The 115,343-nt window shown below is 38.1% G+C and carries 93 protein-coding genes (2 of these 93 only partly in view); 68 read left to right on the top strand and 25 right to left on the bottom strand.

Annotated elements, in window-relative coordinates:
* From PQ456_RS03990 to PQ456_RS04005, 4 genes are all read left to right on the top strand, one after another.
* Positions 1-514, top strand: partial view of a hypothetical protein gene (locus PQ456_RS03990; protein WP_273614964.1) — the 3' portion only. Its footprint begins 194 nt before the window's first position; only the last 514 of its 708 coding nucleotides appear in the window; the start codon falls outside the window, past its left edge; its stop codon occupies positions 512-514.
* An 81-nt stretch (positions 515-595) separates the two neighbouring features.
* Positions 596-1,114, top strand: a complete 519-nt coding sequence (locus PQ456_RS03995; RefSeq protein ID WP_273614965.1) for a hypothetical protein — start codon at positions 596-598, stop codon at positions 1,112-1,114.
* Positions 1,115-1,229: 115 nt separating this feature from the next.
* Positions 1,230-1,517, top strand: a complete 288-nt coding sequence (locus PQ456_RS04000) for a hypothetical protein (RefSeq protein WP_273614966.1) — start codon at positions 1,230-1,232, stop codon at positions 1,515-1,517.
* 117 nt (positions 1,518-1,634) lie between these two features.
* On the top strand, positions 1,635-1,913 hold the full coding sequence (locus tag PQ456_RS04005) for a hypothetical protein (protein ID WP_273614967.1): 279 nt from the start codon (positions 1,635-1,637) through the stop codon (positions 1,911-1,913).
* Positions 1,914-2,012: 99 nt separating this feature from the next.
* Here PQ456_RS04005 and PQ456_RS04010 read toward each other — a convergent pair whose 3' ends face one another.
* A complete protein-coding gene (locus tag PQ456_RS04010; RefSeq protein WP_273614968.1) occupies positions 2,013-4,259 on the bottom strand; it encodes a hypothetical protein in 2,247 nt (748 codons plus the stop codon).
* Between the two features lie 186 nt (positions 4,260-4,445).
* On the opposite strand from PQ456_RS04010, the gene PQ456_RS04015 reads away from it, so the two are divergent.
* The 4 genes from PQ456_RS04015 to PQ456_RS04030 all read left to right on the top strand — a co-directional run bounded on the left by PQ456_RS04015 (position 4,446) and on the right by PQ456_RS04030 (position 6,521).
* Positions 4,446-4,622 (top strand): DUF3934 family protein, encoded by a 177-nt coding sequence (locus tag PQ456_RS04015; RefSeq protein WP_069326814.1) that lies wholly within the window; start codon positions 4,446-4,448, stop codon positions 4,620-4,622.
* Between the two features lie 93 nt (positions 4,623-4,715).
* Positions 4,716-5,171, top strand: a complete 456-nt coding sequence (locus tag PQ456_RS04020; RefSeq protein ID WP_273614969.1) for a HEAT repeat domain-containing protein — start codon at positions 4,716-4,718, stop codon at positions 5,169-5,171.
* Positions 5,172-5,230: 59 nt separating this feature from the next.
* A complete protein-coding gene (locus PQ456_RS04025) occupies positions 5,231-5,497 on the top strand; it encodes a NifU N-terminal domain-containing protein (RefSeq protein WP_069326812.1) in 267 nt (88 codons plus the stop codon).
* 196 nt (positions 5,498-5,693) lie between these two features.
* Positions 5,694-6,521, top strand: coding sequence for a DUF4261 domain-containing protein (locus tag PQ456_RS04030; protein ID WP_273614970.1), 828 nt, complete (start codon positions 5,694-5,696; stop codon positions 6,519-6,521).
* A gap of 220 nt (positions 6,522-6,741) precedes the next feature.
* Here the strand turns inward: PQ456_RS04030 and PQ456_RS04035 are convergent, their stop codons facing one another.
* A complete protein-coding gene (locus PQ456_RS04035) occupies positions 6,742-7,659 on the bottom strand; it encodes an AraC family transcriptional regulator (protein WP_273614971.1) in 918 nt (305 codons plus the stop codon).
* A gap of 128 nt (positions 7,660-7,787) precedes the next feature.
* Here PQ456_RS04035 and PQ456_RS04040 point away from each other — a divergent pair, with 128 nt between their 5' ends.
* The 3 genes from PQ456_RS04040 to PQ456_RS04050 all read left to right on the top strand — a co-directional run bounded on the left by PQ456_RS04040 (position 7,788) and on the right by PQ456_RS04050 (position 11,038).
* On the top strand, positions 7,788-8,624 hold the full coding sequence (locus tag PQ456_RS04040) for a sugar phosphate isomerase/epimerase family protein (protein ID WP_273614972.1): 837 nt from the start codon (positions 7,788-7,790) through the stop codon (positions 8,622-8,624).
* A 14-nt stretch (positions 8,625-8,638) separates the two neighbouring features.
* The gene (locus tag PQ456_RS04045; RefSeq protein WP_273614973.1) at positions 8,639-9,670 is read left to right on the top strand and encodes a Gfo/Idh/MocA family protein; all 1,032 of its coding nucleotides are present in this window, start codon (positions 8,639-8,641) and stop codon (positions 9,668-9,670) included.
* 183 nt (positions 9,671-9,853) lie between these two features.
* Entirely contained in the window at positions 9,854-11,038 is a 1,185-nt protein-coding gene (locus PQ456_RS04050; protein WP_273614974.1) for an MFS transporter, read from the top strand.
* A 75-nt stretch (positions 11,039-11,113) separates the two neighbouring features.
* On the opposite strand, the gene PQ456_RS04055 is transcribed toward PQ456_RS04050, so the two are convergent.
* Positions 11,114-11,695 carry an LOG family protein gene (locus tag PQ456_RS04055; protein WP_273614975.1) on the bottom strand — a complete coding sequence of 194 codons (582 nt, stop codon included), beginning with the start codon at positions 11,693-11,695 and terminating at the stop codon, positions 11,114-11,116.
* A 171-nt stretch (positions 11,696-11,866) separates the two neighbouring features.
* Positions 11,867-13,135, bottom strand: coding sequence for a stalk domain-containing protein (locus PQ456_RS04060; RefSeq protein WP_420540639.1), 1,269 nt, complete (start codon positions 13,133-13,135; stop codon positions 11,867-11,869).
* Positions 13,136-13,409: 274 nt separating this feature from the next.
* Between PQ456_RS04060 and PQ456_RS04065 the strand changes: the two genes are divergently transcribed.
* From PQ456_RS04065 to PQ456_RS04090, 6 genes are all read left to right on the top strand, one after another.
* Positions 13,410-14,180, top strand: a complete 771-nt coding sequence (locus PQ456_RS04065) for an SDR family NAD(P)-dependent oxidoreductase (RefSeq protein WP_273614976.1) — start codon at positions 13,410-13,412, stop codon at positions 14,178-14,180.
* A gap of 515 nt (positions 14,181-14,695) precedes the next feature.
* Entirely contained in the window at positions 14,696-15,376 is a 681-nt protein-coding gene (locus PQ456_RS04070) for a Na-translocating system protein MpsC family protein (protein ID WP_273614977.1), read from the top strand.
* Between the two features lie 221 nt (positions 15,377-15,597).
* Entirely contained in the window at positions 15,598-16,275 is a 678-nt protein-coding gene (locus tag PQ456_RS04075) for a Na-translocating system protein MpsC family protein (RefSeq protein ID WP_273614978.1), read from the top strand.
* Positions 16,276-16,399: 124 nt separating this feature from the next.
* Positions 16,400-16,792 (top strand): response regulator, encoded by a 393-nt coding sequence (locus PQ456_RS04080; RefSeq protein WP_273614979.1) that lies wholly within the window; start codon positions 16,400-16,402, stop codon positions 16,790-16,792.
* Positions 16,793-16,877: 85 nt separating this feature from the next.
* Positions 16,878-17,519 carry a deoxynucleoside kinase gene (locus PQ456_RS04085; protein WP_273614980.1) on the top strand — a complete coding sequence of 214 codons (642 nt, stop codon included), beginning with the start codon at positions 16,878-16,880 and terminating at the stop codon, positions 17,517-17,519.
* Positions 17,497-18,171 (top strand): deoxynucleoside kinase, encoded by a 675-nt coding sequence (locus tag PQ456_RS04090; RefSeq protein WP_273614981.1) that lies wholly within the window; start codon positions 17,497-17,499, stop codon positions 18,169-18,171. Before PQ456_RS04085 ends, PQ456_RS04090 begins: the two co-directional genes overlap by 23 nt.
* Before the next feature lie 275 nt (positions 18,172-18,446).
* Here the strand turns inward: PQ456_RS04090 and PQ456_RS04095 are convergent, their stop codons facing one another.
* Positions 18,447-19,130 carry a hypothetical protein gene (locus PQ456_RS04095; protein ID WP_273614982.1) on the bottom strand — a complete coding sequence of 228 codons (684 nt, stop codon included), beginning with the start codon at positions 19,128-19,130 and terminating at the stop codon, positions 18,447-18,449.
* Between the two features lie 255 nt (positions 19,131-19,385).
* On the opposite strand from PQ456_RS04095, the gene PQ456_RS04100 reads away from it, so the two are divergent.
* From PQ456_RS04100 to PQ456_RS04115, 4 genes are all read left to right on the top strand, one after another.
* Positions 19,386-20,510, top strand: a complete 1,125-nt coding sequence (locus PQ456_RS04100) for an FAD-dependent monooxygenase (protein WP_273614983.1) — start codon at positions 19,386-19,388, stop codon at positions 20,508-20,510.
* 312 nt (positions 20,511-20,822) lie between these two features.
* Positions 20,823-21,353, top strand: coding sequence for a type IV pilus modification PilV family protein (locus PQ456_RS04105; protein ID WP_273614984.1), 531 nt, complete (start codon positions 20,823-20,825; stop codon positions 21,351-21,353).
* Positions 21,337-21,918, top strand: coding sequence for a PulJ/GspJ family protein (locus PQ456_RS04110; protein WP_273614985.1), 582 nt, complete (start codon positions 21,337-21,339; stop codon positions 21,916-21,918). Before PQ456_RS04105 ends, PQ456_RS04110 begins: the two co-directional genes overlap by 17 nt.
* 49 nt (positions 21,919-21,967) lie before the next feature.
* Positions 21,968-23,788 carry a hypothetical protein gene (locus PQ456_RS04115; RefSeq protein ID WP_273614986.1) on the top strand — a complete coding sequence of 607 codons (1,821 nt, stop codon included), beginning with the start codon at positions 21,968-21,970 and terminating at the stop codon, positions 23,786-23,788.
* A gap of 139 nt (positions 23,789-23,927) precedes the next feature.
* On the opposite strand, the gene PQ456_RS04120 is transcribed toward PQ456_RS04115, so the two are convergent.
* A complete protein-coding gene (locus PQ456_RS04120) occupies positions 23,928-28,544 on the bottom strand; it encodes a DUF5057 domain-containing protein (protein ID WP_273614987.1) in 4,617 nt (1,538 codons plus the stop codon).
* A gap of 212 nt (positions 28,545-28,756) precedes the next feature.
* On the opposite strand from PQ456_RS04120, the gene PQ456_RS04125 reads away from it, so the two are divergent.
* From PQ456_RS04125 to PQ456_RS04160, 8 genes are all read left to right on the top strand, one after another.
* The gene (locus PQ456_RS04125) at positions 28,757-30,421 is read left to right on the top strand and encodes a GspE/PulE family protein (protein ID WP_273614988.1); all 1,665 of its coding nucleotides are present in this window, start codon (positions 28,757-28,759) and stop codon (positions 30,419-30,421) included.
* A 57-nt stretch (positions 30,422-30,478) separates the two neighbouring features.
* Positions 30,479-31,528 (top strand): type IV pilus twitching motility protein PilT, encoded by a 1,050-nt coding sequence (locus tag PQ456_RS04130; RefSeq protein WP_273614989.1) that lies wholly within the window; start codon positions 30,479-30,481, stop codon positions 31,526-31,528.
* Positions 31,528-32,733, top strand: a complete 1,206-nt coding sequence (locus tag PQ456_RS04135; RefSeq protein ID WP_273614990.1) for a type II secretion system F family protein — start codon at positions 31,528-31,530, stop codon at positions 32,731-32,733. The genes PQ456_RS04130 and PQ456_RS04135 overlap by 1 nt, the downstream gene beginning before the upstream one ends.
* Positions 32,734-32,784: 51 nt before the next feature.
* Complete coding sequence (locus PQ456_RS04140) at positions 32,785-33,243, top strand: prepilin-type N-terminal cleavage/methylation domain-containing protein (protein ID WP_273614991.1); 459 nt, start codon at positions 32,785-32,787, stop codon at positions 33,241-33,243.
* Positions 33,244-33,366: 123 nt separating this feature from the next.
* Positions 33,367-34,131 carry a prepilin peptidase gene (locus PQ456_RS04145; RefSeq protein ID WP_273614992.1) on the top strand — a complete coding sequence of 255 codons (765 nt, stop codon included), beginning with the start codon at positions 33,367-33,369 and terminating at the stop codon, positions 34,129-34,131.
* A 16-nt stretch (positions 34,132-34,147) separates the two neighbouring features.
* Positions 34,148-35,740 (top strand): pilus assembly protein PilM, encoded by a 1,593-nt coding sequence (gene pilM / locus PQ456_RS04150; protein ID WP_273614993.1) that lies wholly within the window; start codon positions 34,148-34,150, stop codon positions 35,738-35,740.
* Positions 35,724-36,293, top strand: coding sequence for a type II secretion system protein GspM (gspM, locus tag PQ456_RS04155; RefSeq protein WP_273614994.1), 570 nt, complete (start codon positions 35,724-35,726; stop codon positions 36,291-36,293). The genes pilM and gspM overlap by 17 nt, the downstream gene beginning before the upstream one ends.
* A gap of 535 nt (positions 36,294-36,828) precedes the next feature.
* A complete protein-coding gene (locus PQ456_RS04160) occupies positions 36,829-38,442 on the top strand; it encodes a gamma-glutamyltransferase family protein (protein WP_273614995.1) in 1,614 nt (537 codons plus the stop codon).
* A 128-nt stretch (positions 38,443-38,570) separates the two neighbouring features.
* On the opposite strand, the gene PQ456_RS04165 is transcribed toward PQ456_RS04160, so the two are convergent.
* Entirely contained in the window at positions 38,571-39,212 is a 642-nt protein-coding gene (locus PQ456_RS04165; protein ID WP_273614996.1) for a TVP38/TMEM64 family protein, read from the bottom strand.
* A gap of 106 nt (positions 39,213-39,318) precedes the next feature.
* Positions 39,319-39,933: a TVP38/TMEM64 family protein gene (locus PQ456_RS04170; protein WP_273614997.1), complete on the bottom strand. Its 615-nt coding sequence runs from the start codon at positions 39,931-39,933 to the stop codon at positions 39,319-39,321.
* 218 nt (positions 39,934-40,151) lie between these two features.
* On the opposite strand from PQ456_RS04170, the gene PQ456_RS04175 reads away from it, so the two are divergent.
* From PQ456_RS04175 to PQ456_RS04230, 12 genes are all read left to right on the top strand, one after another.
* On the top strand, positions 40,152-41,168 hold the full coding sequence (locus tag PQ456_RS04175) for a potassium channel family protein (RefSeq protein WP_273614998.1): 1,017 nt from the start codon (positions 40,152-40,154) through the stop codon (positions 41,166-41,168).
* Between the two features lie 131 nt (positions 41,169-41,299).
* Positions 41,300-42,079 carry a type I 3-dehydroquinate dehydratase gene (gene aroD, locus PQ456_RS04180; RefSeq protein ID WP_273614999.1) on the top strand — a complete coding sequence of 260 codons (780 nt, stop codon included), beginning with the start codon at positions 41,300-41,302 and terminating at the stop codon, positions 42,077-42,079.
* Positions 42,080-42,262: 183 nt separating this feature from the next.
* Complete coding sequence (locus tag PQ456_RS04185; protein ID WP_273615000.1) at positions 42,263-43,018, top strand: SMI1/KNR4 family protein; 756 nt, start codon at positions 42,263-42,265, stop codon at positions 43,016-43,018.
* A gap of 142 nt (positions 43,019-43,160) precedes the next feature.
* Positions 43,161-44,615, top strand: a complete 1,455-nt coding sequence (locus PQ456_RS04190) for an SWIM zinc finger family protein (protein ID WP_273615001.1) — start codon at positions 43,161-43,163, stop codon at positions 44,613-44,615.
* A gap of 192 nt (positions 44,616-44,807) precedes the next feature.
* Positions 44,808-46,712: a HEAT repeat domain-containing protein gene (locus PQ456_RS04195; protein WP_273615002.1), complete on the top strand. Its 1,905-nt coding sequence runs from the start codon at positions 44,808-44,810 to the stop codon at positions 46,710-46,712.
* Positions 46,712-47,812 (top strand): AAA family ATPase, encoded by a 1,101-nt coding sequence (locus PQ456_RS04200; RefSeq protein ID WP_273615003.1) that lies wholly within the window; start codon positions 46,712-46,714, stop codon positions 47,810-47,812. Before PQ456_RS04195 ends, PQ456_RS04200 begins: the two co-directional genes overlap by 1 nt.
* The gene (locus PQ456_RS04205) at positions 47,809-50,169 is read left to right on the top strand and encodes a DUF5682 family protein (protein ID WP_273615004.1); all 2,361 of its coding nucleotides are present in this window, start codon (positions 47,809-47,811) and stop codon (positions 50,167-50,169) included. Before PQ456_RS04200 ends, PQ456_RS04205 begins: the two co-directional genes overlap by 4 nt.
* 2 nt (positions 50,170-50,171) lie before the next feature.
* Positions 50,172-51,395 carry a VWA domain-containing protein gene (locus tag PQ456_RS04210; RefSeq protein ID WP_273615005.1) on the top strand — a complete coding sequence of 408 codons (1,224 nt, stop codon included), beginning with the start codon at positions 50,172-50,174 and terminating at the stop codon, positions 51,393-51,395.
* Positions 51,396-51,474: 79 nt separating this feature from the next.
* Positions 51,475-52,020: a histidine phosphatase family protein gene (locus PQ456_RS04215; RefSeq protein ID WP_273615006.1), complete on the top strand. Its 546-nt coding sequence runs from the start codon at positions 51,475-51,477 to the stop codon at positions 52,018-52,020.
* An 84-nt stretch (positions 52,021-52,104) separates the two neighbouring features.
* Positions 52,105-52,320 carry a hypothetical protein gene (locus PQ456_RS04220; RefSeq protein ID WP_273615007.1) on the top strand — a complete coding sequence of 72 codons (216 nt, stop codon included), beginning with the start codon at positions 52,105-52,107 and terminating at the stop codon, positions 52,318-52,320.
* Positions 52,321-52,646: 326 nt separating this feature from the next.
* A complete protein-coding gene (locus PQ456_RS04225) occupies positions 52,647-53,279 on the top strand; it encodes an SLOG family protein (protein WP_273616235.1) in 633 nt (210 codons plus the stop codon).
* 39 nt (positions 53,280-53,318) lie between these two features.
* Positions 53,319-53,792, top strand: a complete 474-nt coding sequence (locus tag PQ456_RS04230) for a 2-thiouracil desulfurase family protein (protein WP_273615008.1) — start codon at positions 53,319-53,321, stop codon at positions 53,790-53,792.
* 353 nt (positions 53,793-54,145) lie between these two features.
* On the opposite strand, the gene PQ456_RS04235 is transcribed toward PQ456_RS04230, so the two are convergent.
* On the bottom strand, positions 54,146-55,180 hold the full coding sequence (locus PQ456_RS04235) for a cupin domain-containing protein (RefSeq protein ID WP_273615009.1): 1,035 nt from the start codon (positions 55,178-55,180) through the stop codon (positions 54,146-54,148).
* 365 nt (positions 55,181-55,545) lie between these two features.
* On the opposite strand from PQ456_RS04235, the gene PQ456_RS04240 reads away from it, so the two are divergent.
* The 9 genes from PQ456_RS04240 to PQ456_RS04280 all read left to right on the top strand — a co-directional run bounded on the left by PQ456_RS04240 (position 55,546) and on the right by PQ456_RS04280 (position 66,640).
* Entirely contained in the window at positions 55,546-56,493 is a 948-nt protein-coding gene (locus PQ456_RS04240) for an ABC transporter permease (RefSeq protein WP_273615010.1), read from the top strand.
* 60 nt (positions 56,494-56,553) lie between these two features.
* A complete protein-coding gene (opp4C, locus tag PQ456_RS04245) occupies positions 56,554-57,468 on the top strand; it encodes an oligopeptide ABC transporter permease (RefSeq protein ID WP_273615011.1) in 915 nt (304 codons plus the stop codon).
* A 27-nt stretch (positions 57,469-57,495) separates the two neighbouring features.
* The gene (locus PQ456_RS04250; RefSeq protein ID WP_273615012.1) at positions 57,496-59,127 is read left to right on the top strand and encodes an ABC transporter substrate-binding protein; all 1,632 of its coding nucleotides are present in this window, start codon (positions 57,496-57,498) and stop codon (positions 59,125-59,127) included.
* Positions 59,128-59,351: 224 nt separating this feature from the next.
* Positions 59,352-61,772, top strand: coding sequence for a nitrite reductase large subunit NirB (gene nirB, locus PQ456_RS04255; RefSeq protein ID WP_273615013.1), 2,421 nt, complete (start codon positions 59,352-59,354; stop codon positions 61,770-61,772).
* 15 nt (positions 61,773-61,787) lie between these two features.
* Positions 61,788-62,114 carry a nitrite reductase small subunit NirD gene (gene nirD, locus PQ456_RS04260; RefSeq protein ID WP_273615014.1) on the top strand — a complete coding sequence of 109 codons (327 nt, stop codon included), beginning with the start codon at positions 61,788-61,790 and terminating at the stop codon, positions 62,112-62,114.
* 222 nt (positions 62,115-62,336) lie between these two features.
* Positions 62,337-64,019, top strand: coding sequence for an alpha-keto acid decarboxylase family protein (locus PQ456_RS04265; protein WP_273615015.1), 1,683 nt, complete (start codon positions 62,337-62,339; stop codon positions 64,017-64,019).
* A gap of 280 nt (positions 64,020-64,299) precedes the next feature.
* A complete protein-coding gene (locus tag PQ456_RS04270; RefSeq protein WP_273615016.1) occupies positions 64,300-65,055 on the top strand; it encodes a methionine ABC transporter ATP-binding protein in 756 nt (251 codons plus the stop codon).
* On the top strand, positions 65,055-65,735 hold the full coding sequence (locus PQ456_RS04275; RefSeq protein WP_273615017.1) for a methionine ABC transporter permease: 681 nt from the start codon (positions 65,055-65,057) through the stop codon (positions 65,733-65,735). Before PQ456_RS04270 ends, PQ456_RS04275 begins: the two co-directional genes overlap by 1 nt.
* 44 nt (positions 65,736-65,779) lie before the next feature.
* Positions 65,780-66,640: a MetQ/NlpA family ABC transporter substrate-binding protein gene (locus PQ456_RS04280; RefSeq protein WP_273615018.1), complete on the top strand. Its 861-nt coding sequence runs from the start codon at positions 65,780-65,782 to the stop codon at positions 66,638-66,640.
* Positions 66,641-66,689: 49 nt separating this feature from the next.
* On the opposite strand, the gene PQ456_RS04285 is transcribed toward PQ456_RS04280, so the two are convergent.
* Positions 66,690-67,652 carry a DMT family transporter gene (locus tag PQ456_RS04285; RefSeq protein WP_273615019.1) on the bottom strand — a complete coding sequence of 321 codons (963 nt, stop codon included), beginning with the start codon at positions 67,650-67,652 and terminating at the stop codon, positions 66,690-66,692.
* A 163-nt stretch (positions 67,653-67,815) separates the two neighbouring features.
* Between PQ456_RS04285 and PQ456_RS04290 the strand changes: the two genes are divergently transcribed.
* From PQ456_RS04290 to PQ456_RS04310, 5 genes are all read left to right on the top strand, one after another.
* Positions 67,816-68,694 carry a LysR family transcriptional regulator gene (locus PQ456_RS04290; RefSeq protein ID WP_273615020.1) on the top strand — a complete coding sequence of 293 codons (879 nt, stop codon included), beginning with the start codon at positions 67,816-67,818 and terminating at the stop codon, positions 68,692-68,694.
* Between the two features lie 182 nt (positions 68,695-68,876).
* Positions 68,877-70,283: an NAD-dependent malic enzyme gene (locus PQ456_RS04295; protein ID WP_273615021.1), complete on the top strand. Its 1,407-nt coding sequence runs from the start codon at positions 68,877-68,879 to the stop codon at positions 70,281-70,283.
* A 153-nt stretch (positions 70,284-70,436) separates the two neighbouring features.
* Complete coding sequence (locus PQ456_RS04300) at positions 70,437-71,333, top strand: AraC family transcriptional regulator (protein WP_273616236.1); 897 nt, start codon at positions 70,437-70,439, stop codon at positions 71,331-71,333.
* Between the two features lie 243 nt (positions 71,334-71,576).
* The gene (melA, locus tag PQ456_RS04305; RefSeq protein WP_273615022.1) at positions 71,577-73,085 is read left to right on the top strand and encodes an alpha-glucosidase/alpha-galactosidase; all 1,509 of its coding nucleotides are present in this window, start codon (positions 71,577-71,579) and stop codon (positions 73,083-73,085) included.
* A 326-nt stretch (positions 73,086-73,411) separates the two neighbouring features.
* Positions 73,412-74,410 (top strand): Gfo/Idh/MocA family protein, encoded by a 999-nt coding sequence (locus PQ456_RS04310; protein ID WP_273615023.1) that lies wholly within the window; start codon positions 73,412-73,414, stop codon positions 74,408-74,410.
* 82 nt (positions 74,411-74,492) lie between these two features.
* Here PQ456_RS04310 and PQ456_RS04315 read toward each other — a convergent pair whose 3' ends face one another.
* Positions 74,493-75,419, bottom strand: a complete 927-nt coding sequence (locus PQ456_RS04315; protein ID WP_273615024.1) for a dipeptidase — start codon at positions 75,417-75,419, stop codon at positions 74,493-74,495.
* 161 nt (positions 75,420-75,580) lie between these two features.
* Here PQ456_RS04315 and PQ456_RS04320 point away from each other — a divergent pair, with 161 nt between their 5' ends.
* Positions 75,581-76,228: a C40 family peptidase gene (locus tag PQ456_RS04320; protein ID WP_273615025.1), complete on the top strand. Its 648-nt coding sequence runs from the start codon at positions 75,581-75,583 to the stop codon at positions 76,226-76,228.
* Positions 76,229-76,341: 113 nt separating this feature from the next.
* Here the strand turns inward: PQ456_RS04320 and PQ456_RS04325 are convergent, their stop codons facing one another.
* Both PQ456_RS04325 and PQ456_RS04330 read right to left on the bottom strand, forming a co-directional pair.
* Positions 76,342-76,515, bottom strand: a complete 174-nt coding sequence (locus PQ456_RS04325; RefSeq protein WP_273615026.1) for a hypothetical protein — start codon at positions 76,513-76,515, stop codon at positions 76,342-76,344.
* Positions 76,516-76,720: 205 nt separating this feature from the next.
* Entirely contained in the window at positions 76,721-77,905 is a 1,185-nt protein-coding gene (locus PQ456_RS04330) for an MFS transporter (protein ID WP_273615027.1), read from the bottom strand.
* 138 nt (positions 77,906-78,043) lie between these two features.
* Between PQ456_RS04330 and PQ456_RS04335 the strand changes: the two genes are divergently transcribed.
* The gene (locus PQ456_RS04335; RefSeq protein ID WP_273615028.1) at positions 78,044-78,937 is read left to right on the top strand and encodes a LysR family transcriptional regulator; all 894 of its coding nucleotides are present in this window, start codon (positions 78,044-78,046) and stop codon (positions 78,935-78,937) included.
* 45 nt (positions 78,938-78,982) lie between these two features.
* Here the strand turns inward: PQ456_RS04335 and PQ456_RS04340 are convergent, their stop codons facing one another.
* Positions 78,983-79,984 carry a cation diffusion facilitator family transporter gene (locus tag PQ456_RS04340; RefSeq protein ID WP_273615029.1) on the bottom strand — a complete coding sequence of 334 codons (1,002 nt, stop codon included), beginning with the start codon at positions 79,982-79,984 and terminating at the stop codon, positions 78,983-78,985.
* A gap of 274 nt (positions 79,985-80,258) precedes the next feature.
* Between PQ456_RS04340 and PQ456_RS04345 the strand changes: the two genes are divergently transcribed.
* Positions 80,259-80,738, top strand: a complete 480-nt coding sequence (locus PQ456_RS04345; RefSeq protein WP_273615030.1) for a hypothetical protein — start codon at positions 80,259-80,261, stop codon at positions 80,736-80,738.
* Positions 80,739-80,831: 93 nt separating this feature from the next.
* Here the strand turns inward: PQ456_RS04345 and PQ456_RS04350 are convergent, their stop codons facing one another.
* Positions 80,832-83,384 (bottom strand): sensor domain-containing diguanylate cyclase, encoded by a 2,553-nt coding sequence (locus PQ456_RS04350; RefSeq protein ID WP_273615031.1) that lies wholly within the window; start codon positions 83,382-83,384, stop codon positions 80,832-80,834.
* A 41-nt stretch (positions 83,385-83,425) separates the two neighbouring features.
* Positions 83,426-84,028, bottom strand: a complete 603-nt coding sequence (locus tag PQ456_RS04355; RefSeq protein WP_273615032.1) for a biliverdin-producing heme oxygenase — start codon at positions 84,026-84,028, stop codon at positions 83,426-83,428.
* Positions 84,029-84,842: 814 nt separating this feature from the next.
* Here PQ456_RS04355 and PQ456_RS04360 point away from each other — a divergent pair.
* The 6 genes from PQ456_RS04360 to PQ456_RS04385 all read left to right on the top strand — a co-directional run bounded on the left by PQ456_RS04360 (position 84,843) and on the right by PQ456_RS04385 (position 92,106).
* Positions 84,843-85,127 (top strand): hypothetical protein, encoded by a 285-nt coding sequence (locus tag PQ456_RS04360; RefSeq protein ID WP_273615033.1) that lies wholly within the window; start codon positions 84,843-84,845, stop codon positions 85,125-85,127.
* 820 nt (positions 85,128-85,947) lie between these two features.
* Positions 85,948-87,027, top strand: coding sequence for a DNA sulfur modification protein DndB (gene dndB, locus PQ456_RS04365; RefSeq protein ID WP_273615034.1), 1,080 nt, complete (start codon positions 85,948-85,950; stop codon positions 87,025-87,027).
* Positions 87,028-87,042: 15 nt separating this feature from the next.
* A complete protein-coding gene (gene dndC, locus PQ456_RS04370; RefSeq protein ID WP_273615035.1) occupies positions 87,043-88,545 on the top strand; it encodes a DNA phosphorothioation system sulfurtransferase DndC in 1,503 nt (500 codons plus the stop codon).
* Positions 88,546-88,564: 19 nt separating this feature from the next.
* Complete coding sequence (gene dndD, locus PQ456_RS04375; RefSeq protein ID WP_273615036.1) at positions 88,565-90,580, top strand: DNA sulfur modification protein DndD; 2,016 nt, start codon at positions 88,565-88,567, stop codon at positions 90,578-90,580.
* On the top strand, positions 90,577-90,954 hold the full coding sequence (locus tag PQ456_RS04380) for a DndE family protein (protein ID WP_273615037.1): 378 nt from the start codon (positions 90,577-90,579) through the stop codon (positions 90,952-90,954). Before dndD ends, PQ456_RS04380 begins: the two co-directional genes overlap by 4 nt.
* Positions 90,955-90,972: 18 nt before the next feature.
* Positions 90,973-92,106: a cysteine desulfurase family protein gene (locus tag PQ456_RS04385; protein ID WP_273615038.1), complete on the top strand. Its 1,134-nt coding sequence runs from the start codon at positions 90,973-90,975 to the stop codon at positions 92,104-92,106.
* A 129-nt stretch (positions 92,107-92,235) separates the two neighbouring features.
* Here the strand turns inward: PQ456_RS04385 and PQ456_RS04390 are convergent, their stop codons facing one another.
* Genes PQ456_RS04390 through dptF form a run of 6 tightly spaced genes read right to left on the bottom strand, consistent with a single transcriptional unit; the run spans position 92,236 to position 104,249 of the window.
* A complete protein-coding gene (locus tag PQ456_RS04390) occupies positions 92,236-93,189 on the bottom strand; it encodes an O-methyltransferase (protein WP_273615039.1) in 954 nt (317 codons plus the stop codon).
* Positions 93,189-94,475, bottom strand: coding sequence for an ATP-binding protein (locus tag PQ456_RS04395; protein WP_273615040.1), 1,287 nt, complete (start codon positions 94,473-94,475; stop codon positions 93,189-93,191). The genes PQ456_RS04390 and PQ456_RS04395 overlap by 1 nt, the downstream gene beginning before the upstream one ends.
* A 40-nt stretch (positions 94,476-94,515) precedes the next feature.
* A complete protein-coding gene (locus tag PQ456_RS04400) occupies positions 94,516-95,793 on the bottom strand; it encodes an SIR2 family protein (RefSeq protein ID WP_273615041.1) in 1,278 nt (425 codons plus the stop codon).
* 45 nt (positions 95,794-95,838) lie between these two features.
* Positions 95,839-101,049 (bottom strand): DNA phosphorothioation-dependent restriction protein DptH, encoded by a 5,211-nt coding sequence (gene dptH / locus PQ456_RS04405; protein ID WP_273615042.1) that lies wholly within the window; start codon positions 101,047-101,049, stop codon positions 95,839-95,841.
* A complete protein-coding gene (dptG, locus tag PQ456_RS04410; protein ID WP_273615043.1) occupies positions 101,030-102,439 on the bottom strand; it encodes a DNA phosphorothioation-dependent restriction protein DptG in 1,410 nt (469 codons plus the stop codon). The genes dptH and dptG overlap by 20 nt, the downstream gene beginning before the upstream one ends.
* A 4-nt stretch (positions 102,440-102,443) precedes the next feature.
* Positions 102,444-104,249 (bottom strand): DNA phosphorothioation-dependent restriction protein DptF, encoded by a 1,806-nt coding sequence (gene dptF, locus PQ456_RS04415; protein WP_273615044.1) that lies wholly within the window; start codon positions 104,247-104,249, stop codon positions 102,444-102,446.
* 317 nt (positions 104,250-104,566) lie between these two features.
* Here dptF and PQ456_RS04420 point away from each other — a divergent pair, with 317 nt between their 5' ends.
* The 4 genes from PQ456_RS04420 (at position 104,567) to PQ456_RS04435 (ending at position 112,630) form a co-directional block, all read left to right on the top strand.
* Positions 104,567-106,804 carry an McrB family protein gene (locus PQ456_RS04420; protein WP_273615045.1) on the top strand — a complete coding sequence of 746 codons (2,238 nt, stop codon included), beginning with the start codon at positions 104,567-104,569 and terminating at the stop codon, positions 106,802-106,804.
* Complete coding sequence (locus PQ456_RS04425; protein ID WP_273615046.1) at positions 106,776-109,220, top strand: restriction endonuclease-like protein; 2,445 nt, start codon at positions 106,776-106,778, stop codon at positions 109,218-109,220. The genes PQ456_RS04420 and PQ456_RS04425 overlap by 29 nt, the downstream gene beginning before the upstream one ends.
* 249 nt (positions 109,221-109,469) lie before the next feature.
* The gene (locus tag PQ456_RS04430; protein ID WP_273615047.1) at positions 109,470-110,756 is read left to right on the top strand and encodes an MFS transporter; all 1,287 of its coding nucleotides are present in this window, start codon (positions 109,470-109,472) and stop codon (positions 110,754-110,756) included.
* 293 nt (positions 110,757-111,049) lie between these two features.
* Complete coding sequence (locus PQ456_RS04435) at positions 111,050-112,630, top strand: cellulase family glycosylhydrolase (protein WP_273615048.1); 1,581 nt, start codon at positions 111,050-111,052, stop codon at positions 112,628-112,630.
* 87 nt (positions 112,631-112,717) lie between these two features.
* Here PQ456_RS04435 and PQ456_RS04440 read toward each other — a convergent pair whose 3' ends face one another.
* The 3 genes from PQ456_RS04440 to PQ456_RS04450 all read right to left on the bottom strand — a co-directional run.
* Complete coding sequence (locus PQ456_RS04440; protein ID WP_273615049.1) at positions 112,718-113,803, bottom strand: hypothetical protein; 1,086 nt, start codon at positions 113,801-113,803, stop codon at positions 112,718-112,720.
* Positions 113,804-113,919: 116 nt separating this feature from the next.
* Positions 113,920-114,705 (bottom strand): Cof-type HAD-IIB family hydrolase, encoded by a 786-nt coding sequence (locus PQ456_RS04445; RefSeq protein WP_273615050.1) that lies wholly within the window; start codon positions 114,703-114,705, stop codon positions 113,920-113,922.
* A 268-nt stretch (positions 114,706-114,973) separates the two neighbouring features.
* Positions 114,974-115,343, bottom strand: the end of a protein-coding gene (locus PQ456_RS04450; protein WP_273615051.1) for a nucleobase:cation symporter-2 family protein. It continues 956 nt past the right edge of the window; the window shows 370 of its 1,326 coding nt (coding positions 957-1,326); the start codon falls outside the window, past its right edge — the gene reads right to left on this strand; it ends in the stop codon at positions 114,974-114,976.

Consider the following 115,343-nt stretch of genomic DNA (forward strand, 5'->3'; position numbering starts at 1 on the left):
GTATGGCACTATTTCGATAATGACATTATTGTTTACGATCATTTTTTTGGTGAGTAATACTCTTTCCAAAGGTCTGGTTAGTAATACGGTATTTATTTCGTGCACAGTGGTTTTATTAGCTTTGAGTGTAAGTCAATTTAAAGCTATTGAACCTGCCGGTTGGCTAACGGAACGAATCGAAACGCATGAACTGGTCACAACATCGGATCAGCAATATCAGTACCGATTAGAATTGGTCAATACATTCCAGAGTAATGAAAAAGTGAGATTGTATCTCAAACATATACATACAGGTAAAGAATCTAAAATTAATCTTGCTATTGATTTGGGCGATGCTTATATCATTCAATCAAGTGATAAGAGATGGGTCAATATGGAATCAACCGATCAACCACATCGATATATTATGACGATAAATGATGTGTTTAGCATTCCGAAAGATACTTTTTTAATAGATACAGCTCAAGCCACTTCGACCTTAATAGCACAAGAGAAAGAAATCAATTATGAGTGAAGCAGTTGTTAGAGTCATAATTGATTGACCTAAAATAGGTACAATTATATTCAATTATTATTATGTTGGATGAATAGGGTGATGAGATTGGAGATAAATCTTAAACGGGATTATGGTGTGATTAAACATAATATGTCAGTACAGAATATTGCAGATATATTAAGCTTGCTGAATAAAAATAATTCAATCATTCTATTTTCTTTTTATGAAAGAAATATGAATCTAGTTGATGCAAGTACACAAAAATTTATTTTAGATAGAATTACTTTTGTTAATTCTGAATGGGTATTGCCTTGGACCGAATCTTTAGCATATTGGGATGAACCAAATCAAGCACTACCTCAAATTATATGGTTTTCTGTAGAAAAGAAAGAAGATATTGTAAAAGCAATTGAAATAGATCATTTGTTTAGATGTATTTTTCTGCAGAAGGATATGAGTTTTAAGCAGTATTCTAATGTAGTATTTCATCAAGAATACTACTCTTCTGTTGAGGAAGAAGAGTATGAGTATTATTTAGGTTTTACAAATAAAGAATCATTTTTAACTCATTCTTTAGATAAAATAAAGAGCCAATTCGAGATGACGTTAGTAGAATAAGAAGCTTGAGCAATCTATAGTTAAATTCTTTGAGATAAGGTTGTTTGATTGTTATTAAAGAATACTATTTAAGTTTTAGGGAATTAAAAATCTTGTTATACATGAGGTATACACTATGATGCTGTGGTTTAAGTGGTTGTGGGGAGCAGTAGGGCTATTTCATGTAGCATCTGTTGTATTTATGTTTATTCAAGTTAGTCATTATTTCGCACATGGTTTTCCTATTAGTGGAATTCTATTAGCATTGATCATCGCAAGTCCTGCCATACTTTTGTTAGGAACGACAGTAGGTGGATTGTTTCTGAAAAAAGAAGGAGCTAAAGGAGTAGCAGGGTATGTGATAGGCAGTCTAGTGATGGTAGCTATGTTATTTTTATCTAAAGCTTATTTTGGATGGACTTGATAAAATAGTTTATCATTCGATGGATATCAAACATGAGACAACTGCTAAAATAAGCAATATGTTTAAAGTAGAATCGTAAATCAATGATATCTATTTCAACGAATAGAGGTATACATAATGATGAAATGGTTTAAAGGAATATGGGCAGTCGTTGCTATTATAAATATAGTATGTTTTGTGGCTATGATTTTAATACATACAGATCATTTTCAACATATACTTTTTCTTGATGGAGTGTTTTCAGCTTTTTTTGTAGGGATTCCTTCACTTGGGTTGTTGATAATGAGTATAGGTGGAATATTTCTCAACAAAGAAGGTGCTTCTGGACTATCGGGGTATATTATAGGGAGTATTATTATGATCTTATTATTGCTTTTATCTAAAGCTTATTTTTAAATTATATACACAACAAAAAACCTTCCCACTCTGCCGATGCAGATAAGAAGGTTTTTTGTTGTATATGCTCTATTTACCTCAACTCTAGCTACATTTGATCTACATCGAAGCATACTTTACAATCATCGCTTCGCGTGTCTGTTCATCATAAGCAATCCATAATTCATCGCCTACTTCGACACCGTATACAGGTTCGATCGATTGTTCCAATACATACTCTGCATCACCACGCTGAACAGTAATACGTGCAAGTGGACGCTCTCCGGTAGTACCGTTAAATTCAACAGCGATGACTTTGGCGCTCCCTTGCTTGCCTTGCATCAGGCGGAGATCACGCTGGAATTCATGTTGTTTTACAGTCACAGGAAGTTGGTTACCGACAGACAACGCTAATTGTGACGGTACAAATTGACTGCTCACTTTCTGAATGCGTTGATTGTTTTGGGATACCAGTACTTCCATGAGCATCAATTGACGCTGATGAATTTGCACAGCAAAAGGTTGAATCGATATAATTTCACCTTGTAAAGTGAGTTCATCTTTTTTGTTCAGGTCAGTCAATACGCCATAACTGAGTAGACGTGTCATACCTGCAATTTGGATCAGATTGGCTTTGTCCCATAGACGGTATTGAAATCCACGTGGTTGTACTACCGGAACAGAGTAAGTCTGACCATCCAACTCAAAATGTAACAATAAAGCTTGTCCACGATTGACTTGCTCATACGTATCTATTTTTTGCAAGACGGCATTATACAATATGTGAGATTGAGGTTGCGCCGGAACATCTTCAGTTGTTAAAAAAATAGCAGTCTGCTTACGGCGATCATAGCTGATCATCGCTGAGTCACCGATCGAAGGCATCTGTAAATAAGAAACGACTTTTTTGATATTTACTTTGCGTAATACACCTTCATCTTCAAATTGCACTGTAAATCGCACTTGAGGCTGTTCATTAATAAATGTTCCCGTTTCAGCACGAGCTATAATAGTCGCTTGAGTCACTACTCCTTTTTGGAGCTGTTTGGTTTTGCGTCTACGCAAAATGAAGTGAATTACGAACGGAATGACTAACAAAAGAAAAGGGATAATCAACCAGATAATTAAATTGAATACAATCGGCCCGCCTTCCAAAAGATACGCCAGAAATCCTTGCCATGACTTTTGCTTAGCAGGATCACTTGCTTGCCATTGCTCCACTTCAGCGTTGGTGATCTGAGAGATAGAACCATCTTGTGGATTGAACCAACCTGCGGAATTATCGGTCTCTGAATAGTACAGTGGTGTAGTTGTATTTTCTTTATAAAAGGTAAAATTATCATTCGTTACCTGATCGTATGTTTTGTTCGTAAGCAGTGGAGAGATATCTGTAAATTGTTTGGTTTTTTCATTATAGATATAACCGATTAATTTGCCATCTGCTTCATCTTTGGTTGTCGAACCGGTTACCAGTGCTTCCTCATCATTAAGCAACAATATCTGGGCTTGATAGACAGGTTGGGGAGTAGGAAGTAATACGCCTACTTGATCTGTTGTTTGATTGTAAAACCGTACTTGCTTTGGATAATCGCTTTCTACTTGTAACAAACGGGTAGGGTCTGCTTGGAAATGTTGTACAAATTGTTGCTCAGCTTGTTCTTCTGCTTCATAGCCAACTAAATCAGCCTGAGGAACATATACAGCAGGGCGATGTTGCTTATCCAAAATGCCACTGATATAAGCAGAACGCCCATCTTTCAGCGTAGCCACCAGCATGGGAATCGCTACATCACTTTCAAAGCTATTATGAGTGTTATCTATATTCGTCGGTCTAGCAGGTAAGACAGAACTGTCACTTAGGTCTATCGAGTGCAGTTGTCCATTCTGTATTTCTGAGAGCCCTGCTTTACTCTGCTTTGTCCAACCATCATTGACCAATACAAGACGGTTGCGCCACATATATGTACTGTTTCTCAAATAATCATCGATAATAATCGAATGATTGCTGAGTTCTTTACTATTGCCTGTTGCATCGATCGCATGGACAGATAACCTATCATTATTATCTTTTGTTGCAACAATCAATTGCTTATTCTGATAAGCGGCAGCGATGTCTTTGAATATATTGGAGGCAAGAGGAATATCATTTTCCAGTTGATGATTGCTGGTATTGTAGATCATCCCTTGCAGGCCTTGTTCGCCATCCGCAATACTGATTAATTTTTGACCTTTATCCAAATAAAAGACGTTATGTACAGCAGCCGGATGGTTTCGTGCTTCTTCTATTCCACCCGCATAATCATTCCACGCAATAATGCTGATCACGACTAAAGGAATTAAATAAATCAACAAACCTATTTTTCGCATTACTTTATATCTCCTATCCGTAGCCTGTAATATCGACCTCAACATATCAATATCCAATTTAACATAAGTAACTATTGTTTTTCCAGTTGGTGATATGTGGCAGGGTTTGTTACAATAGACTAAAGAAGCATAGGGATGTCTGTATGCACAGGCAGATTTATGTATTACATCTAACGGAGTGATATTTTGGCTAATGCAAAAAGCAAAGGTGGAACAGGTCGCGGGACGGGGAAAAAAGGTTGGAATCGCTGGCAAGCTAGCGCTAAAAAAACCAAAAGTGCACCTAAACCTTATGCAACCAGAGCAGACAAAGACAAAAAAGGCAATTCCAAGTCTACACCTACCACTAAAAGTACAGATTAACTGTTATTTTCAGCGAAATGTCTTTCAATCGCTATAGAAGCTGAATTATAATAAAGAGTAACGGGATTTGAAAATAGAAGGGGATTGAATGTTTTGACAGAAGAATCACAGTTCGAAAGTACGTCATTTGAATTACCAGAAAATTATGAAGAATTAAAAAAAGCGGCTCACCGCAAATCCAATTGGCAGGAGCGTCTAAACGCTGTCAATGAATTAGGACAATACAACCATCAGCCGATTATTGATCTGCTTACGCATATGATGAATAATGATCCAGTATACGCTGTTCAAGATGCAGCATACAAGCAATTGCGAGGTCTGGGACAAGATGTGCAACAACCATCCAAAACCAAGCCTGAATTGTTCAAAGGATTAACTAAAACATTAATTCGTATCAAAAAGAGCTTGCCAAAAGACCATAGCTTTGAAGATTTCAAAGTGAAATTGCACAAAATGCGTGCGGATATCTATAACACGTATGAAGGCGAAAAAGGCGAAGAGTTCGACAACTGGTTAAAAGCAAAATGGGAATCTTACGACACCAAGTAAGATCATCCGATCAGCACTAACATCTACTCCCTAATCCAACTATCAGGAGGAATTACCCTATGGCTATCGAAATGAGTATCCAGAACACACCTAACCCGAACGCGGTCAAAATCAATGCCAATCAACATATTTTTGAAGGTCCAGCTAGTACTTCACTCAAAGCAGGAGATAGCACAGACCATCCATTAGCAAGCGCATTGATCAGTATCGACGGTGTTGATAATATTTTTGGGATGCGTGATTTTGTAACGATAAGTAAATTACCTGATGCAAGCTGGGATGATATTATTCCACAAGTAGAAGCAGCTTTTGAGAACGCTGAATAATTGTAGCTTATAAAGTGGATTGAAGTGTTACCCGAAAAGAAGAGCAAAGTGCTCTTCTTTTTTTTATATTACAGTCCGTCAGCGAATATCAAATTAAGGAATACAAGTGAATGTTGCTCATATTCCTGCTACAATATGCACAGGTTTATTTTTACAAATCATTATAATTATACGATCAATGAAGGAGAATGATATCATGGGGATTTTTGATAAATTTCGTAAACCTAAAGAAGAATCCACTTCAACGTCAGCATACGATCATATTGTTCCTATGCCAACAGCCGTACCTAATCAACAAGAAGTACCAATGGTACTCGGGTTTGCATTACTAAGCAGTGAGACCTGTGATTGGTCATCATTTATTGATAATCTACATAAAGATGCTGAAATTACGATTGAAAATCAACCCAATGAAGAAAATATCGTATTTGAAGTAGAAGGAATGCAGGTAGTGGTCGCTCATATGCCTGCACCGATACCTAACCGTGAAGTGGAAGAATGCTGTAAATATAATTTGTTGTGGCCAGAAGCAGAGCAAGTGGTAGCTACTCATCGTTCCCATGTTATTGTCAGTGTATCCGGTGCACCTAATCCAATTGCAGCGCATTTGTTATTTACACAAGTAGTCAGTAGCATGATGCAGCTCAACGAAGCATTAGCTTTTTATATGGCTCCGATGGTCGTATCTGCTGAAAGTTATGTAGAAAGTGCACAAATGCTCAAAGAAGGAGAACTACCTGTACAATTATGGGTATTTATCGGATTGTATCAAAATGAACAAGGTCGTTGTTCTTATACAAGAGGGCTTGAACGTTTTGGCAAATACGAGATCGAAGTGATTCATTCCGAACATTCGTTAAGTGAGGTATTTGAATTTACGATGATGGTGGTCGACTATGTTATTAGTTATAACGTCTCATTAGAACAGGGCGAGACAATAGGTTTCTCAGAAGAGCAACGCCTATCGCTGACTGTATCTCAAGGAATAGCTGTAGAGAATGATAGCATTAAGGTTGGCTATTGATATAGATCATTACAGACATAACCTCATAGATACACTATTGTATAGAAGCAGTATAACGATGCCGCTCTTATAATAGGTATAAGTATGATGTAAGACAACGACTATCTTAGTAGATAGTCGTTTTTTTATTTGATTCTATTTAGAAGAAGGCAATTAGAGTGTATTAATCGATCCAACTGTATATAGCATAAAATACGAATAAGCATTATAGAATTGCGCATTACAAGATACGCGATAGCTTACGATAAGCACGCGGAGGAATGCCTTCACTTTTACGAAAAATACGGCTGAAATAATGGATATCGGCATAACCTACTTGTCGTCCAATTTCTTCAATCGATGCGTCTGTCTCTTGTAATAATCGCCTTGCTTCACGATGACGGAGCATTTGAATATATTCGCCTGGAGGCATACCTGCCATCTTTTTAAATACTTTGATCATATGATCTTCATTCATATTGAGTTCTTCAGCTAATAGACGATTATTCCATTGATTCTCGGGATGCTGTTCGATCGTATTCATCATTTCCAAAATACGATCTCCATGCACAGGTTGGTTGGTGTGATGGTACGATTTTTGAGAGCGTAGCAGTAGACCTAGAATCTGTAACAAGATTGCTTTGCAGATAAGTAAATAACCTGGAGAACGCATCGTAAATTCATGCACCAGTTGTTCGATTAATTGTACACATGATGGTGTAGGGATATACAACCAACGAGTAGATAAAGGAGCAAATCCTTCTGCTACCGCTTCAGTAGCAAATTTACTTTCGGTAATTTTGTGTGGATGTACGATTAAATCTTCTTCACGCACAATATGAAGCTCATGGAAAAAGTCAAAGTGAATCCCTATAAATTGTGCACTAGGGGTAGAAGTGACTTCATTGCGGTGATATACCCCTGCTGGAATAAACAATAAATGCCCTGTCGGAATCACAAGACGTTGCTCTGCTACATGAGTCACAGCTTCTCCTTTGCGTACATATAACAGTTCAAAGTCATAAATCATTCGTTTGTTCAATGTACCTGTAGGTAACTTCTGATACTGTGCGTAATGAATATTAGGAGACCATTGTTCTATAGGAGCAAGACGTTGCTTGCGATACTTTTCTAGAGAAAATAAACCGGAATTGTCCAAAAAAATCTCTCCTTTTCCTAAATCTATTTCATTTTATTGCTGATAGAATAACGTTAATTAAGCGATAGATCAATCTATTTATCACTTTGAAATGTTATACGGAATCTATATCTATAGGAGGCGGTTTTGTGAAAAAAGGAATTAATATCTGGTCATTTGCAGACAACTATAGTATCGCAGAATGTGCCAGTATCGCAAGTGATGCCGGATTTACTGGAATCGAATTATCGTTACAAGCAGAAGGTGAGCTGGCATTAGATAGTTCTGAATCAGAGCTGATTGCAATTCGCAACACTGTTATCGATCAAGGGTTAGAGATTAGTGGATTAGCTACAGGGCTATACTGGGAATATTCGATGACCAGTGACGATCAGAAGATCCGTCAGCATGCGATCGATATCTGTCGTAAACAGTTAGAAGTAGCCGCCGCACTGGAAGTGGATGCGATTCTAGTGATTCCCGGAGGTGTCGGTGTCGATTTTATCCCTGATTACCCTGTTGTTGCTTATGATCTTGCATATGAACGCGCATTAGAAGCGATAAGCCAATTATCTACAGAAGCGCAATCAGTTGGTGTGCATATCGGAATCGAAAATGTATGGAATAAGTTTTTACTTTCACCGCTTGAAATGAAATCTTTTTTGGATGATATCCATTCAGCGTATGTCGGTGCTTATTTTGACGTGGGTAATGTAGTCTACTCCGGTTATCCCGAGCATTGGATTCGTATTCTAGGAGAGCGGATCAAAAAAGTACATTTTAAAGATTATCGCCGTGAGGTAGGTGGGCTAGCAGGCTTTGTAGATTTGTTAGCAGGTGATGTGAATTATCCGGCTGTTGTTAATGCTCTGCGCGAGATTGACTATACCAACTATGTCACTGCGGAGATGATTCCAGCGTACAAATACTATTCGAACCAGTTAATTTATAACACGTCGCATGCTATGGATAGTATTTTGGGATAAAGGAGGCATCTACAATGGTAAAAGTAGGATTAGTGGGATTTGGATTTATGGGGCATATGCATTTAGAAAATTATATTCGTCTGGCAAAAGAAGGATTAGATGTGCAATTAGTAGCGATCTGTGATGTGCGAATTGAAGAGTTAAAGCATACAAGAGTAACCGGAAATATAGCGACAGATACAGATACTACCGAGATTGATCTATCTGCGTATCATTTGTACGACAATCTGGAAACGATGCTGTTGCACGAGCAGTTAGACGTTATCGATCTTACATTACCAACATACTTACATGCTCCTATCGCTTGTGATCTGCTATCTCGTGGATATAATGTGTTTTGTGAAAAGCCGATGGCTATAAGCGCATCTGCCGGGCAACAGATGGTGGAAGCGGCACAAGCTCACCAGAAGCAGTTGATGATCGGGCAATGTCTACGCTTCTGGCCAGCATATGAATATTTGCGAGAAATAGTGATGAATCAGACATTGGGTCAGGTGATCAGCGGTTCTTTTTTTCGCGGTGGAGAGACGCCTAAAGGTTGGTTTGTCCAAAAAGAGCGCAGTGGTGGAGCGATGCTTGATATGCATATTCATGATGTCGATATTATTCAATGGATATTCGGTGTACCCGAAGCGGTGTCTTCGTTAGCACGTAATGTTGTACCGGGTAGTGGGTATGATATTGTATCGACCAATTATATATATCCAGATGGCAAAGTGATTAATGCTCAAGCAGATTGGACACTACAAGGGGATTATGGATTTGCGATGACGTATCGTGTGAATTTGGAACACGGTAATCTTGTATTTGAGCAAGGGAGCGTAAAAGTGAATCCTAATGATAGCGAAGGATATACCGCTCAATTGTCATCAGATATGGGATATTATCGTCAGTTACGTTATTTTGTAGAACGATTGTTAGATGGTCAACCGATGTCGCAAGCTACACCTGAAAGTACACTGATATCGGTACAACTGGTGGAAGCGGAAATATTATCTGCTAATCGCGCAGGTGAAAAAGTAAATGTTCCTGTAACCACAATCTAATTCAGCAATAACTTGAATAGCTTCATCATATATAGATAGGTCAGAACTATATTTAGATCACTTTGTCGATAAAGTGATCTGAATATAGTTTTTTTATTTGCAGGTATATACCAAATTTTGAATATCATAATTTGAATTGTAGTGTATAATCATAAAGCCCAAATGAATATAAAGGAGTCGTGTATGAATACAGAACAGTCACAGCCATTTGTTCTACGCCAGAGTCTACTGTGGATCATGGCGATTGCTTCAGGGTTAGCTGTTGCTAACTTATATTATAATCAGCCATTGCTTGCAGATATGGCGACTTCCTTCGGAATTAGTCGTGATAAAGCAGGGTATATCTCTACTTTTACACAGATTGGATATGCACTTGGCATGTTGTTATTTGTCCCATTGGGAGATATTAGAGAGCGACGTAAGCTGATCTCAACACTGCTTATTTTGGTTACGATTTCGCTATTAGGTGCGGCGGCTTCCACTCATATTGTTTGGATGTATATTGCCAGTTTTGCAATAGGACTGACAACGGTAGTTCCACAGATTTTAGTTCCTTTTTCAGCGCAATTGGCTACACCGGAACAGCGGGGCAAAGTGATCGGGACAGTCATGAGTGGATTGTTATTCGGTATTTTGCTCGCTCGAACGATCTCAGGATTGATCGGCGGGACATGGGGCTGGCGCTGGATGTATGGGATAGCGGCGATAATGATGTTTGTCCTATTTCTAGTGTTACGACGCAAATTGCCACATGTAGAACCGTTGATGAAATCAACATACTCTGAATTGTTAATATCTATTGGTGGATTGATCCGGCAGTATGCGGTGTTGCGTGAAGGGGCATTGATCGGAGCGCTCAATTTTGCTTCCTTTAGTGTATTCTGGACATCGCTTAGCTTCTATCTAGAAGGAGAACCTTATCATTATAGTAGCCAGATTGCAGGGCTGTTCGGATTGGTTGGTGTCGTCGGTGCATTAGGTGCTCCTATTGTTGGACGCATTGCGGATCGGATACAACCCAAATGGATTATCGGCGCGATGATTGTTGTGACATTGATTTCATTTGCCTTTTTCGGCTGGTTAGGGGGTACATTGATCGGTCTGATGATCGGAATCGTATTACTGGATCTAGGCGTACAAGGAGCCCAAGTCTCCAATCAGGCTCGAATCTATGCGCTCAATGATAGTGCTCGCAGTCGCCTGAATACGGTACTGATGGTCAGTACATTTGTAGGTGGAGCGATCGGTTCTTCGGTGAGTAGCTATATGTGGAAAATCGGCGGGTGGAGTGCTGTTAGTCTATCCGGTGGAGTCTTTATGCTGTTATCGCTGATCGTCTGGAGTATCGCTAGATGGAGAAAACAATAACAAGATAAAAACAAAGAAGCAGTATCGTTTCCTTATGGATCGATCTGCTTCTTTGATTTGTAGATGAACAATAATTTATGTACGATCTTCGGTTAGATATGTTTTAACCGAAGGATGCTTATAATGAGCAAATTGTTCCAGTATTCCTTCAGGAGTGGTATCGACAATCACCATTTCACGATATTTTTGTTGCATAAATTTTTGACTTGTCATTTGGTCAAATAAAGTGATCAAAGGATCATAATAGTGCTCTATATTCATTAGACCACAAGGCTTTTTATGTAATCCCAGTTGTGCCCATGTAAAGATTTCAAAATATTCTTCCATTGTACCAGCACCACCAGGTAAAACGATAAATCCATCAGACATTTCTGCCATTTTGGCTTTGCGTTCATGCATAGAGTCTACAATAATCAATTCAGTCAAATGGTTATGAGCAATTTCACGATTTTGAAGAAAATGAGGTAATATACCAATGACTGTACCGCCTTTTTCTAAAACAGCATCAGCTACTGCACCCATCAATCCGACAGTAGCGCCGCCATAGACAAGTGTAATCTTACGCTTAGCTAGTTCATGACCTAAAGCTATTGCATGTTCTCGATAGCTAGGCAAAGCTCCATCACTTGAACCGCAAAATATAGCTATACTTTTCATTTTATAATCGCTCCTTTTTTCATCTGAACATAATTTAGTTGTCAATATACCATAAAGTAAACAGAAAATGAATAGAATATTATATCTATTCGCATTCCTGATACAACTATAAAAAAGCTCTCTCCTACATTAATAAGAAAGAGCTTTTTTACATTATATTCACTTGTCAGCTTATTTAAATTCAACAGATTCGTGCATACTATTCCATGCGGCTTGACCTACAATACCGAGTCTCCAGATTGAGATGCCTTTTAGATCGTAGCGCTTCGCTAGACCGATTTTGGAATTGACTGAATCTGCATTTTCACTACCTAATGAGATACCTAGAATAAGTTTGTTTTTATTGATCTGTTTTAACGCTAATGAGATCGCTTCATCGACTTTGGCAAGTGGTTCAGGGCTTTTCTCTTTATCATACGCATACGCCATAATAATAATATCGTCTGCTAACGTGCCTAATGTGCGATAATCGTAGCCTTGATACGAGCTGTTAAGCGGGTGGAGCACTACAGTTAATTTAAGATTTTTTTGATGAGCTTGAGTGGCTATATTTTGGATAAATGCATTATAGTCTTTTTGCGCCTGAAGCTTGTCTCCGGTTAATCCTAATCCTTCAAAATCAAGTACTATTCCTTTAAATCCTTTTTGAGTAGCTGTATCGACAATGCCTTTGATCGTTTGTTGTTGTAATGTTGGATTTTCCAAATTCTTATTTAATTCTCCATGTCCATCAACAGCATAGACCATGAGATAAGGAGAAGTGCCTTGTGTAGCGGTATTCTGAATAATCGATTCCGGTGTATCGGCTCCTGCAGATTGAGGCCAGCGATATTCTTTGCCTGTATCCGCAATCGTGAATTTACCATTCAGATCAATTCGACTCCAACCAAATGCCATCGTATCAAAATCAGGAATCATTGCACGCTCATCATATGAAGATAAAGCGTAAAATCCCATCGTATACAAATCTTCTTGTGGTGAAGTGATCGAGACCGTTTTGGAAGCTTGATCCCATTTCACACCTGCTCCAAATTGCTGACTGAAAAAGCTAAGTGGAATCATCGTATTGTTGCTAATCGTCTGTGGTGCCAGAGCCAATGTAACGTTTTTGCTATCGACTGTTGCTTGGGTACTTCCCATAGTTAAAATCACTTTTTTGGTAGTTGAAGCTTCTTTTTTAGTAGCTGTAATTGTTTTGGAAGTTTGGTTCCATTGAACATCAATACCAAGTGCTTCAGAGATAGCACGGAACGGAACCATCGTTGTTCCTTTAATAGCTACAGGTTGAACTGGAAAAGGCAAAGCATATCCATCTAACATAATACTCACCCCACCACTGGTAGCAGCTTGAGCAACTGAAGATGTCCAAGATAAAGCAGGTGTAACCAGACTACCCATCAACAAAGTACTACATAAAGTTAGTTTGACGATCGTTTTCAACTATATTCCTCCTAGTATATATCGCTATGTATACAAATGATTCCAATCTACGTGTAACCTGTATTCACCTCATTACCTCATATTCAGTATCTTTATAACTTTAGTTATTTTACCAAATAAAGTAATTATATACTATATTTTTTGCTACATTACAGATTGCATTTGGACTTGTTACTATTTTTATACTATAATTTTGTCAAATCTATATCATATTTGAATATTCTTACTCTCTATTATCTATATCGATCCACACAACAATAGATGGAGGCTTCTTATGATTACTATTGATTTGAATGGTAAAACAGCATTAGTCACAGGAGCTACAGGTCAGCTAGGAAGAGTAATGGCGCGTACACTGGCTCAGAGTGGTGCTGATGTGATACTTCACTATTTTCGTAATCAGGAACAAGCTCTTGTATTGCAACAAGAACTAGAGCAATTAGGACGTTCTGTGTTTATTATTCAGGCGGATATAGGGCAATTAGCAGATGTGATAGAAATGCGTGATACATTATCGACAAATTTCAAGATGCCTGATATTGTTGTAGGTAATGCTGTTTCTCAATATGAGTGGACATCCATATTGGAACAGAATATGCAGGATTATATAGATCAATTTCAGACTACTGTTCTTCAGGCTGTTCATCTATCCAAAGTATTTGTTCCTCATATGATCCAGCAACAATATGGAAGAATGATAGGAATTAATACCGAATGTGCGATGCAAAATGAACCTACACAATCCGCTTATGTCGCTGGTAAACGTGGAATGGATGGAATTTATCGTATTCTGGCAAAAGAAATAGGGGAACACCAGATTACAGTAAATCAAGTTGCACCTGGTTGGACATTAAGTGAGCGTGATCTAGGAGTAGACAGTTCTGATCGACAAGATAGTGCCTATATTCAGCATGTCCCTTTGCAACGCAGAGGAACAGATCAGGAAATTGCTAATGTAGTCGCTTTTTTGGCTTCTGATCTTGCTAGTTATATTACAGGAGCGTATATTCCAGTAACCGGGGGAAATGTGATGCCTGCTATTTAAATAGTATGCTGAGCATCTGTTGATAATATATACATCCAGAGTAACTCTATTTTTCGAAAGGGTATAACCGTATTGCTTGAGAAAAATAGTGAGATATGATAAAAATAATACACAAACAAGCACATTAAATGATGAACAACTGACTCCGAAAATACGCATCTAAGATCAATGGTTTAATAAGCTGGTTATAGATATTAGTGTCGATTAGAATGTGGGTCTTGATCATCGTTTACTTATATTTACTGAGTATGACTAGATATAAATAAGAATGATCGGTAATGATTCAGACATGATAATGCGCTGTAATTAGGCCGAAGAACGGGTAGAGATACCTTTTCTTCGGTCTATTTTTATTTAGGTTAATCGCATGTATAAACAAAGATTGTATGGTTAAAATGATGTCTTTTATATTGAACGTCCATGATGTGTTATAGATTTAAAAAACGATATAAACGAAGCATCAATGTACCCGAATCTAGTGAATAGATTGGGATATTATACTGGGAGTGTAGTCATTGAATCGTAAAAAAATAATTAACCAAGCAACGAGTTATACTACAAAATTATTAAGAAATCGCTTTGGTAAGGGACCTGAAGCGGTATCGATTTATTTATGTGAACAATGTATTGTTCTACATCTCAAAAATTTTTTGAGTCCAGTCGAGAAATTTTTACTCAGTCAAGAAAAAGAACAAGCTTTTCGATATACACGTGAACTAATTATGAAATCGATGTTGCCTGAACTTAGAAATTTTCTCACGCAACAATTAGATTTGAAAGTGGTTGACCTTTATTATGATTGGGGGATGTATAATGCTTCAGGTGTGATCGTAGGATTACTCGATTATGACCTTTATAGCCAATCCGAAGATTATAAAGGGAAAGAGCAGTTACATGAGTATATTATGAAAGCCACTACCGAATTGCAAAAACCACCTACATGGATCGACTCCTGGTGGATCAATTCCAAAACGTTATTTATTCTTCGTAAAGGGACAACCATTCTGCTTGAAAAAGAATTGATCAGTATGGGGTATGAACATATGCTGCGAATGACCAAAGGAAAGATCGAAAAAGCGCTTTTGGAACAAGAAACGAATCTGGAACCCCTTTTCAACAAAAAGATCGCTGATCTGTATGTAGATTGGAGTTTTGAGAACGATCATAGTATGATTATGTACACTTTCGAAGAATAACGAAATAAGGTAGTTGTTAAGAACGTAAAATGATATAATACCCTAGCGAGGTCATTGTTAATCTTTTTTTTACGATTTTATTTGGTATCGTTATAACTATATAAATGAAATAAAAATATAATCATTACAGAATATGCACATTTGAGTTTATTGTATTGTAATCTTTACGCTCCATGTGAATAATAAAGCAAAATGGAGTATATTCGTATGGAGGCAGAGTTATGCAGTACAATGAATCAGTGAGTCAAGCAACCAGTTTTGTTAATAAAATGCTAAGAAAGCGTTTTGGTAAAGGCCCGGAATCGGTACATATTGTTCTATCCGATCGGTGCATTTTGATTCATCTGCGGAATTTTTTGAGTCCTGTAGAAGAATTTCTATTAAGCCAGGAAGAAGAACAAGCTTTTCGTTATACTCGCGAATTGATTATGAAATCGATGTTACCTGAACTGAGAGTGTTTTTAAATGAACACCTGAATTTAGAGGTAACCGATATGTACTATGATTGGGGTAGACACAATTCTTCCGGCGTAATCGCTGGCTTATTCGGTTCTAGCTGGATGGAGACAGAAGATTATGAAGGAAAAAATGAGATTCATCGTCAAGTGATGAAGGTCACCGCTGAAGTTCAAAAAACGCCTGCTTTTATCGACTCCTGGTGGGTTCATCCAAGATTGTTAATCATCTTTCGAAAGGGTATAACCATACTCCTTGAAAAAGAATTAATAGATTTGGGTTATGAGAATATATTGAAATCGACAAAACGTAAATTAGAAAAACGGCTGTTGGAACAGCATGTGGATCTAGAAGAAATTCTTCAAAAAAAATTAGTCGATTTGTATGCTGATTGGAATTTTGAACGTGATCAGAGTATGGTTGTGTACGTGTTTGAAGAATAACCATTCTCCACTATATAAGTATACGGTCATAATACAGACATTATATATGCGCTGAGATTAAGCCGAAAAAAAGGTAGTTCTACCTTTTTTTCGGCTTTTTCTTTTTTCGGAAAGGAAGGATCCTATGGAACACAAGAACATCAAAATTCTGTATATTGAAGATGATGGAGTGAATATGTTACTGATGCGTCACTTATTTAAAAAGAAGTTACCCTCGGTAGAATTATTAGAAGCTTCCACGATTCAAGAAGGAATTGGTCTGGCGATCAAGGTACAACCTTTTTTGATATTGTCTGATATTCATTTTTTGGGAATGAACGGCTTTGAAGGAATTACTCAATTAAAAGCAGATCCTCGTACATCTATGATTCCGGTCTGGGCAATCAGTGCTTTTGTACTGGAAGAAGATATTCGAAAAGGCAAAGACGCTGGATTTGAACAATATATTACGAAGCCTATCCATATCGGAAGGTTCTCCAAATTATTAGAAGCTTATATTGAACAAAAAACTTCTTAACATAGGCATCTATAATCGTTCTTCTTGTGATACAATACATAAGTCTATTTTAAGATTATTGTGAACAGGAAGGACATCCACATCTATGAAACAAACCCCGTTTATTGCTGTAGAGGGTGCTATCGGTGCTGGTAAAACAACACTTGCGACGATGCTAGCACAAGAAATGAATATCCCACTCATCAAAGAAATTGTAGAAGAAAATCCTTTTCTCGGTAAGTTTTATGAGAATATCGATGAATGGAGTTTTCAGTTGGAGATGTTTTTTCTCTGCAATCGTTACAAGCAATTGGAAGACACCGGACTTCAGTACATTGCCAATCACAAACCTGTGATTTCGGATTATCATATTTATAAAAATCTGATTTTTTCGGAACGTACACTGAAAGGTGTACAGCGGGATAAATACCGTCAAATCTACCATTTGTTAACGGATGATCTGCCAAAGCCTGATATTATTCTGTATATTCGTGCTGATCTAGAAACATTGTTATATCGCATCAAAAAGCGAGAGCGTGTATTCGAACAATCGATGGATACTGCTTATTTGGGGCAATTAATTCTAGATTATGAAGAAGCGATGGCGTCGATTGCAATCAACGAACCATCAACACAGATTATTACGATTGATGGCAACTTGATTGATTTTGTGGAAAATAAGGAGCATTTCGCACAGATTGCTTCTGATCTAAAGGAGCTTATACATGAACGAATACAACATACCTGATAATGCTTTAATTACGATTGCTGGAACAGTAGGTGTCGGTAAATCGACTTTAACATCGGTGTTAGCCGAACGTTTGAATTTCAAAACGTCTTTAGAAAAAGTAGATCATAACCCGTACCTTGAAAAGTTTTACCATGATTTTGAACGGTGGAGCTTTCATTTGCAAATTTATTTTCTAGCAGAACGGTTTAAAGAGCAGAAAGCGATTTTTGAAGCAGGTGGCGGTTATGTTCAAGATCGCTCGATCTATGAAGATACCGGTATTTTTGCGAAAATGCACGCAGATAAAGGCACCATGTCTGTTACTGATTATGAGACGTATACCAGTCTTTTTGATGCGATGGTGATGACTCCTTATTTCCCGCATCCAGATGTATTGGTTTACTTGGAAGGCAGTCTACCTTCGATTCTTAACCGGATTGAACTGCGTGGTCGTCAGATGGAAATCGAGACAGAACGTTCCTACTGGGAACAAATGCATGGACGGTATTCGACATGGATTAATGAATTTACAGGATGCCCGGTATTGCGTCTGAATATCGATCAATACGATGTTCATGATCCAGCTTCAGTCGATTTTATTTTGCATGAAGTGGGTAAAGCGATTCAGTTGTCTCGTAGTAAAAACTTGAGTCAAGTGGAGCAAGCTTAATCTATCGTTATCGCTATTATAATGATCATGTATACAGCAAAGACTCTCCGCGGAGAGTCTTTTTTTGATGCAATATAAACGATAAATGGAACCATAATCTATATTTCTCCTCGATATCTACAGTGACGAAGACCAGAATACAGATGTATTTTCTGATTTTCCAGATTAAGATACAGTGTCGACAATGTCGTTCAGCTGAATTCTTCTGCGACATAACGAATGCACACAGTAGTAGACATTTTCGCGAGTGAGTAAACAAAGACTTTTTAACCTTTTTAAGAATCTGGATTAGACATAATACTGGATAACGATGTAAGTGCGGGTGTTAAGAAAGTGTCCGATTCTTTTCCTTCTGGAGCATGTGCACGGAAAATGTAAGTATCTTTGCTCTGCTGATCTTCCCAGATGATATAATCATGCACTCCTTTTTCATCAGACACTTGTAAAAGTAAACTTGCGCTTACCATAGGGCCTTCTGCTAACTGGTCGCCTTTATACTCTTTGACTTCGCCATATTCTGTTAGTTCTTTGATTCCTTGATTACGCAACTCATCTAAGTTGGAACCAGAAGATACTTTTTCGATTTCGGCATAGTATTTCGGATTGTTCGTCGATTGAAGACGATTGGTTGCTGTGTCTAATGTATATCCATCAAACACGTATAATGAATAATCTTTACTCTTTTTAAGCGTAGCTTTTCGTGTATCACCCATTCCCATATCGAAAGACTTCGTAGGTTCACGTTCTACTACAGAAGCTGTTGCTTCGTCATCTGAAGATGCTGCACTGTCTGTTACTGTATTATCATCCACCTGTTGATTTTCTGTAGTGCTAGATATTGCTGGCGTTGCTTGTGAATCTGTAGCTGCTGGAGCGTTTGTTTGCTTTTGACAGGCCGTCATTGTAAGGGTAAGCAATAAGATAGAAGCTATAGCTAGACTTTGATTTGGTTTATTCATAAGAACACCTCCTCTAGTTAGACGAACTCAATGCAATAAATATTACCTTTATGATCTATTTTGTATATTCCTTTATTCTGAAAATAGTGATTAATATGTTTCTTTGTCCATACTTTTGCAAAAATAACAATCTTACATATTATAAATTTTACATGTAAAATATGGGATATAGCTTATTTTTAACTATTCTTCTAGATGCAGTTGAAAATGCTGTTCAATCATCAAGTTGTTTTATTACACAGAAGGAGCTGCATTATGTCGAACACAATAGAACATGTAATTATTATCGGAGCAGGCATCGGAGGGTTATCGGCTGCGATTTCGTTACAGAAAATAGGGCTTCAGGTTACTTTATGCGAAGGCAATGCTCATGATGCACCTGCGGGTACAGGCATTACACAACCTCAGAATACGTTTAAAGTATTGAAGGATCTAGGTGTATATGAAGAATGTCTGGAGCAAGGCATACAATTAGAAAGTATGCAGATTTTGAACAAAGAAGGACATGTCCTGTTAGAAGTAAACCAAAAGTTTCTAAATGAAGATTTACCTGGACGTAACTCGATCTGGCGTTCTACATTAAATCAGATTTTGTTATCCAAAGCGCTAGCACTTGGAGTTACGATGAAATGGGATAAAAAGCTGAAAACATATGAAGAACACGAACATGGAGTCACTGTTTATTTTGAAGATGATACAATTTTAGAAGCAGATCTACTTGTAGGCTTTGATGGGATTCGTTCGAAAGTACGTAATATTATGCTTCAACGTGAGGTTCAGTCGTCTTATCTAGGGATGGGTTCATGGCGTGTGCCGATTGAATTTCCTGCCGGTACATTGACGACAACGAGTTATATGTTATTGAATGATGACAATAAAGTAGGTATTTTTCCGCTGACAGCTACCAGTGGTTATATGTTTATCCTGAAGCCTGTTCACGAAGACTATCGTGACCCGAAAGAACAGCGTTATCATACTGTGCGCCATATGTTAGAACCTTTTCAATGGAAAAAAGATTTCCTGAACAGTTGTTTCCAACCTGACAGTCCTATTCTATTTAATATGATTCGTCAGATTGTGCTGAAAGAAAAATGGTATAGCCAACGTGTCGTTATCGGTGGCGATGCTGCTCATGCCAGTGCTCCGAATCTGGCACAAGGTGCAGCGATGGCGATAGAAGACGCGATTGTATTAGCAGAAGAGATTGCTCAACATGACTCTTTATCAGAAGCTCTATCTGCTTATTATGATCGAAGATATCCAAGAGCACGAGAAGTGCAACGGTTATCCGAAGAATTGCTAATCAACGAAATGTCGGGCAAATCTTCTCAACAAGCGATTATCCAGCAGTGTGATGCTTTATTGGAAAAAGCGTATTAAGTACCAAGACAACTGGATTACTATCTATCATTACTATCGACCACTGATAATAAATCAATCAAAAAGTGCCTTTGCGGGCACTTTTTTTATTTGTCTTTTTTGTTGCAAATTTATTCGTATCATCTGCCCTATAGATCAGATCCCTCTATGAATATAATCCCATTTTTTGTCACGTTTACAAAGTAGATGTATGAAATTGGAAAAGGATGTATAAAGTTCAGAGCGTAATTAGTCGAAGAAGTAGATAAGGGACTATCTACAATGATCGGATGCTACATATATAAATATAGCTAAAGAAAAAGGAGCCTACCGATGAGAAAGTATAACAAACATGAAGAAGGCTTTACCTTGATTGAAGTGATGGCAGCTATCGTAATTTTGGCGATTGTTTCGTTGGTGTTAATGTCTTATTTTAGTGATTCCTTATCGTACGCCAAAAGCAATGCCAATAAAACAGTAATGGTGAATCTTGCTCGTAATGCACTGGTATACGCAGAAAAGCAAGATTTTGATATATGGAAAACGTATTTTCAATCCAATGCTAGTATTGATAGCCAAAAGTGTGAATCAATCAGCAATTGTAGTATCTATGCTTCACTGGTAGAACAACCTGCTGTCCTGGCGGCTGTATTGAATCCTGTGGTGAATGGAGTGCAGTATCGGGTAGCGATTAAATATCAGAAAGATTTACTGCAATCCTCTACGGGCACGACTGCAACGATCAAAGGGCAAGAGTCTCCCTATCTGCTTCCGATTCAGATTAGTATACATGGAATAGAAGAAAAGTCAGGGCAGGTGGGAACGATTGTGGAGGGGTATATCACTGATGAGAAAATTCGTTGATCGCTTACGTCGTCAAGATGGATTTACGTTAGTCGAAATGCTGCCTACATTGCTTTTGTTAGCTATGGTCATGAGTATGATCTATGGAGTGGCTCATTTTGGAATGCGTAGTTATAACCAGATCAAAGTCGAAAATTCGTTGCGAGATGAAGGCGATATATTGATGTCTTCGATTATTACCGAACTGTATACTTTTTCACCGGATCGTGTTCGTCAATTAACAGTCAATGGCAAAAATATAGGGATTCGCTTAGAACGTGATCCAGCGATAGCCAGTGGCACAACAGGAACGATCGAAGTATTAAATATTTATATGCAGGCAGGTTCACTATATATCGGTGACTTGCAGAGCGTGAGTAGTTCATCAACCGTTACTTCGATTGTGCAACCCAAAGATCAGGTAAGAGCGATACAGTCTCGATTGGGAGATAGCTCATCGATTCAGATTCAATCGGATGGACGAACAGTCTATACGAGCGGCATTATTCAGATCAAGTTAGCACTATCTCAGACGGTACAAGGTCAAAATAAAAGTCTCGTGCTTGAAAGCAATTTTGGATTTTGATGATAGATATTCAGATGTTTAATTTGGATATTGGAAAAGGAGGTTATCCATGTCTATATTGCAAAAATGGAAACGCAACATTCAGTTACTGCTAACCCATCCCGATCGCAACAGGGTATGCCATCCCGTTCAACAGGAACAAGGATCAGCACTGGTAATGGTGATGTTTGTTGTACTGATATTGACGGTGCTAGGACTGGCTGTACTGAGCGCAACAGTAGGGGGAGCCAAACGTACAGAAACACGTGAAAATGATGTACAAAGTCTGCATCTGGCGCAGAAATCACTGGATGAGACGGTTGCTTATATTACAGCTCAATTGGATCAAAAGCGAAATATTGATCCGGTTAGTCTGGATGCCGATATTTTGAATATTACACAACAGGTTCAGAATCAGATCAATACCGATATTAAGACAAGTACTGATCTACAAGCATCAGGAGCAGGCCCGTCACAAGCCAGACTGATGTCTATTGTATACAAAGGCCCGGAGAAAGGAACCACTTCACAGCTTACACGCTATGCGCTGACTTTAACAGCTCAAGCTAATGTGAATGGAGTTATTCGTACACTGGTACAAGAAGTGAATATTGATACGTTCCCAGAATTTCTAAGTTATGCGCTAGGGTCAGAACATAATCTGATTCTGAATGGAGCGCCTAATGTTATTGGTAACATCTATGCAGGAAATAGCTTGCTTACGAGTCGTACGGCTCGCTACACGTACAAAGCAGCTAATCATACGCAATCTACTCAATATCCTCATCTGAACGGTGATGCTTATGTACAATCATTAGATGCGATTCAAGAAGAAAAAGTCATGAATCAGTACACACCTATCAATATGGATGCTACACTTGCCAACGATAGTCTAGGACGAGTACTGGGTATTTCACTGGAACAAGTGAATATCAAAAACAAAAAGAAATTTGTACAGGTCAATATGGATCAGACATTTATAGATAAAATAGCTGAAGCAGTCTCGGTGAATCGTAATGATATTCAGACGATGTACAACAGTTCCAATCAGAATCCGGCTCAATTGATGACAGATGTCGCCAAACGCTACGGGATCAAGCAATTGACATTGCCTACGAAGCCAGCCACTCCTGTTCGTCCGGCAGTGGGTGCTCCATCTACCGAGTGGGATCAATATAATGCGGCTGTTGCCGCTATGCAGTCTTATGAAGAACAGATGGCAAAGCTCAAAGTTACACTGGCTACTCTTGATCAATCTGTGGTGTTCAACGGGGATTTGGAACTGGATGGTGTTACATTTAACCAATTGAATTATGCGCAAAAAGCAGGTAAATGGTTTTTGCTTAATGGAAGTTTGACGATTGATAATTACCAGCAAAGTTCGATCAATATACGTGCTAATATGCTTACCGCAGGCAATGTGACGATACATGGAGAAGCTGATTTGGATGCAACGATCTATGTGATGAAAACACCAAGCAATGCGACAGACTATACAACAGTATTACAAGATGCGACGATCAAAGGTCTGAATGGGAAAGAGGTCGTTTTATTATCCAAAGGTGGTATTTTGCTCAATCGTATTGAAGCATTCAGCAGTACACCGACAACGATAAAAGGATTCTTTTATACCGAAGCGGCAGCCGATTTGTACGGTGTAGGCTCGGTATTCTGGTTAGACGGTGGCTTTTTTGCTAAAGGCGATCTGACAGTCAATGCAGTCGTTGGTGATGCTGTAGGAGGCGCTAGTGATATTGAAGTAAATCCTTCTTCGAATGTAGGTAGTCGCTTCCGGGTCACGTATAACGAAAGTGTCTATGCAGATCAACAAGCAGGCTTACCACGGATTCAGCAGGTGAATGTACGTGTAGGCAAGTTAGAACTGAAATAACTATCGTTATGTTAAAGCAGTTTCTAGCTCTCCAAAGAAAATGTATGATTAATACAATAACAAAAGGCACTTACGATCTGATATCAGATTGTAAGTGCCTTTTTCGTATCGTTATATGATTATCATATATAGAAATGAATTAGTAGCGGTCACCATTGGTATTTTTGGCGAGTACTTTAATCGTCACCGTTGCTCGAATAGATGCTTGATCGGTATAGATCACAGTCGCTTCAGCGGTTCCTTTACGAATTCCTTTCACAATACCATCTTTGGTTACAGTGATATTGTCTGTATTGGTTGTACTCCATTGCAGTGCATTTTGCAGAGCGTTCGTTAAGTCGACATTCGCAGGGGTGAAGAACAAGACCGAATTCAGATTCATCGAATCGCCTTCCCAAATCTGAATTTCACTTGGCAATCTTAATCCGGTTAGCACAGGTATCACGTCTACATTTAATTGCGCTTGTTTCCCGCCTCCGCTAACTACGACCGTCACTGTTCCTTTTTGTATCCCTGTAACAACTGCTGTACTGCCTGTTCCTACAATCGTAGCATAACTGCTTTGAGTAGGATCAGCGAATGACCATTTGAAATCAGGTATATCTGCATCTGCTGGCGTTAATATCGCTTGTAATTTAATACTTTCACTAATATTAACTTTGTTCGCTCCGATAATAGATAGCCCTTGTACTGGTTGTACGACCTGTATTTGTTTTTTTACTTCGATCCCACCAGCATTGACGACAACAGTCACTGTTCCTTTTTGCTTACCTGTAATCACAGCAGTATCTCCTGTACCTGATGTGATACCAGCCAGAGTAGAACTGGTTGGACTTTCAAATGACCAGCTATACTTCGGTGTATCTGCATTCGCTGGAGAAATAATCGCTTGTAAATTGATTGTAGAACCTACAGCTACCGTATCAGGCCCTTGAATCGTTACTTTCTCGACCGGTCTGGTGATTAGAATAGGATGTTCGCTAGTATAGGTACGACTTGGTGCACCGTTAGTCGTCACTGTAGCAACAAGAGTGACGGTACCCGAATCATATCCGCGAACGACTACTTTCCAAGGATCAAGTAGTGTAGGTGTCAGTGTAGCTTTGTCTTTATCAGTTGCATTTTTAAATGACCATGTCACAGTTGCTTTAGGATTAGCAGGAACGAGGATCGCTTGCAATGTAGTGTTATCGCCTACTTTGAGCTGATCTGCTCCGACAATCGACACGCCGGGATTGGTAACGACTACCGTCGCTGTTGTCGATACATTGCTACCATCTGTTGCTGTAATCGTAATATGAGCGGTTCCCGGTGAAACGGCTGTAATGGTTCCATTTTCACCTGTAGGTGTTACGGTTAGAACAGCAGGATTGTCCGATTTCCATTGCAATATTTTATTGTTAGCATCAGCAGGTAAAACGATAGGAATTAATGTCTTCTGATCGCCTACCCATAATGTGTCATTAGGCAATTGCAAGCTGGTGATACGGGCAACAGACGAGAAAATAATATCTGGAAATACAATAGTGACTCGTTCTGTTGGTGGAGGAGTAGGCACTTGAATATCGCCTGCAAATGGATACAGGGAAGCACTACGCGCTGAACCTGTTAATGATCCTCCGATCAGTGTTCCTTTAATATCTCCACTGAATGTAACTGCTGCTCGTGGAGCAAGTACGGTACCCTGGACACTACTATTTCCTAGATTAAGAGCAGTCGCGCCACTAAAGTTCAATAATACTTGCTTCGGATTAACGCCACTGCTCAATGTTAATCCTCCATTCATACTTACAACCGTTCCATCAATATTGACCAGTACAGTTGAACCTGCGGGCACATTGATATTAAATGAACTGGCTTTACTTACTGCTGCACCAGAGACATTGAATACATTGGTGGTAGGATCAGTACCTGTTAAAGTAATTGCTCCTGACGTTTCTACTTTGGTTGTGCCATTAGCAGTCACAGTAGCTAACCGATCTGTTTTTTTGAGTAATTGTGCACTAGCGGCATCGAAGTCAATCGGAGTACCTTTTACTGTTTTGATATAGAAAGGACTAATTACAGTTCCTCCATAGACAGCATTACCATAATTGATCGTTCCACCTACTAGACCCAAGTTTAAATTTTTACCTGCTACCAATACGCCTGTTCCAGCAGCCGTCGAAGTAAGCTTGGTTCCGATATTGAAGCCACTAGAGAGTGTAACTGTACCAGCGCCAGCAACACGACCTTCTGTTGAAAATCCAGAAGCATTCATATTGATATCGCCAAGCATAAAGATATTGTAATCTCCAGCTGTTCCAAGATCGCCGATATTTTCAAAAGCATTATGAATATCTGCATACTCAAGCTTTGCATTAACCAGATTATACGTTCCCTGACTAACCGGAGTCAGTGCTATAGAGAATGTAAGCGGATCTGGATTATCCGGTGTATACGATTGAACATTATTTTTGGTTGTCAGACTGTATGGAATGTCTGTTAGCGTCTTTTTCAAAGTATAACCTGTTGCTACTGTGCCTTCTTTGGTCATTCCATCTGGCAAATTACCGACAATCTCAAGGTTGGGTGGAAGCTTCTCTGTATATTGAATATTAGAAATAAGAAGCTTACTGAATCCTTGTTCTTGTGTATTCACTGTTTTGAAATCGATCGGTTGTGGAGTAACCGAATACTGTAACGTCAGCGGAGTGTTGCGCTGAATGGTTCCATTTTGTACACCGGACACAATTTTGCGATCGGTTAATAGATTGGCACGAGCTTGTTCAATATTCAAAGTAGTGGTCTGCGTAGACACAGCACCTTGTTTATCCCGAACGGTTACTTCAATCTGTAGTGTACCGCCTTGTGGTAAAGGATTGTTAAACGTTTCGGTAACATTTTGACCGGATAAGACTGTTTTTTCGGGAATTTCAAGGTCGGGCAAGTACACACCGCCTGATTTGAATTTGACACTGGCATATAGATTACGATCTTTCAGATCCAGATCGTTGGGAATATAACTCAGTACAAGGTCTTTTAGATAAGAAGGCTTGGTGCTCTGATCAGTTGGTGCATTGATTGTAATATAAGGAGCATGGTTAGAACCGATAAATGCCCGGTATAACGTATTTACAAATAATTTCTGCTCCCATTGAGGGAATTTATTGTTGGTATGTCCTGTACCTGAATAAGTTACATTTCCTTTGGAATACGTATAGTAATGATTCCAGCTATCCGCGGCATCACGACTACTACCAATAATGTTGTACCATGACACCACATCTGGATCTTCCAAATTCAGCGTATAGTACTGATCATGGGTAAGATTGATTTGCCCTACATATCCACCGGTATTCGTCGGAGCTTGACTCAGATCGAAAGGAAATTGAGTCAATAGCCCATCATTAACAACCGCTGTACTGGAAGAAGCAGAGACTGCATTCAAGCCAATATTCGTTTTTGGAGCAATCTGACCGGAGCTAGGCTGGAAGTAGCTTAACCATCGATTAGAATTGGTATTACTTTTATCATAAATCGTATCATGCGTGAACATCACGCCCTGACCGGAAGCGATAAATTTCTGTACCGCTGTAGCAGATGCATCGGTTAACGGAGCGAATTGATTGTATTCATCGCGAAAACCAAACACAAGCATATCGTACGTTCCGTTGAGCGTGCTATATACAGCCGGAGTATTAAAATCACTAAAAGATTTGACGGTAATATTCAGGTTATAATCATTTCCCATCAGATAACTTTGCGTCATATTCGCTGTATTTAACAAACTACTAGCAGTGCCATCAGACGGCAGGATTTGTAATACACGTACGACTGTTTTTTCATCCTGATAGCGAATAATGCCTGTTGTATAGTTTTTCAGTTGTCCGCTACTTTGACGATCTACAATTTCAAGCTTCCAATATAGTAAACCTGAATATGCTTTGGGTAACTTGTATTGTAATGTTCCATTGGATTGAGTAAGCGAAGTAGTAGCTACCAGTTGATCTCTGCCCATCGTAATCACTTTATCGATTCCTAGATACAGATTCGCTTCAACTCCACCACTACTAAAATCAGATATACGATCAACGTTAAATGCAAAATTAATCGTATCCCCTTGTTTGTATACATTAGTCTTATTCACAGAATAATCTATCGGAGCAGCTGTAACCGTAAACTGAGGACGCTGCATCAGTAAGCTACTAATAGTAGAACTTGAATTTTTCATCTGTGTTACCAGTGCTGTTAAGCCATTATCATCGACAAAAAAGACATTGCTTACTTTGGAAGCCGCCTGATTGTATTTGGCAAATGTATCATACAAAATCCGTTGATCAGCTGTTGCTTTGGAAGTATTGGCTGTCTGACTCAAAATAGACGTGTGCAAAATAACCGGCAATCCTTTGTTGATATAACTATTGACAATATCATCTGCTTTGAGATGTGTAATATCGTTCATCACAGGAGTGGTATTGTGATTATTTCCTTGAACACCTGTTGTGCTATATATTCCTTTACCAATATAGATTGCATCATATCTACCATCTAACTCTTCGCGTTGAGCCACGAACTCTTTCATACGAATCGAGCGCACTGTGAAATTAGAAACGTTAGCCAACTGGCTTTTTAAAGTCGACGTGCCATCATCACTGATTTCTAAAATTCGCACAGGATATGCAGCCGCTGCGCCTACAATCATATGGGTGATCGGTATAATCATCAGGCATAAAAGTACGATAACTAAAGGAATCCAGCGCTTTCTCATCTTCATATATAATTTCTCCTTAATATTTTTGTTTCGCTATATAACAAATTTTGTAAAAGTGTCCGATAAAAGTGAAGTAACTGATATCTATATCGGTTGATGATGTTAATTCACAAAGGCATTTCACTCAATTTGTTGTTCCTAATCGCATCTATTTTACAAACAGGTATATAGAGACTCATCAGTACGTCATCATCATGGCTATGGAGTTGAAATGAATGAAAATGCTGAAAAAAAAATTAGGCGATCTTTTATTTGAAAGTGGTCTAATTTCGCAAGAACAATTGCAACAAGCCCTAACAGAACAAAATAAATCCAAACGCAAGCTTGGGGATGTATTAATAGCGCAAGGATTTATCACAGAGCAACAATTGATTGAAGTGTTAGAACTTCAATTAGGTATTCCTCATGTGAGTCTTTTTAAATATCAGATTGATCCGGCAATCACACAGATTATTCCGGAAAGTATGGCCAAGCGTTATCAGGTGCTTCCATTTATGAAAGATGGCAGTAAATTAACGGTAGCAATGGTTGATCCACTGGATTACTTTGCAATAGAAGATTTGCGGATGACGACTGGATTTCGGATTGAACCAGCTATTTCTAGTCGGGATGAATTACAGCGCGCGATTGCTCATTATTATGGGTTGCGTGATTCGATGAGTCTGATGATGGGCGAGTTGCCCAGTCAAGATGAGATCGAAGAAACCGAGATTACCGATGAAGCTTCGCCTATTGTACGTCTGGTCAATCAGATGATTCAGCAAGCTGTTCATTTGAAAGCTTCAGATATTCATGTAGACCCTGGTGAAAATGATGTAGTCATTCGTTATCGTATCGATGGAGTGTTACGCACAGAGCGTCATTTACCGAAACAAATGCAAGGATTTATAACCGCTCGTCTGAAAATTATGGCGAAATTAAATATTGCTGAACGTCGTCTGCCACAAGATGGACGGATAAAGCTACAGTTTGATCTGAAGATGGTCGATATTAGGGTATCTTCATTACCAACGATGCATGGAGAGAAAATAGTTCTTCGTCTGTTGGATTTAAGTACAGGTGTAAAGCCTGTAGAACAATTAGGATTTGATCGTAAAAATGCAGTCTGGTTCCGCGAAATGATTGAACAGCCTTACGGTATCTTGTTAATCACAGGCCCTACAGGTAGCGGAAAAACAACTACTCTTTACTCGGCGCTTAATCTATTGAATACCGAAAGTGCCAATGTCATCACGATCGAAGATCCGGTGGAATATCAATTAGAAGGTGTCAATCAAGTACAGGTCAATCCGGGAATCGGCTTAACGTTTGCATCAGGATTACGTTCGATTTTGAGACAAGATCCTAATATCGTTATGGTCGGAGAAATACGTGATGATGAGACTGCTGAAATTGCTGTACGTGCTTCTTTAACAGGGCATCTGGTGTTATCAACGATTCATACGAATGATGCAGTAAGCACAGTGATGCGTCTACGTGATATGGGCATTGAACCGTATCTGATCGCTTCTTCACTGATAGGGATTGTCGCTCAGCGCTTAGTACGTCGTATCTGTTCGGATTGCAAAGAATCATACACACCGACAGATCAAGAAAAGATTGTGCTAGAAAGTCATGGATTAGATGTACAGGTGCTACATCGTGGCAAAGGTTGTGGTAACTGTAATAACACCGGTTATCGCGGACGTGTAGCGATTCAAGAAGTTCTCAAAATTGATAAAACGTTGCGCCGTATCATTACAGAAGGAGCAGCTATCGAAGAAATTAGAAACGCGGCTAAAGATCAAGAGATGGTAACTCTTATGAATGACGGATTGCACAAAGTTATAGAAGGTATAACGACTGTTCAAGAAGTTATGCGTGAAACGGTTGCTTATTAATTAGCCAATCCCAAAACATCACAACATCATATTCCAGTCAGAGGGGGGAAGAAATGAATGGCTCATATCGGTCTGAATATCAAGGAGTTACTTGGTAACATGCGAGATGCAGAAGCTTCTGATCTGCATGTATCGACCGGATCAGCGCCTATTATGCGGGTTCACGGTATGTTGCATACAGGCAAAGGAGCACTTCTTACTGCTAGTGATACAGAAGAAATGGCTCGAATGTTATTACGAGACGATCAATGGGCTATTTTTCAACAAGCAGGCGAATTGGATTTTGCTTATATGCTAGAAAATGGATCACGTTATCGGATCAATGTATTTCGGCAAAAAGGTCATATCAGTATTGCAGCAAGAGCGATCTCTGATCGTATTCCTACATTGGAGTCACTAGGATTACCTACAATGCTCAAAGGATTAACCGAAAAGCCGCAAGGATTAGTATTAGTCACAGGCCCTACAGGTAGTGGTAAATCTTCTACACTGGCGGCAATGATTGGATATATCAATACACATCAGCGCAAGCATATCGTTACGTTAGAAGATCCTATTGAGTATTTGCATGAACATGGATATTCATTGGTAAATCAACGGGAAGTAGGTCATGATACAGCAAGTTTTGCCAACGGAATTCGGGCAGCTTTACGACAAGATCCTGATGTATTACTGGTAGGGGAAATGCGAGATTTGGATACAATCTCTGCTGCTGTAACCGCGGCTGAAACAGGGCATCTTGTATTCGCAACTTTGCATACCAGTGATGCACCACAGACCGTTGATCGGATTATTGATGTCTTTCCTGCTCACCAGCAAGGACAGATACGAATCCAGTTAGCATCTGTGTTAACAGCGATCATTTCACAACGGTTATTACCTTTAGCTGATGGGCAAGGGCGAGTATGTGCGACTGAGATTCTGATTCAGACGCCTGCGATCGCCAATCTAATCCGAACTGAAAAAACACATCAGATCAAAAGTCTGATGCAGACAGGGCGAATGTTAGGGATGCATACACTGGATATGAATATTCGTGAACTGTTGCAACGTGGACAAATTTTGCCAGCGGTTGGTAAGCCATATCTTTCCGAGGTGAATGCATAATGGCTCAATTTGAATATCAGGTACGAACCAATAGTGGTAAACAGCTCAAAGGCACTTTAAATGCTACTGACAAAACAGCAGCGATGGAAGAATTACGTAAGCGTGGCTTAACGGTATTCTCGCTTAATGAACAGCGCATGACGCTGTTTTCCAAAGAGATCTATATTGGTAGTCCGGTCAAAACGATTCATTTTATTATTTTCTGTCGGCAGTTCTCCACCTTGATTCGTGCAGGAGTTACGATTCTAGATGCTACTCGAATACTAGCCGAACAGACCGAAAGTAAAGTGTTACGCAAAACATTGCAAGATGTATATGCTAGCCTGATGCGAGGCATTGCCCTATCACAAGCGATGCAAGAACATCGCAAAGTATTTCCAGCACTATTTATCAGCATGTTACGTGCGGGCGAAGAATCAGGTGATCTGGAAGGTACATTAGATCGCTTAGCAGTTTATTTTGAAAAGCGTCATGGTACACGAGAAAAGATCAAATCAGCATTAACATATCCAGTAACAGTAGGATTGCTTGCTGTTGCGGTAACGGTGTATCTGCTAGCCGCTATTATTCCACAGTTTGTCAATATGTTTGCGTCGATGAATGCACAGTTACCTGCGATTACAGTGATTGTGTTGTCATTAAGTAATAGTTTGCAAAAGCAGTGGTATATCTGGGTACTGGTACTTCTGCTTATGATCATTTCATATATTATTGTTCAGCGTTCGGAACGAGGAGCGTATTGGATTGATTATGCCAAGCTCAAAGTGCCTATTTTCGGAAAGTTGAATCAAAAAGGGTCGATTGCTCAATTTGCCCGTACGTTTTCTTCATTATATGCCAGTTCTGTACCTATTCTACAAGCCCTTTCGATTGTAGAAGAAGTAGCTGGCAACAAAGTGATCGAAGGGTATTTACGTCAGGCAGGGGACTCGTTACGCAAAGGAAATCCATTGTCTGAACCGCTCAAAAAAGCATGGGTATTTCCACCAATGGTCACACAAATGATCGCAATCGGGGAAGAAACAGGTGCTCTGGATCAGATGCTGGGTAAAGTAGCCGATTTTTATGAGATGGATGTCGATAATACGGTAGATCGGTTAAAGTCATTGCTTGAGCCGTTATTGATTACTTTTTTATCCACTATTGTTGGTATTATTGTCGCTGCAATTATGTTGCCGATGTTTAGTCTATATAACAATTTGTAAGAAATGGCATCAAGGAATAACACTACATTTAATTAACTGGAGGAATTCAAAATGATGAGCAAAGTGATGAAACGTATGGGTAAAGAGGAAAAAGGATTTACATTGATCGAGTTACTAGCAGTTATCGTAATTATGGCTATTATCGCAGTTATTGCGATTCCAATGATCGGTAATGTTATTAATAAATCCAAAGCAAATGGTGATCTAGCGACAGCATCACAAGTATACAATGCAGCTCGTTTATATGTGATTGGTGAAAAAAATGGTGATTTCACTACTGCTGCGAACAGAACAGTAACATTGGCTAATATGGTAGATGGCGGTTATTTAAATGCTGATACAAGTTTACCAAGTTCAAAAGCAAAATTAACAGCGGCTACTGTAATATTTACAGACAAGGGTGAACTTACCAGTGTGACGCTTGCACCTGTAGGACAAGGATCAACGAATGGAACATATACAGCAGCTCAAGTGCTTAGTGCGACTCCCGCAACTCCGGCAACTAACTAAACAAAATTTGGCTACTAATCAAATGAAGCATTAAATCATAAAATCTATCAACAACCTACAAAAGATCGGAACCATGTTTCCGGTCTTTTTGAAATCATGAACAAGAAAGTAGATTAGATCACGATGGACATCATGTTATGGATTAATATCTATATTGTTGTACTAGGCATGGTATTAGGCTCCTTTTTTCATGTGGTCGCCTGGCGTGTACCCGAAGGGCAGTCGATTATCCATCCTCCGTCCAGTTGCTCGCATTGTCAGCATCGCTTAACAGCACTCGATATGATTCCTGTGCTCAGTTATATCGGTACAAGAGGGCGATGCCGGCATTGTCGAACACGTATATCGATTCAATATCCTATCGGTGAAGCGATAACCGGCCTATTATTTTTATGGATATTTCTGCATTTTGGCTGGACAAGTGATACAGTGGTTGGTTGGTTATTGGTTAGCTTGTCGGTCATTATTACATTGTCTGATCTACAAGTGATGAAGATTCCGAATAAAGTGTTACTGTTTTTTGCCCCTATTTTTCTAATCCTTATTGCATGGTTACCAGGTGCGATAAGTCTAGGTTCCCATCTAGGTGGAGCGATAGCAGGCGGAGGTATATTATTGCTGATTGCTTTTATCAGTCGCGGTGGTATGGGGATGGGCGATGTAAAGCTTTTTGCTTTGTATGGGTGGGTTATCGGATTGGCTAATGTGTGTCTTGCTCTTTTTATAGCGTGTTTACTTGGCACACTGATCGGGATTGGATTAAGACTACTTGGTAAAGTAGACAAGCAACAACCGATTCCATTCGGGCCTTTTTTAGCCGCCGGGACATTGATTTCTTTTGTATACGGATCACAGATCATTGATGCATATCTTTCGCTTATGGGTTAGGAGGAGAGTAGTTCCTATGTTTCAACGAAATTTACCTCATGTCGGCTTATCGCTGGAACAGACAGAGATTCGCTATGTATCGTTAAAAAAGAAAAAACAATGGGAATTGGAAAAGAAAAAGTTTTTGCCGATCCCTTCAGGTATTATTGTTGAAAATCAGATCGTAGATACAGAAAGTATGAATCATTTATTGCGCAAATGGGTGACCGAGGAAGGGCTAAAAGGAGAATCCGTAACACTTTCGATTCCGCCTTCTCGTATTCTGGTTCGTGCGATGAGTATTCCGAGTACCAATAGTAAGCAAGTCAGTCAATTGGTAGAACTTGAAGTCGAGACCGGATTGCATTTACCTTTCGAAAATCCAGTCTACGATTATATTGTGACATCGATTGATGAAGAACATACACACTTGCTTGTATTTGCTGCGCCAAGTCAGTTAATTAAAGACTATATTAGTCTTTTGGGCGATGTTGGGATCAAAGTAGCGGCTGTGGAATTATCGGCTACAGCATTAGCTAGAACGATTGTGACCGAGCATGGACGCTCTTTTTCCAATACCATGTTGATTCATCTTACAGATCATCTGCTAGATATTTATATGTTCCGCAGTGGACAACCTGTGTTTATGCGTAGTATCGAGTCTTCTCGTGGATTAGAGGATATGTCTGTTCTGGATGATCTGAACACTTCATTATCCCGCCAACAGATTGATGATATTATTCCTGAAATCTCGCGTATGTTGAACTTTTATCAGTATAGTCTCCATGACGGCTCTGTGAAGATCGAAGAGATTTTTGTGACAGGATTACCACAAGAACGAGAACTGCTGGCACATGAACTGAGTCAATCGTTATCTGATATTCAAGTCGAAGCGGTTGAACTGGAAACGACGCAGCATGCATTTCAGACTGATCCTGATTTGAATAGCTATCGGGTAGCTGTAGGTGCCGCTCTTCGTAGAGAAGATACCAAACCTATCAATTTACTGCCTCAAGAAAAAAGAGAAAAACAGCAATTTTCATATTCGACTATAGGTTTAATAGCCCTATGGATACTTGCTATGTGCGGATCTATTTTTTATATGATTAGTCAAAATGGAACGATTACCGAACAAGAACGTGCGATACAACAATGGAGTGATCGCAATACAATGGCACAGTTGGAATTGTCTAAATGGAACGGCAATGGATCATCAGGTGCCGCTAATCAGTCTGTAGTCGATGCTGTGATGAATTATCGTATAGATGTAGTTAGTATATTGGATTCATTGACCAAACAATTACCGAAAAGTGGGATGATTCGCGATATTTCTTATAATCGTAGTTCAAATCTATTAGTGACAGCAAGTATGCGTAACTTTAACGATGCGGCTAATTATTTGGTAAAGCTACGGAGTATGCCTTTTGTTCAAGCGGCTTCAGTCAACAAAGCGACCAAAGATAACTCGGTCGATTCAGCAGTACGACCAACCAAAGGACAAGCTTCCTTGTATCTAGTGATCTATACTATCGATCTCCAACAACCGAGTGTAACTAGCGATACGTATGCGCCATCATCTACTGCTGTATCATCAGAGGAAGGAGGAGTATCCAATGGAACAGCTCAATAAATATCGTAATGTGATTTTATTAGGGATTATCTTATTATTTGTGATTTTATTAGCTTTTTACATGTGGGTACTCTATCCTTTATCCCAGAAATCCGAGCAGTATGATGTTCAGCTCAATCAAATGCAACAAGAGTACAACCTGATCCAGACCAAAATCGCTCAGTTAAAAGGCAGTCAGCCTACCGATGCACAACAAGCGATTCAAGCGGCTATCCCTGCTACAGTAGCAAGTGAGAAGTTATTAATTCAATTACAGCAAGTCGATCAGACCAGCTATGCTCGTATTACAGATATTGAATTTGTAAATGTAGATAACAATAACAGTGGTGAAATAACAGCTGAGAATCTAGGCGTAAATGTAGGGCAGATTCGAATGAATGCTGAACTGGAAGGCGGATATACTGAGATTCGGGAATGGATGAATCAATTGCAAAAGCTTCCACGCTTAATTACGGTCGATTCATTTAGCTTCCAACAACCGTATACACCGGGCAAATCTGGTCCGATTTTGACAGCGAATGTGTCATTTACAGCGTATTATAACTCGCCTTGATCTTATGTTGGAAAAGAATAAATAGGTTCAATGATTATAATGAAAAACTCTAAGTAGATCATATGCTTGGAGTTTTTTTCTATGTATAGGCAGAACATTATCTTCTACATTAAAGTAAAGAGTTTGTAATTTTGGAAGTCATTATCTAGAATAGACTGTACATTTGAAGAAAGGAGTGTGGAATGAATTGAATAGTAAGGTGTCTACGATCAAGATATTAAAATGGTTATTTGCTGTATCTACTATAGTTTGTGCGATCATTGGTTTTATATTTCCTGCACGATCATTTATATTAGGGTTGGTATCACTTTCTTTGTCACTCCATTTATTTTGTATGTGTATTGATGCACGCATGAATCCGAATCCCAAACAATCGTATTCATCTATCCTTATGCTTATGATCGTAGGAATTATTAATTTTATTGTAAGTATAATTGTTCTTTCTACTTAGTAAGTGATGATCTAATGTAATTATGACTCCAAATAGACTATAGTAATACATAATTGATTGACTATTCATCCTATGGAGGTACTTATGATTCCTTTTGATCCTTTATCTCATCCTTATGCTTCAGAACGACAACCGGTCTATGCAAATAATGGCATGGTCGCTACTTCGCAACCGTTAGCAGCGCAAGCAGGATTAGATATTTTGAAAAAAGGTGGCAATGCGATTGATGCGGCAATTGCGACAGCCGCTTGCTTGACTGTTGTTGAACCAACGTCTAACGGAATCGGAGGCGATGCTTTTGCAATCATCTGGACGCAAGGCAAGCTACATGGGCTAAATGCTAATGGGCCTGCACCGCAAAGTATCTCTATTGAAGCGATTCAGCAAGCAGGGCATGAGAAAATCCCAACCCATGGCTGGATTCCAGTCACAGTGCCGGGAGCACCATCCGCATGGCAAGCACTATCGCAAAAGTTTGGCAAATTGCCTTTAACCGAAGTGCTTCAACCCGCAATTGATTATGCAGAACAAGGATTTCCGGTATCCCCAACGTTAGGATATTACTGGAATCTGGCGTATGAACGTTTTGCTAACATATTGACAGAAGAGCAGTATCAGAACTGGTTTACAACGTTTGCTCCAAAAGGAAGAGCACCACGCATTGGTGAAATATGGCGTTCACCAGATCATGCAAAGACATTACGAAGTATTGCTGAGACAGGCGCAGAATCATTTTATCGTGGTGAACTGGCAGAGCAGATCGATAATTATTCGCGTCAGTATGGCGGATTTTTGCGTAAAGAAGACCTAGCGGCATATTATCCTGAATGGGTTGATCCGATCGGAGTCCATTACAAAGGTTATGAAGTCTGGGAGATTCCACCATCTGGTCAAGGATTGATTGCATTGATGGCTCTTAATCTGCTAAATGGCTATGAATTTGCAGGCAGAGATACAGTAGATACACATCATAAGCAGATGGAAGCGATGAAGTTAGCCTTTAGCGATGGACTCAAATACATTACTCAACACGATAAAATGACAGCCAAATTAGAAGATTTGTTATCTGATCATTATGCAGAGGAACGGCGAGCGTTGATCGGCGAACGTGCATTACAACCTGAAGCAGGCAAGCCAAAATCCAGTGGAACGGTGTATCTAGCCACCGCAGATCATGAAGGCAATATGGTGTCTTATATTCAAAGTAACTATATGGGATTTGGCTCAGGAATCGTGATTCCCGGTACAGGGATTGGACTACAAAATCGTGGACATTCTTTTTCACTTGATCCTACGCATGATAATCGCTTAGAACCGGGGAAAAAGACATATCATACGATTATTCCAGGCTTTTTGACCAAAGACGGTCAGCCACTTGGTCCTTTTGGAGTAATGGGTGGATTTATGCAACCTCAAGGTCATGTTCAGGTGGTAATGAATATGATCGATTTCCATCTTCATCCGCAGGCGGCATTGGACGCTCCACGCTGGCAATGGGTAGAAGGCAAAGTGATCGAGATTGAACCGAATTTCCCTGAACATCTCGCTCAAAGTCTGATTCGCAAAGGACATCATATTGTACGTGCTAATAGTGTTGGTGGATTTGGACGGGGACAGATTATTTTGCGTGATCCCGAGACAGGTGTATTGATCGGTGGGACAGAATGGCGTACCGATGGTACAATTGCGGCTTGGTAATATGATAGAGATCAAAAGCCACTATTCTATACAGTGCAGAACAAGATCCTACTTGAAATAGATCTACATCGATCTAAAAAAAGCGCTTGATCCACAGGAAACAAGTGGAGATCAGGCGCTTTTGCATATTATTTACACACTTGAGGTTCGGGTTCAATATCTAGTATTTCCGATTCTTCTCGTTTACTGAACCAAGCTTCGACTTTGCGGATAAAAATAAATCCGATAATAACGAATAATGCTACAAATAATAATTTCAACGGTTGCTGGAAATAGCTAGCCCAATCGGCTCCGATAAATGAAATGATAAAGATCATCATGCCCCGACCCAGACCTGCGGCAATTACAAAAGAACGGAATTTGATGCCACTGAGCCCAGCAGCCACATGAAGCAATGTAAAAGGACCAAATGGTAACAAACTAAACATAAAAATATACATAAATCCGTTATTTTTCATCCAACGTATACTTTTTTGGACAGCTTTATTATGAGAAAAGCGATCGATATATTTGTAATGGGAAAGCTTACGCACTAACCAGAACATCAGAATAGCCCCACTCATTATACCGATCCAAGAGTACAATACACTCCACCATAATCCAAAAGCCGCCACATTAAGCCCGATCACAACAATAATAGGTAATAGAGGAATAAAAGAGATTAGAAAAGCGAGCAATATACTAAACCATGGACCGAGAGCACGATATTGATCCATCAGATGATTGATATCACCTTCTTGGAGATAAGACATGAATTGTGCAATATCCATAGCCACGTTCCTTTCGTTCAATTGATTCTATATCTTTATTTACCCAATCATGCCTATAAATTCTCGCTTATTATGATCTTTATGTTATTTTTTACACTGGAATATATTATTGTTGTTCAGCAAGCTCATCCCGACGACCGAACCATGCTTCAATACTACGACTACAGATAAAACAGATAATCACAAACAGCAACACCAACAACAGATTCCACGGATTCTCACGATAACGAGACAGATCGGCACCGATAAATGATACGGCGAACACCATAATCCCTCGTCCAAAAATAATCGCTATCATAAAAGAACGAAATCGTATCCCGCTTAGTCCAGCAGCCACATTTAACAATGTAAACGGACCTACAGGAAAAAGACTCAGTAAAAAAATATAATTAAAGCCATTATTTCGAATCCAACGTCTTGTAGTAACGACTTTGGGATTATGTACAAGCCGTGACAGGTAGCGATGTTCTGACAACTTACGCACCAACCAGAATGCGGTCAGTGACCCTGCTGTAATACCAATCCACGAATATAGAAAACCGATCCATAACCCGTAAACAGCCGCATTTACACCCAGAATAACAATCGTAGGTAGTGGCGGGATAAAGGATTTGAGAAAAGGCAATAACATACTAGCAAGCGGACCCAATGAACGATATTCACTCATCCAACTTTTCAAATTTTCTTCCGTCAAATAAGACAACCACTGCAAAATATCCATAACCTCTCTAAATCCTTTCTGTTAAGCGCTTGGCACTAAAAGCGCGACCTCATTCAATCAAACATGATTTTTGCAACGCAAAATATCTTTCTGTTCATTTTATTATAACGGATAGATTAGCAAAAAAGGCGAATGACAAACAGTTGTCGAATTATTTAACATTCAAGTTATTTTTCACCAATAGCTATTACTCTAACAAAGGAGCACACCCGAGCATTATGCATATCATTCTTCGTCTTTCTCGCAAAATGGTAAGAATGCGCAAATCGGTATTAGCGACAACTACAGTATTATTTGTGTTATTGTCAGCCACGATAGCGTATATGATCGAACCGGATACATTTACTCACTGGTTTAACGCGTTGTACTGGGTATTGACCACAATGGCAACTGTGGGTTACGGCGATTATTTTATGAAAAGTATAGGTGGCAAAATATTCACTGTATTTTTGTATATTTTCGGTATTGGTCTACTGAGCTTAATCATTAGTAAGATTGTAGATTCGATGGGAGAATATAACCGAAGAAGAGGAGCAGGTAAATTGAAATATGTAGGGCAAGATCATATCATTATTATCAATTGGAGCAAAAAAGCACATTATGCAATCGATGAATTATTTGCCAGCAATCCAGAAATAGATATCGTGATTATCGATCAATTGGAAAAGCATCCATACGATCATCCACAAGTCCATTATGTCAATGGTGATCCAACCAAAGATGAGACATTGCAACAAGCTGAGATCAGTACTGCGCGTGCGGCGATTATTTTTGCAGATTCCCGAATTGATGATGCTTCTTTAGTCGATGGCAAATCCTTATTAGTCGCTTCCAGTATTGAACGATTAGCTTCTCATGTACATACTACTGTTGAAATTATGTTAGAAAATCATATCAAAAACTTCCATCATGTACATGTTAATGAATTTGTATTATCTCATGATGCGATTTCAAGACTAGCGGTTCGCTCTGCACTTAATGAAGGCAATAACGATGTATTAGCTCAATTGCTCAATCGTCAGTACGGCGAAGATATTTATCATATACCAACAGATGCAAGCTGGCATACGTATGGTGAAGCTTTTCAAGCACTGCTGTCTCAAGGAGCTACATTGATCAGTGATCGCAACGATATGACGATTAATCGTAAATTAACTGAACATATTCCAGCAGAAGCCAAATTATTTGTTATTTGTGATCCGGATACCCATACTCGTCTAATCAATAAATTCTAATAAAAAGCCTGTACATTACAATAGCCTGCGGTGTCAGCATGCTTCAAATTGGGCTATACTATAGTAGATATTATGATACAGTATCGCAAGACATTTTCATTTATTTTGTATGGCAAAGGAGTTCAAATCAAATGTCTAATTCTCATACATTCAAACCAGTACGAGTCAAACACCTTACAATCGGAGAAGGAAAGCCTAAGATTTGCGTGTCTTTAACAGGAAGTACCACTGAACAATTAGTAGAAGAAGCACATGCACTCAAATTAGCTGATATTGATATGGTCGAATGGCGTGTTGATTTTTTTGAGCAAGTAGAACAACTGGATATGGTCACTCATACACTGGAACGTATCCGTGATATTCTTCCATCGACTCCACTTATTTTTACATTCCGTAGTGCCAAAGAAGGCGGGCAATATGAATTAAGCAGTAGTGATTATGTAGCATTGAATCAGGCTGTAGCTTCAACAGGTGAAGTCGATCTGATAGATGTAGAACTGTTTAATGAAGCAACCGATATTGAACAATTGATCGCAACAGCCCATCAACATGATACATTTGTGATTATTTCTAATCATGATTTCCATCAGACACCACCTAAAGAAGAAATTATCTCACGTCTATGTCGTGCTCAACAATTGGGTGCAGATATGACCAAAATCGCTGTTATGCCTCAAAGCAGTAGCGATGTGATCACTTTACTGGATGCAACCAATACAATGAAAGAACAACATGCTGATCGCCCGATGATTACAATGTCGATGGCAGGCAAAGGCATGATTAGCCGCTTAACAGGAGAATTATTCGGATCAGCTATTACATTCGGTGCTATCCAAAAATCGTCTGCTCCCGGACAAGTACCTGTGTCTGAATTACGAAGTATTTTGAATATGTTACATGCTAATTTATAAGTGAATATTGTGAAGTCTCTCTGCATAATTAGAGGGACTTTTTTTATATTTCAAAAGAATGTGGAAAAAAGATCATTCGTTATGTCTATCTAATCTTTCGCTCCGAGTTAGCTGCCAATGTTTATTCCTCTGTTATTTATCTGTACAATAAAAATATAATATGATTAGAAAGTAGGTATTGGTATGTATTTGGTGAACGAACATGTACAACCTGTAGAACGCGCAACATTACTTCGTTTTCAGCAAGATCATCATATACAATTGCCAGAAGCTTATTGTGAATTTGTACAGCAATATGGAGTAGGTACGTATTGTGGAGTATTGAATATAGAACATCCAGACGCTCAGCAGTTACAAGAATTTGTAGAATACCAGTTGTGGGAACATGATGAACATAGCCCGATTACGAATGAACAGCTAGCTGAATGTATCGTGATTGGAACAACGATTGATGGAGACTTTCTAGCTCTTCATCCTCAAGTGAGTGATCTATTATGGTTACCGAGACATTCTACTGAGATCGAAGTACGCCAGTATGATTCTCAAGCTTCATGGATCGAGATGATGCATCAATGGTTGACGATGTCTTACGGGGATTCTTTTCAGAAGATGCAACAACATCGTTATTATGAATCATGGACTCCATCTCAACAACATCGCTCGCTGACATTTCATCCGTCTGAAGAAGGTAACAATTTGCTTTCGATCAGTTCAAGTGCAGAGCAATTAACACAGGTTGCTGATCAGATTAATACGCAGCTGCCAGCAGATTTGAAGATTGAATCTCCATACAGTTGTTTGTTATTCTGGCGCTCTATTCAAGGGTATGCTCGCTTTAATTATGCTTATGGTTATGAAGTGGCGCTTTGCTATGATGATACAGAGGAAGAAGCAAAGGAACGATTGGTAGAACTCCTGTTACAATATCAGATTTATTGATTTGACGATATGCAATGATGCCTCTTTAAAAATAGGAACAAATGTTCTATAATGAGATATATAATTCTGATAACAGGATATACTGAATATATTATAGAGACGTATACATCTTATATTTTTTACTATTTAAAGGAGGATTTATATGGCTATTGAACTGACAGAAGGATATGTAGATGCACTTGCACCTAATGCGGCGGCAATTAAAAATGCTAAAGGATTAATTCAAAAAAATAAATTGGTACAACTTCATCAAACAGAGGATGGTACTTTACTGTTTGGAGAGTGCGCAGGTAGTGGCAAAAGCAATTACGCATGTTCTGTAGACTTTATACAGACAGACAAAGAACCAACTTCTAGATGTAGTTGTCCGAGTCGCCAATTTCCATGCAAACATGCTTTGGCACTTATGTACGCTTATGTCTCAGGGCAGACATTTACAACCGCTACAATTCCGGAAGATATCGCAGATAAACGTGCCAAAATCGAAAAGCGGGAAGAAAAAGCTGCTGCTGTAGAAAGTGATCCTACACAGAAAAAGGCACTAAAAAAGAAAACAGTCAACAAAAATGCATTGAAAAAGAAAATCCAGACTCAATTAGAGGGATTGGATATTTTAGAAAAGTTCACCTTATCATTGATCCGCAACGGTCTAAGTACAGTCGATGCTACAGTCGTTAAGCGCATTCAAGAACATGTCAAACAAATGGGCAACTATTACCTCACCGGTGCGCAAGTCGAATTGCGTCGTCTGGCGGGACTGTTATCTCCGAAAAACAATCCTGAAGCGAACTATACATATGCAGTAGAACAATTAACGCTTATTCATGCGTTGATTCGTAAAGGCAGGGCTCATTTACAGTCGAAGCTGGAAGACCCAGAGTTGGCTTTGGATGCGGAGTCTACGATTGAAGAATGGTTAGGGCATGCATGGCAACTTAGCGAATTGGAACAATATCAGCGTATGACAGAGAAGGCAGAATTAATTCAATTAGCATTTACGAGCTATGATGATCCGGGAAGAATGGAATTTGTTGATCTGGGATACTGGTTAGAATTAGGCAGTCAACAGATCCGCCGAACGTTGCAATATCGTCCGTACAAAGCAGCCAAGCATATTCGGGAAGAAGATACATTTACTGAAATTGCTTGTCCGAAGCCTCTTTATGTATATCCGGGGGATCTTAATCCGCGTGTACGTTGGGAAAGTCTAACGACTCGAGCGGTGACCGAGCAAGATGTGCAGTCTATTCATACCCAAGCTTATTGTTCATTTGCAGAAGGGATCAAAGTCGTTAAAAACCAATTGAAAAATCCACTGGCTGATCCGTACCCGGCACTTTTACTTCAAGTCAGTCAATTTTATCAAAGTGACGATCAACGATTGGTGATTCAAGATGCTGAAGGACAAACGATAGGACTTACCGATATTTCGCTACCGATTGGTACAAGCACAGGATTACTTCCTTACTTACCACAAGAAACGTTGCAAAATGTGACGGTGCTGTTGGTATTTGAACATCAGATGGATACAGGTCAATTAATCGCTCAACCACTTTCTATTATTAATGGGAATGGAATTATGCGTTTGTTATATTGATAAACCAGTAGATGGTTAGAAGAAAGTTATATGGAGTACATCGCTACTAGAGGAATTGTATCGAGAAATCTATTTGGCTATTGTTGATTGGCAGTAGAGCAACTGAAATATATGATTCAACAACTGTAAAGTTCATCATCCCATGTAGCAAAAAGTGTAAAAGCACCTATAGATTGTTAGGAGGGTATACGTATGAGTACAGCTTTATTACAAGAATTGTATCAAGAAACGAGACGACTCTATATTGCAGGCAGTGAATTAGCTGTAGAAGATATACGCTTACGCAAATTGTTACCTCGCTTTCAACAGTTAGGCGAGAAAGCACCTATTTTTAAGCGTCTTGGAGATCAGATCGAAAGTATAATGGATCAGAATAATGATATTAGTAGTGCTGAACGTTTGCAGAATCTTACTTTGTTGTTATCGTCTGTGCTTCATACTCAAGGAAGTGTAACGGTTGAAGGCGATCTGAAGCCTTTAGGAGTGAATCATCCACAAGATGTAAGTCTAAGTTCACCTACAACCTATTCTTATCGCAAGTTAGCTCCTGTCGTACAAGCGTTGTCTACCACAGGTGGCGGACGTCTTGAAGTGATTGATCATGCATTCAAAGAAGCAATATTTCAAGATATTCGACTAATGCCACTTGCTATACAAGGATTATATGATGCGTATTCAGAAATTGCAGAACTGATGACTTATAAGATAGTTCCTTCTTATGGATTAGCGATTCTTCCGTATTTGAGAGATATTTTCAATCCTCAAGGAGACAAAAAAGAAGTACGTAAGCTTACAGCGATTCATACTATTGCCCAAGAGCACCAATTGGATCTACTGGATTGGTATGGCGAACTATCTCGATCTGCATCGGATGATATTCGAGCAACAGCAATTCGCTTTTTATCCGGGCATGAACAGTATGTACCGGAATGTATAGCATGGACCAAAGAGAAAAAGAAAACAGTGCGTGCATCTGCTTATTATGCACTTGCTGGTAGTGACTCCAGCGAAGCGATAGCCTGTCTTTTGACAGCATCAGCAGGTAAAGATTTGGAATATGTTGTAGAGGCTGTTCGTTATCAAGAGGTATCCACAGAATTGGAAGAACAGTTGGCGACTGTTTTTGCTAGCGATGTAGAGCAAGTTATTCAGTCAGAACATCAAGAATCTGTAGAGTACAAAGCAATCGAGAAGATAGCAGAACGCTTACTATTATTCGGCAAAATGTGGACGCATAGTCAAAATGAAACGGTTCATCAAAGCTATCAGGATATGTTGCAACATTATACGTATTTGTACAATCTGAGTGCTTCTCATCAGATTACAGATTGGCGTAATCTATTATGGGATGCGGCTCGTTATATCGAACATGTAGGCACTTCCAAAGATTTGGAATTATTATATGAAGTGTCTGAAAAAGATGCTGATTTTGTTCCATCTGCTTTCCGTCTATCGCTACAGATGTTGTCTCCAAAACAAGTGTACGATCATTATATTGGCGGTATGGTGGCTCAAATGAAAGCCAAAATTAATAAAGAAGCCAAAAAACGTCTTGGCAAAGTGGTAGCGACGATGAGACCGATGTTACTCGAAAATGCATATGAAAGTGTCTCATTAGGGTATCAAGAACAACATGTGTATACGCAAAAGATTTTGCCATTAGCTGAAGTAGAACAAAAATGGGACAAGCGGTGGTTGGAATTTGCGATGAAGCAAGATGATGTTGAACTGGTAGCCGCTCTGGCTCGCCCTGGTGTTGCAGGAGTAGAAGAATTTTTACGCCAAAAATTGCAGGAAAATCCAGAGTTTCGTAATCGTACAGCGACTCTCATTTTACGTGCTCTTGAAGAACGTCTGGGTATATCCAAAGAAGATAAACGTCAACTGATGTGGCAAGCTATCGACGATCGTCGTAATTCCAATTCATATATGTTTGAACCGTATATTATTCATTCTTTTTTAGAATTTCCTGTTGAAGATATAGAGCGATTAGAGGCTTTGTTACCAGAAAATCGAGAAGCAACGATTCCCAAGTTTAGAGGGTATGCAGCAGAACAATTAGAGTTCGTAGTCCACACATTGAAAGGGATGAAATAATGAGTACACCTGAATCTTTACAAGATACGATGAGACAGTCGGCAGAATTATTGTATGCGCACGAGTTAGAAGCGTTACGTCAACATGATAGCGGCAAAGTTCCGGCAGGCTGGCAGATGTCACCGCAATCTGTACTGACATTTATTACAGGTGGAAAAGCAGGCAAAGTAACAATTACACCTAAATATATCGGTAATCGGCGCTTGGTCGAAATGGCGATTGCTACATTAGTAACTGATCGTGCGCTATTGTTAATCGGCGAACCAGGAACAGCCAAATCGTGGTTATCTGAAAATTTGGCGGCAGCTATCTATGGTCATTCTAATCTGGTTGTACAGGGAACAGCTGGAACCAGTGAAGAACATGTACGTTATTCATGGAACTACGCGATGTTGCTTGCTAATGGCCCGACATCAGAAGCGTTGGTACAAAGTCCGATTATGCGTGCGATGGAACTTGGTGGTATAGCTCGATTCGAAGAAATATCGCGTTGCGCTTCAGAAGTGCAAGATGCATTGATATCGATTTTGTCTGAAAAAACAATCTCGGTACCCGAATTAGGTAAAGAAATGAATGCTCGCAAAGGGTTCTCGATTATTGCAACAGCGAATACACGAGATCGTGGAGTCAATGAAATGTCAGCCGCTCTCAAGCGACGTTTTAATATTATTGTGTTACCTGCTCCATCTAGTCTGGAGACCGAGATCGATATCGTACGCAAGCGTGTAGGCGAAATTGCTTCTGCTTACGATCTTCAAGCCGCTGTACCGGCAGATGAAGCGTTGCTCAAAGTCGTAACCATATTCCGCGAATTACGCAGTGGAATGACACTGGATCGCAAAGATAAATTAAAATCGCCAGCAGGGGTTATTTCTACCGCAGAAGCGATCTCATTATTAACGAATAGTATGGCTTTAGCAGCAAGCTTTGGTAGCGGTGAATTGACCGATGAAGATTTAGCCGCAGGATTGCAAGGTGCTATCGTCAAAGACGACGATAAAGATCGGATTGTCTGGAAAGAGTATCTGGATAATGTAATGAAAAAGCGGGGAGAGCAGTGGCGTGGTCTGTATCAAGCTTGTAAGGAGATGAACGAGTGAGTAGCCAGCTTGAGCTTGGTATCGGAGTGCATATTTTCGGAGTGCGTCACCTTTCCCCGGGCGGCTCCAAGCATCTATTGGACGATCTGAATCGGATCAAGCCCAAAATCGTTTTGATTGAAGGGCCTTCTGATGCCACATCAGAGATTCAGCATATTACACAGCGCAAAACAAAGCCACCGATCGCTATTCTTGCTTTTACAGAAGAATTGCCTGTACGAACAGCATTATGGCCACTAGCTTCCTATTCTCCTGAATATCAGGCGATGAAATGGGCAGCAGATCACAAAGCACAATCGTTATTTATTGATTTGCCTTCGTCAGTCATGATCGCTCTGCAAGATATACGTCGACTTGAACGACAGCAACAGATAGAATCTCCACCTGTACCAGATCCAGAGCAGACGGTTCCTCAAGCAGAAGTGTTGCCAGAATCGGTACATGAATCGCTGTATGATCGGATCGCGCAATTAGCTGGTGAAGATGATTATGATATGTATTGGGAACGGAATTATGAACATAATCTCAATGAACATGCGTATCGACAAACGATATTACAGTTTTCAGAGCAGATGCGTCAATTAACAGAAGCAGAAGAAAAAGACTCTTTTACCAATGAATATGCTTATAATGCTATTCGTGAAGCGTATATGCGCAGACAGATCAAGCAAGCGCTAGAAAGTGGATATCAACCACACGAGATTATGGTGATCTGTGGTGCGTATCATGCAGCGGCATTAAGTGATCTATCGGATACGATGACAGATCAAGAATTACAGAGTCTTCCGGTCTCTTCCACCAAGCTAACGTTGATGCCGTATTCTTATTATAAGTTGTCGTCCATGTCTGGATATGGCGCTGGAAACCATGCTCCTCATTATTATGAAATGATGTGGCAACAGATGAACCGAGGAGCATTGGAAGAATTACCTCATCTGTATTTATCTTCTGTAGCTCGCTTATTGCGTCAATCAGGTACTCATCGTTCGACTGCGGAAGTTATTGAAGCGGTACGGATGGCGCAATCTCTGTCTGCTCTGCATGGTGGTCATATTCCAGTCTTACGTGATCTGCAAGATGCAGCGCAGACGTTACTCGGACATGGTGATCTAACAGTCATTGCCGAATCGTTAGCACAGATCAATGTAGGAACAACGATCGGACAATTAGCTGAAGGGGTTAGTCAGACTCCGATTCAAGATGATCTTAATCGCTTGTTACATCAATTAAAGTTAACAAAATACAAAACAACGATTGCTCAAGATTTGATGCTTGATTTGCGTGAAAATCGACGTGTTCAATCTAAAGAAGCGGCTTTTCTGGATCTGCATCGTTCCTTTTTATTTCACCGCTTGCGTTTGTTAAATATTCAGTTTGTACATCAGCAACAGACTGGGCAAGATCAAGCTACATGGGCAGAGCGCTGGGTAATACAATGGTCGCCCGAAGTAGAAATTCAAGTAGTAGAATCGACTTTGCTTGGAGAAACAGTTGAAATTGCGGCGGCTTATGTTTTACAGCAAAAGTTAGATCGTTGTTCTACGATTGCCGAAGCCTCTGACCTGATCTTAATTGCTTGTGAGAGTGGAATGGTCTCGCAGTTAGAAAATGGTCGTCAGACCTTGCAACAATTAGCTGTTGACAATCAAGATGTGATACAGATTACGCTGGCGGCGAGAAGCTTATCCAAAATTATTCAGTATGGTGATATCCGTCGTATAGATACTACACCTTTGATTCCATTGCTAGAACAGTTATTTAAGCGTGCTTCTTTATTTCTGGTGAGTAGTTGTCAATGTAATGATGATGTAGCCCATGAAATGATGAAGTCAATCAGTGAATTGCATACGATTGGACTTGATCATATCGAGCAATTGGATTATGAGCTGTGGTTACAACAACTGACAGAAGTGATGGAACGAGACGATCTGAATGCTAAATTATCTGGATTTGCTTGTTCTCTATTAATTGAGCGTAATCAGGTATCTGCTACCCAATTAGCTGCTGAAGTCTCACGCCGATTATCTCCTGGTGTTCCTGCTGATCTGGGAGCAGGTTGGTTTGAAGGATTATCCAGTCGTAATCGTTATATGTTATTATCGCGTGCAAGCTTATGGGAACAGTTACATCAATATATCGAATCTTTAGAAGATGATGATTTTATACGTGCACTGGTCTTTTTAAGACGTGCTTTCAGTACTTTTTCGCCGTCAGAAAAAAATATGATTGCTGAGTTATTAGGAGAATTATGGGGCGTGAATGCCGAACAAGCTGCTGAAATCCTGACCGAAGAATTGAAGGAGGAAGAAGCCAAAATGATCGATGACCTGAATGATTTTGAGTTCGAGGACTTTTGACGATGACTCCTACTCATGATGAACAGAAAAGATTGTCCCGTTGGCGATTGATTCTAGGAGCTGAAGCAGAGCAACAGTTAGAACGCCAGACTTCTAGCGAAATCGAAGGAATAACACTGACAGAAGAAGAACAGATTATGGATCAAGCATTAGCAGCCATTTATGATGATACTTCAGGTCAGGAAGCGCAGTCAGGTAACAACCGAAATGGTGGCAAAGGCGCAGGCAAAGGGCCCTCTTCACCGACATTAACACGCTGGCTGGGAGATGTACGTACTTTTTTTCCAGAAGATGTTGTATCTATTATTCAAAATGATGCGATGGAACGTAAAGGGTGGAAGCAGCTATTATTTGAACCGGAAGTGTTAGCTCAGGTCAAACCTGATATTACACTTGTCGGCACTCTTATGGCACTCAAAGGCAAAATTCCAGAGAAGACCAAAGAAACGGCACGTTTACTTATTCAATCGGTAGTGGATGATTTGGTCAAACGATTGGAACAAGATATGCGCCGTGCAGTAACAGGGGCGCTAAATCGCAGGCAACATTCTCCCTTGCCTTCATTAAGCGGAATCGATTGGAAGCGAACGATTCAACGTAACCTCAAGCATTATAATCAGGAGCGTCGTCAGATTATTCCTGAAAAGTTTTATTATTTTGATCGAGCACGTCGTAGTCACGAATGGAAAGTGATTATTGATATTGATCAGAGTGGATCTATGGCAGATTCGATTATTTGGGCTTCAGTAACCGCTTCTATTTTTGCTAGTATGCCTGCTCTGGATACAAGAGTAGTCGCTTTTGACACCAGTGTTGTTGATCTCACTGAACAATGCAACAATGATCCGGTAGATATGTTGTTCGGGATACAGCTAGGTGGAGGAACCAATATTGATAAGTCTGTTGCTTATTGTGAACAATTTATCGAAGAACCCAAAAAGACATTGTTTATTTTGATCTCTGATCTATATGAAGGTGGTAGTCAGGCACGCCTAATTCGCCGTATGCGTGAACTGAAAGAAGCAGGTGTCAAAACATTATGTCTATTAGCTTTATCAGATGAAGGTAAGCCTTTTTATGATAAGCAATTAGCACAAAAATTTACCCGTGATGGTACGCCGAGCTTTGCTTGCACACCAGCACTACTCCCTGCACTGGTTGAAGGTGCTCTTAAAGGTCAAGATTTGAGTGATCTAGTGAAACGTTTGGGGATTGCTATCGACTAATATACAGCTTGATTTTGATGCATATATATTTACAACTGGTATAGAGCAAAGATTAAGCAAAATCAGGGAGTTGTGATCAATGAAGTCTATTTTTCTTATTCGTCATTGTCAGGCAGAAGGGCAAGCACCTGATGCACAGTTAACTACGCTCGGACAAGAACAGTCGATGTATTTAGCTGATTTTTTAAATGATTTTTCGATCGATTATATTGTATCTAGCCCTTATGAACGAGCTTATCGCACGATCGAACCGCTTGCTAGTAGAAGATCATTATCAATTCATACAGATATTGATCTACAAGAACGAGTATTGTCTCAAGAAAATCTACCCGATTGGTTAGAAAAGCTCAGATTAACATTTGATGATCTGGATCTGTGTTATACCGGTGGGGAATCGAGCCGGCAAGCGATGGATCGAGGGATAGCTGTACTTGATAAAGCGATACGTACTGATGCGAAGCAGATTGCAGTGGTCTCGCATGGTAATTTGATCTCCCTATTGCTTAAATATTATGACGAGCAGATTCAATTCGAACACTGGCAAGCTTTGTCTAATCCTGATGTGTATCAATTGGTATTTGATGATAAATATCAGTTGATTCGTATGCAGCGGATCTGGCAATAAATGAAGAGTTCGACAGCACCAAAAGATAAAGTATTCGTGGAGTTGAACCATCCCTTATGCTATGATGAGACTGAGGTGAACACAATGAGTACAGAACAAGAACACAATGAAGTAACAGAAGAATCCAAGCAAGCACAAAAAGTCAGCCAGGCTGAAGCAGCAAAACGTTTGTTGGCGATGAAAAAGCAAGCCAACCAACCAGGTAAAGGTTCTAATAATGGATTTGACGGCGGCGGTAAAAAGATGAAAAGCCAGATGACCAAAAAAGTAAATAACCAACGTAAGAAAATGGGAACCTAAGCACACATTTATACCAGTGCTACCCGATGCAATTACCAAAGCTGTATAACCAAAACAATCTTATCTCTTGAAGTAAACCTATTCAGTCGATACTGAGTAGGTTTATTTTTTTTATCTATTTTGTATATCTGTTTTATATGTAAGGTAGTTATCCGCATCATTGGAAATAGTGTGATACGAATCGTATTGTTACTACAGCCAGTTAATGCTTCTAGTGATCGCTACAAACTACTGATTCTTCTATTTAAAAGGGATCGGTTTTTGCTTTATTTCGCTTCATGTTATGATGGAAGAAGAGCATGAACAGAAGCGGAGGACAGCAAGGCATGAAGAATTTACTGGTAACCGGTTATCGTGCGCATGAGCTGAATATTTTTGGACAAAAGCATGAAGGTATTCCTTTTATTCAGCAAGCATTGCGTAGCAAATTAATTCCATTGATCGAAGAAGGATTGGAATGGGTGATTACGCCGGGGCAGTACGGTGTAGATTTGTGGGCATGTGAAGTGGTGATTGCACTCAAAGAACAATATCCTCAATTACGATTATCGATTATTTCAGCATTTGCCAATCCAGAAGAAAAGTGGAGTGAAGATAAAAAGACCTATTATGAAGAGATTTGTAAAGGGGTCGACTATTATGGTCTGGTGAGCAAGCAGCCCTATCAAGGGATTTGGCAATTTACTGCTCGGGATGATTTGTTATTTCGCAAAACAGACGGTATTTTGTTAGTTTATGATGAAGATGGAGGCGAGGGTAGCCCTCGATTTTTTAAAGAAAAAGCGTTAAAAAAACAGCAGTCTGATGGATATGTATATATCAGTATCAGTTCGGAAGATATTCAAAGTATCGCAGATGAACAGCAACTCGATCAGCAATTAGAAGAATCGTTTACAGAATCGCCGACTGATATGATCGATGCAACCAATCCGAATATTGATCCTTTTGAAGAGATTTGACCGATTCGGAAAAAAGTAGGTAAAAAGGAGGAGTGAAGCATGATTGGTATCAGCGCGTGTCTGACCGGTATTGCCTGTAGATATGATGGAAGAAGCAACCTCGTACAACCGTTAGATCAACTGATTCAGCAAGGCAAAGCAGTAGCTTTTTGCCCTGAAGTGTTAGGTGGTCTGACTACACCACGCGAACCAGCAGAGATTGTAGGGGGAACAGCCGAAGATGTGTGGTTAGGCAATGCGAAAGTGATCACGATTTCAGGCAAAGATGTAACTGAATCGTTTCAAGCAGGAGCCAAAAGAGCATTGGAACAGGCGCAACAAGCGAAAATTACTGTTGCAGTGCTAAAAGCCAATAGTCCTTCGTGCGGAAGTCAGATGGTCTATGATGGTACATTTAGCGGTAATAAAATCATTGGTTCCGGTCTAACCGCAGTTCTTTTTCGGCAAAATAATATTCAAGTAGTCGATGAGCATACCTGTGGTTTTTTGTTAGAGGAAAATAAGCTACTGTAGTCTTGCTTCAGTAAAACAAGATTAGATCAACACAGATATGATGAACAACCCTATCTTGTAATATAAAAAAAGATCATGTTATACACTCTACGCTAGATACCATTAGTGGATCTCTTCATGTAGGTTAGGGTGTATTCACATGATCTTTTTTATCAAAATAGGATACGTGCAGTCGCTTTTGAACAAATGAAATTGATGATTAGCTAGATATTCATTTTCAATAGATATCCATAAGTAAATCTCAATACATGGTATCGATTAGCTTATTTCTATAAACCGCATAAATATCCACATGTAAGGATCTATATGGTAGAAAAGCGTCAGTTGTAGAGGTAGAAAGCGATAATGATCGATTACTGTAAAGGAGCAGGAGCGATAAACCAGTGGCGTTGCGGCAATTGGCTTACTTGTTCACGATTGATTTCCAGATTCGTTGCTAGCACATCATCCGGTGTACTAGAGATCCATTTGGTCAGATCTATCGTCTCGTGTTGTCCATTGTTGAATCCGACTAAGATTCGGCAGACTTCTGTTCCATTATTGTAAATATAGTGCCCTGCACCTTCAGGTACATAACCTACATCGCCTGCTTCAAATTGATCTTCGATCAGTTCTCCTTTTCCTAGAAAAACAGCCATTCGTGCTGTGCCACTTATATAATATTGCCATTCATCGGTATTGGGATGCCAGTGCATTTCTCGTAAAGCGCCCGGTTGAATCTCGATAATAGCCCCTGTCATATTTGTAGAAATAGGGAATAGACGTGCCGAAGCTACCCGTTCTGTACCTCCACCGGGAACACGCTTAGGATCTTGAGCCATAAGTGGATAGCGATGCATACTGGTAAGCCCTGTCGTACTACGTGCTGTAGCATCTAGAGTCGAATCATCCGGTACAGGTCCAGAGGCGAAATAAGACTCTTGTGTCGGTAATTGCTGTGCTTCTGCAATCGAAATGCCCAAATTTTGAGCAACCAACTCGATAGGAGTCTGCGCAATAAAGTCTGTAATACTAAAGGTATGTTTTTCGGTAAACGTACCATTGTTCATAATCTGAATAATATGACATTCGTCTGTTCCAATCCCTTGAATCGAATGCCCATATCCTTTGGGAAAATACCATACATCTCCACTGTTAAAGTTATCTATGTACGTTGTACCATCAGGATGCAAAACTGTTGTGCGACAACTTCCGCTGACTACATATCCCCATTCCGAAGCATTGGTATGCCAGTGTAATTCTCTCAACGTGCCTGGAGCTAGTCGCAACGATACACCTGTCATTGCTGTCGATACAGGAAAGTCGTTCACCGAGACTTCGCGCATTGTACCACCGCTATGTTTATAAGCTGTTTGTTGTTCAAGCCTGTATTTGAATGTTTTTGTCATAATAACCCTCCATTGCTTATATGATTCATTTGCTAAGTTAATTTGTATTTTGTCATAGCCACTCTTTTTTGCCCATGGAACTATAAGCCCATCTCTAGCTCCAAATAGACGATTTCCTCTCCAAACCAACCTATTCTAATGACCAATTTGATAAAAAGATGATATGTTAGGCAAATGAACTACTGTTCGAACTCTTCTATATTCCGATTGAAAATATCTATAAGTAAAACAGTTGATAGATCATAGTTAACAAGGTATGATTTGGCAACAGCTTAATTCTGACTTAACTAATCAGATTTATTGGTATTAAAAAATAATAGTCATTATACGTCCTGGATAGAGCCCTAATAGAAAGGAAGGAAGACATGCTGTATTACGTGATTCGTAGACTCGGTATTGCGATTCCTGTACTGCTGGGCATTACAATTTTGAATTTTATTATTATCAATCTTGCACCAGGTAATCCAGCAGAGTTGTTACTTGATCCGAATACCAGTCAGGCGATGATTGATGCGAAAAAAGAGCGATTAGGATTAGATCAACCTTTTTATATTCAATATTGGATATGGCTGGTGAGCCTTCTGCAAGGCAATATGGGATATTCATATAGTTCATTTGCACCTGTATCTCAATTGATTAGCGAGCGTATTGGCCCTACATTGTTACTTACTTTTGTTTCTTTGATTGTGAGTATTATGATTTCGATTCCAATCGGCATTTTTAGCGCCGTGAAGCGCAATAGTCGTTGGGATTACATCATTACAGGTTTGGCTTTTGTAGGCACATCATTACCGCAATTTTTTTTAGGATTAGCGCTTATTTATTGGTTTGCTTTGAAGTTACAATGGCTACCTACAGGAGGGATTGAACCATTAGAAGGAGGAGATTTGACACAAAGAGTCATACATATGATTCTGCCTGTAACTGTGTTATCCGTAGCGATTATAGGCAAAAAAGTACGATATGTTCGTGCCAGTATGTTAGATGTGCTCAAACAAGATTATTTGCAGACTGCACGAGCAAAAGGGTTATCCGGTTATATTGTGATCTATCGTCATGCGCTTCGTAATGCACTGATCCCGATCATTACGGTTTTTGGTATGGAAGTTCCATTGTTATTGGGAGGCAGTGTAATTGTAGAGCAAGTTTTTCAGTGGCCGGGGATTGGACAGTTAACGATCCAGTCGGTTTTATCACGCGACTATCCTGTCATTATGGGCTTGAATTTGGTCGCTGCATTGATTGTATTGATCGTGAATCTATTTACTGATTTGTTATATCGTTGGGTCGATCCTCGTGTGCAGTATGAATAACGTATAGAGAACATATAACATGGGCAAGATAGAACACAGGTATAGGAAGGAGGAGAACTATTGTTTCTCTGGCAAAAAGGGCTAAAGGCAGAAGGAGATCGCTTCAAAGCCTATTGGAAAGAGTCGATGCAACCAGGAAATGAAAGGTATAGTGTACAGATTTGGTATCGATTTGCTCAACACAAATTAGCGTTGTTAGGTCTACTGGTTACGTTGCTATTAATCATCATCAGTATCATCGCTCCGTGGATAGCTCCTTATAATCCCAGTCTGGTCATGGATCAATTCTCTGCTCCCCCTTCAGCTAACCACTGGTTAGGCACAGATCAGGTTGGAAGAGATGTGCTCAGCCGCTTAATTTATGCTACTCGCATATCAATGATTGTTGGGTTTGGAGCTGTGGCTATCTATGTGACGATTGGAACAGTGATAGGCTTAGTCGCAGGTTATTTTGGGGGTTGGATCGATATGATTGTGATGCGGGTAACAGATGTCGTCATGTCTTTTCCCTATCTAATTATTATTCTGGTCGTTGTAAGTGTACTCGGTTCAGGATTAGGAACCATTGTATTAGTAATCTCCTTGTTCTCATGGCCTACTGTTGCAAGATTGGTTAGAGGCAGTGTAATGACTATTCGGCATCTGGATTATATACAAGCAAGTATCGTAATGGGGATGGGCAAAACACGTATTTTGTTTCGGCAAATTTTACCCAATACATTGGGACCTATTATTGTAAATGCCACATTTGGTGTAGCTGGAGCTATTTTGAGTGAGGCAGGACTTAGCTTTCTAGGTATGGGAATTCAGCCGCCAATTCCTAGTTGGGGCAATATGTTAACCGATGCACAGTCATTCAGCTTGCTGACTGATCAACCGTGGTTATGGTTGCCCGCAGGCATCATGTTATTGATTACTGTATTGGCGATTAACTTTGTTGGTGATGGATTACGCGATGCTTTTGATCCTAAATAATATACAGTCTAACAAGGAGGATAGGTTATGAAAATGAGATACCGCGCTACATTAGCTACAATGATCGTTGCTGTACTATTGGTGCTATCTGCATGTGGAGCAACAAATAACAGCACCCAAATCGCTTCTACCCAAGGAGCTACAGCCGCTTCAGAGGGCGGTAAAACAGTCACTATTGGTATCGTCAATTCACCTGTAACGCTTAACCAGATCAACGATCAGGGGGATTCAGCTTCAACGACAATTCAGCATTTGATCAATGATTCTTTATTAGACGTAGATGATCAATTAAAATTCACCCCCAAATTAGCAGATTCAATCGATACAACGGATCATCAAAATTATACCGTTCATTTGAATAAAGATGCAAAATGGAGCGATGGACAACCTTTTACGACCAAAGATGTAGAGTTCACCTTATTAACAGCGCTTAATCCGCAAGTCGAAACGACACTACGTCTCTTTTTTATCGAAGGCTTAGATGATACGGGTAAATTAAAAGAAGGTCAGAACAAGATCACAGGCTTAACGATTGTCGATGATCATACCTTCAAAATTAAAACCAAAGCACCGATTGATCCTGATATCTTTAATGAAAGTTTTGCTTCCAAAATTTACTTTTTACCTGAACATATTCTCAAAGATGTAGCGCCTGATCAGCTAGCTACGAATGAATATTTTCAAAAACCAGAAGTAACTATAGGTCCTTTCAAATTTGCCAAATTCCTCAAAGATCAATATTTTCAAGTGGTCAAAAATGATCAATACTATCGTTCAGTTCCTAAGCTAGATCAGATTTTTGTAAAAGTATTACCTGCTACTAATTTGGTTGCTCAGTTGCAGACAGGTGAGATTCAGATGAACTCGCTACCTGTAGGACTGATTCCAATCACTGAATATGATAAAGTCAAAAGCTTACCGGATATCAATCTAACGTCCAGTCAGACGACAGAGCCGGTAGAAATCTTTTTCAATACCGAGACAATTCAGAATCCTAAAGTTCGTCAAGCGATAGCCTATGCGCTGAATCGGCAACAAATTGTTACACAGTTGCTTAAAGGACAAGCAGAATTAATCGATGGTTCGATTCCAAGTAGTAATCAATATGCGGCTACCGATATTCCTAAATACACCTATGACCCTGCCAAAGCACAAGCCTTGTTACAAGAAGCAGGATGGGATGCTAATCAGACGCTTCGTTTCCTTGTGCCTGTTGGTAATAAAGTACGTGAGCAAGCAGCCGATATTTTGGAGCAAAATTTGGAAGCTGTAGGCATCAAAGTAGATATTCAAAAGTTCGATTTTCCAACATTGATGCAAAAAACAGACAGCAAAGATTATGATATAACTATCTTTACACGCGATTATTACGTAGACCCAAGCCGTTATTTTAATATGTTTGAATCCGATAATGCCAATAATATTGTTGGGTATAGAAATCCGAAGTTAGATCAATTATTAAAAGACGGTCGTGCAGAATCAGACCCTGCCAAGCGCAAAATCATTTACCATCAAGTGCAAGAAATTCTACATGAAGATGTTCCTTCCCTTGGGGTATATTCGGAGAAACGTCTACAAGCTGTATCGAAAAAAGTAAAAGTGGGACAGCCACTGAATATAGGAATGTTTAATCACGTAAATGAATGGGATAGCCAATAAAATAAATTAGAAAGAGCTACTGATTTTGATCAGTAGCTCTTTTTGTGCTTTATGTTGATTTTTACAAAGTTACAATGTAGTGATTTGGATCACTACATGTATTCGATAAGATCAATATACTGAATATAATCAATAAATTTTAGATATTAAAGATTGTTTTATATATAACATACTCATGGCATAAACCACATACAGGTACGTATTCAAAAAAGGGGGATTTTGATATGACAGCAACAAGAGAACGACTGATTCTAATCGGTAACGGGATGGCAGGGGTTGCCACGTTAGAACAAATTATCAAATTAGGCGGGCAATACGATATTACGGTATTCGGTAGCGAGCCACATCCAAACTACAATCGGATTATGTTGTCTTATGTACTGGAAGGCACGCAGACGATTGACGATATTATTTTGAATAGTCATGAATGGTATGAGCAAAATCAAATCACATTGCATACAGGTACAACAGTCACTCGTATCGATGCTGAGCAACAAATGATCCACACGGATAATGGGATGATGGTTCCTTATGACAAAGTGATTATCGCGACAGGATCACAATCGTTTATTTTGCCTATACCGGGTCATGATAAGCAAGGGGTTGTCGGTTTCCGTGATATTGCGGATTGTCATCAAATGATCGATGCCGCGGCACATTACCCGCAAGCCGCAGTGATTGGTGGAGGATTGTTAGGCTTAGAAGCAGCTAAAGGATTAGTTAGTCTAGGAATGGATGTTACTGTTGTTCATTTGATGGATGATCTGATGGAACGTCAACTCGATTCTGTAGCCGCATCGATGTTACGCAAAGAATTAGAACGTCAAGGAATCAAATTCCTGATGGGTACCCAGACTGTAGAGTTGCTAGGTGGAGAGCGAGTAGAACAATTATTGTTCAAAGATGGCACAACATTGCCTGCTCAATTCGTAGTGATGGCAGCCGGAATCAAGCCTAATATTGCTGTAGCTACACAAAGTGATATTAAGACAGGTCGGGGCATTATCGTTAATGACTATTTGCAGACATCGGTAGATCATATTTATGCGGTCGGTGAATGTGTACAACATAGAGAAAACTGTTATGGATTAGTTGCTCCTTTATTTGAACAAGGTATGATTTTGGCGAAACATTTATGTGGTATCGATACCCGGCCGTATGAAGGTTCTGTCGTATCAACCAAGCTTAAAATTTCAGGTGTTGATGTATTTTCCGCAGGCGTATTTATTGAAAATGAACACCAATCAGTGATTACAGCACGTGATGATTGGAAACGTACGTATAAAAAAATCATTTTAGAAGACCAGACAATTGTCGGTGCTGTTCTATTCGGCGATATTACAGATGCAGCTCCATTGCAAAAATTAATTCGTGATAGCGCACCGATGACCGATGAATTATATGCAGAATTGATGGGTACAGGCGGATGCGATCATAGCAAAAAGAAATCGTCTGTCGATACGATGGCAGATAGCGAAATTGTCTGTGGTTGTAACGGTGTAACCAAGCTTGATATTGTAAGTGCTATTCAAGAAAAAGGATTAACTACTGTCGATGAGATCAAAGCATGTACAGGAGCTAGTCGTTCATGTGGCGGTTGTAAGCCGGTTGTAGAACAGATTCTACAGTATGTATTAGGTGATGGAGCCACTATTGGAGCCAGTCAAGGAATGTGTAGCTGTACACCGCTTAGTCGTGATGAAGTCGTAGCAGGTATCCAAGCAAAAGGGCTCAAAACGATCAAAGAAGTCATGAATGTACTGGAGTGGAAGCAACCGGAAGGCTGTTCAAAATGTCGTCCTGCGATCAATTACTATCTAGGTATGCTTGATCCAGAACAATATCAAGATGAGAAATCGTCCCGTTTTGTCAATGAACGGATGAACGCTAATATTCAAAAAGACGGTACGTATACAGTGGTTCCTCGTATGTATGGCGGAGTAACCATACCGGAAGAGTTAAAACGCATCGCAGATGTATCGGTCAAATACAATGTACAAGCAGTGAAAATGACCGGTGGACAACGGATCGACTTAATCGGTGTAGTCAAAGAAGATTTGCCAAAAGTGTGGGAAGAATTAGATATGCCTTCTGGTTACGCGTATGCCAAATCATTACGAACAGTCAAAACATGTGTAGGCGCTCAATATTGCCGCTTTGGTACACAGGATTCGATGGGCATGGGAGCAGATCTAGAACGTCGTTTTGAACGCTTGGATTTCCCTGCCAAATTCAAAATGGCAGTTAACGGTTGTCCTCGTAACTGTGCAGAATCGTGTACCAAAGATATCGGTATTGTCGGCAATGATGGGGGTTGGGAAATCTTTATTGGGGGTAATGGAGGAATCAAAGCTCGTCTGGCAGATTCGTTATGCAAAGTCAAAACCGATCAAGAATTGATCGATCTATGCGGAGCGATTATTCAGTATTACCGCGAAACAGGTAAATATTTAGAAAGAACATCTGAATGGGTAGAGCGTATCGGCTTACCCGCTATCTATGAAGCTGTAGTGAACAATGTAGAGAATCGTCAGCAATTAATCGAACGTGTGAATCTTGCGCTTGCTCAGGTGGAAGATCCGTGGCAAAAAGTGATTAACGATACTGCTACTCGTGAAGCTCTTTTTCATAAAATGGAAGTCTAAAGGAGAAAAAGTATAATGAATAACACGCACACATTTTATCCAATCGGATCAATCGATCAATTTTTGCCACAGATCGGACGAGTTGTACAATTGCAACAGGTAGAGCTAGCAATTTTCCGTACCTCGAATGAAGAAGTATTTGCCCTTGAAAATAAAAGTCCTCATCCCAAAGGTGGGCCGATTGCAGAAGGAATCGTATCCGGGCATATCTTGTATGATCCGCTGTATGATTGGCAAATTGATCTACGAACAGGAAGTGTACAAGCACCGGACGAAGGACAGGTAACAGTATTTCCTACCAAAGTAGAAGCAGGCAAAGTATGGGTGCAGTACTCCTATTAATTCGGTCATCAGCATATGAGTAACAAAAGAAGCCTCTAGCATATAGAGGCTTCTTTTTGGTGTCTTATTATAGGGAAAAAGAGAACTATCCAAAGAAATTATCAGAAAATGGAAGTCATTTTTTCAGAATAGGGTAATGTCTTTAGAGCAAGACTTAGAATATGACCAAAGTACAACGGTAAATTATGCGTAATCAATAGCAATACACAGGAGGAAAATATAATGTCAGTAACCAATATTACGTTAGGTCAATATATGTTAGATTGTCTCAAGCGCGAAGGATTAACCGAAGTGTTCGGTATCCCTGGTGACTATAATTTTACTTTGTTAGATACGTTAGAAGAATATGAAGGGCTTGAATTTATCACCGGACGCAATGAGCTAAATGCTGGATATGCCGCAGATAGTTACGCTAGAATCAAAGGTCTTTCTGCACTGATTACTACATTTGGTGTCGGAGAAATGAGCGCATGTAATGCTATTGCTGGTGCTTACAGCGAAAGTGTACCGATTATTCATATTGTAGGTGCTCCCAAATCTCAAGCACAACAAGATCATCAATTGATGCATCATAGCTTACTGGATGGCAATTACGATGTGTTCCGTCAAGCGTATGAGCCGATTACAGCGTATAATGCAGTGATCACACCAGAGAATGCAATGATCGAGATACCTCAAGCTATTCATACTGCGAAAACAACCAAGAAGCCGGTCTATCTAGTAGTTGCTTTGGATCATGTGTTAGAACCGATTACAACGCATATTGAGCCTTCTTTTCAAACATCGACTCATTCCAATTCACTTCAAGCAGCCATAAAGCATGCAGAGCAGTTAATCCAATCCTCTAACAATGGTGTTTTATTATCTGATAGCCCTGTTCTTCGTTACCAGTTGCAATTATCGGTACAACAAGTAGCAGAGAATCTGAATATACCTGCGGCTTCGATGATGATGGGGAAAAGTGGATTCGATGAACGGCATCCGCATTATATCGGTATGTATGGAGGCACATTCGGTAGTGAAGAAGTACGTAGTACGATAGAAAATGCAGATTTTGTAATTGCGGCAGGCTTAATCTGGTCAGACCTCAATACAGCCAATTTTACAGCTGAATTGGATTTCCAAAAAGTCATTAATATTCAACCGGATCAAGTCAAAATTGGCGAGTCTGTGTATCCTAATATTGTTGCAAAAGATATGTTAGAAGCGCTTGCTCAACTGGATTGGAGAAGTCAGGCAGAGATTAATGTTACAGAATTTCCATATGATACAGAACAGTTATTATCTGCGGACAAAGACCAACCGTTACAAGCAGGCAATTACTACCCGCGTTTTCAACAGTTATTAGCGGCAAATGATATCGTAATTGCAGAGACAGGTACATTTACGTATGGGATTTCTCAGCTTCAATTGCCAGAAGGAGCAACGTATATCGGGCAAGCAGGCTGGCAAAGTATCGGTTATGCTACTCCAGCGGCATTTGGCGCATGTATAGCGGCTCCTCAGCGTCGGGTGTTGTTATTTACAGGAGATGGTTCATTACAATTAACGGTTCAAGAGATCAGTTCAATGTTAGAACAAGGATGCAAACCGATTATTTTCGTCCTCAATAATAAAGGTTATACGATTGAAAAGTATTTGAATGTCAAAGTAGATATTGATAAGCAAGTATACAATGATATTCCTAGATGGCACTATACCAAATTGATCGAAGCGTTCGGTGGAGATGCGTATACAATGCAAGTGCATACCAATCAACAACTAGATCAAGCGATTCAAGAAGCAGAACAACAACAGAATCAGAAGTTATGCTTGATTGAAATGATGATTGAAGATCCAATGGATGCACCGAAATATCTACGCAAAACGCGCGAATTTTTACAAAAACAAGAACAGCAACAATAATATCTAGAGTCACAATAAATATCTCTAGCGATAAAATATGTTCAATACAGCGATGCCAACATCTTCTCTATATATAGAGAGGATGTTTTTTTGTTTAAATAAAGCAGAATGGGAGAACAAATGAATATTTAATGATCTTATTGAGAAAAATAGTGACACAGCATATAACATTCCTTATAATATAGCAGAAGTATTGAGTATAACAGCTTCTCTATAGTTGTATTACACTTTGAATCAAAAGTTCTCATCGGACCGGCTATGAGATGAGGAGGGGACGACGATGATTTCGCTGGAAAGCGTGAGCAAATATTTTGGCAAGATGGGGAACAGTAATGCCGCAGTGCAAGAGGTGAGTCTGCATATCGAACGTGGAACGATTCATGGCATTATTGGAAGCAGTGGAGCAGGCAAATCTACATTGCTTCGTATGATGAATGTATTGGAATGTCCTGATCGAGGTGTAGTTACTGTGAACGGTAAGCGTTTAACTACAATGACAGATCATCAATTGCGCCTAGCCAGACAACAGATTGGTATGGTATTTCAGCAATTCAATCTGGTTCACAATCGAACCGTGAGCAAAAATATCGAAATTCCGCTTGAACTTGCTGGCGTACCGAAGTCGCAAAGGCAACAACGTGTGTACGAATGTCTGGAACTGGTAGGCTTATTGGATAAAGGCAGTGATTATCCTGCACAGCTCAGTGGTGGACAGAAACAGCGTGTCGGAATTGCCAGAGCGATTGCTAATCATCCGCAAGTGCTACTGTGTGATGAACCTACATCTGCTCTTGATCCCAAAACAACTTCCGGTATTCTGGATGTACTCAGACAGATTAATCAGCAATTAGGCGTAACGATAGTAATTGTCACCCATGAGATGGATGTGGTACGTAGTCTATGTGATACTGTGTCTGTGATGGAAAATGGGATCATCACCGAAAGCTTTTCACGTGCGCAAGATGGCTTTACAGCATCTCCTGCCTATACTTTATCTTATCGTGAGCAATTGCTCGGGTATAAGGAGGAGAACTAATGGATCAAGATCGTACTTTTAGCGAAATGCTTGATCTATATCAATCACAGATTTGGTCAGCGATCGGTGAAACGTTCTCTATGGTAGGCATTTCATTATTAGCCGCTATACTGTTTGGCTTACCGTTAGGAACGATGTTGTATTTATGCAAAAAAGGTCAATTATACGAAAATACGTATGTAGCAGCCGTACTGAATACACTGGTCAATGTGATTCGTTCGTTTCCATTTTTGCTACTGGTGGTGTTTTTGATTCCTTTTACACGTCTGGTGGTAGGCACAGCGATTGGAACAGAAGCGGCTTCTGTACCGTTATCAATTATAGCGATTGCTTATTATTCACGTTTAGTTGAACAGTCTTTATTGGATGTACCACGAGGAGTTGTCGAATCTGCACAATCCATGGGTGCATCCAGATGGCAGATCATTTTCAAATTTTTATATGTAGAAGCACGATCAGGTCTGGTATTGGGACTGACCACTTCAACGATTAGCTTTATTTCATATTCTACTGTTGTTGGTATTGTTGGCGGTGGTGGGATTGGAGATTTTGCGATTCGTTACGGATATCAGCGGTTTGAGACTGATGTGATGGTCTATATGATTATTTTGATGATTATTTTGGTACAGGCTGTACAGTTTGTAGGAAGTACGATTGCTAGAGTATTGGATAAACGCTAGATGATATTTGGATATTATATATGTAATGGAGGCTAACTTTAACTATGAACAACGTGTTAACGACTCGCAAATCAATCATGATCTTGATGTTCGCTATGATGCTTTTATTAGCAGCATGTGGTCAGAAGCAAGAAACAACAACGACATCTAACGATGCGGCTACAGCTACAGAAGGTACATCTACAGAAACGACACTCAAAATTGCAACTTTGATTCCACCAATGACTGAAATTTTGGATGTTGTCAAACCATTGCTTAAAGAAGATGGTATTAATCTTGATGTGATCGTATTGTCTGATAATATTCAGCCTAATGATGCTTTAGCTAATAAAGAAGTCGATGCTAACTTTTTCCAACATGCTCCTTATATGAAGCAATACAATGAAAGTAAAGGTGCAAATCTAGTCGCAATTCAACCTATTTATAATGCGATCTATGGTGCGTATTCTAAAAATTATAAAGACATTAACGCTTTACCTGAAGGAGCAACAATCGCGATAGCAAATGATCCTTCAAATATCGGTCGTTCATTACAAATGTTTGCTCAAGCGGGTATGATTACACTCAAAGACGGTGTAGGCATGAACGCAATTCAAGCCGATATTACATCCAATCCCAAAAACTTTAAATTCAAAGAAGTCGATCTATTGATGTTAGCACGTATGTATGATGAAGCAGATCTAGTCGCAATGACACCTGCTTATGCGAAGCCTCTGAACTTGACGCCTGTCAAAGACGCATTGGTTACAGAGAAAGAAGATTCTACATTTGCGATTAATCTAGTAGCTCGTGAAGATAACAAAGATTCAGAAGCCATTCAGAAATTGAAAGCACGTATGGCAGGGCCTGAAGTGAAGAAATTTTTGCAAGAGAAATATGCAGATATCGCTGTACCTGCTTTTTAAGCATATGTAGGAATAATTAAGATAACTAGAAAGAACCTGTATCGCTCTATCAAGAGAGATGTACAGGTTCTTTTTTGGTTAACTCTGGATGATGAGTGTCTGTTTGTTGAATAGCTTGTGGTAAACGTTCTATATTATGCTTCTTTTTTGTTTTCCAATACGGTCTCCAAGTCCATTCCGAGACGACTACACCGAGTAGAACAACGCCAGCACCGATATATCCTTGAATAGATAACACTTCATGTTCAAAAAGAAAAGCGAATAAAGCGGCAAAAACAGGCTCCATACAGAAAATCAGCCCGGTACGTGTAGGCGTAGTGTACTTTTGCGCGACAGGTTGAATAATAAAACCAAAAGCACTGCATACTACACTCAAAGCCAGCACAGCGATCCAACCATTAAGCGTATAAGGAAGATGTGGAGATTCGAATATAAACGAAAAGATCAATCCATACAATCCAGCAAACCCAAGCTGGCAAATACCTAGATTCAGTGTACTGCGTACAATCTTAGCGGCAGCACTGGTAAGCAAAATATACACAGCATAGCAGATCGATGCCAAAATGCACAAAAGATCACCGGAATGAATACCGAGAGGGCCACTTAATGTCAGTAGTCCTATACCGACAATCGCAAGCAATACACCTGCGGTCTGAGTCATACGTAGTTTCTTTTTAAATACAATAAAATGAATCAGCGGGACAAAAATAACGGTAAGACTGACTAGAAATCCAGCATTGGAAGTGGTAGTCGTTTTGAGTCCAAACATAATAAATACAAATACAGCAAACAAAGCAAGTCCTATTAGCGCACTGTATCCAAGTGTAGTCCAATCGATCCGGCGTAAATGATTAAAAAATAAAATGCCTGTCAAAATAAAAGCTAATCCAAAACGAAGAGCAATTAGATTGTATTCGGATAAAGAACCTAGCCCCATTTTCATAAATAAATACGATGATCCCCAGCATAACGTCACCAGTAAAATCAACAAGTCTGCTCTGGACTGCTTCACAATGTCCCACCTTCAAAATAACGTATTATCAAAATGTTCCAAATTCAGTATAGTAAGATTATATCCCCAAGTACACTGAATGTTTGTCATGGATCACATGAGTAAAACTAATGGATGTTGGAGACTACACCAAGAGCGGAAAATAAGGGAAGAAGGCGCACCAATGAGCATTCACAAATTTGAAGTGTTACTAAAAGTCGTTGAGCTAGGAAGTCTTACGAGAGCGGCAGAAGTGCTAGGATTTACACAATCCGGTGTAAGCCATATTATACATAGTTTGGAGACTGAATTTGGCTTTCCGTTATTGTTACGAGATCGTTCAGGTGTAAGGTTAACGGTTAATGGAGAACAGGTATTACAACCGATTACCGAAATTATGAATTGGAATGAGCAATTGAAGCAGACAGTCACATCGATTCATGGACTGGAATCAGGCACTATTCGGATGGGTACATTTACCAGCGTATCAGTACATTGGCTTCCAGGCATGATTAAATATTTTCAACAAGAGTATCCCAATATCCAATTCAAATTAGTCGAAGGAGATTATCAAGAAATCGAAGACTGGATCTCTAATGGACAGATCGACTGTGGATTTATTACGATTCCTAGTCAGGCTTCATTTGAAGTGATTCCATTAAAACAAGATCGGATGTTAGCGATTGTTCCGCTGGATCATCCACTCAGTCATCTGGAGACTTTTCCTTTAGAACAGATTGCGAATGAACCATTTATTATGCCGCGCGAAGGATCAGATTACGATGTGAGACGGCTATTGTCACGCTTTGCGATTACACCGGATATCAAATTTTCGGTCGGAGATGATTATGCGATTATTGCGATGGTCGAAAATAGTCTGGGAATTAGCATTTTGCCAGAGCTTGTTCTACAAGGACGGGATCATAAAGTAAAAATGTTAGAACTGGAATATCCGAGTTACCGTTCATTAGGATTAGCTGTACATTCCATGAAACAAGCTTCACCAGCAACTAAGCGATTTTTGGAGTATATACGAGAATGGGTAAGACGTGAAGAAAGCTAAATCAAGCTGATCAGTACATCATTATTCCTACCTAATCATAGATGAATAATGAGCGATAGAAACTGGAAGTTTTTTACCTGTAAACTGTGCTATAATAAGTCCGAACTTTATAATGTAAGCGTTATCTAAAAAAGAATGAATAGTGCAAAATCATCTTACCCACATTATTAGGAGGTATCCTTATGGCGCTCGGAACAAGTATGATCATTCGTCTGGAAATGGATAAAAAACAAGTTACATTTGGTGAAGTGGCTGCTGCGATTAGTGATGCCGGTGGAGACGTTGTAGCAATTGACGTTATTCATGCTAGCCCTGAAAGTACAACTCGCGATTTGACGGTTAATCTACCGGAGACCGTTAGAGAAAGTATTCTCAAGTCGGTTGGAGAACTAAGTGGTGTTAAAGTAGTCAACGTATCTGACCGTACGTTCCTTGCGCATTTAGGCGGTAAAATCGAAGTTCAACCTAAATTCCCGGTTAAAAACCGCGAAGATTTATCTCATGTCTATACACCGGGCGTTGCCAAAGTATGTATGGCAATACACGAAGATAAACAAAAAGCATTTTCACTAACGATCAAACGGAATATGATCGCTGTCGTATCTGACGGTACGGCTGTCTTAGGGCTTGGCGATATTGGACCTGAAGCCGCTATGCCTGTTATGGAAGGTAAAGCGATGTTGTTCAAACAGTTAGGTGGAGTCGATGCTTTTCCAATCTGTCTGGATACGAAAGACACCGAAGAAATTATTAATGCAATTAAATGGATGGCTCCTTCTTTTGGAGGAATCAACTTGGAAGATATTGCGTCACCACGTTGTTTTGAAATTGAACGTCGTTTGACAGAAGAACTAGATATCCCTGTATTCCACGATGATCAGCATGGTACAGCAGTAGTCGTTCTTGCAGGTCTATTAAATGCGCTACGCATCGTAGATAAACCGCTAGAAAATGCCAAAATTGTACTGCTTGGTGTAGGCGCAGCCGGATCAGCTTGTATCAAAATGTTATTGTCAGCAGGCGCTCATAATGTGATCGCTGTTGATCAATGTGGTGCGTTGGTATCCGGTGAAGAATATCCGCATGATATGTGGAACTGGATCGCAGAACATACGAATCCTTATCAAGAACGTGGAGGACTGACCGAAGTGATTCAAGGAGCGGATGTATTTATTGGTGTATCCCGTCCTGGATTGCTAACTGTTGAACATATTCAATCGATGGCAGAAGATCGGATCGTATTTGCAATGGCGAATCCCAATCCTGAGATTGAACCTGAACTGGCTGAGCCACATGTACGTGTATTAGCAACAGGACGAAGCGATTATCCAAACCAGATTAATAATGTTTTGTGCTTCCCGGGTATTTTTCGTGGTGCGCTAGATTGCCGGGCAAGTGTGATTAACGAAGAAATGAAAGTAGCAGCAGCGAAAGCGATCGCTTCTGTTGTAAAAGAAGATGAATTGAATGAACTATATATTATTCCTGGGGTATTTAATGAAAAAGTAGTCGAGTATGTTCGTCGTGGAGTGGTAGAAGCCGCTATCCGTACTGGAGTAGCACGTCGTACACCACCAGAATTCCGTTAAGATATTTGCTCAAGTGAGGAGGGAAGAACAACAATGCCACCGATGGAGCACAAGTCAGAGCGACCTTTTGCCAATCCGTTAACTCAGCCAATTCAGTCTTATCGTGATGCAGATTCGTATACACAGGGGACAGGGAGTCTATTCGGTCAACGTATGATGGAAGAACCGTATCGTCCTGAATTTTATGCGTATTATTACAAGCAATGGCATAACTACAGTATGGCGTATCATCAACATCCATCGACTGAAATTATGTATATGATCTCTGGACATTGCTTGATCGAATTGCAGGTACAGTCAGATACAAGCCAATCTCCAGTATCTGAGACTACAGTTCAAGTGCAATTGAAAAAAGGTCAGTTTATTGTCATCGATGCGAATGTTCCTCACCGTCTGATCGTTGAAGGAGAATCGCCTTGTCGGATGCTTAATGTAGAATTTGGCTTTGCTTCATCATCATTGCCTCTTCCTTCTCTATTTCAGATGGCTGGCGAAGAAGTAGCACTCGCTGAATTGTTATCTCAACCTCAGCATTACTTTGTGCTGTCTGATCCGGAAGAAGTCTATTATGTACTAAAGTCATTGGTATTGGAGCTGGATCAACAACATCGCTCCGGTACGATGGCGGATTTATTATTTATTCAGTTATTGGTTCGTATAGCCCGCTTGTGGCAGGAGACACAGATCAATAGTACATCGCAGACAGAATGGTATGTGAAGCGTAGTATTCAATATATTCATCAAAATTATGATCGTCCGATTCGTGTTGAACATATTGCTTCTGCGGTGAATGTTCATCCCGGTTATCTTCATCGTATTTTCAAAAAGCATATGAATACTACACCTACCGATTACTTAACTCGCTTACGAATGGAAAAAGCAGGAATGCTTTTAGGGCAGACCGATATTCCGATTCAAGAAATTGCTGATTATATCGGTGTAAGTAGCAGGCAATATTTTCATTTGCTTTTCAAAAAGCATACCGGACAGACTCCTGCGGAATACCGTGGGAATGTGGTTCGTTATGATCGGCAATATGTTGAAGAATAGCTATATTTGAAGTCTCCAGTACTTATACAGTAAGATGTTTTGCTTAGCAAAAATCACTTTTGATTGACATGGAGTCGCACTTGAGGTCTCATGTGCTTAAGTTAGGATATTAGACAACAAATCGATAAAGTAGTCATGATCTTGGTAACGCTTCCTTGTACAATCACGCTACAATAAAAGCATAATCAATCCTTTGGATAGGTAAGCGCTAGTAGAGCGTATTTTAGAATGGAGGATATGTATATGTCTTTTAAAGTAGCTTTTGTAGGAGCAGGAAGTATAGGATTTACGCGCGGGTTGTTACGCGATTTGTTAACAGTACCGGAGTTCCATAATATTGAAATTGCTTTTACCGATATCAGTCAGCACAATCTGGATATGGTGACCCAGTTATGTCAGCGCGATATCAATGAAAATGGGTTATCGATTCAGATTCAAGCGACAACAGATCGACGTGCTGCCCTGCAAGATGCCAAGTATGTATTGTGTACAATTCGTGTAGGTGGATTGGAAGCTTTTGCAACCGATGTTGATATTCCACTCAAATATGGAGTCGATCAATGTGTCGGCGATACGTTATGTGCAGGTGGAATTATGTACGGACAGCGTGGCATAGCTGAAATGCTAAACATTTGCAAAGATATCCGCGAAGTTTCGAAGCCAGATGTATTATTACTTAATTATTCGAATCCAATGGCAATGATGACATGGGCGTGCAACGTCTATGGTGGAGTCCATACTGTCGGTCTATGTCATGGAGTACAGCATGGACATCACCAGATCGCTGAAGTTTATGGTCTGGAGAAGAAAGATGTAGATATCGTCTGTGCAGGTATCAATCATCAGACATGGTATATTCAAGCGTCTCATCAAGGGAAAGATTTAACCGCAGGGCTTTTAGAAGCATTTGAAAATCATGAAGAATACAGCCGTACTGAGAAAGTACGCATCGATATGATGCGCCGTTTCGGTTATTACAGTACAGAGTCGAACGGGCATTTAAGTGAATATGTACCCTGGTATCGCAAGCGTCTTCAAGAAATCGGTGAATGGATCGATCTCAACAACTGGATCAATGGAGAGACAGGTGGGTATTTGCGTGTATGTACCGAAGGACGTAATTGGTTTGAGACTGATTTCCCTAACTGGATGAAAGACGAACCAATGAAATTTGCACCGGAAAAGCGTGGCGAAGAGCATGGTTCGTATATTATTGAAGGTTTGGAGACAGGACGTGTCTATCGCGGGCATTTTAATGTGATCAATAACGGTGTGATTGCTAATCTACCGGATGATGCGATTATCGAAGCTCCGGGTTATGTCGATCGAAATGGGATTTCTATGCCACATGTAGGGAATCTACCTCTGGGTCCTGCGGCTGTCTGTAACGTCAGTATTTCAGTACAACGTCTAGCTGTTGAAGCGGCAATTACAGGAGATGATTTGCTTCTGCGTCAAGCCTTTATGATGGACCCGTTAGTAGGCGCTGTCTGCAATCCCAAAGAAATCTGGCAAATGGTCGATGAAATGCTGGTAGCTGGAGAAGCATGGTTACCTCAATACACAGATGCAATTGTTGCTGCCAAAGAAAGACTGGCTTCAGATCAACTGATTCCGACTCGTGAGTATGCAGGAGCCGCTCGTCTAAAAGTCAAAACGGTTGCTGAGATGCAAGAAGATCGAGATGCTGCTAACAAAAATGCAGGTGAATCTGACAAAGGCAAAGATCGGGAAAAAGTTCAACAATCATAAAGCGCAAAATCAATAGCATCTGATATCTGAATAACCATCTATCTTGATCACAATCAATCAAGTCAATAGACGATATCTTCACAGGTGAAAAAGCAGAATAGTTCTGTTTTTTCACCTTTTTCTTTGTAATGTCCATCTATATCCATTTTCGACTGTTCTATTAAGCGAGTAATTCATGTTACAACAAATATCTGTTATAAAAGGTCAGAATACTGCTATACTTCGCAAATCTGAACTTGTACGCTTAATATAACCTATTATTGGGGAAGTATTAGAATAACGAATGACTGCAAAAGGCAACATCAACTGATAGGAGGAATAGTTATATGTCTACATCGAACGAAGGTAAGTTGAAATGGGGAATTATCGGTACAGGAATGATCTCTAACAAATTTGTCGCTGATCTAGGACACACATCTAACGGTATCGCTTATGCTGTGGGTTCACGTAATCAGGAAAGTGCTGATGAATTTGCAGGTAAATATAATATTCCCAAAGCTTATGATAGCTATGACAAATTGTTGCAAGATCCTGACGTAGATGTGATCTATGTAGGTACTCCGCATCCTTTACATAAGATTAATGTTATCGATGCTTTGAATGCAGGCAAGCATGTATTGTGCGAAAAACCATTTACGATGAATGCGGCTGAATTAGAAGAAATGATCGCTGTCGCGCGCGAGAAAAAATTATTCTTGATGGAAGCGATGTGGACACGCTTTTTACCACCGATTCGTCGTGTACGTGAATGGATCAGAGATGGCAAGATCGGCGAAGTACGTCTGGTCAAAGCTGAATTTGGTTTCCGTATGGGCTGGGACCCGGAACACCGTCTGCTGAATCCAGAATTGGGCGGCGGTGCATTGCTAGATGCAGGTATCTATCCGGTATCGTTTGCTTCGATGATCTTTGGAGCAAAGCCTGAAAAAGTATACAGTACTGCAAGTATTGGCGAGACAGGAGTCGATGAGCAGTTCTCGATCTTGCTTGCTTATGAAGGTGGACGTTCAGCAATATTGAATGGTGCGATTCGTGTAGACTTACCGAATGAAGCGTATATTCATGGAACAGAAGGTTATATTCGTATTCCACAATTTCTGTTCAGCCGCGAAGCTTCTTTATATGTTAACAATGAAGAAGTCGAGAAATTCGAAGATGACCGTCCAAGTGAAGGATATGCTTTTGAAGCCGAAGAAGTCGGTCGCCTGATCCAAGCAGGAGAACTGGAAAGTGAAGTTATCTCACTGGAAGAATCTCTAGATATTATGCGTCTACTCGATCAAGTCCGCGGACAATGGGGCTTAAAGTATTCGTTTGAAGATTAATTAAAATATAAAACCTATCTGACTATACTTTATTAAAGGGTATATTCAGATAGGTTTTTTTAGAAATATAATAATTTTTTGTTTATCGCAGTACATAATTCATAAAATTTTGGTAAGCAAATCCTTTGACTTGCTCTTCGCTATAATGCTTCAACAGCTCATTAATTAGATTCTGGCTTTGCCCGGCATGTTCTAAGCCTTGAATATGATACATAATCCCATCAAAGTCTGATCCGAGTCCGATTAGCTTTTCTCCACCTAATGAACAGAAATGATCGATATGGTGGATCAGTTCAGGGATCGTTACAATCTCCTGCTCACTTATAAAATATGGACAATAGACGACATGAATCATAGCCTGTTTGGCAAATAAGGCACTGGCTTGATCGTTTTTCAGATTACGTGGATTCTCAAATATCTGGCTAGCATTGGAATGACTGGCTATCGGATAATCGGCAATCTCGATCACATCCCAGAAAGCACGTTCACACAAATGACTGACATCGGATAAAATTTTATATTTATTATTGAGCTGAATCAATTCTCTACCAAATGCAGTCAGTCCCGCTCCTCGCTTCTCCAATGCACCGTCTGCCGCCAGATTGGCATAATTCCATGTTAACCCTACCGAAAGAACACCCAACCGATACAACAGATTCATTTTGTGCAGATCATTTCCAATCGGATCGACACCTTCTAAAGTTAGAAAAGCACCAATCTGATCATCTTGCAATTGCTCTATCTGCGACCACTGCGTAATATGCACCATCTGTGGATTTTTTTCCAACACTTCGGTATAGAAATAATGAATCTGATCGAGGCAGGATTGGAATTTCTCAGGATCTTTGAGTGCAGGGTCTACAAAGACAGCGAATCCTTGTACTTTGACTTGCCCTTCAATTAGACGCTCAAGATTAGTATCCAGTTCAGGCGAATCCGCAAAATTTAATTTTCCTTTCGCTTCCCCAAATTTATACAAAACATCACAATGTAAATCAATAATGTTCATCATCAACATCCTTTGCTGTTCAAATTGTACTTTGGTGTTGTTTCAAGCATATAGTAGATTTAATTATTTGCATAATAGAATGATGTGATACCAAATGCTACATGATACGTATATAGGATAGATAGTCATCATTGCAACTTTGAAATAAAGGTGGGAATCTCTTGATTAATCTACATGCCAAATTACAACTTAATAAAATAAATACAGCCTCCAAATCATGGTTCCAAAAAATAAATTGGGCAGAAATCTATCTTGCTGTTGTAGGAGCGATACATCGTGTAGTAGTAGAACAACCTCGCAAATGGACAGCTACCCGTCAACAGCAAGCCGATCTTCCAGTATCCCAAATTCGGCAATTGCCTTTGCAAGCAGGTGATATTCTGTATACACCTAGTTCAGAATCTACGTACTATGCAGGGCATATGGGCATATTAGGGGAAGACGGCAAAGTATATCATGTGCACCCGTATGGCCCTGTATTTTCAGATTCGGTCGAATGGTATATTAAACGATTTTATGATCAAGATCGATTTATCGTATTTCGTCCACAATCTCCACAAGCGGGGCAAGCCGCAGCATTATGGGCACAAGAGCATTATCAGCAAGTCCAAGCGTATCGTCTAAATACAAATTTGGATCAGGTTGAACGGAGTTACTGTTCGAAATTTATTTATCAAGCATATTTATTTACATCTGGAATCAATGTATGGCCCCGTCCGTTGAAACTTGGCAATCATGGTTATATTTATCCTTTTCGAATTATGCGCTCCAAGCATTTGAAAATCGTAGGTAGTTTCTACAGAGGATAAAAGTGATTGTTTGTAAGAATATTAAAATAGCGAACAAAAAAAGGCTTCCTACCATCAGCAACGATGAGAAGGAAGCCTTTTTACTATACAAATAATGATGCCAGGCAATGATGTTATAACAAGTGAATAGGGGTCTGATATAAGTTGAGCAACGCTATACCTAATATAAAACTACTGGTAGATAGCCATAAGACAGCATACCGCCCTTGCAATATCTGTTGCTTTGTAAAATAAATTGCTGTGATAACAAATAGTAGACTCAAGATCATCCATAATATAGGTAACATAGGTAGAACCTCCATTCACAGTTGTGACTATAGGACTGACTAAATAATATATTCAGTATAGTAGCCGACCATGAACAAGATATATCGTATAGCTTAAAATCACCTAAAATCTAACTGAATAGGATAGTGCATCTTGATTGGAAATATCTATCTGAAATTATGCGATATAAAAAATTTGTCTGAAGAGAATAGCATTGACTATGAATCAAGCACTTTTGTTGGCAGTTGCAACTACAGGCTTGTGCTTCATCACATCTTTGGCTCCGTTACCGATACAACATTGCACAATAATCATCAGTACAATCATTATACCCAGACCCCATTGTGCAGTGACAAAGCTTCCAGAGTGATCAAATAATAATCCTACAATCAATGGGCCGATTGCGCCCAACGTATAACCACCGCTTTGTGTCATCGCAGACCACGCATTCGCTTCACCTGCATTATGAGCTTCTTGAATCGGTAGCATAAGAGCTAATGGGAATAATCCACCTGCACCAATACCAAGAATCGCTATCGCTAACCAGGGGGATACAGGCAAGTGTAATGCCAATAGTCCGATGATTTCCATAACACTACATCCGACTAACCACCATGCACGTTTGCCGAATGTACTGACTCCAATTGGAATTAAAAAACTGATCGGAATCTGAATAATTGTAAATAAAGTCATCATATAACCGGCTTGAATTTTACTGTATCCTGCATGTGCCATCATAGGAGATAACCATGTAGTCAATGAATAGAATATCGCTGCCATTAACCCGAAGAAAATCGTTAATAGCCAAGCTTTTTTCTGACGTAAAGGTAAAGACACCGAAGCTGTAGTTGTTTTAGATTGAGGAACGCGAGCTAATCGCAACCAGCTCAATCCTGCGACAATCGCTAAGATCGCCCAGAATGATAAAGAGTATTGCCAGGAACCGTGTAATACTTGTTGTAAAGGCACTGCTAGACCTGCTGCTAATGCTGCTCCGATAACAAGCGATACCGAATAAACACTGACCATAGCCGCTGGATTAGGGAAATACTGCTTAATAAATCCAGATAGTAAAGGGCCGATTAATCCGATTCCAATCCCTGCGAGTAAAGCACTACTCATTAAGATCACAGTCGAATCAGCCATCAGACGTAACAGAGTAGCAAGTCCTATCAATAATAAGGAAAAAGTAATCACTTTTTCCAATCCCCATCGCTTGCTCCATGATAGAGCGAGTGGAGCGAATAATCCCATACATAAAACAGGCAAAGTCACTAAAAGACTGGCAGTTACACCTTGAATATGAAGATCAGCTCGTATATTTTCCAGTAAAGGAGAGATCGATGTAATCGCAGGGCGCAAGTTAAGCGCCGCTAATAATAAAAGAATCGTTAAATATCGTATACGCATTGAAAAGCTCCTTATCTATATTAAATATGAAGAATTAGATATAGTATAAGAAAAGAGTAACGATTGTACCATACTATTGTTTCTATTATTATGATAGTACAAGGCTATGATTGACTAGAACCATTCAGGAGGTTGACGATGGAATTACGCCAACTGCAATATTTTATAACCGTATGTGAAGAATTACATTTTACCAAAGCTGCTGATCGACTAGGCATCTCTCAACCGACATTAAGTCAACAGATCAAAGTGTTAGAAGACGAACTGAATACGCCTTTGTTTGATCGGATTGGCAAAAAAATAAGAATTACAGAAGCAGGCAAATTACTTCAACAATACAGTACACAGATGTTACGTGATCTACAAAATGCGAAAATGTCGATTGCTGAATTACAGGTTAATCAACGTGGCACATTACGAATCGCCGTATTGCCGTCTGATCTGGATTATCGAATGGGATCGATCTGGATCGCCTTTCATCAATTATTTCCTAATGTGCGCTTGGAGATTATACCTACAATTGAAATTCAAGATAGGGTATTTGAAGATAAAGTGGATATTGGGATCGGATTGGCTGCTTTACCGGATCAAAGGTTAGTACAGATTCCTTTAGGTACTGAAAGTTATAGTTTGTTTGTGCCTGCGAATCATACACTGGCTCAACGTGTAGAGATTGAATTAGAAGAACTGTTGCAGTTACCTTTAATTTTGTATCCTGTAGGTTTTGTCGGTCGCAAATTACTTGACGATTGTTTTCAGTCGAAAGGGTGGAAAGTACAGACGATGATGGATAACGGATCAGCCGCGTCTCAGCTACAACTGGTCAAAGCAGGTATCGGATTCAGTATTCATCCTCATGCGTTACTGGTGGCTTTGTCAGATGATGAACTAACCGCGATTCCGATCGTAAATCATACGCCTGTACGAAGTATTGAACTGCTATATCGGACAGATCGCTATATGAGCGCCGCCGCTACGATGTTTATTTCATTAATTGAAAAGCATTTTGCAGAACAAGCCAAAAACCCCTAGTTCGCTGTTCAATCAACAGTTCACTAGAGGTTCTATCTTACCTTTTTATTTTAATACATCGGCTTGCTTGTTACCCCAGCTATGAATACCATCATCTTCTATAATAGAGATCGAAGCATCAGCAATATCGGGATTAGTCATCAACTGCTGTTGAACACGGAACTTAATATCATCAGCATCGGCAAGTGTAAGTCCTTTGTGCAGTTCAATCAGACCTTCTACATGATAATAGCGTCCTTCTTGAATAATACGCATCATCTGAATATCAGCGACTTGTTCATCAGCAAGAATCGTCTGTGATACTTTGTCTTCGATATCTTTGGGCGCTGCAACACCGATTAGCCCGATCATATTGTCGTATCCGACGCGGAAAGCAACCGCAATCATCAATAGACCGATCAATGTAGTTACCATACCATCAAGAAGTGCAAAGTTAGTTAGAGCAATAACAACAACAGAAATTAGAGCAAACAGAGCACCAAGTACTGCTACAATATCTTCATAAAAGACAAGGCGTGTAGGTGGAGCCGCACGTCCTACATTTTTGAAAGCCGCTGGCATCAGTGCAAAGCCTTTCGCTTGTGGTGCGCGAGCTTCTTTCAAAATTTCTTTCATCGCTTTGATCAGAATCGCTCCATCGATCAAAATATTAAGTACCAATACCGCAATATTGATCCATACGCCACCGGTATGAGCGACTGGATGTTGCAACAAGTGAATTCCCTCGTGAATCGTCTCATATGCCATAATCGTAACTACAATAACGGCTATCATACAGAAGATATTAATCACCCGTCCGAAGCCTGTAGGGAAGCGAGGTGTAGGCTTTTTCTCAGACAATACACTACCTACAAAGACGAATCCTTGATTGACCGCATCGGCAAGTGAGTGCATCGCAGAAGCGAACATTGCACCACTTCCACTAACCAAAAAGGCACCGCCTTTACAAATCGCCAGCACAGCATTACCGATCATCGCTACAGCCGAAGAGGTATTTCCTTTTTTCACTAAAGACATCAAACTTTCTTTTTCTGGTTGTTCAGCCACTTCGAGATAGCCCCCTAATCTTGTCTATGTATATGGTTTGGATCAAGCCTTTCAATCTGTATTAATACACTGTTTCTCAACAGACGAAACGCTTTTCCACTTTGTATAATAACGTCTGCAAACAAAGGATACAAGCAATGAAATGTACGATATGATACTGCGAACATAATCAATAAGTCGTTAATAACATATAGATTGGATATCACCAAACTAGCAATGATAGAATAGAGTAGAGCACGTACAGAAGCAAGATACAGCAGAAAGGAGCCTACATATGAACCGGGAACGAAAGATACAATTGATAGGAACGATGATGACGAGTCTGGTGTTATTATTAGTACCTTTGTTCACCAATATCTATTATCCTATCTGGTACTATATAGGGTTACTATGCTTGATAACACTAGGGATATATAGAGAAGTAGCTTACAAGCGATATGAGAAAAAATTTTATCAGAAGTGGAATATAGCTCGTCAGCGAGGGTTTGCTTTTCATATGATCTGGCAAAGTGCGCGCGCGGCGCTGTTATTAATAGGCATAGTGATTTTATTTCAACTATTTAGCTATGGATTAGTATGGAGCGAATGGTTACTGCTATTGACCCCTACGACACTAATCGCAAGCCTTATTATTGTGGTTACTTTGGGAGTTATAGCAGGTATCTATTCATGGACAGAAAATGAAAAAAGATATCGTGAGATCGAGCAAGACGATAGTAAATATTCGATTCATCAAAAGCAACATTCTTTGTGATAACAGCAAAATTTGCATATCAAAAACCCCTTTATGATCTATCCTACTGAATCAAGGATAGATCGAAAGGGGTTTTGTAATTAAGCTAGATGATTATTCACCATCACAGCAGAAAATTTGATTTTTTCCTTTATTTTTGGCTCTCATCAACGATCGTTCAGCCTGATCGATCATGTCAGAAGGACGCATAGAAGAAGTAGGAATAACAGATACGCCACCGATTGTAACAGTCATAAATTCACCGGAATTCGAAGTGTCTCTTGGAATTTGTAGAGCGAGCACACTCTGGCTGATTTCTTGTGCAAGACTTTTGGCGTGTACCTGATCTGATCCTAATAACATCATTGTAAAAGCACCACCACTAAAGCGAGCAATGGTAGCATCATGGATACTACCTATCATAGCTAATACATCGGCTACCCATTGTAGACACAAATCGCCCCCATTGAGACCATGAATTGCATTATAAGCTCGTAGACCATCCAGATCGATTAAAAATACAGTCAGATATTGTTGCTCTGCAAGCGCAGTATCCCAGTTCAACTCTAGCGATTTTTCAAAAGCAGGTCGGTTCGGAATATCTGTTAATGGATCAGTAGCTAGATAGCTGTGCAATTGATCAGACATGGTAGAATATGCTTCAGCCTGCTCGATATTAGAAGCCACTAGACGAGCAATCATCATAACGGACGGCTTTCCACCATACGTAATCGAGGTTAATGTGACTTCCAATTGCATCATATTCTGATCGACATCGATAAAGAATCCGTTGGTCGAGATCAATTGAACAACATTTTCCTGTAATTCATCCAGACTTTTTTGCATATCGTCTTGAGACTGCTTACCGATATACTGTGCAAACTCTTTGCCAATTAACGCCTGTGTATTTTTGGCGCCAAACAATTCGGCTGCTTCACTATTAGAATAAATAATTTGCCCGTTTGTAATCGTCATAAAAGCGACAGGAGACAATTCCATCAATTGCAAATAACGCTGTTCATTTTGCCGTAAAATACGAGCATTTTGTAGCGCTAATTCTTCTACTTGTTGCAATTGATTTTCGGTTTGCCGATGCACAATCGTTTTGAGTTCAGGCAAGATATTAATTTCTTTGGCTTTCCAAGAAAATGAAGTAGATTGAACAACCTGTCTCCATTTCTCAAATGATTTACGCGGAGAAAGGCGCATACCATCATTATCTTGAATAACAGCTTTGACCGGATCTCCTGCCCAATCTACTATCTGAAGCACTTCAGGACGGAACCAGATAATATAATTCTGTTGCCCTGGAGAAAGAGCAAGATAGAGCGCTCCAGATGCTTTTTCTTTGTAAGCTTTAGCAGGCTCATAATCCAGACTTAGACGAGAATTTGCATAAACATGATTTTTGGCTTTGCTACCTAACCAACCGGCTAATTCACGAATTTGTCCAGCTGTTGGTGTCTGTCCGTATAACAATAGTTTATCCTGATAACTAATAGCCGCTCCCGAAGCGCTCATAAGGCTAAGCAACGTTGTTTCTTCTTCTTGCAGTTGTTCAATAACACGCACAAAGCTTGTATTTCCGATAAAAACATCCGCTATTCGTGAAGCCTGACGACGCATAGCTAGTTCAGATTCATAATCATCGATCTGCTGACGTTGGTACAATTCACTAGAGAAGAACGAACCTAGGAAATTACACAAATTACGTACACGATGCGGAATATATTTAGGTGAATAATGATGACACGTAATCAGTCCCCATAGCTGATTATCATGAATTAGTGAAATCGTAACCGTAGCGCCAACCCCCATATTATGCAGATATTCAATATGAAGAGGCGATACACTGCGTAGAATCGATAGACTTAGATTAAGTGGCTTGCCTGTTACCGGTTGTACAGTTGGAACAATCTCTACCGGTGTATAATGAACATCGACAATCGTACGTAACCAGTTACGCAGATACAATTCACGAGCTTGCTTCGGAATATCAGAAGCAGGATAGTTATGCCCTAGAAAAGGTTCAAGCGCTGTTTCTTTCGCTTCAGCAATAACTTTTCCATTCCAGTTCTCATCGAATTCGTAGATCATCACACGATCATAACCGAGCATTTCTTTGATCTGTTCTGCTGCAACCTGACTCGCTTCAAATCGGTTTTTGGTCTGTTTCACCCGTCCGAAAAAGGCACGAATCCATTCAAAATCATTCACAACAGTAGATTCATCAATCGCATCCAGTTCGAACTCTAAAATAATCAGTCCTTCACTTTCATGCAAAATCACAAAAAATTCAGTGCTTGTATCCTGTAGATTAATCATTAAACGTGTATATTGGAGATCAGAAGTAGATTCTGTACTAAGATCATATTGAAGTAAGGAGAGAAGTTGTTCTTCACCGATCAGTGAAGCTAGTGGCTGACCTAACAATTCTTCGGCTTCAATACCAAATAAAGTCATCGTATTACGACTAGCTTGTACAATCGTATGCTCATTATCTTTGGTTATGGCTAACAATACGCCATGAGGTTGAATTTGCCCGGGAATATGAATCGGTTCTTTATCACAATTGGTCAGATCGATCGGTTCCTGAGTGGTAAATTTACCTTCTGTTAAAAGCGTACGATTGAGCAAATCATATTCATTGTTTTTTGAAACTGACATTAGTTGGTTAGCCTCCTGTATATCATGATGTCATTACTGTGCTAGTTCGGATCGGTACTTAACCATAGATCAAGTAATCTAAATGTTTCTTTGGCTGTATATATGATTTGTTCTTTATTTTCTTCTGTTACACCAGCTTGTAGCAATAGATCGCGGAAAGCCGACCATTGTTCACGAGTCTCTGCACCATAAGCGTTAAAGTAATGCAGACCCCCTTCAGGATCAACTGGCAAAAATTTCATTAATTGCTTGGTGATAATTTGTCCACCCAGAGTAGACCCTTCAATAACATAGAAAGCTCCATACATACATGCAGGTGTCGAAATATCCGGCAAGTCTGTACATAATGGCAATTGTTGAATTTCTTCTGTTGTCATACCTAAGTGAATCAAATCTTGTTCCAACAACGGCGATTTAGCACGTACATTCATATCAAACCCAGAATCAGATTCTAGCGTATTCATATGCTCTACGGCTTGTTGTTCTAACGGTTGTAAAAAGCCATAGAACTTAGCAAGATACGTACGGTATTCATCCAAAGTGAGCGTTTTCGCCATAATACCTTTAGCATAAAAGTTTCCTTCAATCTGTTCATGGTATACAGCAGTATCTTTGCGTAAACGATCTAGTAATTCAATTGTCATTTATCATCTCACCTTAATATCAATTAATAAGTTACTTAACAATAAGTTATGAAGCTGTATATCCTAACATCTATATCAAATCTTGCTATGATCCAGAAGGTCCTCACCATAGTACGTCAACAGAATGGAAAAAGTGCGATAGCTGGGGAGTTAAAGTATAGTACAAGCATGCAATGAATACAACAAATTGAGGGTCATGCTATTGGGTTTCTTCTATATAATGGCGAACGATTTGCTTGATGTCGTTCTATCTATTTTATCATGTTGTAGGTACTGGATGAAAGTGCTGTTTAAGTGAAATCAACCAATTATAGTCTTTTAAAAGTGTCGAAAATTTGAAATATAGGTATACCGATCCAAAAATAAAGAACGATGCTTTTTGATGATTTTTCTTGTTTTTCTATAGATATGAGCATTGGATATATGTGTTTTAGTTATTTTACGCTTAAAAGAGTAGAAAGGGATTAACAAAAAGCCTGCTTCGTTTCTCTGGTCAAAGAGCAAGAAGTAAGCTTTTTTAAAGTAGTAGTATGTAGTTGTAGAGTAGGTAAGTGACATAGACAGGTAGGCATAAAGTTATTGTTATTGTTTTCGTTTCAGATAAGAAATAAAGACAACAAATCCATACACAAACAGCCCGAATAATCCTAGCATCACCACAAATAACACAAACGGAAAAATTGCTCCCCACGCCATAATGATCCTCCTTACATGGTTGCTTTTATACTTTATTTCATTTTATAGTAAAATAAGTAAAAAGATAAGTGTATATTCTAATAGAAATACATAGAATATGCAGTAAGGAGGTTATATGATGTCAGATGTATCTGGTTTGGTATTAGTCATACTTGTTAATGTGATGGTGTACGGATTAGCGATCTGGGGAATCGTACATATGATCTACAAAGGCGTCAAACATCCCGCCCAAACGCTTATGTTCTTGTCGATGATCTTTTGTGTAGTTATCTTTATAGCAAGTATGATACAGAAAATCATGTATCGCGATTGGACGATAGATTTAGGTACATTAGCGCCATTGATGGGGTTGTTTGCGGTTTATATAGTGAGTCGTAGAGAGAATCGCGTAGAGTTGAAATGAAACAAAAAGGAAGTGATCCCGTAAAGAGATCACTTTCTTTTTATTTATTATTTTAATTGAAAAGTAACCATAGATAAAATAGGTTCATTCGTATAAAAATCTAAGTATTGTTCCTGACCAATTGCACTAGCAGTTTTCCTATCTTTTATATTTCTAATCGTTGCTCTTATTGTGTTATTTATATTAAAAAAATGGATGTTCATTTGAAAAGTATGACGAAAGAGTACATAGTAATTTCTGTTTTATTCATTGTTGAACTATTCTGGCTTAATGGCATAGCTGAAATGACTACTTCTCCGAGTCGCAACAACGGTAATGGGAATGTCGCTTATTTATTTTGGCCACCTGTTATACTATTAGGACTCTATTTGTGTATACATATGTATTTATTTTATTTGTGAACAATCGATTGGGCAATAAAAAATGCTGTGAGATTATTGATCATATCGGCAATCATTACTAGTATATCCATCGTGGCAGAAATAGTATGGGTACGTCATATGTTAAGGTCTCTTAATGCTATGCAACAAGTTAGCGCAGAGCATACAAATACGATCTATTTGAACATATGGACTTTATTAATTGCTCTTGGATTGAGTAGTATGTTGGCTTAGATCGTGGAGAAAAAGTAGAAGTATTTTTAAATCTTAATATATAAATAAAACCAAGTTACCATCATGATAGGTAGCTTGGTTTATTTGCTTTTATCAAAGAAACTAAATATAAAACATAAATTTGTTTCTTCTAAGCATTGAACATCCGTTCGTATTAATGTAAAATCAAATAGCAAAGTACAATATTACGTACGTAATAGGAGAATATGCTGATGAACTTTAATTATACATTTCCTGCTTTAAGAGGTAAACAGGCTGGTAAAGAATTTTATACAGTTATGTGTCCGATGCGTCTGATTCCTAGAATTTTTCTTTTTGATGAAGAAGAGATTCCAGTTGAACACCGGGCACAACGTGTAATGAATCGATCCAGAATTCCAGATATCACAAATTATATTCTTGAGAATCCTAAGGAATACATATTTTCTTCATTAACTGCATCTGTAGATGGAGAAATGGTATTTCAAGAACACTCTAAGGATTTGAAAGACATAGGATATCTTACGATCTCTCTTGATTCTAAATTCTTAATTAATGATGGTCAACATCGTAGAGCAGCTATAGAAGAAGCATTGAAAATCTCACCTGAACTAGGAGAAGAAACAATCTCAGTAGTTTTCTTTCATGATTTAGGTTTGACTCGTTCTCAGCAAATGTTTTCTGATCTAAATCGGCATGCTGTAAATACAACTTCTTCTATTGGAATTTTGTATGATCATCGGGATCAACTTTCTTTAATTACAAAAGGATTACTACAAGATATCCCTTTACTGGAACGATATACAGATAGAGAAAAAGTGTCTTTATCTAAGAACTCACCTAAATTATTCGCTCTAAATCATATTTTTAATACAAATTGTCGTCTACTAGGTAAACGAAAAGGCGAAATTATTTCTGAACAGGAAAAAGAGTTTGTACAGAAGTTTTGGATTCTATTATGTGATACGATAACGGAATGGCAAGATGTATTAGATAAAAAAGTATCACCTAGAGATCTTAGAATTAATTCTATCATTGCTCATGGTGTGTTTTTAGAAGCTATAGGTATCGTCGGACATTATCTTTATTTCTATCATGCAGATGAATGGGAATCTTATATCAAAAAGCTTAAAAAGGTAGATTGGAGTCGCGAAAATAAGCAAGACTGGTTAGGTCGTGCCTATGGACAGACAGGAAGAATTAATAAAACAAACGAGACCGTTCAATTAACGGCAAATCTTATAAAGTCTAAAATAGGCTTACCTTTAACAGAACAAGAACAGAAAATAGAAAATAAGATTACGTAAAGGAGGCTTCTCTACATGGAACTTAATATATTTAATACAGGAAGCAAATTTGTAGAAGCCAAAGAATTAGTAAAAGAAATGTATCTTGAAGATGAAAGACCTTGGGTTGTTGGATTTAGTGGAGGAAAAGATTCCACAGCAGTTGTACAAATTGTTTTTCAAGCGTTACAAGAGTTAGAACCTTCTCAACTTCATAAAAAAGTATATGTTATTTCTTCAGATACTCAAGTAGAAACACCACTTATTATTGATAAAATAACTAGAACTTTAGGACGTATTGAGAAGAAAGCTTTAGAGATCGGTTTACCATTTGAGACACAAAAAGTTCGTCCAAAAGCAGAGCAAACTTTCTGGTCTTCTATTATTGGTAAAGGTTATCCAACTCCAAGGCAGAAGTTCAGATGGTGTACAGATCGTTTGAAGATCGAACCAGCTAATCGCTTTATTTTAGATAAAGTAGATCAATTTGGTGAAGTAGTTATGTTATTAGGTGTACGTGATTCGGAGAGTGCAACACGTGCAGCGGTTATGCAATCTCATACTATTGAAGGAAAGAAATTAATGAAGCATTCTACTTTAAGAAATGCTTTTGTATTTGCACCTATCCGTAGCTTCAGTGTAGATGATGTATGGGAGTTTTTGCTACAATATGAATCTCCATGGGGAGATGACAACAATGAGCTCTTACAGCTTTATCAGGACTCTAGTAGTGAATGCCCATTAGTTGTAGATAAAGAAGTGAAAGAGAGTGCAGGGTCTTGTGGTAATAGTCGATTTGGATGCTGGACATGTACAGTTGTTACAGAGGATAAAGCTTTAAGTGGGTTTATTAACAATGGTGTAGATTGGTTACGTCCATTATATGATTTTAGAAACTTTTTAGTAGAAGTACGTGAAGATCGCTCCAAAAGACAAAAACGTCGTATGAATGGTGAAGTTTATTTAACAACTAATCTCGGTGGGATTGATCCACAGGATTTAAGTTATCCAAGAATTTATAAATCAGAAATTAAAGAATATATTGATACCAATAATATTAATTTAGCAACGATTGAAGATCTTGATATTTTAGTGATTGATGAAGATGACAATAATACTCCTAAACGTTTCGGAGTTGGACCATTTACATTAGATGCAAGAGAAGAAATATTAAGAAAATTGTTACGTACACAAAAAGAAATTAGAGAACTTCATGATCCAACTATCGAATTAATTACAGTTGAAGAATTAAAAGCTATTCGCAAATACTGGCATGATGATTTGCAATGGGAAGATCGCTTACCTCAGATTGTAGAAGAGGAAACTGGCGAAGTATATGATTGGCAACAAGATGATCGTCCTGTTTTCAAAGAAGATCAATTGACTGATCTAGAAACGTTATGTCAAGAAGAAGGCGTTAATCTTAGCTTGCTTAAAAAATTAATTTCAGTTGAAAAAGATTATTCTGGTGTGAAAATTAGACGTGGTTTATTCCAAGCATTTGATAAAACGTTAAAACAAGATTTCTTACATTTATAAAAGGTGGATTAAGTACTCAATGCAGATTAATAAACTGGTTCTTCGTAATATTGGTGCTTACGGAGACCTAAATACTTTTGATTTCCGAACAAATTCTAAAAAGAATGTGGTATTACTAGGTGGGAAAAATGGTGCAGGTAAAACAACAATTTTAGAATCTATACGTATAGCCTTGTTTGGCTCAATGGCATATGGATTTGTGACAGACAATGAACCTTATTTTCGGAAAATAAGATCATTATTGAACCGAAAAGCTGTACAAGCTAACGGAAATGATTTTCAAATTGCACTTAACTATATATCGACAGAAGAATTTCAGCCTAACGAATACTCGTTAGTTCGGAGCTGGAGATTAAAAGATCAAAAAATAAGGGAATACTTTTCTGTTCAAAAGAATGGGCAACATTTAAATGCTCAAGAAATATCTGATTTTCAAAATAGATTACGTGAAGAGATGCCTCCTCGATTATTTGAGTTATGTCTATTTGATGGAGAAGATATCTCGCGCATTGTCTCAGAAGAACGAATTCCTGAATATTTGAGAGAATCTGGTAAAATTTTATTTAACCTAGATCTTTTTATGAATTTAGAAAAAGATTTACAAACGTATAGAATTCAATATGCTCAGAAAAATGCAGATGCAGCTAAAGAAATTGAAGAACAAGAACGTTTGGAAAAAGAAATTAATGATTTAAAGGTAGTTTTAAATGAAAAAGAAATTTCTATTGTAGAATATGAAGAAGAAGTGAATCGTTTAGAAGATTCAATCAAACAAGATAAAAAAGATTTTGAAGTTCATGGAGGATTAGTTCAAGAAAAAAGAAATGAACTGATGAATCGTATTAATGTAATTGAAAATGAACGTAAAACCAATTCTGATCAAGTTAGAAGTTTTATTAATACTTTACTACCTTTTCATATTGCCCGTAAGCAATTAGAAGAAGTAAACCAACAATTAATTGCTGAGAAAAATTACGAATCCTATGAATTTGTGATGACTACTTTAGAAAAGAAGAAGTTGAATCAATTAATTCAAACTATGAATCCATCTAAAGACTTGCTCTCATCTCAAGGCGATGCACCTTTATTAGATGTAGATGAATTATACAATGGTATACTCGAAATTTTAAAACCAGATAATATTCATCTCTTGCATCGTGCATCTTTTGCACAACGCAGTGAAATTCATAATTTGTTTAATCGTATTATGGCTATAGATATTAATAGTTATATTACTCTATTTGATAAAAATGCTAGCTTACTAGAGGAAGCACAAAAGCTACGTAAAGCTGTAGAACGTAATGATCAATCTAGTGAATTCAAAGAGATATTAAATAACATTGAAAGTAAAACAAAAGAAGCAGAGCAATTTAAACTGTTACTTGAGCAACAGACATATGATATTCAACTATTAAGAGAGAATATACAAAGTAAAGTTTTAGCATCAAGTAAAATCACAGATAAAATTCGTGAATTCCATAAAGCTGAAAACTCATTTGCAATGACAGAAAAACTCCTTACTGTAAGTCGTAAATTTAGAGAACGACAATGGCGTAAAAAGTTAGATGATGTATCTAATGAAGCTACCAAATTGATTAATATTTTATTCCGTAAAAAATCATATATTGAAAGAATGCACATTAATCATTCTTCTTTTGAGTTAAATCTATATGATAAGCAAAAACAAGAGATCACTAAAGAACGTTTATCTGCTGGTGAGAAAGAAATGCTTATGCTTACCGTTATTCTATCGATGTTCAAAGTATCCGGTTGGAAATTACCATTTGTATTTGATACATTGCTAGGAAGACTGGATCAAGATCATAAGAAAGCATTAATTCAACATTTTATTCCGCGATGTGGTGATCAAGTGCTTATCTTTACAACAGATTCAGAAATTGGTGTAGATCAATTCGAATATATCAAAGATATTACTTCAACTTACTATACATTAGAGTTCAATGAAATCTTAGATCAAGCTGAAATTGTTAAAGGTCGCTATTTCAATATTAATAAGGAGAATAGCGCTATATGAACTTTACATTAAAAACATCCAAATATGCTAAAGAAATACTAACTCAATTACATTCTTCTACAGGAATAACACCTAACCTACTTATACGTTATGCTGTAGCTCTTTCTCTAAAAAATAATAAGTCTGATGTAGAGATTCAGCCAATTGTAAAAGATTTTACAGATGGATTAGTATTGAATCGTAATACGGTCACAGGTGAACATGATTATGTATTCCGAGCAATGATTACACAAGCAGCAGGAAAAGAACTTACAGATGAACAATACTTTCCGGGATATTTTAATGCTCATTTGGAAAGAGGTATTCGTTCTCTAGCTGCTGAGTACAAAAGTGCAGGCAATTACGAACGTTTTGTTCGTGCATTGCTACTCTAATGAAAGTAGTGATCTTGAATGCTTTATTTAGATAATAGTGCTACCACTAAAATTCATCCAGAAGTACTTGAAGCGATGATGCCATACTTGCAAGAAGAGTATGGTAATCCTTCAAGTAAATTTTATTCATTAGCAGAAAATGCGAAAAAAGCAGTAGCTATAGCTCGTCAACAAGTAGCAGACTTAGTAGGTTGTGACTCAGATGAAGTGATTTTTACAAGTGGAGCAACTGAGAGTAATAATATGATCATTAAAGGTATCGCTGATTACTACGGTAGAGAAGACCAAGGTAATAAGAATATGTTAACTTCGAAAGCTGAACATCCTTCTGTAATTGAAACGTTTGAATTTCTTGGAGAACGTGGATATGAAGTGACTTATATGGATGTAGATCAATATGCGCGGGTAGATGTAGAAGCAATAAAAAAAGTAGCTGATCAAAATCAGCCATTATTAACTTCTATCATGTGGGGAAATAACGAAATTGGTTCTTTAAATCCTATACAAGAACTTTCTCAGATTTTTGAGGAAAACAAACTCTTTTTCCATACAGATGCTACCCAAGTAGTAGGCAAAGTACCGATCAATCTAAAAGAATTAAAAGGAATTCGCTTTCTGTCTCTATCTGCTCATAAGATGGGTGGACCAAAAGGGATTGGAGCAGTAATCATAAGAAAGCAATCTAAAGAAATATATACTCGTTTAACTCCACTCCTGCATGGAGGAGGACAAGAGAATAATTATAGAAGCGGTACGTTGGCTGTTCATAATATTGTTGGATTAGGGAAGGCTGCTGAGCGAGCAGCGATTAACCTTGAGAGTAATGTTCAGCGATTAAAAGAGTTGGAAAATTATTTGACTGATATTTTTAAAAATAATCTAAAAGATAAAATTAAGTTTAATAGTGATGAGAAGGATAAAATTCCAGGATTAGTTAGTTTACAATTTATTGGAGTTAATAATGAGTTGCTTATTAAAAAATTATCTGATTATACTGCTTTGTCTTCTGGATCAGCTTGTAGTTCAAGTAAGCCTAGTCATGTATTAAATGCAACAGGAAAGAGTCTAGAAGAAGTAAGACAAACTATAAGGATAACTTTAAGTCCAGAACTATCAAAAGATAGTTTGGAATTTTTTACGAGAATCAAATGAATAAATACTATAAATCAAAATAATCACGTTATATTTATTAGATTTTTAAGGTATTATTAAGTTTGAGTTTTGAGGTTATATCAATTACTCAAACTTAATATTTACTCTAAACTAAATAATAATAAAAAATCAAGCTTCAATATCTTTATAATTAGGAAAATATCGATAGTGTTTTTCATACAAATTAATTTGTGAAATAGGTATATCATGATTATTGAGTTGCTTTTTAATGGGCATTTTAGAATCTAAATATTTTAATTCTTTATAAGTAAGAATAGGTATTTTAATGTCATAAGGAGTATTGTCATTAGATACAAAGTTTAAATTATTAAAATTGCAATCGTTGAATTTTTTGCTGTCTTTAGATTTGAATATAACTCCACCAACAGTAAGCATCCGAGCACTACGAGAATTTTCTTGATAATGAATATTAATTAATTGTTCATATTTTATTTTATCCTCTTTTTTTAAGCCTCTATTCCTATCTACAATTGAACTATTAATTTCCTCATTTATTATAGTTCTATATAATTTTGCAAGAGACCAACCTTCAATTTGATTTGGTTTTTTTATTTCTTCTGTTAATTTACCTTCCAATTGTTCATCTAAAATAGCTTTTCTATCATCGAAATCAGTTGCTCGTCCTTTTAAACTTCCGTTACAAGATATTAAAAGGATACTACCAGATGATAGATTTTTAATGAGATATTCAATGCATAAGAGCATATCAAGGTTTAAAGAAGTATCAAAATCTAGCCAAACTATACTTTGTGTGTTCCACTTTAACGTTGGTAAAATGCTTAGAGCATCTCCAAATTTTAATTCTATGAAGCGAAAAGGTAGATTGAGTTTAAATCTTTTTTGGTTTTCTATTTCATTCTCAATGCTAATCATAGTTTTAAAACCTAATAGTCTATGAAATAAAATAAAATCACTAAAATAAATTGATCCTAATCCTACATATCTGTAGTTATTTATTGGAGCAAATATGTTTAATCTAGAGAAAAGTTCTCCTAACATTTTTCTCTCTATAGCTTTTGCTGGTCTTAATGAATAGTCGATTTTTTCATAGCTTGCAGGCACTATTCTTCACCATCCATTTCCAAATAATAGTTAAATGTATAAGCACCTATATCTTTCAAAGTAGAGATTCCTGTCAATTCTTGTGCTTTCTCAATCTTATCTATTGACATAAGATAAGAAATTCTTCTTTCTTTAGGAGTATTTTTATTTAAACTAGGTAGTTTTGGACTTATGTTTAATATATTAAAATTGACTTGTTCAATTTTAATTGCAGAACTAGAATTTATAAATTCTTTTATTGAATCATTACCATCTTCACTTTGTGAGGCAACATCTCTTAAATATTTAGTTAAACTTTTCATCATTATCATCATTTGAGTCCTTGCAAATCTAAAAGCATCATTTTCAACATCTATTCCTGTTTTAGTAGTAGTCCATGGTAATAATAAAGCATCGGTTGATTCAAAAAAAACATATCCTCTAAACCAAGCAACATCATTATGATATAAAGAGTGATTATCTCCCCACCCTGTAATAAAAGATTTATCTGCTGCTAATATTAGTCTATCATTGCAAAATATATACCAGCCAGATCGACTAGGCTCTCGTTTTCCTAATCCAACGATGATCTTGATATTTACGTTTTGATAAACTTTTTCAAAATACGCAGGCTTAATTATCTCATTATCTATAATCTCAAAGATATCATTTTTTATTTTAGCTCCATTAATGTTTATCTTTAAACCTTTATCTAATTTTCTACCAACTTTACTTTTAATTTCTTCAATTAATTGTTTTTCAAAACTTGGTAAATCAAATTGTTCTTCATTGTGTAAACTTTTCACTATGACTTCTGTTCCTGTAATCTCAAGAGGATTATTAATGTTTATATTAGTTTCTTTAAATGAGAATTTCCATTCAGGATCTTTACGCCATTCTTTTACATCAACTGAAAAGTTAAAACTTGACTCTCTAGAAATGGAATGAATTTGAAAAAAGTCACCTAATCTAAAGAGTGCTCTTTTCATTCCAACTCCAAATCTACCTATACTTTGGATTTCATTATCAGTATATTGTTCAGGTCTACCGAATCTGAAAGCATATTCTTTTGCAGTTTTTACACTTATACCGCCACAATTATCTTTTATAGAAAATTGATCCTTATCGAATAATAAATCAATTTGGTATCCTTCGTAATTTTCCGAATTAGTTTCTCTTAATAATTTTGTTGCACCGTCTATAGAATTATCTACTAGTTCTGTGATGGCACTAACTACTGGAATATCTCTAGTAAGCATTGTAATAAAAAAATCTTTAGAAGGGGAAGCATCTATATCTTTTCTCATTTCGGTTTTATCTCCTATTCTATTCAAATCAAAGAAAGAATTATTTAACTATTAACTTTAATATATCTGGAATTTCTTCATGATCCTCAAACCAGACAATTCGTATACCGAACTCTGCAAATAAACGTTCTCTTGAAAAATGAAAATCTTCTAAAAAAGAATTTAATAATTCTTTACTGATTTGGTTTTTTAATTTTTTTAAATCTTCGCTCACATCTTCTAGATCTAAACGTTGCATCAAAGCATAATGTTTTACCTTTTTTAAATTTCTGCGGGCAGCTATATCTAGAATTCTTCTCATATTAGGATCATTCATAGAAAGTCCTATAAATAAGCATATATTCTCTTTTAAAACATGCATCTGCGTAATATTTGACCAGGAATAGGCATCAGTATATACAGTATGATAAGCTTGCTCACTGAAAACAATTAAGTTATCAGAAGATTCATCAAATTCAGAATTATGCTGTGGTAAATAGCCATGAACATGAAAAACTGGTAATAGTACTGGATTTATCTCATCATCTTCTTTAAAAACTGTCATGAAATCTACTGGTACTCTACTTAGGTGTTGTTCTAACAAATCATCGTAATTAAAAGTTACAACAGATCGAATTCTATATTTCCCACGATGATTACATAACTTAGCTAACCAAGATAACGTTTCTGATGTAAAAGTTCTTTTTCTACTATTTTTACCATAAAGAGCATGGCGAATATGTTTTGCTAAACTTACGTGAGAATTAATTGTTGATTCTAAGAAAAAAGCATTTATAATTGGAGATTCGTCGCGCAAACTTGCAAGCAAATTAGACATTACTTTTTTATCATCTTTATTAACTATTTCGCTACTCAACTTTCCACCAAATTTTCTATTATGCATTTGTTCGATTACAGCATCGTTTAGCTTCTCTAAAAGAGCATTCCAAGTAGGAAATCCTGCTGATGTCGAAACACCAGCTCCAAGAAATAAAGATAACTGATCTCTTTGAAATGCATTTTTTATTTGCATAATGTAATCTTGTCGCGCCATTTTCCAATTAGGTTGTATTGTTTCTTTAGGAACTACAAGAGATTGGGCTTGCTGATTAATTAAAGTATATTTATTGCCTTGTTGTAAAAAGAATTTTTTTTCAGATGCCTGTACGCCAGCATATCCTTTCATGTGCCTACGAATAGCTTGTGTTAAAACTCCAATTTCATTTTGTGTATTAAAACTATACCATCCATTTTTTTTAACTATTTCTAAAATTTCTAAAGGTGTTGAAGGAGTATTTAATTCTTTTAAAGCAAGAATTGCTGCATCATATATTTTCAAATTCGTTCTCCTGTTTGCAATAATGTAATTAATATTAATAGGTAATTATGAATTTAATTCCCAAAAAGCCTTATCTTTCATCCAAACGAGTTGTTCTGAGCCATTTTTCACAATACTATAATGCTTTTCCAAAGACTTGATCCTATTCATAATGTTCTCTTCTTCAGCTTTACTCTGAGTACTGAATACCATACGAATCTCTTTGGTAGACATCTCAGCTACGCTATGCACAATCCATGTACGAATATAATTTGCGTAGTCATTATCTGATGTAGAGAAATGATTCATAAATTGAGTAGAGAGGATTGTACCTACTCCATACTCGCGACCTTCTTTTAAGATTTTCTTAATAGAGGTAAAGTTTTTACTCAAGAAATTATCAGCTTCATCAACCAGAATCATTTTTGTGATTTCGCGATACGTTCCATCAATTGTACTATGTCCTTGCATTTGCATTTGATTATAAAATACATCAAGCGTAATAGAGACCACTAAGTTCTGGATACTTTCACTAAATCCAGACAGATCAATTACAGTAATACCATCAATCATGTCAAATAATGAAATTGTTTTATCAGCATCAGGTTCAAATACTTCTGTCTCATATAATTCTTGTAAAGCTGCGTAAAGACTATCTACTTTTGTATCCTCTTTTTCTACAAACAGATCATATACATCACTTAATGTAGGTGCAGGTTTCTCCCAAGTAGTTGCATCTTTACGTACAATACCTTTTTTAGCGTAGGCTTCCATAATAATGCCTTTAAGGATAATGGACTGAACTTGCCCTAGACCAAATGAATTTGAAATTGTATCTGTAAGGGAACCACTTGTATGAACAGGTAATAATGGTTTGATTGGTTTAGTTACATACAAGGATAATGGATTATATGGCAGATGATAAAGATCATATACCTTAGCATTTGTAGCTTCAGTGAACTCTGGCTTAATATAATCTCCTTTATAATCAAAGATTAAAATACCGATCGGTGTACTATTAACATTATCTTTACTATTGCGTGATAATTGTGTAATAAGAGATTTAGTGAACTGAGTTTTGCCTGTTCCCATGGTTCCTATAATGCCTGTATTGGTATGAAGAACTTTGTCTGTAGTTGTAGGATACCATTTGATTTCTTCATTATTTTGAGCATTATGACCAAATAATATCTCTAATGGTTTCTGCTCTGTTTCATTTAAATCTACGGTATTAGAACTTTCCATGTTTAAATTTGCTGAGATAATTTGATCAACTTGTAATTGAGCACTTACTGCTGTAATAATTTTTTCTCTCGAAGAAAGAATATCTTTATCAAATTCATCTGTATTTTGAGATCCCTCAAATGAATATAAATTGGATAATAACTGATTTGAAGGGATATCTCCATAATCACTTTGAATATGATTTTTGATATCTTCTACACTTCTAACAATAAGATCGTATCCACTCTTTTCAGGATAGTTGAAGATCATAACATTTTCAGAATGCTCAATGTCGGTAAAGACTACATCTTTTTTGAAAGAGATAACAGCTCCATCACCAATATATTTATTAAGTGTAGTAGAGATCTGATAATCATCATTAAGCAATCTACCTCTACATTCACTATCCGTAATGGTTTTCCAATACTGCTCTGGCCAAATAGAGTATAGATTCATTTTTTCAGCACTAGAAATAGCTAGTTGTATAAAAAAATTACGGTATAATTTAGCAGTAAAATTATCTTCTGTTGTTAAAAATTCGATTAGCAAGTTCTTTGTTTCTATAACTTGACTAATTGCTTTTTCTTGTACATTGTTTGAGTTATTTCCAATCTTCACTTCAATAGGATAGTAATGAACAAATAATTGTTCATCTTGTTGTTCTATACCAATCAGTAATAGGTCATCGCTGTAAGAACCAAATCGACCTAGGTTTCTAGCTGAAAATAAACCTTCTGATTGTCTAAGACCTGTTCCACCAGAAATTCTTAAAATTTCTTCCATAGATATTGGAATCCAAATAATATCACGATGAGCAAAAGCAGCTAATGCTAATTTTACCGCAGATAAAATACTTATTTTTTCTCTAGGAAATTGATTTTTTTGTGCTAATAGACGTAATAACCAGTTGCCATTAATAGCATTAAAGAAATTGATGATAGGTGGTAAAGTATCAGGATCAATTTCGATCGTATGTGATCTTAAAAATTCTTCGATTAGGCGTTGATATTGTTTAGAGCGTCTAGTCACTGTAATCGCATCAAATCCGCTTGAGGAAGTATATTGATCACTATAATGGATAACAAGTAATTCTTTCTGCATATCATTGTTTTTAAAGAAGCTTAGATCGACTTTAGGTTCAATGAATGTCACCCAATGTGCAGAATCATATATTAAATCTAACTTTTGTTTATGAGTTGCAGAAATAGCAGTTACAATATTCATATTTTCTTGATAGTTATCTAATGTACGAGCTACACGTAATAAAGAATTTAACTTAGGCACTAATTTTAATAATGGTGCGTCTGATGTTTGATAGTATTTCATACCAAATCCTGTTTTATAATCTTCATTAATAAATATAGAAGGGATACCAGAAACTAAGCCAAATAGAGATACACCACTAATAATTTCAGAAGCATTACTTGTAGCTATTTGTTCGATTTTACTCATTTGATAAAAAGTAATATGACTATATTCATATTGATCTGTATTTACATCTTGAGAGTAAAATTTAACTTGATCTCTAAAAATATTTAGTAATTCCTCTGAATGATATCCTTCTAAATCTAATTTTAAATTAAAATTTTTGGCGATCTCGTCAGCATCTGAATATTGAGACATTTCTTCAAAAGAATTATTAATACCTTTTTCAGCATAGATATGAATTTCAATAGGTAATAAATCTTTTTTCTCAATATTCTTTTTTAACTGACGTTTGTAGTATTCAAATAGTCCTTGAAGAATCTCTTGACAATCTCCCATGTTAATTGTATTAATTTTCAAGGGAGCTCTATAGTCCAAATCAAATAGATAAGAGAAATGTTCTGTAAACTCTTCAACTTTTTCTTGTACTAACTTACTTACAAAAAACTTAGATGACTCAAATCGTGGTAGACTTTGATCAATATAAGTTGTCCATTCTAAAGAATCACTTTGTTCTACAGCTTTGTATAATTTAGAAGAATTAAACGATACATAAGGCAACAGATTAGTTGGACGCAGTGAACGAAGTAGTTCGTCATTAATCACTTCTGAACCTAATAGATCGTGTAGCTGAAGTTGGTAAGCTAAGTTTAAAGGATGGAGTGGAGTATATAACCACTCAGGTTCTTTTAAGCCTTTACGAATAGTTCCAATGAGTACTAAATCTCTTTGGGTTTGTTCTAGAGATTGACCATTATTTAATTTTTCTAATTCTTGTAAATAAATAGAAATGTACTTTTTCGCTAATTCAAGATATTCTTCATCAAAATAAGCCAAGCTAGGTAATAATTGATTATTTCTAAAATAACGTAAAAGATTGTAATATGCTTCTTTTAGATTATCAGTAATTGTAATAGTTTCAGGTACTAATTCTCCAGCTTCTTCTATAAAATAAAGTTGATTATCTACTATCAATTTCAGTTCTCGATCTAAACTCTTTTTAAATTCCCCTTGCGCATAAGTTTCGCGAGTGCCTTGTATAATTTTCATTTTATCGTTTTCAATTCGGTAGATAAAATGTTCTTGTTTCTCACGTTTTAATTTCCAAACATTGAATCCACCAATAGGTACAGGACGTTCAACTACATCTTGTACAGCAAAAGGAATTTCAGTGTTTAAAAGTTTGATAGAGAAGTAAATAAGTTCTTCTTCATTTGAATTTTCTATATTTTTAGAAATAACCAGTTCATCCGATTCACTTAGTTCAAACTGATTTTGTTCAGAATCTTCGTTCAGATTCACATGTACAACTTTTTCAGCATCTTTATTAAAAATCCATTGTTCATCATCTGAATTAATTAGGATTCGAGAACCTTTAGATTTAGCTGATTTGGATAAATGCACCGTATATGAGGTTTGGATCGATTGTAAGAATTTTTCTGATGACTCTACAACAGCAATTTTAAATTCATATGCAGGCGAAACGTCAGTTTTATACTTTATACCAAAAAAGCTTGTTTCACCTGGTTCATGATGTAACTGGATTTTTAGTTTTTTTCCTGCTTGTTCAGCATTTATTTTTTGTTTAATTATATCTTCAATATATTTACTTTTTATAAAATCATTGAATAGAAATTCAATATTAATAGTACTAAGCTTTTTTGGGTTGAATATAATAATATTTCTTTTGCGTTCTTTACTTTTAGTTCCACCTTCTGATTTTTCCCAATAAGTTAGACTTTCAAAAGTTAATTTCTTAGTAGATTCTAAATATTGTAATTCTTTATCCTTTAATTTTTTTTGATTAGAATAATGAACTATACCAAAATCAGTATCATACCATTCTAATAAAGAGAGAGTTCTTACCCCAACATCATCAAAGCGTCGCTCCAAACTAGTATCAAGAGAACCATATTGATGAGCCATTTCAACATCGTTAAATAAAGATTGATTTTCTTTTAACCGTTCTTTGACTTGTTTATCCGTCATAGGAGTATTAAATAATTCAGAATCATAAAACAATCCAAAATCTTTGTAGTCAGTAGATTCCATTTTTTGATTATTTAGAACAGTAAGAACTTTCTCATAATCAAATAGAGTTACTTGTTCGTGTAGTCCTTGTTGTGCTTTATTATTAGACATACTAAAATTCAGTACTAATTTTTCCTCTTTAGAAAGACTAGAATCATCCATTAAATGATGTAAATTTTTTTCGATAGAATTGATATGAAAAGGCATTCCTTCTTTAGAAAAAGAAGTCATTCCTTGAACCAAACTATCTAAATTAGAGTTGTGGATAAGTAACATTGCTTTGTCTGAAAAAGGTTCTTCGTTTATTCCTACTTTGTTACGAAGAGTAGTCAAAAAATCAGGGGTGACCTCATCAATATTAGATGCTATTAAAACTTGTGTTGAGTTATTCACTAAGCATATAGATTGGTAAAAACCATCTTCTGTATGCATTAAGAATGGTTCAATATAATCTAATAATTTAACTTGTTCCACAAGTGCCTGTACTTGTTCAGAACGTTCAAATTGAATATGGTATTTTTCTCCTGGCTGTATATCAATATGATTAAAGAATCTTTGAATTTGTTTTGCTAAATAATTATAAAAATGCTTTGACATATATTGCATCCCCACTATCACTTTTTTTCTCTAACAAGTTTAATTTTTCAAAATAATCGACAATAGCTTCTTGAGTATCACGGTCAAAAATAATACCTCTAATTTCAAATTCAATAAATAAATTTTTAAGTCTAATTTTTGATTCATCTTTAATTATGAGTTTAGTTAAAAATAACAGATAATCTGTATCTAAAATCAACATTTTTCCTGATCTTCCCCGTGATTTTAAAAATGTCTTTTGACAGAAGTTAACAAACCATTGTTTATACTTATTATAAGGTCCAGATCTCGCTTCGACGAATTGATGATCAATCATATTAAATAGCAAATAAAGTGTATTTAGTACAGGTAAATCATATGGTTCAGAAATGGTTCCTAATAGTTCCCATTTACTATCGTGTGACAATTTTTCTTTATATTCTTCAATTAAAGTAATAATTTGATCATTAAGTATATCTTGTTCTTCTGAAGACATTGAATAAATTTCCTCAGCAATCTTTTGATACGAAAATATGACTGAATCTTGTTCAGCGTGCGAGTCCTCATTAGACATAGTGAAATTAAGCATTTTCAAAAAGTTAATATGTGTGAAAGTTTGATCAATTAAACTCTCCAAATTTTTCCAACCATACTCATAACTGATTCTTGTTTTAGATAACCGCTCTTCATTTTCAAAAGTAAAGTATACAGGACGTATGTTTTTTTCTATAGGTTTGAATAATGATTCGTTTCTAATAGAAAATTGAGTGATGTAGAAAAAATAATAATAAGCAATCAATTGGTCGACTTGAGTAGTAAACAATTCATTTTTACTTATAAGCCATTTAAAATCTTGTCTAAATAATTTGGATATATCAGGTAACATGGATATATAACTTTTATTTTTGATTTCACTATTAGTTAATTGGGGTAACGCTTTAAATAAAAGCTTACTCATAACATCTGAATATTCTTGTTGATCTGATTCAATTATCCAAGCATTTTCTGAATCCCATAAAATGTTATAAAGAAAAATAGCTAAGCGTTTATTCTCATTCCCTTTAGTATGGATATAATACAAAGTTTGGGGGTGGAATAAATAAAGTTGATTATTCTCGTCCAAAAATAAGGTTTTGATTATTTGTTTAAACTCACTGCGTTGATTTATATCTTGAAAAGTAATGGAATCTACTACTTTGTTAATAAGTTGATCAGTATCAACAACTTCTAATACTTTCTTTTTTCCAACTAATCGAATAAACTCACCAGTTACTTCTCTTAAATTATAATGATTATCTTTAAAGTTAGTATTATAAGGAAGAAATTCTAATTCTGTCTTTGGATTATGTTTGATAGAAGTATCAAATTTAAAGTTTTTTTTGATAGCTTCTATATTCAGTTGATATACCATGCACTCACATCTCCATGAAAGAGTATTTATCAAACGTTTTATCGTACTTCAAAACATAACGAGTAGATTTACCAAATTGTTTACTTTCAAAAATAATTTCTTCACTTTGATTACTTGAACTACTAAGGTTATCGATAAATTCTACAAATTTGATAAATTGAAATTTATCTTTTTTATTGGGACGATAGCCATTTTTAATACGAATCAATAGTGCATATAATGAAAAATCAATATCTATAGAAGGAATAGAAGCTTCATCTATATAATGAGTATTTTTAGTTTTAAAATTCAAGGTTAACATCGGTAAAAACTTATATAAATCTTTTTCTGGATTTATATCATTTTTTTTAATATAAGGTTCAATATCTAATTTTTGTAATGCATAATATTGCGTTTGAGGTTGTCCAATCTGCACATAAATTAAAGCAGAACTACCTTCACCATTCCATTTGTAAATTGCTTGACTTACTTCTTCACGATATAGTTGAGATAGTTTACTAATATCTTTTTTATTCCAATAAAATAGATAGCGCATAAATTCTTGATACGTATTATCTTTAAAAGAATCATGAATTTCGTTCGGAATAAGATAATAAAGATATACAAACAATTTAGTTAAAATTTGTTTGAACTTTTGATCTTTATCTAATTGATTTCTCCAAGGCGAATTAGGAATTAATGATCTTGCAAAATAAGGTAACTGGTTGATAGTAATATGTTTTTCGAATAATTCTGAACCATCTTTACAAGATTTAAATTCGATCAAATAATCATCTAATTTTTCTGTTCTCAAACGTGTTGGATTGATTTGATGAATGGCTTGATGAATTGGAGAAGCATCAAATTTTTCAAATAATTGAAAAGGTAATAAACAAGTTGTATACGTTCTGAAATCTTGATTATTAACGATGTCTAAAATTTGTGTATGATTTAGGTTTTCCATAGAAGATGGAACTAAAATATTATATACAAAATCGAGTAAAGCACGTGTAGATATGATCAATTTTTCTTTGACCATAGATTGAATGAGTAGGCTAATAATTTGATCTTGAACATCATCCTGTTGAAATAACTCATAATTTTGAATGATGGGATTTTTAGCAGAAGATTCTTTATCTTCTTGTAGATCATTCAAATAAGCTTGATAAAAAGGATTTGTATCTGTTAGTTGAGTAATCTTTTGAAATAATCCTTTAATGTAATCAGATTTCGGACCTTCTTCAGTAAGCTGGTACATATGATAATCACTAAAATTAATATATTTGAACAAGTGATCGTCTGCGCATAGTTCATCTTCAATGACTGATTCAAGTATCTTCTTCTGGTAGACATACTCACGTAATCGACTAAAGGATTTACCTTCTTCTGAATCAATAAAATTGTTTAATGCACCTAAATTAATAGCTAATACCATATTTTTTGTACTATTTAACTCTAAACCTTCATCAGAAAAAGGATGCAGTACATGTGCTAACGTTTCAATAGACGTTTTACGAGGAGAAAAACTTTCTGTTGCATCATTGTGTAGATAGAATATATTTTCATCATTTAAAAAATCATATTTGTTTTTTAAATAAGAAAGGATATGAGATTTACCATCTCCAACACCGCCACAAACTAGAATAAGTTGAGCAGCAGGAGAAGAATAGGCTTCATTAATATGTTTTTCTAATTCTTCTTCTACTGGTCGTTGAATATGCATGTATTTTTTGAAATCACTAAAATGTTCTAAATTTTCTACAGCTTCTTTTGATGATTGTTTACATCTTTTTAGCATATCAATAAAATGTATTGGAATATTAGTCTCCATTCAGTATCCTCCAAATAGTAATCTTTATTCTTTCTAGATTTTATAATTAAGTATTTAATAGTCATATTAATTTTATATTGGTACTTAGGGCGTAGGTCGCTAGTTGCTACTAACTTTTTTATTGTATCCTTTTTAATTGGAAATGGGAATCCAATTTTATGTGAAATTTTTCTATAGCATACAAAAACATTTGAAAATGAGTAATTGTTCATAATGATTAATTCTATAACTACTTAGATTTGCATTATTTCAGTCTCAATTGTAGTGTGAAAGTGTAATGATTAATTAAAAGATATGACAACTTAGGGAGAATTGCTATGACCTTACCAATAGAGCTTCAAAATATTTTTATACACAAACAAAAATCTTATAAAATGGTCTTAATTCTTGTACTAATAGAAGAAATAAAATCAACACGTTTAAGAGAAGTATCACTAACTAAAATAAAAGAACGTTTTTTAGCTTATTTTCAAGAGCGTGAAGCCAATAATCTACCTGTAGATGCACCGCCTTCACGTATGGCGTTTCGCTGGGCAGATCTGCCACTAAATCGAGTTCAGTATATGATAGATTCTCAGATCGAAGCCCTCTCATCTATTCTCGATCATCCTAACGGCAGTTACACATTAGGCTTCAAGCAAGAGTATTATGATCGGTGGGATCAGTCTGTTCTGGATGAATTGTATCAGTACGCACAGGACGAACTGGATACGTACTACGCACCGCCTCAATCGGATTTTTCTCTCCGCGAAGACTTATTGAACATCATGTCATCGTACACTCAAGCCAAAGCTCAACCGCTTACTGGGCATCCGCTTGCTGAATATGTGCGTAAGACAGTACCAGAACATCTCAAGTCACTACCGTTTATCCATAATCACTTCAAAGTGCAAGGATCGGTAGGGCGGGGGAATTGGGCGACCATTCCGTGGTTAGCAGTAATGTATCCACAGATTACAGATACGATTCAGCGCGGGGTATATGTGGCGTATTTATTTTCTGCTGATATGCAGCATGTGTATTTGACACTGAATCAAGGATTGGGTGAAGCACGTAGTCATCTGGGACGAGCAGAGAGTACAACCTTTCTACAAGAACGTACAAAAGAGATACGTGCGCAGTTACCGGAGAATCGGATGAATCGATCAGATGATATTGAACTTAATGATGGACGATTAGGCGATGATTACCAGACGTCGACGATTGCTTATTTCCACTATGAACGGGAGCATATGCCCGATAATGAACAGTTGATCACCGATCTATGGGATGCGATGGATAGTTATATGTTCTATATCGAGAGTCAGGCGATCACTCCAAATACAGTCTGGACTACAGTTGTACATGATGAAGAGAGTGACGAAGATTTCTCTACACAGATTCGCGATCGGGATGTACAGGAGACACTAAGTAATATCCGCGAATACATCGCCCAACGTGGATTCTACTTCCCAGCCCACTTAATCGACAACTTCTACCTCTCGCTCAAAGCACGTCCGTTTGTTATTCTCGCAGGCATCTCCGGCACAGGGAAGACGCGGTTGATTCGTTTGTTCGCTGAAGCGGTTGGGGCAACTGCGCTGAACGGGCAATTTCGGTTGATTCCTGTACGTCCAGATTGGAGTGATCCGACCGATCTGATCGGGTACAAAGATTTGTCTGGCACCTTCAAGCCAGGCCCGCTCACATCAGTGATTACCGAAGCATCTCAACCGGAGAATCGGAACAAGCCTTATTTTATCTGTCTGGATGAAATGAATCTGGCACGAGTCGAGCATTATTTTAGCGATATTTTGAGTCTATTGGAGACACAATCGTGGCAGGGCAGACATATTGTCACGGATCCAGTGATTCCAGCAGCTACGTTAGAATTGGAAAGCGATCTAGAGCGATATGGGAATCTGGGTATACCGGAAAATGTATATCTGATCGGAACCGTTAATATGGATGAGACGACCTATCCATTTAGCAAAAAGGTGCTCGATCGGGCGAATACGCTGGAATTTAACTCTATTGATCTGATGCAGTTACCCAAGTTGCGTGAGGAGAGCCAGCAGGTGGTAGAAGCTGTACCGGTGGAGCAGTCTTTTTTACGTGCAGATTATTTGCAGTTGATCGATGCTTATGACCATTATGCAGATTTGATCACCCGCACCACTGAGCGATTGGTAACCGTGAACGAGATACTGGAAGATATTCATGCGCATGTAGGATTTCGGATACGAGATGCCGTATGCTTTTATGTGATCTATAATGAACGTTTTGGATTGATGAGTGAAGCAGAAGCGTTTGATCTACAGATCATGCAGAAGATTTTGCAACGTATCCAAGGGAGTCAGTCTGGAGTACGGCGTGTATTGGTGAAGCTGTTACGTCTGTGCTTACAAGATAGTGTACGTATTCCGTCACCGATGGAAGATGATGATGTCTTCTGGGCACAATGGGATCGCGGAAATACACCGCCACAGGCGACCTATCCGCAGACAGCGCATAAGCTGGTGGATATGATTGTGAGGTTAGATGAAGATGGATTCACATCCTACTGGATTTCTTAATCAGAGTACCGAACTGTTAGAAGTGAAGTGTAGTATCGGGACGATCTATATCAAAGGCAAACCGTATCATCCGGTAGTGGAGACATTGCAATTGCATCGCGATCAGGGCGAATGGGTGAATGCGCATCTAATCTGTCGTTCACTCTCGCCTGAGGTGACAATAGACGATATCTCTGTATTTTCACCAACTGCAAATCAATTGATTCGATGGGACGGGACTACACCGTCTTTTCCTTGTTTTTACGAGCAACAGAACTACGAATTTGTGCTGATTAAGTCAGATGATATGCAGTTACCTGTTCAATTTCATCATGATAATCTGGCGATTCGTGAAGCGGTTACGCCTAAGGGTGAGCAGGTCTTATCTGGCATTTTGAATTTTAAAAATGAAGTCGGTTTTACAGAGTTGGAATTGCGTAGCGGAGGACAGCGGTTGATAACGATCGAACTGGAAATTTTCCCGTCCAAGCTGGATTACAAGCAAGATTATATCCAGTTGCTACGTGAAGTGAATGAGCAGGTGTACAATTTATCGTTTGATTTTCTCAAGCGGACATATCAGTCGGTTCGTATTCGAGATACACAGCATCAGAGTTTGAGTGAATTTTTTGCATTGATTACGCATCTTTTTCACCAGATGGAGATTGCGATGGAACGGATTAATCGGCAACCTCATCATAAGCTGGACAAATCTTTAGAACGTAAGCCTGCCTCACGGGTCAAGCGAGGAAGTAATCGCAACAATGCGTATCTTGCAAGACATCCGCAGTATTTAGAACAGGACTCTGTGCATGGATGGTTACCGATAGGAGCAGAACGCTACCAGCCGACCCATTTACTAGATACGATCAAGCATATCTCTTATGATACTGCAGAGAACCGTTTTCTACGCTGGATGTTAGAGCGCATATTGAGCAAGTTACAGCAATTACAAGAACAGTATAGCCAGTTAACCAGACCGCAGAATTTCCGTAGCCGGGCGTATGATCCTGTGTTTGTAAAGCGTGTTAACCAGATGATCTCGCGGTTAGAGCAGTTATTATCGTTAGAATGGCTACAACAGATTTCACCGATACGGCAAATGAGTACAAGTCTGGTTCTGCAGATGGCGCCAGGATATCGGGAAATGTATCGTTATTATCTTTTGCTTCTCAAAGGGTTATCGATCCAGAGTGATCTATTACGGCTTTCGATGAAAGATATTGCAGAAATCTATGAATACTGGTGCTTTTTGAAATTAAACGAATTGCTGAGTCGTAAATATCCATTAATTAAGCAAAATCTGATCAGGCTCAACCATAGCGGATTATTTGTCACATTAGGTCGAGGGCAACAATCTCGTATGGAATATTTGAATCCGCGTAATAACGAGACATTCGTGCTGTATTATAACAGTCTACCAAGCAAAGAGCTCACTCCGACGTTGCCACAGCGACCGGATAATGTGCTTTCTTTAATGAAAGTAGATGCTGGACAGAAAAAAGAATACAGCTTTATTTTCGATGCCAAATACAAGTTGAACGCCGCTGTAGAAGGTTCACCGTATGCTTCTGCGTACCAATATCCTGGGCCACAGGAAGAAGATATTAACACAATGCATCGTTATCGGGATGCGATTGTACATTCGTCTGCTGGTGAGAAGTATGAACGCAGTATGTTTGGCGCGTATGTATTATTTCCGTATGGAAATGAAGAGCAATTTCGTGAACACCACTTTTACCGTAGTATTCGCAAGTTAAATGTAGGGGCGTTACCTTTTTTGCCGAATGCGACTACGCTGGTGGAACAATTTCTAGATGAATTGATTCAAGATAGCCCGGAAAAAGCCTACGAACGTTCTACAGCACCGCGCGGAACGAAAGCATATTACCAGAACAAATTGCTAGATAAAAATATGCTGGTGGGATCGGTACGTGGACCGGAGCAACTTCAGATTGCACTGGCAGAACAGTTCTATCATGTGCCACTGGCTAACTTTGTGGATACACAGGTGATTACGCAGATAGAGTATGTAGCAATGTGTGAATCTAGACGAAAGTTTGAATCCCTCGGTAGAACGGGTATAAGCTATTATGGCAAAGTAGACAGATGGGATATCGTCAAGCGATCTGATATTACTGAGATTCCTACTAATCCGCAGAAAGCGAATCTTTTATATGTAAAATTCACAGTGACACGTTGGGAAGAACGGACAAGTCCTATTTTACTAGCAGGTCAGGGTATCTATACATTGTTATATACAAGTAAATATATGTTTGATCGTGCAGAAGAATTAGCTGAATTACGATTAGAATCGGAAGCAGATCTAGCCTCATGGCGCGAAAAGCGTAGACAAGGCAAAGTGAAAGTGGAACTTGATAACAATTATGTCGATCTAGCTGAACATGTGCTTGATGTAAGAATAGATGAAGAGTAATGTATTAATCTAATCTTTGCTATATTGAAAAATGTATACAAGTCATCTGCTAATGCTGTAACACTAAGCATGCAGATGACTTTTGTATTGTCTATAAATGTAAGAAAATAGTAAATACCAACGCTTTTCATGAAAATTTAAAAAATAGTGAAAATCTAATGCATCTGTGCAAAAGAAGAAGTATAATTCTTGCAGTTAGCGTTGTATCTGGGTCAGTATAACCAGACTTATAAAGGAGGGAAGGCAGTCTTGAAACGTTTGATTTGGATGGGAAGTTTATTTTATTTATTAATGGGTGCTATCAAAGTGACGGTGGCAGCGATTGTTACCGTATTATTGCCATTGTATGATCGGGATTATACAGATGCTGGAGCACTGATTTTTATAGAATTTGGAGCATCGATTATCGGGATGTTGATTCAACCGTGGTTAGCGAATCGAATATCGAAAAAAACAATGTTACATATAGGCGCAATCGGTGTAGCTATTTGTTATATTTTGATCGCCTTTTTACCACCATGGTCGATCTTAATTGTCGGTATCGCTATTGCAGGATTTCTAGGCGGTATTATTGAATCGGTGATTGCGGCTGTTATTTTGGAAGGATTACAATCCAATGCCGCGATTGCTATGAGTCGCTTAGAGATTGCATTTGGTGTAGGTTCACTATTATTCCCATTAGCGATCGGTATGCTGGTGCGCTCAGGATTATGGAATTATGCGTTGCTTGGCATCGCTGTGTATTGCATCTTTTTATCTTTATTCGTACGATTTAGCCGATTTGAAGGTGTAGAAGCGTTATTTTTGCCACGTCATTTGACCGATCTACCTCATGTCGTTCCAGCAACAGCAGCTTCTTCAGGGCCTGTAGGTGCTGTAGTAGCAGCGGCGGCAACCAATCATCCTTCTGCTCGTCTCAAGCGATTATGGGTCGGTGGCAGTCTGTTATTACCATCGTTTGTTTTTCTATTTTTCTTATACGGAGCAACCGATATCGGGTTAGTGAATTATTTGCCATCGCTGATGTTAGAGACAGGAATGGCAGATGCAGGCACAGCGCCGATCAGTGTTACAGTATTCTGGGCGGCTATGATTGTCGGACGGATGTTTGCCGGTTATGAAGCAGAACGTATCGGTTATCGTCGCTATTTATTTATTCATTGGAGCAGTATGATCGTATTGCTGTCTTTATTTGCACTGAATCGGAATCCGGTAATAAGTTATATTTTGATCGTATTATTAGGTCTGATGTTATCAGGTCTATACGTAGTCACACTGGTCTATATGAAAAAGTTAATGCCCAAAAATATTGCTCGTAATACCAGTATCGTTATGGCTGGTTGTGCGATTGGTGGAGGATTGTTCTCTGTTGTAGCAGGGCGTATGCTAGATACGTTATCTCCTTCTTATGTTCAATGGATGATGGCGATTGTTGCTTTATTCAGTCTGATTACTTATGTATTGTATGCCAAAGAATCGAATATGCAGATCGAACAGACTGAATTGGCACCTACCGAGGGAACGATCAATTCCTAATAAACGAAATATAAAAATGATAAAGCCAGTATAGATGCGGACAATTGCCGTAACTATGCTGGCTTTTTTTCTAATATGTCAATCGTTACCGGTACGATATAAAAATAAGGAAAATCGCGCTAAATAAGATTCATATACCTAACATAAGGTAATACATACTATCACCTATAGTCTGGTATTAATTAGTCATTTTTACACAAAAAACTATATTTCTTGCAAAAGTTACTCTATAATAGGTGAGTGTCCTAAAATAACATAATTTTACATTAATTAAGAAAGTGAGCTGATAATTAATGAAAAAAACGATGTTGAAGAAGTGGAGTGCTTCTGTGTTAACGGCTGTATTGACGTTATCGCTAACCACTTCTGTCTGGGTACCACAAGCAAATGCAGCTACAACACCAGTGCAGAAGCACGGACAATTATCGATCGCTAACGGACAATTGGTGGATAAGAATGGTACCCCTGTCCAATTAAAAGGTATGAGTTCTCATGGCATTCAGTGGTATGGTAACTATGTGAATAAAGATACGATGAAATGGTTACGAGATGATTGGGGCATTACTGTATTTCGGGTAGCGATGTATACCGCAGAGAATGGATATATTTCAAATCCTTCACTGAAAAACAAAGTGAAAGAAGCGGTCGCAGCGGCGCAGGATTTGGGTGTCTATGTGATTATCGATTGGCATATACTTTCAGATAATGATCCGAATATTTATAAAACGCAATCGAAAGCCTTTTTTAGTGAAATGGCTGGCTTGTACAAAGATTCACCGAACGTTATCTATGAGTTAGCCAACGAGCCTAATGGTGGAGTCACATGGAATGGGCAGATTCGTCCGTATGCGCAAGAAGTGACTCAAGTGATTCGTGCCAAAGATCCAGACAATATTATTATCGTCGGAACAGGAACATGGAGTCAGGATGTACACGATGCAGCAGATAACCAGTTACCTGATAAAAATACAATGTATGCTGTACATTTCTATGCAGGAACACACGGACAATTTTTACGTGATCGCATCGATTATGCGTTAAGCAAAAAAGCACCTGTATTTGTAACAGAATGGGGTACAAGCGATGCATCTGGTAACGGAGGGCCATTCCTGAGTGAATCGAAAGTATGGACTAACTTTTTAGCTAATCGCAAAATTAGTTGGGCAAACTGGTCACTTGCAGATAAAAACGAAGCGTCAGCCGCTCTTCAGTCGGGAGCAAGTTCAACAGGTGGATGGACAGTCAATAACTTAACAGCTTCAGGCAAGTTTGTACGTGATGAGACTCGTCTTGGAGCAACCACCAGTACAACAGATCCAGATACAACAACACCTCCAACGACAGGCGGTGATACCGATACATCTCCTCCGACTACAGGAGGTGGCGATACAGGTACAACCACACCAATCGATCCTAAAGGGAAGTTGGTATTGCAATATTGTAACGGCGATAGCAATCCGACCGATAATGCGATTCGACCTGTTTTTAATATCAAAAATAACGGTAGTACAGCGGTCAATCTAAGTGATCTCAAAATTCGTTACTATTACAGTGATGAGAGTCAGCAAAAGCAACAATTTTTTATTGACTGGGCGAGCGTAGGTGGAACGAATATTAGCGGTGCATTTGGTACACTGACAACATCCAAAACAACAGCGAATCGCTATGTTGAATTGAGTTTTGGTAGTGGAGCCGGTTCGATTCCAGCCGGAGGTCAAAGCGGAGATATTCAAGCTCGTATTCATCCAGCCGATTGGAGTAATTACAATGAAGCTAACGATTACTCTTATGGAGCCAATCAGACAGCGCTAACCGATTGGAATAAAGCAAGTATCTACAATAAAGGTACATTAGTATGGGGAACAACACCGTAAACGATTTGAATAAGTATGAATAGATTATATTTTATGCAAAAAGAGCTATCACTACGATAGCTCTTTTTGTTGTAGCTGGTTTTTGTATTATCGACTTTGCGCTGAATTGAGGCGGCCGTTCCAGAAATACAGATAAGCACCAGAATAGATCCATTGTTCATACGTTAACGAAGACGATTGATACGTATTCTTATCAGACGGTTCGCCCCAGGATAATATCACTTGTTCGCGGGTCATATTATTTAATAATTTATTTTTACTGATGGCTGTCCAGACGCTATTGCTCCAATTGTATAAAGTACGTGGATTTTTGGACCATAAAATATCACTTAGCATCGTACCAATATCATATTGTCGATTGAGTTTGATCCCGACTTGCTTGCCATTGGATTTTTGTAACGTCACAAAAGCATCATTTTGGTCATTTACTTGCACAGCGATAAATGTTAACTTTTCCAGATGGTTAAGACCGCTTCCATTATACGCACGATTGTCGAACCAGACATATTTGCCATGCCAGTTCTGATTAAATGATGTCAGCTCGCTATCTAACAGAAAGTCCAAATCAGATACTGGACTATTGAACTCATACGTATCACCTGATTTATTTTGAATCGTTATATACAAGCTGGAAGAAGCATAACGTATATCGGTAATCCAATAGGCTCCCGGATAATAAAACGGATATATTTTCTCACCGACAAAGTAACCGAAATTCGCAGGCAATTGACTAATATTTGTTAAAATCTCACTGGATGCACGCTTGCCTTCATCATCGCTCCATAGAAATAATACTTGAGCACTAGACGCATATTTGCCATCCAAATCGGTAATCGCTAATAACGATTTGTACATCACATAAGTAACCCCGGCATAAGCAAATGAATTGGAATCGTTGACTGTAATACTACCTTTGTTACCTGTAATCGTAAGTGGACTACCATATTGAATCGTGATACCTGGAATCCGATCCATGATTTTGATAGGAATATATAGTTTGTTGTTATTCACAAACTGAGTGTATTGCTGAGTAATCTGGAATTTACCATTTACAAATAAAGAAACGCTTTGATATGTACTTCCTTTTACATTGACAGCATGAATCGTCTGAGCCGGTATAACGATAGCAAACATCATCATCCAGATCCATACACGTAACCATTTTTTGTTCATTGTGAAAAATCCCCTTTTTCTCTAGATATCATAAAAAGATGCAGAATCTACATCCTTTTAAAATATCGGAGAATAAGGGGAAGAAATGAAGATAGTGAATATAAAATATCAGTGGCTTAGTCTAACAATCCTACCATTTGTAGTCCATGTAAAATACCATTTTCATCGACAGATTTGGTAATATGGCGAGCGACTGCTTTGGCTTCAGGTTCAGCATTACCCATAGCGACACTGTTATAGATTTGTTTGAGCATTTCAACATCGTTCAGTCCATCGCCGAACGCATATTGTCTTTCTTGCGGGAATCCTAATTTTTCAGTGATTTTGGCTATACCATGTGCTTTGGAACCACCTGCTGGAAGAACATCGACAGACATTGGATGCCAGCGGATAAAATCGAATGATTTGAAGTCTTGCTCATACTTTTTCTCCGCATCTCCTATACAGAATAGTAGACACTGGTAAATCTCTCTACCTTGATGATATAACGGATCATAGGTCGGGAATTTACTTACTTTTAAAGTATGAATACTGGTTGTGATCATTTCGTCTTCTTCGGGCACGCTGGCTCTCATATCTTCAGCATCCATATAGACAAGCGGATTATTTTGCTCCAGCGCTGTCTGAGTCAATTGAAGTAAGGCGTCTTTGTTCAGTGGATTGGTATAGATCACTTCGCCACGCAAAACAACATATTGACCGTTGTAACTAACATACGTATCAATCTCAAGTTCTTTGCGAATATCATCAAACATAAAAGGAGCACGACCGGTGGCAATAGCTACTTCGTGACCACGTGCTTTGAGCTCGAATACAGCTTTTTTAGTGCTTTCCGGTAACTTTTTATCAAAATCCAATAACGTTCCATCAATGTCGAAAAAGATAATACTTTGATTAGACATGGGTAGCTCCTATCGTTGTTATCTATTTTTGGTGTACACAGTATGACTCTATTATAACCGTCAATCGAGAGTTGTGTCTTGTATTTCAGTATAGTCTCTATCGTTATATACCCAAAAAGCTACTTTTTATGAGAAAGAATACTCACGAAAAAGTAGCTTTTGGATAGGTTGGATAACAGTATATGAATCGGTATTTCTCGTATCAGTACATATAATAGAAAAGAAAGACTTATTCAGTAATGTGTATGTCTATCATAGAATTAACTATCTATCCATGCTGTTTGATCGGTTCAACCTGAGCGGGAATAGTAGCAGGACGTTTCCATTTGAGAGGTAAATTGAAAAATACATTTAACAGAATAGCGGATAAACTACCTGTGATCGTACCGTCACTGACAATAATGCGTAATGCTGAAGGCAAGCCTGCGAAAAGTTCAGGGACAACTGTTGCGCCAATACCAAGTGAGATCGAGCAAGCGACAACTAGCAAGTTGCGTTGTTCTTTGAAGTCTACTTCAGTCAGCATCCGAATTCCTGAAGCGACGACCATACCGAACAACACGACAGTAGCACCTCCTAGAACAGCGGCAGGAATAACCGTAGCCAGTGCAGCGATTTTGGGAACCAGTCCAAGTACA

It is taken from the genome of Paenibacillus kyungheensis, assembly GCF_028606985.1.
In the GTDB taxonomy this organism is placed as follows: domain Bacteria; phylum Bacillota; class Bacilli; order Paenibacillales; family Paenibacillaceae; genus Saccharibacillus; species Saccharibacillus kyungheensis.

What these genes read in the sequence shown, in the direction of transcription:
- PQ456_RS04175 (WP_273614998.1), top strand. Translation starts at nt 40,152, where the DNA reads ATGCATATCATTCTTCGTCTTTCTCGCAAAATGGTAAGAATGCGCAAA.
- PQ456_RS04420 (WP_273615045.1), top strand. Translation starts at nt 104,567, where the DNA reads ATGACCTTACCAATAGAGCTTCAAAATATTTTTATACACAAACAAAAA.
- pilM (WP_273614993.1), top strand. Translation starts at nt 34,148, where the DNA reads ATGTTTCAACGAAATTTACCTCATGTCGGCTTATCGCTGGAACAGACA.
- PQ456_RS04185 (WP_273615000.1), top strand. Translation starts at nt 42,263, where the DNA reads ATGTATTTGGTGAACGAACATGTACAACCTGTAGAACGCGCAACATTA.
- PQ456_RS04270 (WP_273615016.1), top strand. Translation starts at nt 64,300, where the DNA reads ATGATTTCGCTGGAAAGCGTGAGCAAATATTTTGGCAAGATGGGGAAC.
- PQ456_RS04025 (WP_069326812.1), top strand. Translation starts at nt 5,231, where the DNA reads ATGGCTATCGAAATGAGTATCCAGAACACACCTAACCCGAACGCGGTC.
- PQ456_RS04345 (WP_273615030.1), top strand. Translation starts at nt 80,259, where the DNA reads ATGAACCGGGAACGAAAGATACAATTGATAGGAACGATGATGACGAGT.
- PQ456_RS04290 (WP_273615020.1), top strand. Translation starts at nt 67,816, where the DNA reads ATGAGCATTCACAAATTTGAAGTGTTACTAAAAGTCGTTGAGCTAGGA.
- melA (WP_273615022.1), top strand. Translation starts at nt 71,577, where the DNA reads ATGTCTTTTAAAGTAGCTTTTGTAGGAGCAGGAAGTATAGGATTTACG.
- PQ456_RS04250 (WP_273615012.1), top strand. Translation starts at nt 57,496, where the DNA reads ATGAAAATGAGATACCGCGCTACATTAGCTACAATGATCGTTGCTGTA.
- PQ456_RS03995 (WP_273614965.1), top strand. Translation starts at nt 596, where the DNA reads ATGAGATTGGAGATAAATCTTAAACGGGATTATGGTGTGATTAAACAT.
- PQ456_RS04225 (WP_273616235.1), top strand. Translation starts at nt 52,647, where the DNA reads ATGAAGAATTTACTGGTAACCGGTTATCGTGCGCATGAGCTGAATATT.
- dndC (WP_273615035.1), top strand. Translation starts at nt 87,043, where the DNA reads ATGGAACTTAATATATTTAATACAGGAAGCAAATTTGTAGAAGCCAAA.
- PQ456_RS04160 (WP_273614995.1), top strand. Translation starts at nt 36,829, where the DNA reads ATGATTCCTTTTGATCCTTTATCTCATCCTTATGCTTCAGAACGACAA.
- PQ456_RS04120 (WP_273614987.1), bottom strand. Translation starts at nt 28,544, where the DNA reads ATGAAGATGAGAAAGCGCTGGATTCCTTTAGTTATCGTACTTTTATGC.
- PQ456_RS04055 (WP_273614975.1), bottom strand. Translation starts at nt 11,695, where the DNA reads ATGAAAAGTATAGCTATATTTTGCGGTTCAAGTGATGGAGCTTTGCCT.
- PQ456_RS04350 (WP_273615031.1), bottom strand. Translation starts at nt 83,384, where the DNA reads ATGTCAGTTTCAAAAAACAATGAATATGATTTGCTCAATCGTACGCTT.
- PQ456_RS04325 (WP_273615026.1), bottom strand. Translation starts at nt 76,515, where the DNA reads ATGTTACCTATATTATGGATGATCTTGAGTCTACTATTTGTTATCACA.
- PQ456_RS04240 (WP_273615010.1), top strand. Translation starts at nt 55,546, where the DNA reads ATGCTGTATTACGTGATTCGTAGACTCGGTATTGCGATTCCTGTACTG.
- PQ456_RS04335 (WP_273615028.1), top strand. Translation starts at nt 78,044, where the DNA reads ATGGAATTACGCCAACTGCAATATTTTATAACCGTATGTGAAGAATTA.
- PQ456_RS04030 (WP_273614970.1), top strand. Translation starts at nt 5,694, where the DNA reads ATGGGGATTTTTGATAAATTTCGTAAACCTAAAGAAGAATCCACTTCA.
- PQ456_RS04145 (WP_273614992.1), top strand. Translation starts at nt 33,367, where the DNA reads ATGGACATCATGTTATGGATTAATATCTATATTGTTGTACTAGGCATG.
- dptG (WP_273615043.1), bottom strand. Translation starts at nt 102,439, where the DNA reads ATGGTATATCAACTGAATATAGAAGCTATCAAAAAAAACTTTAAATTT.
- PQ456_RS04130 (WP_273614989.1), top strand. Translation starts at nt 30,479, where the DNA reads ATGGCTCATATCGGTCTGAATATCAAGGAGTTACTTGGTAACATGCGA.
- PQ456_RS04065 (WP_273614976.1), top strand. Translation starts at nt 13,410, where the DNA reads ATGATTACTATTGATTTGAATGGTAAAACAGCATTAGTCACAGGAGCT.
- aroD (WP_273614999.1), top strand. Translation starts at nt 41,300, where the DNA reads ATGTCTAATTCTCATACATTCAAACCAGTACGAGTCAAACACCTTACA.
- PQ456_RS04100 (WP_273614983.1), top strand. Translation starts at nt 19,386, where the DNA reads ATGTCGAACACAATAGAACATGTAATTATTATCGGAGCAGGCATCGGA.
- PQ456_RS04310 (WP_273615023.1), top strand. Translation starts at nt 73,412, where the DNA reads ATGTCTACATCGAACGAAGGTAAGTTGAAATGGGGAATTATCGGTACA.
- PQ456_RS04235 (WP_273615009.1), bottom strand. Translation starts at nt 55,180, where the DNA reads ATGACAAAAACATTCAAATACAGGCTTGAACAACAAACAGCTTATAAA.
- dptH (WP_273615042.1), bottom strand. Translation starts at nt 101,049, where the DNA reads ATGTCAAAGCATTTTTATAATTATTTAGCAAAACAAATTCAAAGATTC.
- PQ456_RS04090 (WP_273614981.1), top strand. Translation starts at nt 17,497, where the DNA reads ATGAACGAATACAACATACCTGATAATGCTTTAATTACGATTGCTGGA.
- dndD (WP_273615036.1), top strand. Translation starts at nt 88,565, where the DNA reads ATGCAGATTAATAAACTGGTTCTTCGTAATATTGGTGCTTACGGAGAC.
- PQ456_RS04085 (WP_273614980.1), top strand. Translation starts at nt 16,878, where the DNA reads ATGAAACAAACCCCGTTTATTGCTGTAGAGGGTGCTATCGGTGCTGGT.
- PQ456_RS04000 (WP_273614966.1), top strand. Translation starts at nt 1,230, where the DNA reads ATGATGCTGTGGTTTAAGTGGTTGTGGGGAGCAGTAGGGCTATTTCAT.
- PQ456_RS04105 (WP_273614984.1), top strand. Translation starts at nt 20,823, where the DNA reads ATGAGAAAGTATAACAAACATGAAGAAGGCTTTACCTTGATTGAAGTG.
- PQ456_RS04315 (WP_273615024.1), bottom strand. Translation starts at nt 75,419, where the DNA reads ATGAACATTATTGATTTACATTGTGATGTTTTGTATAAATTTGGGGAA.
- PQ456_RS04075 (WP_273614978.1), top strand. Translation starts at nt 15,598, where the DNA reads ATGCAGTACAATGAATCAGTGAGTCAAGCAACCAGTTTTGTTAATAAA.
- PQ456_RS04395 (WP_273615040.1), bottom strand. Translation starts at nt 94,475, where the DNA reads ATGAGAAAAGATATAGATGCTTCCCCTTCTAAAGATTTTTTTATTACA.
- PQ456_RS04230 (WP_273615008.1), top strand. Translation starts at nt 53,319, where the DNA reads ATGATTGGTATCAGCGCGTGTCTGACCGGTATTGCCTGTAGATATGAT.
- PQ456_RS04165 (WP_273614996.1), bottom strand. Translation starts at nt 39,212, where the DNA reads ATGGATATTGCACAATTCATGTCTTATCTCCAAGAAGGTGATATCAAT.
- PQ456_RS04355 (WP_273615032.1), bottom strand. Translation starts at nt 84,028, where the DNA reads ATGACAATTGAATTACTAGATCGTTTACGCAAAGATACTGCTGTATAC.
- PQ456_RS04360 (WP_273615033.1), top strand. Translation starts at nt 84,843, where the DNA reads ATGTCAGATGTATCTGGTTTGGTATTAGTCATACTTGTTAATGTGATG.
- PQ456_RS04435 (WP_273615048.1), top strand. Translation starts at nt 111,050, where the DNA reads ATGAAAAAAACGATGTTGAAGAAGTGGAGTGCTTCTGTGTTAACGGCT.
- PQ456_RS04125 (WP_273614988.1), top strand. Translation starts at nt 28,757, where the DNA reads ATGAAAATGCTGAAAAAAAAATTAGGCGATCTTTTATTTGAAAGTGGT.
- PQ456_RS04210 (WP_273615005.1), top strand. Translation starts at nt 50,172, where the DNA reads ATGACTCCTACTCATGATGAACAGAAAAGATTGTCCCGTTGGCGATTG.
- PQ456_RS04265 (WP_273615015.1), top strand. Translation starts at nt 62,337, where the DNA reads ATGTCAGTAACCAATATTACGTTAGGTCAATATATGTTAGATTGTCTC.
- PQ456_RS04095 (WP_273614982.1), bottom strand. Translation starts at nt 19,130, where the DNA reads ATGAATAAACCAAATCAAAGTCTAGCTATAGCTTCTATCTTATTGCTT.
- dndB (WP_273615034.1), top strand. Translation starts at nt 85,948, where the DNA reads ATGCTGATGAACTTTAATTATACATTTCCTGCTTTAAGAGGTAAACAG.
- PQ456_RS04080 (WP_273614979.1), top strand. Translation starts at nt 16,400, where the DNA reads ATGGAACACAAGAACATCAAAATTCTGTATATTGAAGATGATGGAGTG.
- PQ456_RS04005 (WP_273614967.1), top strand. Translation starts at nt 1,635, where the DNA reads ATGATGAAATGGTTTAAAGGAATATGGGCAGTCGTTGCTATTATAAAT.
- PQ456_RS04300 (WP_273616236.1), top strand. Translation starts at nt 70,437, where the DNA reads ATGATGGAAGAACCGTATCGTCCTGAATTTTATGCGTATTATTACAAG.
- nirB (WP_273615013.1), top strand. Translation starts at nt 59,352, where the DNA reads ATGACAGCAACAAGAGAACGACTGATTCTAATCGGTAACGGGATGGCA.
- PQ456_RS04385 (WP_273615038.1), top strand. Translation starts at nt 90,973, where the DNA reads ATGCTTTATTTAGATAATAGTGCTACCACTAAAATTCATCCAGAAGTA.
- PQ456_RS04190 (WP_273615001.1), top strand. Translation starts at nt 43,161, where the DNA reads ATGGCTATTGAACTGACAGAAGGATATGTAGATGCACTTGCACCTAAT.
- PQ456_RS04220 (WP_273615007.1), top strand. Translation starts at nt 52,105, where the DNA reads ATGAGTACAGAACAAGAACACAATGAAGTAACAGAAGAATCCAAGCAA.
- PQ456_RS04010 (WP_273614968.1), bottom strand. Translation starts at nt 4,259, where the DNA reads ATGCGAAAAATAGGTTTGTTGATTTATTTAATTCCTTTAGTCGTGATC.
- PQ456_RS04140 (WP_273614991.1), top strand. Translation starts at nt 32,785, where the DNA reads ATGATGAGCAAAGTGATGAAACGTATGGGTAAAGAGGAAAAAGGATTT.
- PQ456_RS04115 (WP_273614986.1), top strand. Translation starts at nt 21,968, where the DNA reads ATGTCTATATTGCAAAAATGGAAACGCAACATTCAGTTACTGCTAACC.
- nirD (WP_273615014.1), top strand. Translation starts at nt 61,788, where the DNA reads ATGAATAACACGCACACATTTTATCCAATCGGATCAATCGATCAATTT.
- PQ456_RS04275 (WP_273615017.1), top strand. Translation starts at nt 65,055, where the DNA reads ATGGATCAAGATCGTACTTTTAGCGAAATGCTTGATCTATATCAATCA.
- PQ456_RS04445 (WP_273615050.1), bottom strand. Translation starts at nt 114,705, where the DNA reads ATGTCTAATCAAAGTATTATCTTTTTCGACATTGATGGAACGTTATTG.
- PQ456_RS04045 (WP_273614973.1), top strand. Translation starts at nt 8,639, where the DNA reads ATGGTAAAAGTAGGATTAGTGGGATTTGGATTTATGGGGCATATGCAT.
- PQ456_RS04200 (WP_273615003.1), top strand. Translation starts at nt 46,712, where the DNA reads ATGAGTACACCTGAATCTTTACAAGATACGATGAGACAGTCGGCAGAA.
- PQ456_RS04295 (WP_273615021.1), top strand. Translation starts at nt 68,877, where the DNA reads ATGGCGCTCGGAACAAGTATGATCATTCGTCTGGAAATGGATAAAAAA.
- dptF (WP_273615044.1), bottom strand. Translation starts at nt 104,249, where the DNA reads ATGGAGACTAATATTCCAATACATTTTATTGATATGCTAAAAAGATGT.
- PQ456_RS04135 (WP_273614990.1), top strand. Translation starts at nt 31,528, where the DNA reads ATGGCTCAATTTGAATATCAGGTACGAACCAATAGTGGTAAACAGCTC.
- PQ456_RS04280 (WP_273615018.1), top strand. Translation starts at nt 65,780, where the DNA reads ATGAACAACGTGTTAACGACTCGCAAATCAATCATGATCTTGATGTTC.
- PQ456_RS04215 (WP_273615006.1), top strand. Translation starts at nt 51,475, where the DNA reads ATGAAGTCTATTTTTCTTATTCGTCATTGTCAGGCAGAAGGGCAAGCA.
- PQ456_RS04050 (WP_273614974.1), top strand. Translation starts at nt 9,854, where the DNA reads ATGAATACAGAACAGTCACAGCCATTTGTTCTACGCCAGAGTCTACTG.
- gspM (WP_273614994.1), top strand. Translation starts at nt 35,724, where the DNA reads ATGGAACAGCTCAATAAATATCGTAATGTGATTTTATTAGGGATTATC.
- PQ456_RS04330 (WP_273615027.1), bottom strand. Translation starts at nt 77,905, where the DNA reads ATGCGTATACGATATTTAACGATTCTTTTATTATTAGCGGCGCTTAAC.
- PQ456_RS04170 (WP_273614997.1), bottom strand. Translation starts at nt 39,933, where the DNA reads ATGGATATTTTGCAGTGGTTGTCTTATTTGACGGAAGAAAATTTGAAA.
- PQ456_RS04425 (WP_273615046.1), top strand. Translation starts at nt 106,776, where the DNA reads ATGGATTCACATCCTACTGGATTTCTTAATCAGAGTACCGAACTGTTA.
- PQ456_RS04110 (WP_273614985.1), top strand. Translation starts at nt 21,337, where the DNA reads ATGAGAAAATTCGTTGATCGCTTACGTCGTCAAGATGGATTTACGTTA.
- PQ456_RS04380 (WP_273615037.1), top strand. Translation starts at nt 90,577, where the DNA reads ATGAACTTTACATTAAAAACATCCAAATATGCTAAAGAAATACTAACT.
- PQ456_RS04195 (WP_273615002.1), top strand. Translation starts at nt 44,808, where the DNA reads ATGAGTACAGCTTTATTACAAGAATTGTATCAAGAAACGAGACGACTC.
- PQ456_RS04440 (WP_273615049.1), bottom strand. Translation starts at nt 113,803, where the DNA reads ATGAACAAAAAATGGTTACGTGTATGGATCTGGATGATGATGTTTGCT.